64 protein-coding genes and 2 pseudogenes are annotated in these 85,117 nt (G+C 60.1%); 37 read left to right on the forward strand and 29 right to left on the reverse strand.

The window, feature by feature from the left end:
* Positions 1-324: 324 nt before the first annotated feature.
* Positions 325-795, reverse strand: a complete 471-nt coding sequence (locus AACY31_RS21740) for a hemerythrin domain-containing protein (RefSeq protein WP_339483101.1) — start codon at positions 793-795, stop codon at positions 325-327.
* A gap of 329 nt (positions 796-1,124) precedes the next feature.
* On the opposite strand from AACY31_RS21740, the pseudogene AACY31_RS21745 reads away from it, so the two are divergent.
* The 3 genes and pseudogenes from AACY31_RS21745 to AACY31_RS21755 all read left to right on the forward strand — a co-directional run.
* A pseudogene (locus tag AACY31_RS21745) lies at positions 1,125-1,280 on the forward strand (methyl-accepting chemotaxis protein); the annotation flags it as partial.
* A gap of 5 nt (positions 1,281-1,285) precedes the next feature.
* On the forward strand, positions 1,286-1,822 hold the full coding sequence (locus AACY31_RS21750; protein WP_339492995.1) for a dihydrofolate reductase family protein: 537 nt from the start codon (positions 1,286-1,288) through the stop codon (positions 1,820-1,822).
* A 223-nt stretch (positions 1,823-2,045) separates the two neighbouring features.
* On the forward strand, positions 2,046-2,759 hold the full coding sequence (locus AACY31_RS21755; protein WP_339483099.1) for a class I SAM-dependent methyltransferase: 714 nt from the start codon (positions 2,046-2,048) through the stop codon (positions 2,757-2,759).
* Positions 2,760-2,786: 27 nt separating this feature from the next.
* On the opposite strand, the gene AACY31_RS21760 is transcribed toward AACY31_RS21755, so the two are convergent.
* On the reverse strand, positions 2,787-4,553 hold the full coding sequence (locus tag AACY31_RS21760; RefSeq protein WP_339492996.1) for a S8/S53 family peptidase: 1,767 nt from the start codon (positions 4,551-4,553) through the stop codon (positions 2,787-2,789).
* Positions 4,554-4,827: 274 nt separating this feature from the next.
* Here AACY31_RS21760 and AACY31_RS21765 point away from each other — a divergent pair, with 274 nt between their 5' ends.
* Positions 4,828-5,133 (forward strand): NIPSNAP family protein, encoded by a 306-nt coding sequence (locus AACY31_RS21765; RefSeq protein WP_339483096.1) that lies wholly within the window; start codon positions 4,828-4,830, stop codon positions 5,131-5,133.
* A gap of 79 nt (positions 5,134-5,212) precedes the next feature.
* Entirely contained in the window at positions 5,213-5,860 is a 648-nt protein-coding gene (locus AACY31_RS21770; RefSeq protein WP_339483094.1) for a DUF998 domain-containing protein, read from the forward strand.
* A 41-nt stretch (positions 5,861-5,901) separates the two neighbouring features.
* Here the strand turns inward: AACY31_RS21770 and arsH are convergent, their stop codons facing one another.
* A complete protein-coding gene (arsH, locus tag AACY31_RS21775; protein WP_339483093.1) occupies positions 5,902-6,636 on the reverse strand; it encodes an arsenical resistance protein ArsH in 735 nt (244 codons plus the stop codon).
* A 206-nt stretch (positions 6,637-6,842) separates the two neighbouring features.
* On the opposite strand from arsH, the gene AACY31_RS21780 reads away from it, so the two are divergent.
* Entirely contained in the window at positions 6,843-7,559 is a 717-nt protein-coding gene (locus AACY31_RS21780; RefSeq protein ID WP_339483091.1) for a class I SAM-dependent methyltransferase, read from the forward strand.
* A 23-nt stretch (positions 7,560-7,582) separates the two neighbouring features.
* Here AACY31_RS21780 and AACY31_RS21785 read toward each other — a convergent pair whose 3' ends face one another.
* Together AACY31_RS21785 and AACY31_RS21790 are read right to left on the reverse strand one after the other, a co-directional pair.
* Complete coding sequence (locus AACY31_RS21785; protein ID WP_339483090.1) at positions 7,583-7,744, reverse strand: DUF2986 domain-containing protein; 162 nt, start codon at positions 7,742-7,744, stop codon at positions 7,583-7,585.
* A 35-nt stretch (positions 7,745-7,779) separates the two neighbouring features.
* The gene (locus tag AACY31_RS21790; RefSeq protein ID WP_339483088.1) at positions 7,780-8,718 is read right to left on the reverse strand and encodes a hypothetical protein; all 939 of its coding nucleotides are present in this window, start codon (positions 8,716-8,718) and stop codon (positions 7,780-7,782) included.
* A gap of 180 nt (positions 8,719-8,898) precedes the next feature.
* Here AACY31_RS21790 and AACY31_RS21795 point away from each other — a divergent pair.
* Positions 8,899-9,094 (forward strand): annotated as a pseudogene (locus tag AACY31_RS21795) (cytochrome B); the annotation flags it as partial.
* 161 nt (positions 9,095-9,255) lie between these two features.
* On the opposite strand, the gene AACY31_RS21800 reads toward AACY31_RS21795, so the two are convergent.
* The gene (locus AACY31_RS21800) at positions 9,256-10,284 is read right to left on the reverse strand and encodes an alpha/beta hydrolase (protein WP_339483087.1); all 1,029 of its coding nucleotides are present in this window, start codon (positions 10,282-10,284) and stop codon (positions 9,256-9,258) included.
* 25 nt (positions 10,285-10,309) lie between these two features.
* A complete protein-coding gene (locus AACY31_RS21805) occupies positions 10,310-10,756 on the reverse strand; it encodes a cyclophilin-like fold protein (RefSeq protein WP_339483085.1) in 447 nt (148 codons plus the stop codon).
* 125 nt (positions 10,757-10,881) lie between these two features.
* Between AACY31_RS21805 and AACY31_RS21810 the strand changes: the two genes are divergently transcribed.
* From AACY31_RS21810 to AACY31_RS21830, 5 genes are all read left to right on the forward strand, one after another.
* Positions 10,882-11,775 carry a LysR family transcriptional regulator gene (locus AACY31_RS21810; protein ID WP_339483083.1) on the forward strand — a complete coding sequence of 298 codons (894 nt, stop codon included), beginning with the start codon at positions 10,882-10,884 and terminating at the stop codon, positions 11,773-11,775.
* Between the two features lie 294 nt (positions 11,776-12,069).
* Complete coding sequence (locus AACY31_RS21815; protein ID WP_339483081.1) at positions 12,070-12,552, forward strand: formate dehydrogenase subunit gamma; 483 nt, start codon at positions 12,070-12,072, stop codon at positions 12,550-12,552.
* Positions 12,546-14,105, forward strand: coding sequence for a formate dehydrogenase beta subunit (locus tag AACY31_RS21820; RefSeq protein ID WP_339483080.1), 1,560 nt, complete (start codon positions 12,546-12,548; stop codon positions 14,103-14,105). Before AACY31_RS21815 ends, AACY31_RS21820 begins: the two co-directional genes overlap by 7 nt.
* Entirely contained in the window at positions 14,102-16,978 is a 2,877-nt protein-coding gene (gene fdhF, locus AACY31_RS21825) for a formate dehydrogenase subunit alpha (RefSeq protein ID WP_339483078.1), read from the forward strand. The genes AACY31_RS21820 and fdhF overlap by 4 nt, the downstream gene beginning before the upstream one ends.
* Positions 16,975-17,196 carry a formate dehydrogenase subunit delta gene (locus AACY31_RS21830; protein WP_339483077.1) on the forward strand — a complete coding sequence of 74 codons (222 nt, stop codon included), beginning with the start codon at positions 16,975-16,977 and terminating at the stop codon, positions 17,194-17,196. The genes fdhF and AACY31_RS21830 overlap by 4 nt, the downstream gene beginning before the upstream one ends.
* An 86-nt stretch (positions 17,197-17,282) precedes the next feature.
* On the opposite strand, the gene AACY31_RS21835 is transcribed toward AACY31_RS21830, so the two are convergent.
* Positions 17,283-17,804, reverse strand: coding sequence for an AidA/PixA family protein (locus tag AACY31_RS21835; RefSeq protein WP_339483075.1), 522 nt, complete (start codon positions 17,802-17,804; stop codon positions 17,283-17,285).
* A 632-nt stretch (positions 17,805-18,436) separates the two neighbouring features.
* Between AACY31_RS21835 and AACY31_RS21840 the strand changes: the two genes are divergently transcribed.
* The 5 genes from AACY31_RS21840 (at position 18,437) to AACY31_RS21860 (ending at position 29,266) form a co-directional block, all read left to right on the forward strand.
* Complete coding sequence (locus AACY31_RS21840) at positions 18,437-18,751, forward strand: ArsR/SmtB family transcription factor (protein ID WP_339483073.1); 315 nt, start codon at positions 18,437-18,439, stop codon at positions 18,749-18,751.
* 21 nt (positions 18,752-18,772) lie between these two features.
* The gene (locus AACY31_RS21845) at positions 18,773-19,633 is read left to right on the forward strand and encodes a DMT family transporter (RefSeq protein ID WP_339483072.1); all 861 of its coding nucleotides are present in this window, start codon (positions 18,773-18,775) and stop codon (positions 19,631-19,633) included.
* Positions 19,634-19,773: 140 nt separating this feature from the next.
* The gene (locus AACY31_RS21850; protein WP_339505065.1) at positions 19,774-22,806 is read left to right on the forward strand and encodes an AMP-binding protein; all 3,033 of its coding nucleotides are present in this window, start codon (positions 19,774-19,776) and stop codon (positions 22,804-22,806) included.
* Positions 22,807-22,848: 42 nt separating this feature from the next.
* Positions 22,849-28,224, forward strand: coding sequence for an SDR family NAD(P)-dependent oxidoreductase (locus AACY31_RS21855; RefSeq protein ID WP_339483069.1), 5,376 nt, complete (start codon positions 22,849-22,851; stop codon positions 28,222-28,224).
* A gap of 10 nt (positions 28,225-28,234) precedes the next feature.
* Positions 28,235-29,266: a glycine betaine ABC transporter substrate-binding protein gene (locus AACY31_RS21860; RefSeq protein ID WP_339483066.1), complete on the forward strand. Its 1,032-nt coding sequence runs from the start codon at positions 28,235-28,237 to the stop codon at positions 29,264-29,266.
* A 123-nt stretch (positions 29,267-29,389) separates the two neighbouring features.
* On the opposite strand, the gene AACY31_RS21865 is transcribed toward AACY31_RS21860, so the two are convergent.
* The 4 genes from AACY31_RS21865 to AACY31_RS21880 all read right to left on the reverse strand — a co-directional run bounded on the left by AACY31_RS21865 (position 29,390) and on the right by AACY31_RS21880 (position 32,465).
* Complete coding sequence (locus tag AACY31_RS21865; RefSeq protein WP_339505067.1) at positions 29,390-29,701, reverse strand: isochorismate lyase; 312 nt, start codon at positions 29,699-29,701, stop codon at positions 29,390-29,392.
* A 60-nt stretch (positions 29,702-29,761) separates the two neighbouring features.
* Entirely contained in the window at positions 29,762-30,280 is a 519-nt protein-coding gene (locus tag AACY31_RS21870; RefSeq protein WP_339505069.1) for an isochorismatase family protein, read from the reverse strand.
* A gap of 422 nt (positions 30,281-30,702) precedes the next feature.
* Entirely contained in the window at positions 30,703-30,984 is a 282-nt protein-coding gene (locus AACY31_RS21875) for a hypothetical protein (RefSeq protein WP_014338612.1), read from the reverse strand.
* Between the two features lie 554 nt (positions 30,985-31,538).
* Positions 31,539-32,465, reverse strand: coding sequence for a LysR substrate-binding domain-containing protein (locus AACY31_RS21880; RefSeq protein ID WP_339483060.1), 927 nt, complete (start codon positions 32,463-32,465; stop codon positions 31,539-31,541).
* A 106-nt stretch (positions 32,466-32,571) separates the two neighbouring features.
* On the opposite strand from AACY31_RS21880, the gene AACY31_RS21885 reads away from it, so the two are divergent.
* Positions 32,572-33,180 (forward strand): LysE family translocator, encoded by a 609-nt coding sequence (locus tag AACY31_RS21885; RefSeq protein WP_339505070.1) that lies wholly within the window; start codon positions 32,572-32,574, stop codon positions 33,178-33,180.
* A 10-nt stretch (positions 33,181-33,190) separates the two neighbouring features.
* Here the strand turns inward: AACY31_RS21885 and AACY31_RS21890 are convergent, their stop codons facing one another.
* The 4 genes from AACY31_RS21890 to xylA all read right to left on the reverse strand — a co-directional run bounded on the left by AACY31_RS21890 (position 33,191) and on the right by xylA (position 38,549).
* Positions 33,191-34,327 carry a sugar ABC transporter permease gene (locus AACY31_RS21890; RefSeq protein WP_339483058.1) on the reverse strand — a complete coding sequence of 379 codons (1,137 nt, stop codon included), beginning with the start codon at positions 34,325-34,327 and terminating at the stop codon, positions 33,191-33,193.
* Positions 34,328-35,884 (reverse strand): D-xylose ABC transporter ATP-binding protein, encoded by a 1,557-nt coding sequence (xylG, locus tag AACY31_RS21895; RefSeq protein WP_339483057.1) that lies wholly within the window; start codon positions 35,882-35,884, stop codon positions 34,328-34,330.
* 201 nt (positions 35,885-36,085) lie between these two features.
* Positions 36,086-37,087 (reverse strand): D-xylose ABC transporter substrate-binding protein, encoded by a 1,002-nt coding sequence (xylF, locus tag AACY31_RS21900; RefSeq protein WP_339505072.1) that lies wholly within the window; start codon positions 37,085-37,087, stop codon positions 36,086-36,088.
* 145 nt (positions 37,088-37,232) lie between these two features.
* Positions 37,233-38,549 carry a xylose isomerase gene (gene xylA / locus AACY31_RS21905; RefSeq protein ID WP_339483055.1) on the reverse strand — a complete coding sequence of 439 codons (1,317 nt, stop codon included), beginning with the start codon at positions 38,547-38,549 and terminating at the stop codon, positions 37,233-37,235.
* Positions 38,550-38,703: 154 nt separating this feature from the next.
* Here xylA and AACY31_RS21910 point away from each other — a divergent pair, with 154 nt between their 5' ends.
* The 3 genes from AACY31_RS21910 (at position 38,704) to AACY31_RS21920 (ending at position 41,784) form a co-directional block, all read left to right on the forward strand.
* Positions 38,704-39,891 carry a XylR family transcriptional regulator gene (locus tag AACY31_RS21910; RefSeq protein ID WP_339483054.1) on the forward strand — a complete coding sequence of 396 codons (1,188 nt, stop codon included), beginning with the start codon at positions 38,704-38,706 and terminating at the stop codon, positions 39,889-39,891.
* Between the two features lie 267 nt (positions 39,892-40,158).
* Positions 40,159-41,286 carry a saccharopine dehydrogenase gene (locus tag AACY31_RS21915; RefSeq protein WP_339493208.1) on the forward strand — a complete coding sequence of 376 codons (1,128 nt, stop codon included), beginning with the start codon at positions 40,159-40,161 and terminating at the stop codon, positions 41,284-41,286.
* A 3-nt stretch (positions 41,287-41,289) separates the two neighbouring features.
* Entirely contained in the window at positions 41,290-41,784 is a 495-nt protein-coding gene (locus tag AACY31_RS21920; protein ID WP_018601637.1) for a DUF2269 family protein, read from the forward strand.
* On the opposite strand, the gene AACY31_RS21925 is transcribed toward AACY31_RS21920, so the two are convergent.
* Positions 41,781-42,266 (reverse strand): thiol-disulfide oxidoreductase DCC family protein, encoded by a 486-nt coding sequence (locus AACY31_RS21925; protein ID WP_339483051.1) that lies wholly within the window; start codon positions 42,264-42,266, stop codon positions 41,781-41,783. The genes AACY31_RS21920 and AACY31_RS21925 overlap by 4 nt on opposite strands.
* Before the next feature lie 112 nt (positions 42,267-42,378).
* On the opposite strand from AACY31_RS21925, the gene AACY31_RS21930 reads away from it, so the two are divergent.
* Both AACY31_RS21930 and AACY31_RS21935 read left to right on the forward strand, forming a co-directional pair.
* Complete coding sequence (locus AACY31_RS21930; RefSeq protein ID WP_339483050.1) at positions 42,379-42,534, forward strand: hypothetical protein; 156 nt, start codon at positions 42,379-42,381, stop codon at positions 42,532-42,534.
* Positions 42,535-42,659: 125 nt separating this feature from the next.
* The gene (locus AACY31_RS21935) at positions 42,660-43,133 is read left to right on the forward strand and encodes a hypothetical protein (RefSeq protein WP_339505073.1); all 474 of its coding nucleotides are present in this window, start codon (positions 42,660-42,662) and stop codon (positions 43,131-43,133) included.
* 131 nt (positions 43,134-43,264) lie between these two features.
* Here AACY31_RS21935 and AACY31_RS21940 read toward each other — a convergent pair whose 3' ends face one another.
* Positions 43,265-43,501, reverse strand: coding sequence for a hypothetical protein (locus AACY31_RS21940; protein ID WP_339483204.1), 237 nt, complete (start codon positions 43,499-43,501; stop codon positions 43,265-43,267).
* 151 nt (positions 43,502-43,652) lie between these two features.
* Here AACY31_RS21940 and AACY31_RS21945 point away from each other — a divergent pair, with 151 nt between their 5' ends.
* A complete protein-coding gene (locus tag AACY31_RS21945; RefSeq protein WP_339483202.1) occupies positions 43,653-43,994 on the forward strand; it encodes a hypothetical protein in 342 nt (113 codons plus the stop codon).
* Between the two features lie 105 nt (positions 43,995-44,099).
* Here the strand turns inward: AACY31_RS21945 and AACY31_RS21950 are convergent, their stop codons facing one another.
* Positions 44,100-45,002, reverse strand: a complete 903-nt coding sequence (locus tag AACY31_RS21950; RefSeq protein WP_339505074.1) for a LysR family transcriptional regulator — start codon at positions 45,000-45,002, stop codon at positions 44,100-44,102.
* Between the two features lie 93 nt (positions 45,003-45,095).
* Here AACY31_RS21950 and AACY31_RS21955 point away from each other — a divergent pair, with 93 nt between their 5' ends.
* The 4 genes from AACY31_RS21955 to AACY31_RS21970 all read left to right on the forward strand — a co-directional run bounded on the left by AACY31_RS21955 (position 45,096) and on the right by AACY31_RS21970 (position 48,779).
* Positions 45,096-46,103, forward strand: a complete 1,008-nt coding sequence (locus AACY31_RS21955) for an aldo/keto reductase (RefSeq protein WP_339483198.1) — start codon at positions 45,096-45,098, stop codon at positions 46,101-46,103.
* Positions 46,104-46,215: 112 nt separating this feature from the next.
* Positions 46,216-47,010 (forward strand): DeoR/GlpR family DNA-binding transcription regulator, encoded by a 795-nt coding sequence (locus AACY31_RS21960; RefSeq protein ID WP_339492992.1) that lies wholly within the window; start codon positions 46,216-46,218, stop codon positions 47,008-47,010.
* 131 nt (positions 47,011-47,141) lie between these two features.
* The gene (locus AACY31_RS21965; RefSeq protein ID WP_339492991.1) at positions 47,142-48,068 is read left to right on the forward strand and encodes a Gfo/Idh/MocA family protein; all 927 of its coding nucleotides are present in this window, start codon (positions 47,142-47,144) and stop codon (positions 48,066-48,068) included.
* A 15-nt stretch (positions 48,069-48,083) separates the two neighbouring features.
* A complete protein-coding gene (locus AACY31_RS21970) occupies positions 48,084-48,779 on the forward strand; it encodes a tRNA (adenine(22)-N(1))-methyltransferase (RefSeq protein ID WP_339505075.1) in 696 nt (231 codons plus the stop codon).
* Positions 48,780-48,912: 133 nt separating this feature from the next.
* Here the strand turns inward: AACY31_RS21970 and AACY31_RS21975 are convergent, their stop codons facing one another.
* Entirely contained in the window at positions 48,913-49,290 is a 378-nt protein-coding gene (locus tag AACY31_RS21975) for a hypothetical protein (protein WP_339483190.1), read from the reverse strand.
* 347 nt (positions 49,291-49,637) lie between these two features.
* Here AACY31_RS21975 and AACY31_RS21980 point away from each other — a divergent pair, with 347 nt between their 5' ends.
* The 3 genes from AACY31_RS21980 to AACY31_RS21990 all read left to right on the forward strand — a co-directional run bounded on the left by AACY31_RS21980 (position 49,638) and on the right by AACY31_RS21990 (position 53,496).
* The gene (locus tag AACY31_RS21980) at positions 49,638-50,900 is read left to right on the forward strand and encodes a serine hydrolase domain-containing protein (RefSeq protein WP_339483188.1); all 1,263 of its coding nucleotides are present in this window, start codon (positions 49,638-49,640) and stop codon (positions 50,898-50,900) included.
* Between the two features lie 115 nt (positions 50,901-51,015).
* Complete coding sequence (locus tag AACY31_RS21985) at positions 51,016-52,353, forward strand: alginate export family protein (protein WP_339483187.1); 1,338 nt, start codon at positions 51,016-51,018, stop codon at positions 52,351-52,353.
* 39 nt (positions 52,354-52,392) lie between these two features.
* Positions 52,393-53,496, forward strand: coding sequence for a polyamine ABC transporter substrate-binding protein (locus AACY31_RS21990; protein ID WP_339483186.1), 1,104 nt, complete (start codon positions 52,393-52,395; stop codon positions 53,494-53,496).
* 41 nt (positions 53,497-53,537) lie between these two features.
* On the opposite strand, the gene AACY31_RS21995 is transcribed toward AACY31_RS21990, so the two are convergent.
* Positions 53,538-54,149: a TetR/AcrR family transcriptional regulator gene (locus AACY31_RS21995; protein ID WP_339483184.1), complete on the reverse strand. Its 612-nt coding sequence runs from the start codon at positions 54,147-54,149 to the stop codon at positions 53,538-53,540.
* Between the two features lie 359 nt (positions 54,150-54,508).
* On the opposite strand from AACY31_RS21995, the gene AACY31_RS22000 reads away from it, so the two are divergent.
* Genes AACY31_RS22000 through AACY31_RS22010 form a run of 3 tightly spaced genes read left to right on the forward strand, consistent with a single transcriptional unit; the run spans position 54,509 to position 58,945 of the window.
* Complete coding sequence (locus AACY31_RS22000) at positions 54,509-56,230, forward strand: type I secretion system permease/ATPase (protein ID WP_339492988.1); 1,722 nt, start codon at positions 54,509-54,511, stop codon at positions 56,228-56,230.
* Complete coding sequence (locus tag AACY31_RS22005) at positions 56,223-57,593, forward strand: HlyD family type I secretion periplasmic adaptor subunit (protein ID WP_339483180.1); 1,371 nt, start codon at positions 56,223-56,225, stop codon at positions 57,591-57,593. The genes AACY31_RS22000 and AACY31_RS22005 overlap by 8 nt, the downstream gene beginning before the upstream one ends.
* Positions 57,594-57,595: 2 nt before the next feature.
* Positions 57,596-58,945 (forward strand): TolC family outer membrane protein, encoded by a 1,350-nt coding sequence (locus AACY31_RS22010; protein ID WP_339505076.1) that lies wholly within the window; start codon positions 57,596-57,598, stop codon positions 58,943-58,945.
* Positions 58,946-59,279: 334 nt separating this feature from the next.
* On the opposite strand, the gene AACY31_RS22015 is transcribed toward AACY31_RS22010, so the two are convergent.
* Positions 59,280-64,892 (reverse strand): putative Ig domain-containing protein, encoded by a 5,613-nt coding sequence (locus AACY31_RS22015; RefSeq protein WP_339505077.1) that lies wholly within the window; start codon positions 64,890-64,892, stop codon positions 59,280-59,282.
* Positions 64,893-65,299: 407 nt separating this feature from the next.
* Here AACY31_RS22015 and AACY31_RS22020 point away from each other — a divergent pair, with 407 nt between their 5' ends.
* From AACY31_RS22020 to hemN, 3 genes are all read left to right on the forward strand, one after another.
* On the forward strand, positions 65,300-65,743 hold the full coding sequence (locus tag AACY31_RS22020; RefSeq protein ID WP_339483175.1) for a CopD family copper resistance protein: 444 nt from the start codon (positions 65,300-65,302) through the stop codon (positions 65,741-65,743).
* 95 nt (positions 65,744-65,838) lie between these two features.
* Entirely contained in the window at positions 65,839-67,212 is a 1,374-nt protein-coding gene (locus AACY31_RS22025; RefSeq protein ID WP_339483173.1) for a coproporphyrinogen III oxidase, read from the forward strand.
* Positions 67,209-68,597, forward strand: coding sequence for an oxygen-independent coproporphyrinogen III oxidase (hemN, locus tag AACY31_RS22030; protein ID WP_339483171.1), 1,389 nt, complete (start codon positions 67,209-67,211; stop codon positions 68,595-68,597). The genes AACY31_RS22025 and hemN overlap by 4 nt, the downstream gene beginning before the upstream one ends.
* Before the next feature lie 56 nt (positions 68,598-68,653).
* On the opposite strand, the gene AACY31_RS22035 is transcribed toward hemN, so the two are convergent.
* From AACY31_RS22035 to AACY31_RS22065, 7 genes are all read right to left on the reverse strand, one after another.
* Entirely contained in the window at positions 68,654-68,860 is a 207-nt protein-coding gene (locus AACY31_RS22035) for a hypothetical protein (RefSeq protein ID WP_339492986.1), read from the reverse strand.
* 6 nt (positions 68,861-68,866) lie between these two features.
* On the reverse strand, positions 68,867-70,291 hold the full coding sequence (gene adeC / locus AACY31_RS22040; protein WP_339483167.1) for an AdeC/AdeK/OprM family multidrug efflux complex outer membrane factor: 1,425 nt from the start codon (positions 70,289-70,291) through the stop codon (positions 68,867-68,869).
* Positions 70,292-70,360: 69 nt separating this feature from the next.
* Complete coding sequence (locus AACY31_RS22045; protein WP_339483165.1) at positions 70,361-71,185, reverse strand: helix-turn-helix transcriptional regulator; 825 nt, start codon at positions 71,183-71,185, stop codon at positions 70,361-70,363.
* Positions 71,186-71,788: 603 nt separating this feature from the next.
* A complete protein-coding gene (locus AACY31_RS22050) occupies positions 71,789-72,949 on the reverse strand; it encodes an FAD-dependent monooxygenase (RefSeq protein ID WP_339505078.1) in 1,161 nt (386 codons plus the stop codon).
* Positions 72,950-73,035: 86 nt separating this feature from the next.
* Positions 73,036-80,334 (reverse strand): amino acid adenylation domain-containing protein, encoded by a 7,299-nt coding sequence (locus AACY31_RS22055; protein ID WP_339505079.1) that lies wholly within the window; start codon positions 80,332-80,334, stop codon positions 73,036-73,038.
* Between the two features lie 104 nt (positions 80,335-80,438).
* On the reverse strand, positions 80,439-81,701 hold the full coding sequence (locus AACY31_RS22060; RefSeq protein WP_339483159.1) for a glycosyltransferase: 1,263 nt from the start codon (positions 81,699-81,701) through the stop codon (positions 80,439-80,441).
* Between the two features lie 273 nt (positions 81,702-81,974).
* Positions 81,975-85,117: condensation domain-containing protein (locus AACY31_RS22065; protein WP_339505080.1), on the reverse strand; the 3,143-nt coding region annotated here is incomplete at its 5' end.

Here is an 85,117-nt window from a genome sequence, read left to right on the forward strand (position 1 = left end):
CGCCTTGCTGCGCCCGGAAGGGCTGAAAAATGAAGAAAATGGATCAAATTTCGACGCGGGTCGTTTTTTGAAAAGTACTGACGGCTCGATAGCCGGAAAACATCCGGCTATTTCAGACCATCCCTAGAGATTTGTAATCGAAATAATATGATTAGCCACAACGCTTATTCCACGTCTGGCGAATGTGTGGGTGTATTGCTCATGACTTATCTCATTTGTAGCTATATATAAGTAATCCTACAGGCTAAATGTATTATCGGGTGTCAGCGCAATAAAATTGTGAGGTCAAGTGTTAAGTGGTAGCCTGCTTTTTAAGCAAGATACTTAAAGTTTCGATTGGTGCCACTGACGCTTTATTTCCTGCCACTGGATGTCTGACAACCACTTGTCCGCCACGGGAAAGAAAATATTTTCCTCAGTATCCATATGGTCGTAGTATTTCTTGATGAAGTCATCGATAGTGTCGGCGATTACTCTTGCCTCCTGAGTTGACGCCTCCAACGTCTTGAGCTGTCCAGCAATTCGCTCAAATGCTTGATGATCTCGTTCGATATCCTCGACCCGTTGGTGGATCGGTGCATCAGTTGCTAGCAAGGCCCGCCGAATAAGCTCTTCATTTTCATGGTGGTGCCGCTCTGCATCACCATGCAAGGCTTCCAACTGCTTGAACAACGGCTTGCAGTCATCGGCACCCGCAGATCCATGCCTTATCCTCCCCAGTAATTCTTTGATCTGAGTAATTTGGATAGCCACCTCATGATGATAGGAGTGCAGTTCTTTCAATAAGACGTTCATATTAAATCCTCATTGCTACACCAAATCATCACAGATTTAATTTTATTAACCACCAATTTCCAAGGATGGCCGCGCGTACCAGTGCGCGTTTAATCTGTTCATTATAGTCTGGTGCAAAACTATCACCCCCAAAAAAAATTGCCAGCCTTGGAAGATTTTGAAATATCAACTTGATGTTTATATGCGCTGCAAGAAAAAGCAGACTCACCAAGATCGCTTGCTGACTGACCTTGAACAGCTGCTGCCCTGAGCACAATTGGAGGTGCAAGTGGCTTCGTTCTATAGCGACATTATAGGCGCGCGTTGCGCCCTGCAATTGGGTTGCCTAGCAGACCAACTTGCTGGAGCTCAACGCCGCCAAGGAAGCGGCCTGGGCGGGGGAGCAGGGGCGAAGGTTTGCCGTGGGCACCGACGGAGCTCGCTCCCAGACGCAACGTACACGGTCTTGGACCGAGCAGATCCACGGGATCATTTCTTCGTTGCATGCTCAGTGCCCACCGCCCACGTCTTCATCGCCACCAGCCTGGATGGCTTCATCACTCGGCCCGACGGTGACATCGACTGGCTTCTACAACGCGACGACCCGTCCGAAGACCACGGCTATTCAGCCTTCATCGCCGACAAGGACGTGATCGTGATGGGGCGCGGGAGCTATGAAAAGGTGCGGACCTTCGACACCTGGTTCTACGACCGTCCCGTGGTGGTGCTGTCCGAACAGTTGGCCGATTCGCCGGTGCCCGAGGCGTTGAAGGGCAAGCTACGTTTCTCCAATCTGGCCCCCAAGGATTTGATGGTGGAGTTGGAGAGCCACGGCATGCAGCGCGTTTATGTGGATGGCGGGCGGGTGGTGCAGTCGTTCCTGCGCGAGGGGTTGGTGACCGATATGGTGATCACCACCGTTCCTGTGTTGATCGGCTCGGGGCGGCCGTTGTTTGGCGGGCTTGAGCGGGATGTGGATTTGAAACTGGTCTCCAGCCACTGCTTTCCTTCGGGGCTGGTGCAGTCCACCTACCGATTGGTTCCATGATTGGCCGACTCAGGGCAGGGCAGTGGTTTGGACGCCTCATGGCAACAACGTCGCACCTGTGACAGGAACAATGCCTGTACCCAGTGGCGCTAAGCTCGATTGTCTACCTGAGGCCGGGTAGCCCTGGGGCACAACCGGTGGGGCTTGACAGCCCTGGGATACTGAAAGCGTAGCCGCATCCATTGCGGCACATCCCGTCACGACGCAAAGGAAGGTGCTCTCCATGCGCAATGAAGAACTCAAGGCCTTATTCGACCAGCAGGCCGCCAGCTACGATAAGCAATGGGCGGGAATGGCGCCCATCCGTGACGCCCTGTACACCCTGCTCGACGCCGTGTTCGCTGACTTACCGGAAAATGCCCGGGTACTCTGTGTCGGCGTAGGCACCGGGGCGGAACTGGCTCACTTGGCCAAGCATTACCCCGGCTGGCATTTCACTGCCGTTGACCCCTCGGGCGCCATGCTCGATATCTGTCGGCAGAAAGCGATGAAAGAAGGCTTCCTCTCGCGTTGCAGCTTTCATCAGGGTTACCTTCACGCGCTTCCAACCGAGCCTGACCACGACGGTGCTACCTGCTTTCTGGTGTCTCAGTTTTTGCTCGAGCCACCAGCCCGTATAGCATTCTTCCACGAGATCGCCCGCCGGCTTAAGCCGGGCGCAATACTGGCAAACGCCGACTTAGCCGCTGACATCGAATCACCTGCCTATGAGGCGCTACTGCGCAACTGGATGACGCTGATGTCTTCTGCAGGCGTAGAGCCGGATATGCTGGTCAGAGCTCGTGCCGCCTACGCCCGAGACGTGGCTATCCTGCCGGCACAGCAGGTCGCCGGTTTCATCGAGACCGCAGGGTTCGAGGCTCCGGTACAGTTCTTCCAGGCCGGGCTGATGCATGGGTGGTTTTGCCCGCGTAAGCCAGACATCGTCTTGAGTTAGACATGACTTTGACTTTGACTTTGACTTTCAACGCACACGGTCGCGGCTTTGCGCGGCCAGGTCCAGGGCTTTTTGCATGTCCAGCCGCGCCGAGCGACCGACGTCTTTGTCGTTGAGTTGGTAGCGACGCTCCGACGGCAGGATGGGGGCGGTGAGGTCTTCGGCGTCCATCCGTTCGAAGTCGTGGTTGTCGCCGATGGTCATGGCGCTGCGGCGTAGCAGCATGCGCAGTTGCTCGGGTTGCAGTTGCGGGTTGATGGACAGCATCGCCGCCAGCAGTCCCGCGACCATGGGGGTGGCGTAGGACGTGCCGCAATGCACTGCGCCTTGCTGGCCGGCGTTGGTCGTCGAGGCATGGGCGCAAGCGGCGGCGGTGATGTCGACGCGCATGTCGATGTTCGAGGAGCTGCGCTTGACCGCATAGGCCGGGTCGTCAACGGCGACACCGGTATGCTTGCTGCGCTGGTGCCCGCCGACCACCAGCAACTGCTCGGTGATGAAGGAGGAGGGCAGGCGGTATTCATCGCTACCCGAGAACGAAGCGCCATTGCCGGCGGAGTTCACCACGATCACGTCGGGATGTTCCTTGCGCAGCCAGAGGAAGAACTCCTCCAGCAACTCCTCGTACCCGCCCATGGCGATGCCCGAGCGCAGCAGCGAATCGACGTCATCGCCTTTGACGTCTTTTGCACCGACGCGGTGGATGCCCCAGCTCCAGTTGAGCACGCGCACACCGTCCTCCACCAGGTTGACGGAGGCGGCGATGTTGGCGGTGATCCCGGCATCGGAATTACGTTCGACGATGACTTCGAAACCGCCGCTGGTCTTGTCCAGTCCGCGGAGAAAGCCGGTGTTGCCGCTGTCGTCCCAACGCGCGGCGAGAATGCCGGCGACGGTTGAGCCGTGGTTGTCCGGCTTGTCTGCATCGCGGGCGTAGACACAGGTGCGCGGCGGTGAGCAGGCGCCGAGGTAGTCTGCGAAATCCGTCGTGTCGAAATCCACATCACGCTCGATCAGGCCGATGCGCACTGGTTTCGGCTGGATGGGCGGCTGTCGTCCGGGGATGCGTCGTTGGTAATAATTCACCGCGTCGAGAAAGCGATTCGCGGCCCACTCATCGGAGTCCAGGGCTGGCTTCTTCGGTTCTTCAGGATGGGTTGCGGCTTGCTCGGTTTCTTCGGCCGAGGACTCTTCGATGACCACGGCGTCCACGCTGGTCTCGCTGCCCAGACGCAGCACCAGGGCATCACGCTGAACCAAGTCTTTGGCCGGCAGGCGAAGTTGGTACAGGTTCAGCGGCGCGATGCTGCCGACCACCGTTGCCCCGTACTTGCGGGCCAGGCGCTCGGCTTCCTGGCGGCCATCACGGTCTTCCTCGATCAGCACGCTGACCAGGTCGACGTAGGTGGTCAGGCCATCCATGTTCTTCGCCACTTCGTCCGCTCCGGCGGCCAGTACGTGACTGTTGCGCAAGGTCAGCCAGGCGGCATTACTGGCACGCTGACCGTCCTGCAGCCAGAGCGGGCCGCTCTGGTAGTCGGCGCTGTCCAGGCGTAAGCGAAGGTTTTCCTCTTCGCGCTGGATCGCGTCCGCGGGTATCACCTTTGCCCCCAGCTTCAGTTGTGGCGTTCCATCGCCCAACCCCCGCGCCGTCAGACACCAGTGCTGGTGCTGGCTATCCAGCAGGTCGCCACAGCGTTTCAGGCTTTCCAGGCGCAGTGGTTCCGGTGCAGCGGTTGCCGGGCCGGCAGCCAAGGTGAACAAGGTCGCGAGGGCAGTGGATCGTAGGAGCATGGGGCAGGTTTCTTTGCCGAAGTCTTGTTGCTCCGACCGTTATGTCGCTCGCTTCGTTCAGCGGGATAACGCTACCTAGCGATGACGCCTCGTCGTTCAGAAGCTATCGAGGCGCACTTCAACACCTGCTTGCACCGTATTGCCTGTGATGATTGACCGCTGGCGTCAGCCACTGCGATGAGCAACGAAGTTGTTCGGCGAATGGCAATCATCGACGACATGCCTCGTATCCTGTGTAGAATCCGTTTTTTCCAGTTTTCAAAGGATTGAACCCATGATTACTTGCCATGTCAGGTATGTCATTGATCCCTATCAGGTTCCAGCTTTCGAGCGCTACTCCCGTCAATGGATTGAAGGGGTGACCCGAATGGGTGGCGTCCATCATGGCTACTTTCTCCCCGCCGAAGGCGCCAACAACATCGCATACTGTCTGTTCAGCTTTTCCAGCCTGGCCGACTACGAAAACTATCGAAGGAAAGCCGAACAGGATCCGGAGTGCATTGAATGGGTGACCCAGGCGACGGAACAACGATTCATTCTGAGTTATGAGCGTAGTTTCCTGCGCCCTGTCCTTGATTGAGCGGGTGGATGCATTGAATCAATGCCAGATTTCAAATCAGCGCGCAAACCGACATCACAACGACACGGAGTGTCACACCATGAAAACCATTGATCGTGTTTTGCTGGGCTCTGGAATACTGATTCCTTTCTGGCTGCTTTTGGGTGTTGCACTGACTGCGCGGGCCTACCCGGGCTACAGTCATCTGGATCAGGCCATGAGCCAACTAGGCGCCGTGGGAGCGCCGACCCACAGCTTCTCTGCTTGGGTGAACAATTTTGCGCTGGGTGTGCTGTTCGTGCTTTTCGCAGTAGGCGTGGCGAGACGGTTCAAGGCATCGCGGATGGCCTTGTTTAGCGCGGCACTGATTCTCATCCATGGCCTGGCAAGTTTTACGGCCGGCTATTTTTCCTGCGATCAAGGCTGTGCGCCGGTTCAACCGTCGGTCTCGCAACAGAGCCACAATCTTGCGGGGCTGGTGATGTTCATCTCGCTCACTCTGGCGGGAGTGTTGTGGACGTTCCTTGGCAAGCCGCTGCTTTCATCTTCCAGGTTCGCAATGTTCTCGGCGATCTGCGTCGTCCTGGCCATCGTGACGGTTGTGCTGATGGCGACGGCATTGGCCGACGGTCATTTGTTCGGGCTGTACCAGCGAATCAATTACGGGGTTTCGGTGGTCTGGATTGGGTCATTGGCCGTAGCTGCCCTTCAGAATGAGGCCGATGTGAAGGCAGCTTACGTCCGTTAAAGTCCTACATCACACCGAAGAACCTATCACGCTCGCAGCGCCTAGATGGACCTCTGGTTAACGCGTTTGGAGAGCGCTTCGGCGCTTTCCTTGCGCTCGGAGTAGCGATCTACTAAATAGGCTTCTCTACCGCGCATCAGCAAGGTGAACTTCATCAGTTCCTCCATGACGTCGACGACCCGGTCGTAATAGGACGATGGCTTCATACGCCCGGCTTCGTCGAACTCAAGAAAGGCTTTGGGGATGGAGGATTGATTGGGGATCGTGACCATGCGCATCCAGCGACCCAGTACGCGAAGTTGGTTCACGGTGTTGAAGGATTGCGATCCGCCGCATACCTGCATCACTGCCAATGTCTTGCCTTGGGAAGGACGGACCGCGCCCAGTGCGAGGGGGATCCAGTCGATCTGTGCCTTGAACACCGCCGACATCGAGCCGTGGCGTTCAGGCGAGCACCAGACCTGGCCTTCCGACCACATCACCAAGTCGCGCAGTTCTTGCACCTTGGGGTGGTCGACGGGCGCATCGTCCGGCAGTGGCAGCCCGGACGGATCGAAGATAGCGGTTTCGGCGCCCATGAGCGCCAACAGGCGCGCCGCTTCGCGGGTCAGCAACTGACTGAAAGAGCGCTCGCGGGTTGATCCGTACAGTAAAAGTATGCGCGGCTTGTGCTGTGGCTCTGCGCTCTTTTCGAGCTTTTCCGGTGTCGGTACGTCGAAGAGTGACAGGTCAAGATTGGGGAATTCATGCGGGGTTTCGCTGGAGAACTCAGTCATTACGCAGCTCCGATCCGGTCCGGAATATATGGAAAAAAGTATATTCGTATTTCCATATATTTATCGCAAGCCGCAATTGGCTAACCGCGCAAAATTCTGCCGATGGAAACTGATATTCCTTTTGGGAATGCCGTGCATAAAATTAATGAATTTTTATTATCCCTAAGGGAGGCGTAGCTTGATTCCAGGACACGGAGAACTGCGCATTGAAATCATCCTCGTTTAATTCAGCGGAAAAATTTGATACTTCACGGGCCAACGAGTACGGCCGACAGAGCCGCATCGCGCTCGCTGGGTACGACGCCTGCCAGGACCTGGCGGCGTGCATGCTGGCGGCGACCCTTGGGACCGTGGGGGCGGCGAAAATACTGGTGGTGGGCGCCGGCGGTACGGCGCAAGAGATCATTGCAATGGCCAAGCTGGAGCCGGGTTGGCGCTTCACTGCCGTCGATCCGTCCGGGCCAATGCTGGAGGCCGCGAAGCAGCAATTAGCCGCAAACAACTTGCTCGAAAGAACCGCCATGCATCTTGGGCATGTTGAAGACCTGGTCGCCAACGGGTCGTACGATGCTGCCACCTTGATCGGTGTACTCCATCATCTCGATGGGGATGAAGCCAAGTTGAAAATATTACGGTCCATCCAGGCACATCTAAAGCCGGGAGCGCCGCTGATTGTCGCCGGGAACCAATATGCGTATGCCAGCCAGCCGCTACTCCTCGCGGCCTGGGGGCAACGGTGGCGACAGCATGGTGCCAGCCCGGAAGAAGTGACGGTCAAGCTTGGAAAAATTCTTCAAGGCGCCGACCCTCCACATTCCGAGGCGGCGGTTCAAAAGCTGCTGAATGATGCAGGATTCGGCAGTGCTACCCGGTTCTTCAGCAGTCTTTTCTGGAGCGCCTGGTTAACGTGCAAAACGACCTGAGGATGGAACTTCAGCGACGTGGATCAGCTTTCCGGCGGCGTGATGGGGGCGTCACCGGCTTCAGCCGCCAGCTTCAGTCGGTCGGCTTTGCTGATGTATTGAGTCTTGTTTTTGGGGGCCAGCTTGGCACTGGCTTTTTTGGCGTTAGCCTTCAATAACTGGTTTATTTTCTTGCGGCGATTCATATTGTTCTGCTCAGCGTGTCAATGTTCGGATGGTATCAGCTTTCCGTTTTTTCAGGATCTTTCCTGACTTTGGCAATGGGCCTCACACGGCGCTCGATAATGATTGAGTCATTTGGGATCTCCAATCGGATCGCCGTTTCCTCGGTGCGCATTTCAATGAGCGTCGAATTGCCAACACCTCGGAAAATCACCGTCGCATTGTCAAAGCTTTTGTAGTTTTCCAGCGCTGAATCCTTGGGGGCTGGCAACAGGTTGGCGTAAGGCGGTTTCACGAGAATCGTTGCCCGTTCTATGCGTATTTGCGCGAAGCTCATGGCCACTTGCAGCAAGTCCGAGGTCACGCCCCCCATGAGAAGGGGCGTCAGCAGGATGACGCCAGCGATCACCGCCCTGGTTCTCTTCAAGCGTTTCATTTCGGCGTGAGGATTCTGCTCAGGATGCTCGAAATCGACGACTTCAGGTGCCGATGGCTGCGCTGCTTTTATCTTCTTGTTCTGCTCCAGATAGGCGGAGTAAATGATGTACTGAGCAATGGGCAGCAGGATGAGCAGAATGTGTTCCAAGGGGCTTTTGCGGGTTAGGACGTAAATGGTTACTGCCCCGCATAATCCAAAAAATACCAAGAAGAACGTTATTTTTGGTCGCTTGAATTCCAGTACGGGTTTGTCACCGGTGACTTTTCCATGTAACCAGGCGAAGCCTCTAAGCACCGGAATGAAGAGTGGGGAAAGCAATACCCCGGCTGCGGTGACGGAGACTGAAAAATAAACACAAACCAAGCCAAAGCAAAATGCCGCGACCAGAAATAACAGACTGTCTCCGATGGATACGCCCTGTGGGTAGTGACCGTTGCTCAACAGGTAGCTGACGATGCACGTACCACCAATCAGTAATCCGATTTTTGCCGACAGGGAGAGTAGTTTTGTCGCGATATCAATCTGCTTTTCGAGTCCCGCAGTTGCTTCTGCCATCATTGGCTCCTCCTTGATATTACGCAGCAGATGGTCGTTTCCCGGACGCATCTATCCGTAGTTAGCATAGCGATGCTTTCGTTTTTCGTGGCGTGTGAGTGCCCGGAGGGTAGGGACGAGGCTGGCGAATGAGTCGGCACTGCGTCAAACTTTCACGAGGCGCGTTATGACCCACGACATTGCCGTAAACCGTTATGGGAAACTGTCAATGAGCCTGCGGCCCTGTATGACCTGATGATCGCGACACCGGTGCTGGCCTGGTTGATGCTGGAGCGGCTACAGGCTGATCGGCCTGCGGGTGGCGGCGGGTCTGTTCCATCATTACTGGGTGGGTGGTAATACCTTGGCGCGGATGCAGCCGGGGCGAAGCCGCTCTTGACTACTCGGCTGACGGCGATGAGTGCCGCGCTCGAAACGCCTGTCTGACGCAGCCCAATTGCGCCGGTTTGTCAGGTATGTTTGCTCGCACGAACATAACTGACAAATTGGCGTTCCTGTTTCTGTGTTCCCCGCAACTCTTTGAGGAACCTAGTCTCTTTGTCACTTCAGATTGCTCTGGAAGAAGCTCGTCAGCTTATCGAACGGAATGAGGTTGACCCGATCATAAAGATCGACATGGCCAGCCCCCGGTATGATGACAAGTTCCTTGGGTTGACCGGCGAGCTTGTAAGCTTCCTCGCTGAACTCCCTGGAGTGCGCATCGGCGCCAGCAATGAATAACATCGGATGAGGCGAAATGGTCTCGATGTCATTGAGCGGGTAGAAATTCATGAACTTGATGTTGCTTGTCAGCGTCGGGTGCGTGGTCAGGTCTTTGGACGAGCTGGATGGCGTGAACTCACCGCGCGGGGTGCGGTAGAAGTCATAGAACTCACGTTGGATAGGATGAGTGTTTTCATCCAACCGATGCACCGTACCGCTGGTGTAAAGCGTTTCACCGCCCGCGAACTCCACATTACGCTGTTGTGTGGCCTGCGCGATGATAGCCCGGCGCTGTTCAAGCGTTTGGGAGTGCTTCAATCCGTTGCGATTGACGGCTCCCATGTCATACATGCTCACCGTTGCGACGGCTTTGATGCGTGGGTCAATCTTGGCTGCACTGATCACGAAGCTGCCACTGCCGCAGATGCCGATTGCACCAATGCGCTCTTTATCGACCAAAGGCTGGGCGCTGAGAAAGTCTACTGCGGCGCTGAAGTCCTCGGCATAGATATCCGGCGAAACCGCATTGCGCGGCTGCCCCTCGCTTTTGCCCCAGAATGACAAGTCCAGGGAAAGGGTCACGAAGCCTCTTTCTGCCATTTTCGTGGCATAGAGGTTGGCGCTCTGTTCCTTGACCGCGCCCATCGGGTGGCCTACGACAATCGCCGGATTTCTGGCCTTGCCATTGAGTTTCTTCGGAATGAACAGGCTGCCGGCTACGTTCATTTGATACTGGTTCTTGAAGTTGACCTTCTGTACGGTCACGTCGCCGCTGGTATAGAAGTTATCTGCGCCGTTGGACATATCGGCTCCTATTGCTGAGAGCGAACTGATAAGAAGGGTTAATAAAACGATGATCTTTTTCATTGGGGATCCTGTCGATGCGGAGTCATCAGTTTTTGGAAAACGTCACTTGCACACCCCGCCGACCCAGCGCTTGAGCCAGTTTCGCGGTGTCATCCACTTGCCCCAGACGGGTGTAGGCGTAGGCAGAGTTGAAGTTCGTGTAAAAGACGACCAAGGTGTCCGGGCCGTACAGCATCAGGTCGCCATTGCGGATCGTTCCCGGCGGGTTTGCTTCAGTAGGTAGCGCTTGGGGAAGGGGGGCGTATTTCTCGTTATGGTTGAGATCGTTCATCTCCAACGTCAGCGGCAAGAGCGTGACAAACGCGCGGGTAGCCGCGTTGTCGGCCAGGGTGATGGCGAAGCGTTGTTCGCCGACGGTCATCCACATCGCGGTTTTCTCCGTTTTCGAAGATGCCGATGCGGCACCATTCATCGTTGCGTAGCTGCCAAGCACGAGCATCACCGCCAGCAAACCAAGCCGGGCCGATTTCATCGCCGTTGCGCATTTATTCCTGTTCATGGCGTTGATGGTGACTTGGGAACGGTTATGTGACTAGCTAATGAATGCTTAACAAGGCTATAAGCAAGGCTAATTAATTGGCTTAGATGTGTTTCACCATGATCAAAAGAAATCTCAATGACCTGTTGTCTTTCGTCACGGTTGCGCGCGAAGGCAGCTTCACGCGCGCCGCCGGGGCATTGGGTGTCACACAACCTGCACTGAGCCAGGCAATCAACGGCCTGGAAGCACGCTTGCAGATCCGGTTATTGACGCGGACCACTCGCAGCGTTTCGCCGACCATCGCTGGCGAGCGGCTGCTGCAAGCGATAGGCAATCGCTTCGATGAAATACAAGCAGAGCTGGATAGGCTGACGGAAATGCGCGACAAGCCCGCAGGCACCGTACGCATCACCTGCGGTGATCATGTCTTGCGCACGACCTTGCTACCCAAACTTACCGGGCTGCTGCACGACTACCCGGATATAAACGTTGAATTTGACGTGTGTTACGGATTTCGAGACATCGTGGCGGATCGGTTTGATGCTGGTGTGCGCTTGGGGGACACCATCGACAAAGACATGGTTGCCGTTCCGATAGGCCCTCCATTGCGGATGGCTGTCGTCGCTACGCCAGCGTACTTCGCTGCTCACGCCATTCCCAAGGCCCCCCGCGATCTGATGAGCCATCGCTGTATCAACCAGCGCATGCAAACATCAGGCGGGCTCTATGTCTGGGACTTTGAGCGGCGAGGCAAACAGGTAAACGTGCGAGTTGACGGCCCGCTCATTTTCAACACCTCGACTCATATCGTGCAGGCGGCAGTGGCCGGGCTGGGCGTTGCCTACCTACCAGAAGAAGAGTTTGAACCGTACCTGCAAGAAGGCCGGCTGGTGCGAGTGCTGGAAGATTGGTGTCCGCCGTTTTCAGGCTACTATCTGTACTACCCCAGCCGACGACAGTCTTCACCTGCATTTACATTGGTTGCCAATGCATTGCGCAAAGCCATCTAAGAAAGGCGATTGACAGTTCAGTGGGTGAACCAGGACTTTGCGCATCGTCCACCGGGCCAAGTGATCAAGTAGTCGCTTTCAGAACACGTTTCGTCGTCCATGTGCAATCGCCAACCCCCGGGAGTGGCAAGCTGTGAGGATGCCCCGGACCAAGTGCGCCAAAAGACACTGGCCGGAGAGCGAGAATGGCGATCGGATGTGCCACGCTACCGTGACGTGGGCCGCACGCCCCAGCCAAGACTCCGGACGGCTGCCGCTATGCGGCGGTGTCGTTCGAGATGCCGAGGTACGTTTATGCCCGATGAGACGCTTCACCTGCCGTTGATCCACAGCGTGCTTGCGCGCGAAAAGGACACCCCCGGTGCCCTGTTGCCTATTCTGCATGCCATCCAGGCAGGCTGCGGGTATGTCCCCGACAGCGCCGTCCCGGAGATCGCCCACGCCCTCAACCTCAGCCAGGCTGAAGTGCGCGGGGTCATCAGTTTCTACCACGATTTCCGTACCACGCCGCCAGCGCGCCATACCCTGCGTCTGTGCCGGGCGGAGTCCTGCAAGAGCATGGGCGCCGATACCCTGGCTGCGCAGTTGCGCGAGCAATTGGCGCTGGACGATCACGGCACCAGTGCCGATGGCAGCATCAGCCTGCGGCCGGTCTATTGCCTGGGGGCCTGTGTTTGCTCGCCGGCCCTGGAACTGGACGGGGAGCTGCATGCGCGGATCACGCCCGAGCGTCTGCGTCAGTTGGTCAATGACTGTATGGAGGAGGGCGCATGCTGACGCTCTGTATCCCCCAGGATTCGGTAGCCCGTGCCGTGGGCGCGGACAAGGTGGCCGATGCGTTGGCCCGTGAGGCTGAGCGTCGACAACTGCCGTTGACGGTGTTGCGCACCAGTTCCCGTGGCCTCTATTGGTTGGAGCCGCTGGTGGAGCTTGAAAGCGCCGGCGTCCGGCTGGGCTTTGGCCCTGTCACACCGGCCGATGTGCCGAGCCTGCTGGATGCGCTGGCAGGCGATCCCGGCAGCCATCCACTGGCCCTGGGGCCGGTGGAGGAGATTCCCTATCTCAAGAGCCAGCAGCGCCTGCTGTTCGCGCGTGCCGGCATCACGCAACCGCTGTCCCTGGATGACTACCGTGCCCAGGGTGGCTTCCTGGGCCTGGCCCGGTCCATCCAAATGGAGGGCACGGACGTGGTCGCCAGCGTGCTGGATTCCGGCTTGCGTGGTCGGGGCGGTGCGGCGTTCCCCGCGGGCATCAAGTGGCGCACCGTGCGTGATGCCGCGGGGGCGCAGAAGTATGTGGTGTGTAACGCCGATGAAGGCGACTCCGGCACCTTCGCCGACCGCATGCTGATGGAAGGTGACCCCTTCCTGCTAATCGAAGGCATGATCATTGCCGGCATCGCCGTAGGCGCGACGATGGGCTACATCTACGTGCGTTCGGAGTACCCGGCCGCCGTCAGTACGCTGAACGAAGCGCTGCGCATTGCTCGTGACGCCGGTTATCTGGGCGCGAACGTGAGCGGTAGCGATTGCGCCTTCGACATCGAGGTTCGTGTCGGGGGCGGCGCTTATATCTGTGGCGAAGAAACCGCATTGCTGGAATCCCTCGAGGGCAAGCGCGGCACGGTTCGCGCCAAACCGCCACTGCCAGCGATTCAAGGCCTGTTCGGGCTGCCTACCCTGGTGCACAACGTGGTGACCCTGGCCTCGGTGCCGATCATCCTGGAGAAGGGCGCGCAGTTCTATCGCGACTTCGGCATGGGCCGCTCCCTGGGCACGATGCCGTTCCAACTGGCCGGCAATGTCCGTCAGGGTGGCTTGGTGGAGCGGGCCTTCGGCCTGAGCCTGCGCGAACTGGTGGAAGGCTATGGCGGCGGTACAGCCAGCGGTCGGCCGCTGAAGGCCGCGCAAGTGGGCGGGCCGCTGGGTGCCTGGGTGCCGCCTTCGCAATTCGATGCGCCGCTGGACTACGAAGCGTTCGCCGCCATGGGCGCGATGCTCGGCCACGGTGGCGTGGTGGTTGCCGACGACAGCCTGGACATGGCCCAAATGGCCCGGTTCGCCTTGCAGTTCTGTGCCGAGGAATCCTGCGGCAAGTGCACGCCGTGCCGGATCGGCTCCACCCGCGGGGTTGAAGTGGTGGATCGCTTGATCGCCAGCACCGAAGCCGGTGCTCGCCAGGAACAGGTCCTGCTGCTGCAGGATCTGTGCGACACCCTGCAATACGGTTCGCTCTGTGCCCTCGGTGGGATGACGTCCTACCCTGTCGCCAGCGCCCTCAAGCATTTCCCCGCCGACTTCGGTCTGGCGACCACGGAGGCCGACCAATGATCAACATCTTCGACCCCAGCAGCGATATCGACCTGGGCACCCCGGCGCGCGAAAGCGACGTGCAGATCAGTCTGACTATCGACGGGCGCGAAATCAGCGTCCCCTCTGGCACCTCGGTCATGCGTGCCGCGGCCTTGCTCGGCACCACCATTCCCAAGCTCTGCGCCACCGACAGCCTGGAAGCCTTCGGCTCCTGCCGCATGTGCCTGGTGGAGATCGATGGCATGCGCGGTTATCCGGCGTCCTGCACCACGCCGGTAACCGAAGGCATGGTGGTTCGCACGCAAACCTCCAAGCTTGGCACGCTGCGCCGCAACGTAATGGAGCTGTACATTTCCGACCACCCGCTGGACTGCCTGACCTGCTCGGCCAATGGCAACTGCGAATTGCAGACTGTGGCGGGGCAGGTGGGCCTGCGCGAAGTGCGCTACGGCTACGAAGGCGCCAACCACCTGGCCGAGGCCAAGGACGTTTCCAACCCGTATTTCGATTACGACCCGAGCAAGTGCATCGTCTGCAATCGCTGCGTGCGTGCTTGCGAGGAAATCCAGGGCACCTTCGCCCTGACCATCACCGGCCGCGGCTTCGATTCCCGGGTGGAAGCGGCCGGCGGTGACAACTTCCTCGATTCCGAGTGCGTGTCCTGCGGCGCCTGCGTGCAGGCGTGCCCGACAGCGACCCTGATCGACAAAAGCGTCGTGGAGATCGGCCAGCCGGAGCGAAGCGTCATTACCACGTGCGCCTACTGCGGTGTGGGTTGCTCGTTCCGCGCCGAGATGAAAGGCGAACAACTGGTGCGCATGGTCCCGGACAAGAACGGCCAGGCCAACCACGGCCACTCCTGCGTCAAGGGCCGCTTCGCCTGGGGCTACGCCACGCACCCGGACCGCATCACCAAGCCGATGATCCGCAAGCACATCAACGACCCGTGGCAGGAAGTCAGTTGGGATGAGGCGGTCACTTACGCCGCCAGCGAATTGCGCCGCATCCAGCTCAAGTACGGGCGTGACTCCATTGGCGGCATCACCTCCAGTCGCTGCACCAACGAAGAAACCTACCTGGTGCAGAAACTGGTGCGCACCGCGTTCGGCAACAACAACGTCGACACCTGTGCCCGTGTTTGCCATTCACCTACCGGTTACGGCCTCAAGCAGACCTTGGGCGAGTCCGCCGGCACTCAGAATTTCGACTCGGTGATGAAGGCCGACGTCATCCTGGTGATGGGCGCCAACCCCACTGACGCGCACCCGGTGTTCGGTTCCCAGCTCAAGCGCCGCTTGCGCCAGGGTGCACGGCTGATTGTCATCGACCCGCGGCGCATCGACCTGGTGGATTCGCCTCACGCCCGTGCCGAGCTGCACTTGCAGCTGCGTCCGGGCACCAACGTGGCAATGCTCAACGCGTTGGGCCATGTGATTGCCACCGAAGGCTTGATTGACCAGCCTTTTGTCGAGGCACGCTGCGAGGCGGCGGACTTCGCTCGCTGGCGCGATTTCGTCAGCCTGCCGGAAAATTCCCCCGAGGCCCTGGGCCCAGTGTGTGGCGTGCCTGCCGAGCAGATCCGCGCCGCCGCACGGCTCTACGCCACCGGAGGCAACGCGGCCATCTACTACGGCCTCGGTGTCACCGAGCACAGCCAAGGCAGTACCTCGGTCATGGGCATCGCCAACCTGGCCATGGCGACCGGCAACATCGGTCGCGAAGGTGTCGGGGTGAACCCGCTGCGAGGACAGAACAACGTTCAGGGTTCCTGCGACATGGGCTCATTCCCCCACGAGTTGCCGGGCTATCGGCACATTTCCAACGAGGTGGTACGTGCCGAGTTCGAGCAGGCTTGGAACGTCACCCTGCAACCCGACCCGGGCCTGCGTATTCCCAACATGTTCGAGGCGGCCCTGGACGGCACCTTCAAGGCGCTTTATTGCCAAGGCGAGGACATCGCCCAAAGCGACCCCAACACCCAGCATGTGACGGCCGCGCTGTCTGCTTTGGAATGCGTGATCGTCCAGGACATCTTCCTCAACGAGACGGCCAAGTTCGCCCATGTGTTCCTGCCGGGCAGCTCGTTCCTTGAGAAGGACGGCACCTTCACCAACGCCGAACGCCGCATCTCCCGCGTTCGCAAGGTGATGGACCCGTTGGCCGGCAAGGCCGATTGGGAAGCCACCATCGCCCTGGCTGACGCCCTGGGCTACAAGATGCATTACAACCATCCTTCGCAAATCATGGATGAAATCGCGCGTCTGACGCCGACTTTCACCCGCGTCAGCTACGCCGAACTGGATCGTCACGGCAGCCTGCAATGGCCTTGCAACGATGAAGCACCGGACGGTACCCCGACCATGCACATCGACCAATTCGTGCGCGGCAAGGGACGCTTCATGCTCACCGGCTACGTGCCCACCGAGGAAAAGGTCAACAGCCGCTATCCACTGCTGCTGACCACCGGGCGCATCCTCAGCCAGTACAACGTCGGCGCTCAGACTCGGCGTACCGACAACGTGGCCTGGCACGAGGAGGACCGCCTGGAAATCCATCCGACCGATGCCGAGAACCGTGGGATTGTCGACGAAGATTGGGTGGGTATCGGCAGTCGTGCCGGGCAGACGGTGCTGCGCGCGAAGGTGACCGAGCGGGTGGCACCGGGCGTGGTCTACACCACGTTCCACTTCCCTGAATCGGGTGCCAACGTGATCACCACCGACAACTCCGACTGGGCCACCAACTGCCCGGAATACAAGGTGACGGCGGTCGAGATCGTGCGGGTCAGCCAGCCTTCGGAATGGCAGAAGCGGTATCAGGCCTTCAGTGATGAACAGGGACGCTTGCTGAGGGAACGTCGTCATGCCGAGAAAGCCGAGGTGCGTCGATGAGCTCTGACAGCTTGATCAAGATGGCCAACCAGATCGCTCAGTATTTCGCCAGCGAGCCGGATCACACATTGGCGGTGAATGGTGTTCGCCAGCACATCAAGAGCTTTTGGACGCCGGCCATGTGCCGCGATTTGGCAGCCTGGCAAACGAAACACCCTGATGCTGTCCTGCACCCGTTGGTGTTGGCGGCGTTAACGGAGTTCAAAGAAACGGCTTAGCGGATGTCCTGCTGAACCTGCACACAGCCCCGGCCGGCGCCCTCGTCAACGACGAAGGGAGCCGACCGGGGTTGTGTGCATTTCAGTTATTGGTTATTGACGGTGATGTAGGGGTCCCACGTGTGGGTCTGGCCAATCTGGTTCAGGTCACGGTCCAGCAAAACGAAGGTGATGGTGTACCAGAGTTTCCCCGGATTCTCAGCCGTCGATTGCCACATGGTATAGATCACATCCGTTTTGGAAATGCCGCCGGGGGCAGCCTTGTTCAGATAGGGCACCACACCAGGGATGTTGAAAGAGTTCGGCTTCGACATGGTGCCCTTGTAGTCACCGCCCTGGTGAGGGTCGCCGCTCTCGACATCCTTGATCAAGGCGATGCGATCGAAGTTGCGCGACAGTGTGGTGGCGCGCCAGCGGATGTTGTCGCCGGGCTGTACGTCGAACCACAACTCGTTGCCGCCTTCGCCGGTGTTGCCGCTGGCATGGCTGTCGACGGCATCGCGGGTCACCAGCATGGAAATCGCACCGCCTACGTCGTTGGGGTGGGCGAGCAGGTAATCGGCGTCAACGTTGACGAGCACATCAATGGTTTGGGTCGATCCAGACATGTTGTTGCTCCTTGAGGGTAATGACGTTGGCGACCGCCCTGGTAAAGGGTGTCCGGCCACCCGGTCCCTGGGTGCGGTCTAGGGAGGAACGATAGGTGATGGCTTTGTAGTGTCAAATTTCGAATTCTTGACGCTGGCGAAACGAAGTGCAGCGCAGCACAACCAAGGCTTTGATTTACCTTTGTCGTGGCCGATCTCTTAATGGGCTTTTGGATGTTTTCTGAGGATATCAGTGGGTAAAGGCGCACAATCATTATCGGTGATTACTTCTGATCCTACGGAACACGGGAGGAGTTACCGACCGCGGTTCCGTTGCGGGGCTGTTCCGCCGTCCAGTGCGGCAATGAAGTGATGCATCAGGGGGCGCTGTACATCTTCTCGATGGATCGGCGCTCAAGGGGCCATAGCAGCAAACCATTCAACGTGTCCAGCAGCGCTTTGCCAGTTGGTACGCTCGAAGACGCTACAAGCTGTCCCGGTGTGCAGAGTGTTAACGCAAGTCATCACTGGCTGGGCGATATAACAACGGTCGTAGGTACTAGCGGAAATTTTCAAATTAAAGTTATAAGATGACCTTGAACGATTCGCATCGATCAAAAAAACGCATTGACATTTAGCTATATGAGGCTAGGATGAATCCACACGATAAATACATAGAGCAATCCAAAGCGTTTGCGGGTGAACCTCGAATCCTAATCCTTCAATGGCTTAAGGAGCCCCGTGCGCACTTCTCTCATCAAGTTACGGGTGATCCCGCGGCGATCGGTGTGTGCGTAACATTGATCACTGAAAAACTCGGTATGAGCCAGCCAACGGTGAGTCGGCACTTGGATCTATTGAGGCAAGCAGGGTTTTTGCGTGTGAACAAAATTGGCAAATGGGCATTTTATTCAAGAGACGAAACTGCAATCGATGAATACAAGGCGTGGCTGACACAGCAAGTCTGATGGAAATGGAGTTTGTTTAGTATGGATAGCGGCGTTTTTGGCGGACTTATGGTCATGTTGTGCTGGGGGGTTTCAGACTTTATTCAAAGTCTGATGATTCGTCAGTTAGGTACCGCAAAAACAATGCTGGTTCGCAATATATTTACCTTTGTGGTGGCCTCCCTCTTGGGGGCATATTTGATCATTTCACACCAGCTCAGGTTCGACGCCAACGCCGTGTTGATCATCACCTGCAGCTCTGCCGCCTATGTATCCGGCTATTATTTCTACATGCGAGGGTGTGAAGTCGGAAACTTGTCCTTGGTTTCTCCGATTGCTTCTACCTATAGCTTGGTTACTATCTTTTTCTCCATCATTTTCCTACAAGAAAGGTTAGCCCCGGCTGCCTGGATTGCCGTGTCCATTATTTTTATTGGCATTGTCATGACATCCGGCAATATCTTCCGGTCACTGCGTGGCGGCTCGCAAGGATTCCTCCAGGCCATCTTGGCCATGGCCGGCTTTGGCGTGGCCTTTTTTATCCTTGGTTTTTCCGCAAAGACACTTGATGTCACGAATGCTTTCTTTTATTCGGCATTAACTCAGGCTGTTCTTTTTGCTTCATTGGCACTGATCAGGAACGGCAAGCTGGAAAAAGGAGACGTGACTCGGCGTCGCGGGTGGATTTTCTTTGCGCACTCTTTATTGGTCAATGCAGGCTGGGTGTTTTATATATTCGCCTCCAAGATGGGGGATCTGTCGTTAGTGACGCCTATCAGCTCGGTGTACTCCGGTGTTACTGTGTTGTTAGCTATCGCGATCTACAGAGAGATAACGACGGTGGTGCAGAAGGTTGGAATAGGTACCGTTCTGGTTGGTGTCTTTTTACTAAGTTACAAATAATCGAAACTTATCCTGTTGCCACTACTCGCTTTAAAGAATGACTAATATTGCTGTGCTGAATGCATCGGCTGGTCATTTGGTACTGCATGCATAACCCATTTAAGTTCTATGTACCGATTGCGGTAGAAGGAGTTCTTGGAATGATGCAGCTGTCAATACACCCCATCAATTACTCATCCGTTCCACTGGACCTTGTTGCTAGAATCGATACATGGGCGAATCAGTACCCCGAGAGAATAGCAATAATGTCTCGAGGACAGCCGATTGCCTACGCTGAACTTTCAAGCCGAAGAAAGGCGCTCGCCAAGCACCTTGTCTGCGAAGGCTTTGGATTGGGGAGCAAGATTGGGATCTACTTGCCCAGGGAACCTGATCTGATCGTCGCGCTGACAGCGGTCCTGTCGATAGGGGCAATCTTTGTTCCGCTCCCCCCGGATTCGCCGTTACAGCGTAATGAGCTTATCGCCACGCTCGCCAACCTCGATGTCGTGATTAAATCTCAATCGGTTGATCTTTCACGATGGCCGGTGGGCGCTTTTTTAGATATTGAGGACGTCGATTGGAGCGATTCGACGCTGCCCTTTGACCCCGTGGTCGATGATGCTTCGCTTGCCTATATGTTGTTCACGTCAGGCTCAACGGGTCTCCCAAAGGGCGTGATGGTCCGTCGGCAAAATCTTGCCTATTTTTTATCTGCGATGAATGAGGTGATCAATTTTTCGGCATGGGGCGCGCTGGTTTCCACGACGACCTACGGCTTTGATATTTCCATCCTGGAGTTTTTTCTGCCCTTGGCTCAAGGTGGAACGCTGTACTTGGCCAGTGAGCAACAGGCCAGGGATGGACAGGCGATCGCGACATTACTTGATCAATGCGACCGTGCGCTGCTTCAAGCCACCCCAGCCACCTGGAGACTGCTGATAGCAGCAGGGTGGCCCCGCACCTGCGCCGTCGGAGCGCTGTGTGGCGGTGAAACATTGCCCGTCGAGCTGGGTAAGAAAATCTTTCAGTCGGCGCGGGCGGCATGGAACCTTTATGGGCCGACAGAAACAACGATTTGGTCTTTCTGTCACAGATTACAGGCCGACGATTTTACCGGCTCTGCCACAAGTATTCCCATAGGCCAGCCATTGCCTGGCACTCACTTTCGATTGTGTCCGTCAGATGACCCCTTAGAGTCCGAATTGGTGATTGAGGGGCCTGGGGTCAGTGCCGGTTATTTCAATCGGGACGATCTGACGGCGGAAAAATTTCAGACAACTGAAGCAAAGAGCGGCACTTCAGTGGCTTACTACACCGGCGATCGGGTTCGCCGGCAGCCCGATAACTCCCTGGTTTTCATCGGACGTAAAGACCGACAACTGAAGTTGAACGGTTACCGTATCGAGCCGGGCGAGGTCGAGGCCGCCCTTGATAAGTCCGGCCTCGTCAGTCAATCGGTCGTCACCCTGGTGGAGCACGCTCATGATGACCACAGGCTGGCCGCCTATGTCGTGCTGGATGGCAGTGTGTTGGGGCAGCAACGCGATGCGGATGCCGGGGTCTGGCTTGACGTGTGGGAGGCGGCTTATCTGTCGGCGCAGAAAAATGAGATCGCCAGTGCCGAAAGTGGTTACACCTCAAGTTTTTCCGGCGAGTTGATCCCGGACAGCGATCTGCGTGAATGGGTGCAGGCGACAGCTTCTCGTGTTCTGGCTTTCTCAGACCAATCAGTACTGGATGTAGGCTGCGGTATCGGGATGACTGGAGCCGCACTGCTGGAAAGAGGCGTCCGGCGTTATGTGGGCTGCGATGCTTCTGAAGCGGCGATTGAGTCCGCGCGACGACGGCTGGAGGCGGGCGGTAGCAATGCAGCCGCATTCGTGCTGGTTAAAATGGCGGCCCATGAGCTTGATGCGCTGGGTGAGGCACCTTTCGACGTGGTACTTCTGAACTCCGTCATTCAGTACTTCCCAGGCATTGATTACCTTGTCGATGTACTTCAGAAAGCATCCGCGTTGTGCAAAGACGGCGGCGTGATTGTGATCGGTGATGTGCCCTACGAATCCCTGAAACACGTCTTGTCCGCTGCCGCGAGTCGTACCCGCAAAAAGTTACAGCGTGCACTCCCGATGATCGGAGAAGGGGAGTTGTGGCTCGATCCTTTGCAAATCAAGCAAGTGGCCTACACGCTTGAGCGAATCGTCAACGTAGAGACCGAGTTGCGAGCAGGACAAGGTAGCGATGAAATGACTCGTTATCGTTACGACGTCATCATAAGGCTCGACACGGATGAGCGAACGATCTTAAAACCGGTGACACGCTACTCGTATCAACATGAGCGTCTGCACGAGCAAGACCTGAGTCAATGGTTGGCATCCGCCCCTTCGGCGTTTGTGCTGACAGGTGTTCCAAACGCTAGAATCAGCCTGGACCTCCAGCTTTCCAGAAGCGCTCCCTCAAACATCCCAGACGAAGCTTGCGACCCTGAATACATTCGCTGCTGGGCCGCCGACCGCCATCGTCAAGCCAGGGTGCGCTGGAACGAGAGTCTCCCCGCGGGAACGATGGACGTATTCGTGGGGCCGCATAACAGCCTGGATCCCACGTTTGAGCCTCGCCCTAGCGTGGGTGGCGAGCGGGCTGAGCAAGCCTTTGTCAGGGAAGTCGATGACCTTGCTAGCCGGCAAGATGTCATCGAGAAACTCAAAGATTCCCTCCGAACCCATCTTCCCTCGTACATGATTCCCGCCCATTTTGTTTTCCTGGAGCACTTTCCGCTCACGTTCAACGGAAAGCTGGATGTCGCAGCACTCGAGCGGTTAGCACCTCAGGTCCAACCCAGGCCATCGCACGCAGACGATCCATCGTTGTCGGTAAAACAACGCCTGACGCGAGTATGGTCCGACATCCTGATGACCCCTTCGGTACATCCCATGCGGAGTTTTTTTGCCCAGGGAGGCTCCTCTCTGCTCATCGTAAACCTGACCAGGACGTTGAACGATGCCTTTGGCTTGAAGCTTCAGGTCACTGAGCTTTTTGAAGACAACTGCATCGATGCCCAAACGCGTTTGATTAGCCGAAAACTGGGATTGGATGACGCCTCGTCCTCGAAGTTGACCCCTTCTTCCAGTACGAGCCGCAGGAACGCAGCCATTAAATCAGCGGCTCGTAAACGCCAGAAGCAGCTATAGGCGCCGCGTGGCTAAGTCACCATCAATTTGGGAGAGAACAGGATGAGCGAGATCAGATATCACGGAAATGAGATTGCCGTTATTTCCATGGCTTGCCGATTCCCGGGCGCCGACTCCATCGAGCAATTCTGGGAAAACTTAACATCGGGTCACGAGTCCATTGAGGCTGTTTCTCTGGGCTCTTTGCTGGAAGCTGGTGTTCCGGCTGAACGGGCTAATCGGGAAGACTACGTTGCCATGACGGCCCGTCTGAATAATGTCGATCGGTTCGACGCTGGTTTTTTCGAAATGACAGCACGCGAGGCAGCGATTACCGACCCCCAGCATCGACTGTTACTTGAGTGTGCCTGGGAGGCGTTGGACGCCGCGGGATTGAGTAAGGACCGTGAGGCATTGAACATTGGCGTGTTCGCTGGCGCAGGTCACAACGGTTACCTTCACACCAATGTTATGGGGGAGAAGGACGCCTGCGAAACCGGCTTTTTGGACAGCAGTGCCGGTTTCATGAGTTTGTTGGGTAACGATAAGGATTATCTGTCGACGCGGATTGCTTATAAGTTGGGGTTGCGTGGTCCCGGTCTAAACATCCAGACGGCGTGCTCGACTTCGTTGGTCTCGATTCATATGGCGTGCCAAAGCCTGCTCCTGGGCGAGTGTGATGTTGCATTGGCCGGGGGCGTGACCGTTCTGGTGCCCCATGCCTTGGGTTATGTCTACCAAGAGGGGATGATCCAATCGCCAGATGGGCACTGTCGGGCGTTCGATTCCGCCGCCCGGGGCACGGTTTTTGGAAGTGGCGCCGCACTGGTCACTCTCAAGAGGCTTAGCGATGCACTGGAAGCGGGCGATCCCATTCAGGCTGTCATTAAGGGATCGGCCATCAATAACGACGGTTCCAACAAAGTCAGCTTCGCCGCCCCCAGCTCCCGAGGACAAGCCCAAGTCATTGAACGGGCACTTGAGAATGCGCAGGTGAGCGCCGCGACTCTCGACTTTGTAGAGGCCCATGGTACAGGCACCCCATTAGGCGATCCGATTGAGTTCAAAGCGCTGATGGATGTGTTTACACAGCACGGCGCCAAGGCAAACACCTGTGCATTGGGTTCGGTGAAAACCAACATCGGCCATCTCATCGCAGCCGCTGGCGTGGCGGGTTTTATCAAGACGGTGTTGGCTCTCAAGCACCGGACAATTCCCGCCACGCTGCACTTCAAGAGCGCCAATAAAGACATCCATCTGGACGGCAGTCCGTTCTTTATCAGCACCAAAACCCTTCCATGGCCGACCACCGATTCACCCCGCCGCGCAGGCGTCAGCTCCTTTGGGGTGGGCGGTACGAATGCCCATGTTGTTCTTGAGCAGGCCCCCCTGACGTCGGCGCCTTCGCTGAACGAGTCCGGCGGCCCCTACCTGCTGGCTCTTTGCGCCAAGGATCGTGGCGCCCTGGCAGACCTCATCGACCAGTACCGCGAATTGCTCGAACGCCCGACTGTGTCGTCGCTGCGTGATATCTGTTACAGCGCCCGTGCCGGACGGGCAGAATTCCCTTTTCGATACACCGTGTCGGCTCGAGGGTCAGAAACCCTTCTGACAAAACTCCAACAAGAAGACAACGATATTCACTGGGTCGACCCTGCCAAGGAGACCGGGCTGGTGTTCGTGTTCACGGGGCAAGGTGCCCAGTTTCCAGGCATGGGCAAAGATCTCTACCCGCATAACGAGGTGTTTCGAGCTGCGATTGATCGTTGCGATGCGATTGCGCAAACCTGCATGGGAATATCCCTGCGCACGATCCTTTTTCCTGCACCAGGCGATGAAGCTGGGCTTATAGATCAGACACGCTATGCGCAACCTGCCTTGTTTGCGTTGGAGTATTCCCTTGCTCAGGTTTGGCTGAGCTTTGGCGTTGTCCCCGATATTGTGCTTGGGCACAGTCTCGGTGAGTTTTCGGCAGCTTGTGTGGCGGGTGTGTTCAGTCTTGAAGACGGTATGGCCCTGGTCGCCGAACGTGGGCGCCTCATGCAGTCGCTCCCCCTGGATGGCGGAATGTCAGCCGTCTCGTTGAACCACGACGAGGTGAGCAAGTTGCTGGCTCAGCATGCCATTGATCTGAGCATCGCCGCCGTCAACGCCCCGGGCAACGTGGTGGTTTCCGGCGCCCTGAGCGAGTTGAGCAGGCTCTACCCGGTGCTCGATATGCTGGGGACCAAGTACACGCGCCTGAATGTCTCCCATGCGTTTCATTCCGAACTGATGGAACCGATACTCAAGCCCTTTGCTGGCGTTCTGGGGCGCATCAGAATGTCGGCACCCCGCTATCCACTGATCAGCAACGTCAGCGGGGAGATAACCCAAGAGCGCCTGATGACGTCGGAGCATTGGCTTGACCATATTCGCCAGCCGGTACGTTTCATGGACTGCATCCGGGGCGCATTCAAAAAAGGTGGCCGCACTTTTCTGGAGATCGGGCCAAAGGCGGTGTTGTCGACGATTGGCGCGGCATGCCTGCAACCTGATGACGCCGACCAGACCAGGTGGATAACGAGCCTGAACAGCAAGGTCGCTGATCGCGAACAAATGCTCGAAAGCGCGGGGCACTTGTTCGAGGCCGGGATTGAACTTGACTGGGAGGTCCTTTTAGAGGGCTCGACGGCGACACGCATAGACACGCCAAGCTATCCATTTCAGCGGGTTCCCCATTGGAAAGGCCCCGGCGTTTCGGCAAAGCCTCAGTGGATGACGGCTGTGGACTGGGTGCAGCAACCCATCAAAGCGCAAGTAACCCATGACGATCAGAACGTCACCGGGGTCTGGCTGTTCATTGGAGGGACGAGCGAACTCGTCCAGGGTATCCAGAACGGCCTGTCAATTGGTGATGAACAGTTGGTTCGCGTTATATTCGCGGCCGATTGCCGTCGGATCAGCGCCAATATCTGGCACATCAGGTCCGACTCCCCCTCCGATATCCACGAGGTGTTCCGAACGCTGCTCATATCAGCGCGGAACCCGCTCAGAGGCGTTATCCACCTCGGAGGGACCGAGCAACGTTCTGCAGACAACCCTCCTTTAGGTAGCGAAGACTTTGGTGCCCTGAATGCCGGTCTCTACAGCGTGTTGGCTACGTTGCAAGCGCTGGCGGCCAGCTCCAGATCAGAGGCCGCCAGGCTCTGGATCGTGACGCGCGCAGCGGTAAACGTGCGTTCCGCTGCTTCGTCGATCAACGTTTCGCAAGCCACACTTTGGGGACTGTCCAAAGTGATCGCCCAGGAAGAACCGGCTGTTTGGGGCGGTTTCATAGACTTGCCACCGAGCATCGAGGAGGTCGGTGCCGATCTGTTTCTAGCCTCGCAATTGATTCTTGCAAATGGGCAGGAAGATCAATTCGCTATCCGTCATTCCAGCGTGCATGTGCCTCGACTCATAGACGTGTCGCCAGCTAAATCGAGGCCTGTGGCGCTAAGTCCGGATGCGACCTATTTGGTCGTTGGTGGGTTGGGTGGGCTAGGGCGCGAGGTCCTTGCATGGTTAGTGGAAAAGGGGGCCCGTCATTTGGCGGTGGTCGGACGCAAATCGCTGGAAGCGACTGGCTCGACCGTGTTGGAAACGTTTAGACGTCAGGGGGTGGATATCGACTACCTCATTATGGATATCGCATCCCGTGAGGCTGTTGAGCCGCTGATGTCGTACATAGGTGCTCTGCAATGGCCGTTACGGGGTGTGCTGCAGTTGGCGGGGACTGTTGAAGATGCGGTCCTCTCGAAATTGAGCACAACCTCTCTCAGGCATGTCTTGTCGCCGAAGCTGCAGGGCACCCAGGTGCTGGACCATGTCACCCGCGCCCAGTCGCTGGACTTTTTCGTAGGTTTCTCGTCAATTAGTGCGTCGTTGGGGTTCAAGGGGCAGGCGAACTATGTTGCGGCCAACAGTGCGATGGACGCCATCATGGAAAACCGCGTCAGTTCGGGGTTACCTGGTTTAAGCATCGCGTGGGGACCTTGGTCATCCGAAGGCATGGCCAGCCGGGTCGATAAGGTGTTCAAGAAGCGTTTGTCGACGTTAGGCATCAATTACATGACTGCGAAAGTCGGCCTGCAGAAGTTGTGGGACAACCTGGGGGCACAAGGTGTCGTCGGTATCGCACCGATCGACTGGGCGCCCTATAAGGCGCATTTACAATCCAGCGACTGGCCGTACCTATCGCTTATTGAAGCGCAACACTCAGCGGGCAAAACAATCGTGGAACGCGACACCGTCCCCTTTCTCGAGGCTGTGTTGTTGCTCGATGGCGAACAACGGCAGGCCTTCATCCGGAGCAAGTTGATGTCCGTTGCGGCCCGGGTTGCAGGCAATCTCGATGCCGACGCAAGTCCAGTGGACAAGTCGCTCACAATGATGGGTTTTGATTCGTTGATGACCGTTGAATTTCGCAACAGTCTAAAAAAACTCGGTATTAACTTTCCCCTGGACAGGCTTATCGTCGGTGCCACCCTCAGCGACATCAACGACTTCGTACTTGAGCAGCTTGAGGCGGTCCGTCAAGGCGACCCAACCGAGCGAGCAGGCAGTAGCCCTCCTGAGCGGCAGGAAGTGCAGACGCCAGACTGCGTGGTTATTCCGATGCCTAGACCAGAAGCAACGCTTCGCTTGTTTTGCTTTCCCTATGCAGGCGGCGGGCCCGCGGTATTCAAGGATTGGGCGGGTCGGTTGCCCAATCATATCGAGCTTTGCTTACTGCAACTGCCCGGTCGTAATGCACGGCTGAGGGAAAAATCGTACACCCGCATGGAAGAGCTGGTGACAAAACTGACACCTGATCTGATCCCCTACCTAGACCGGCCGTTCGCATTCTTTGGTTTGTGCTTGGGCGGCGTACAGGCATTCGAGGTGGCTCAACGCCTGGTCCATGTACATAACCTGCATCCGACACATTTGATTTTCGCAGGGAGTCGGGCACCGCACTTTTACAACGAGCATCAATTCGCTTCCGATGTACTGCAGTTCAATTACGAGTCGGATCGTGAGCCCGCGGTGAGCGATGACGGCGAGCTCATTGCAATGCTCAAGGAAATGAATTTTGCCAACAATCAAGCACTGTTCGATGACGCTGAAATGCGTGACTTGATGCTTCCCATCATCAAGGCTGACTATGAAATAAATAACACCTATCTGTATGAGGCCAGCCCCCGTCTTGAGGTCCCCATTACCTCGATTGGAGGGCGTATCGACCCTTACGCCACGGGGGTGCACATCACCGGCTGGCGTGAGCATACGACTCATGCGTTCAAGTCGGTGTTCTGTGCGGGGGACCATTACTTCGTGGAAGGGCAGCGCGACCTGATAGCCAGTATCGTGGTGGAAACCCTCGCCAGTTCCCCCCATTCAACAATCAGCCGCTCAGCAGAAACCGTCCATCAATAGGAGAGTTCAAATGCCTTCATTTTTCGTACGTACTGCACTGTGCTTCGTGCTGAGCCTGACCGCTCACTTGGCTTTCGCGTCATCTGACGCTCGCTCGATCCGGTTCTACGACGGCGGCTGGGAGAACATCCAGATCGACAATCATATCGCCATGTACATCCTCAAGCATGGATACGGTATGAACGTAGAGTCGGTAAGCCTTGATATTGCGCAAATGCAAAAAGCGATGGAAACGGGCGACATCGATATCAATATGGAGATGTTTACGTCACTGATGCCTCAGTGGGTCGAGGATCAGAGGGCAAAAAAAGCCATCCTCGATTTCGGTCCCACTTATGAGCGTCTCACGCAAGCATTCTACGTGCCCACCTACATGATCAAGGGCGATGCCAAGCGCGGAATCAAACCCATGACCCCTGATCTGAAACGTGTCGAAGACCTTCCCAAGTATGCTGAGGTATTCAAGCGCGCATCGGGGTCAGGCAAGGCCACTTGGTTAAACTGCATCAGTAGCTGGGCGTGTCGGGAAATCAACCTGATTAAAATGGCCACTTACGGGGTGGATCGCTCTTTTACGCCAGTGGAACTCAAGTCTGAGTCAGCGCTCAACGCCGCGATTATTTCAGCTTACGATAAGGGCCAGCCCTTCATGACCTATTACTGGGACCCTAGCCCTCTGATGGGTGAACTGGCCCTTACACGCCTTGAGGAACCCGCCTACAGCGAAGCCTGCTGGGAGGCCGTCAAGGATAGCCTTGCCCGGTTCAAGGAGGGCGTCGGGAGTCGACAAGCGTGCGCATACGCAGATATCGCCCTCAACAAATATACGTCCGCTAAATTCGCCAAAGAGCATCAGGCTGTCATCCCTTTCTTGAAGTCGATGTTCGTTGGAACCGACACCATTCGGACGCTGGCAACACGAATGGTCTCCAACAAAGAAACCCCTGAGCAAACGGCGCGTTATTACTTGCGTAACCATACTGCCGATTGGAAGGGGTGGGTGCCTGAGGAGGTGTTCAAGAAAGTTTCCGAGACGCTGTAAGCACCGAGGTACGGCCGAGCGCTGTGTCCACGCGGTAAGGCTATAAAGCAGTGCATGCGGTGTGTTTGGCGAAGCGGGGTAGCTGGTTTGAAGCTGCTTCGCAACGCCACGGGGAAGTGACGATCAGGTGTCGGATTGCTGGGCCGTCCAGTGTTTCATTTCTTCGGCAATGAAGTAATGCACCAGGTCGCTGTACATCTTTTCGATGGCATCGGCGCTCAAGCCTTCGGCCTCGGCCCATGCGCGTCGTGTCGCCAGCATGGCCTTGAAACGCGCCGGCGCCTGCACCGAAGCTGCGGATGTCTTGAACTTCGAGGCCGCGAGCACGTATTGAAAACGCTTGCCCAGCAGCGTGATGACCGCCTGGTCGAGGGCATCGATTTCGCGTCGAATGTCCTCCATGTTTTCGCATTGCGAGGGTTGCAACGGGTCCATGCTGTGAGCTCCGCTTGTTGAGCAAGACCGGCTCACCGTGAGCCGATCTTCTGATGGAGTTTAGAAGCACCAATCCTCAGCGCGAACGACACGACAGAAGGCGCCTGCCAGGGTTGCGTTGTGATGGGCGACGATCATTTCTGCCTTCAATTCAGGCGTGTCGGAACAGGTATGACCGTCGGCGATCAGGACCGCGTCGAACCCCAGGTCCCGGGCGGCTCGGCAGGTGCTGTCGACACAATACTGGGTTTTCATACCGGTGATGACCAGGCCTTCAGCATCGCAAGCCTTTAACCGCTCCGCCAGGCCCGTCTGGATGAAGGCGTTGGGGCGGCTTTTTTCGAAGATGACTTCATCACCCTCCAACTGCAGTTCCCGCACCAGTTGCGTCAGCGGGCTTGCAGGTTCGATGGGCGAGCCAGGCGGGCCGACGTGGCGAACCAGGAAAATCGGTGCCCCAGCCGCCCGGGCCTTGAGCAGCAAGCCATTCAACGTCTCCAGCAGCGCTTCGCCGGCCCAGGGTCTATCCGGGCCGTGAAACAACCCAACTTGCATATCGAGAATCAACAGCGCGTGCATGGTGCTTTCCTTGCGTGTGGGCCAGCGACGCAAGGGCAAAAGAAAAGGCCCTTACCATCGCTGGCGGGCCTTTGAGATACGTGTGTTATTGGCTCACGACACCTCACGACCCGCCTTGGCGGTCGTGGTTGTGGTGGTCGAGGCGATCTGTGGCAGGTTCATGGTGCTGACAGTAGCTTCCGGTCATCAGGTTTGGCAAGTGGGTATGTCAGCTTGCTTGCGAAAGCGGTCGATCGTTCCCGCGCTGCTGCGTGGGTACGATCGGGTCGTGGGGGCTGTGAAGATCGTTCCTCACGCTCCGCGTGGGAATGCCGCCAGGGACGCTCCGCGTTCCGCTTCTGGAGGGTGACGCAGAGCGTCACGGGATGCATTCCCACGCAGAGCGTGGGAACGATCAATTGTGCCGTCGCCGTCTCAACGGTTTAGCCTTCGAGCCCGCGCTGTTCGATCACGCCGAACACATCCGCCACATCCTGCACCAGGATCCGGGCGACGTTGGTGATGGTGTTGATGTCGCTCGATGCCGAATCACGCAGGCTGCTGCACGCCACCAAAGTCAGGTAATCGAGCGTGGCGTGCAGGCGTTCGCTGGCGCAAGCATGGAGTTCGGGGAGTGGGGCTTGGGTGTCGATCAGCAGGACGGGATGGGTGGTGGCGGTTTGGGTCAGGGGGGTGAAGCGTTGATCCAAAGGATTCTGGCGCATAGTTACTAATTTCCTCATATCAAGAAAGATAGCTACTGCAATTCGCTGCGAAACGAACGGGTGGTAGCTGCATGTGGGTTCGCAGACCGAGGATACGAGGAACTCGGCAGACCCGAAGATCTCCCACACACAGCCACCATAAGTGACGTTGAACGCCAAACGCGCCCATTGTTACTTTTATGATGCCTGGTTGCCAGCGTATCTATCGGGCTGCGAAACCCAGTCACCGGCCAAAGCCAGCGACGACCCAACTATAGAAGTCGATCCCAGCCCCCACAACCGACCTGTAGGACGCACGCTCCCCCTGTGGCGAGGGAGCTTGCTCCCGCTCGGCTGCGCAGCAGTCGCAAAACCGGTACCTGCGCAGTACCTGGCGAAATAAGGTGTCTGGTTTGGGGCCGCTTCGCAGCCCAGCGGGGATAAATCCCCTCGCCACAGAGGTAAATTCCTACGAGATTTTCGGACCGCCGTTGGCCGCGCTCCAAAGCGCATAAGGCATCTCCCGGCTAACGCAATTCCCCTGTGGGAGCGAGCTTGCTCGCGATGGCATTCGATCAGTCAACATTGATGTCGGCTGACAGGGCGCTATCGTGAGTAAGCTCGCTCCCACAATGGGTTAGCAACCAATCAACAAAAACCTGCGTATCAGCCACCGCATCCCTGGACACCCCGTAGTAATAGCGGGCTAACGGCAGGCGCAATGACGGCAGTGGACAGGTCAGCCGCTCGTTGGACAAATCCCTACCCAGCAGCGAAGCCGGACACAGCGCCACGCCCAGCCCATCGACGGCGGCCTGCAGTACGAGGTGCATGTGATCGAATTGCAGGGTCGGCAGGTTGTTCAATGGCTCGATCCCTGCGTGTTCCGCCCAGTCTTGCCAATCGCTGCTGCGCGTCCTGCCCGATAACAAGGTGTGCCGGGCCAGGTCGGGCATGCTTTCCAATGGCACGCTGTGCAACAACGACGGTGCGGCGACCAGCAGCAGGTCGTCTTCCAGCAGCACCGTGGGCTGTACATGGGGCGACCAGCCGGCGTGCCCGCGGCGGATGACCACGTCGAACGTTTCCCGTGATGGATCGGGAGGCCGGGTGCTGGTGACGACGTCGGGCTTGATGTCCGGGTGGCGCGCCATGAAGTCCGGCAGTCGCGGGATCAGCCAACGCACCGCGAAGGAGGGGCGCACGTTGATGGTCACTTTGCGCTGGGCAGCACTGCGTGTCAGTGCGGTGGCGGCGTTGGCGATCTGGGTCAGGGCCTCGCTGACCTGCTCGTAGAAAACCCGACCGGCCGGGGTGAGCAAGGACTGGCGGGTTCGACGTTCGAACAGCAGTACGCCCAAGCGCTCTTCGAGCAACTTTACGTGGCGGCTGACGGCGCTGTGGCTGACGTGCAGTTCTTCGGCGGCGCGGCTGAAACTCTGGTGGCGAGCGGCAGCGGCGAAGGCGCGTACGGCGTTCAACGGGGGGAGGTTGGCGATCATGTGTCTAATTTAGTCACATGTGTGGCGCAATTAAAGCGTTTGTCAGCGTCCCGGTGCCACGCCACCCTGAAGGCCACAGCAATTCGCCTTCAATGTGGAGTGATGCATGGCCGGTTACGGACTTTTTCTGATCCTGGCGACCCTGACGGTGCTCAGCCCGGGCCCCGGTGTGGTGCTGACGCTTTCCAATGCCTTGCGCCATGGCTGGCGCGGTGCGCTGCCGGGCATCTTCGGGATCGCCTCAGGCGCGTTTATCGTGGCGGGTATCTGCGCTAGCAGCTTGGGGTTGATCCTGGCCGCCTCGGCGACGGCCTTCACGCTGTTGAAATACATCGGGGCGCTGTACTTGTTGTACCTGGGCATCAAGATGTGGCGCACCCAACGCTTCGTGCCTGAACTCACGGTCACGTCCACGCGCCCGTGGCGGCGATTCGGCGAGGCGCTGTCGATCCAGTTGCTCAACCCCAAGGCCGGGTTTTTCTTCCTGGCCGTGTTCCCTCAATTCATCAAGCCGGAGGGCGATTACTACAGCCAATTCTTCTTACTGGTGTCGTCCTATAGCGTGCTTGTCGTACTGGTGCATTCTGGTTATGCGCTGATGGCCAATGGCGCCAGGGGCTGGCTCTCTTCAAGCCAGGGCGCCAGGGTTGTCGGCAAACTGTCGGGCATCACCTTCCTGGGTTTCGGCGTGCTGATGGCGTCTGCCAGCAAGTGACGAGTACAGCTCAACGCCGCCCCGTGCGCGTACTCACATCCACCCACACCGCCAGCACCAGAATGCTGCCTTTGACGATCATCTGCCAATAACTGTCGACGTCGAGCATGGACATGCCGTTGTCCAGGCTGCTGATGACCAATGCGCCGAGCAGGGCACCATAGACCGTGCCGGAGCCGCCGCGCATGGAGGTGCCGCCGATGAAGCAGGCGGCGATGGCGTCGAGTTCGCCCATGTTGCCAGCCGAGGGTGAACCGGCGGCCAGGCGTGCGGTGTTGACCACACCGGCGAGGGCGCACATCACGCCCATGATGCCGAAGATCCACAATTTCACGGCCTGCACGTTGATGCCGGACAGACGCGTGGCTTCCATGTTGCTGCCCACCGAATAGACACGTCGACCGAACACGGTCTGGCTGGTGACGTAGCTGAATACGCCCAGCAGGATCAGCAGGAGCAACACCGGCACCGGGATGCCGTCGTAACTGTTGAGGGTATAGACGAACCCGGCCAGCACCGCGCCGATCACCACCACGCGCAACACGTCACGCACCAGGGAGTGGGCCGCCAGGCCATGGAGGGCACGGTTGCGCCGTTGCTTCCAGGTCAGGAACAGGGTCAGGGCGAACAGCAGGATGCCCAGCCCGGTCCCAACCGTGTGCGGCAAGTAACCCTGGCCCACGTAGACCAGTTCTGGTGAGACCGGGGCAATGGTGGTACCGCCAGTCACCCCCAGCAGGACGCCGCGAAAAGCAAGCATGCCACCCAGGCCAACAATGAACGACGGGATGCGCAGGTAGGCGGTCATGTAGCCGTTGCCCAAGCCGATCACTAAACCGCACAAGGCCACCAAGCTCAGGTTCGCCAGCAGCGGGATGTGATAGACCACATCGAGAATCGCCGCCAGGCCACCCAATAGCCCAAGCAACGAACCCACCGACAAATCGATTTCGCCGCTGATGATCACCAGCACCATGCCGCAGGCTAGGATCCCGGTGATGGACATCTGCCGTAGCAGGTTGGAGAGGTTGCGCGGGGTCAAGAACCCGCCGTCGGTCTGCCAACTGAAAAACAGCCAGATCAGCGCCACGGCGATCGCCAGCGCGAGCATTTTGTAGCGGGAAAACAGCTGTTTGACCTGATTCATCTACGCGGACTTCCGATCATTATTGTTATGGCCATCAGGATGGCTGAGCGCGGCGGCGAGCACCTGTTCCTGGGTCAGTTCGTGGTTGATGAAGTCGCCGCGCAACTGGCCTTCGCCGATCACCAGGACGCGGTCGCAAACCCCCAATACTTCGGCCAGTTCCGAGGACACCATGATGATCGACACACCTTCGGCCGCCAGCGCACCCATCAACGTGTAGATCTCATACTTGGCGCCGACGTCCACACCGCGGGTGGGTTCATCGAGAATCAGCACGCGGGGTTTTGTCAGGAGCATTTTCGCCAGCACGGCTTTTTGCTGGTTGCCACCGGAGAGGCTGGTGATCGGCAGGAACGGGCTCGCGGTCTTGAGGTGCATGCGTGCGATTTCCTTGTCGATGCTGCCCAGCTCGGCTTCGGCGTCGATTCGCGTCAGTTTTGCGTAGTTGTCGAGCACCGCCAGGGTGATGTTCTGGCCCACGCCCAGGTCTGGAATGATGCCTTGGCGCTTGCGGTCTTCGGGGACCATGCACAGGCCGGCGCGGATCGACTTGAGCGGCGTGCGCGTGTCGATGTGTTGGCCGCCCAGCCAGACTTCAGCTTCGTAGCGGCCGGGGTAGGCGCCGAACAGCGCCGAGACCAGTTCCGTGCGACCGGCGCCGACCAGTCCGGCGATGCCAAGAATTTCCCCGCGCTTGAGAGCGAATGAAATGTCGTCGACCCGTTTGCGCTTGGGGTTGTCGACGTCGTAGCAGGTGACATGACGCGCCTCGAAAATCACCTCGCCGATGTCATGGGGTTCGGTGGGGTAGAGGCTGCTCATTTCCCGTCCGACCATTTGGGTAATGATCTTCGGGATGTCCATGTCCGCCATGGCGGTCGTGGCGATGTGTTTGCCATCGCGGATCACCGAGATGGTGTCGCACACGGCGGCCACTTCATCGAGCTTGTGGGAGATGTAGACGCAGGCGACGCCCTTGGCCTTGAGGTCGCGGATGATGTCCAGCAGCACCTCGATTTCCGAGCGGGTCAGGGCCGAGGAGGGCTCATCGAGGATCAACAGCCGCGCCTGCTTGTTCAGCGCCTTGGCGATTTCCACCAGTTGCTGGTAGCCACCGCCGTACTGCGAAACCGGCAGCGAGACGTTCATGCCCGGCACTTTGAGTTCACGCATCAGGGCTTCGGCACGGTGGATCATCGCCGGGTAGTTCATGCGCCCGCCGGGCAGCGTGAGTTCGTGGCCCATGAAGATGTTTTCAGCCACCGACAGGTCGGGGACCAGGGTCAGTTCCTGGTGAATGATGACGATCCCGGCGGCTTCGGTTTCGCTGATGGACTGTGCCTTGAGCGGCTGGCCGTCCCAAAGAATTTCACCCCCCCAGGTGCCGTAGGGGTAGACCGCCGACAGCACCTTCATCAGCGTGGATTTGCCGGCGCCGTTTTCACCGCACAGGCCGACACACTCACCCGGCCTGACCTTGATGTCGATGCCGTTCAGGGCTTTGACACCGCCAAAGGTTTTGACGATGCCGTTCATTTTCAACAGGTAATCGGACATGGCAAGGACTCATGAAAAAGGGCTCATACATCAGCGGGTGGGGTTACTGTCGCCGCCGATGCCGGTCGGTCAAGCAGAGCCCCTGTGGGAGCGAGCCTGCTCGCGATGGCGGCAGCACATCCAACATTGATGCAAGCTGAACCACCGATATCGCGAGCAGGCTCGCTCCCACAGGTCCCACCACTTGATTGCCTGGTCAGATCACTGCCCGGCGATCTGCGCCTTGGTATAGAACCCGTCCTTTTCCAGCAGGTCGATGTTGTCCTTGGTCAACGGCGTAGGGGTGAGCAGGATGGTGTCGACTTTCTTGCTGCCATTGTCGTATTGCGAGCTGAAGGTCGGTTTCTCGTTACGCGCCAGTTGCACCGAGAGCTTGGCGGCTTCGGAGGCGATCAGCTTCAGCGGTTTGTAGACGGTCATGGTCTGGGTGCCATCGAGCACGCGCTTGACCGCCGCGAGGTCGGCGTCCTGGCCCGAGATCGGCACCTTGCCGGCCATTTTCTGGGCGGCCAGGGCCTGGATAGCACCGCCGGCGGTGGCGTCGTTGGAGGCGACGATGCCATCGATTTTGTTGTCGTTGCGGGTCAGGGCGTTTTCCACGATGCTCAAGGCTTCGGTGGGGTTCCACTCCTTCACCCACTGCTGGCCGACGATCTTGATGTCACCCTTGTCGATGGCCGGTTGCAGCACTTTCATCTGGCCTTCGCGCAGGACCTTGGCATTGTTGTCCGTAGGGGCGCCACCGAGCAGGAAGTAGTTGCCCTTGGGGGCGGCCTTCAGCACGCCGCTGGCCTGCATCTCGCCGACCTTTTCGTTGTCGAAGGAAATGTAGGCGTCGATATCGGCGTTGAGGATCAGTCGGTCGTAGGACACGACCTTGATCCCGGCCTTCTTGGCTTCGGCGACGGCGTTGGTCAGGACGGTGGCGTTGAATGGCACGATGACGATCACATCGACGCCACGGGAGATCAGATTTTCGATCTGCGAGATCTGCTTTTGCTCATTGGCATCAGCGGACTGGACGAAGACCTTGGCGTCGAGTTTTTCCGCCGCCGCGACGAAGTAATCACGGTCCCGCGACCAGCGTTCCAGACGCAGGTCATCAATGGAAAAGCCGATTTTCGGATGGGCCGCATCGGCCATGACCGGAAGCGAGAGCAGGGCGAGGGCGCCGGCGAGCAGGGTACGTTTGACTGTTTTCATGTGGTGCGTCCTTTTATTGTTGTTTGAAAGACACGGCCTGACGATGAGCGTGATACCGGTAGAACTGTAGAGCGTCGCAGGGCGCCGTGGGCACAGATTTGTCGCGCGAATGTAACCGCCCCTGTGCCCTGTCCATTGCCCGCGCTCAGGGGTAGATGAACCGATTGACCACGTTCTCGAGCATCTCCTGTCGACCGCTGACGGCTTGGGGATTCAGGTCATTGGTGAAGGCATGCTCGGCCAGTGATTCAAGGCTGAATTCACCGGCCAGCACCGCTTTGCCGAATGGTTGTTGCCAGCCGGCGTAGCGCTGGTTCTTGAACTGTTGCAACTGATCGTTCTGCACCATGGCTGCCGCGCGCTCCAGGGCGAGGGCGAGGACGTCCATGGCGGCGACGTGGCCGTGGAACAGGTCGACATCATCGACGCTCTGGCGCCGGACCTTGGAATCGAAGTTGAACCCGCCATTGCTGAAGCCCCCGGCCTTGAGGATTTCATAGGTGGCCAGGGTCATTTCCTCGACGCTGTTGGGGAACTGGTCGGTGTCCCAGCCGTTCTGCGGGTCGCCACGGTTGGCGTCGATGCTGCCGAAGATGCCCAGGGAGACGGCCGTGGCGATCTCGTGATGGAAGCTGTGACCGGCCAGGGTCGCGTGGTTGGCTTCGATGTTGACCTTGATCTCGTTTTCCAGGCCGAACTGTTGCAGGAAGCCGAACACGGTGGCGCTGTCGTAATCGTACTGGTGCTTGGTCGGCTCCTGGGGCTTGGGCTCGATCAGCAGGTCGCCCTTGAAGCCGATCTTGTGCTTGTGCTCGACCACCATGCGCATGAAGCGGCCCAGCTGTTCGCGCTCGCGTTTCAGGTCGGTGTTGAGCAGGGTTTCGTAACCTTCACGGCCGCCCCACAGCACGTAGTTGGAGCCTTTGAGGCGCTGGGTGGCGTTCATGGCGCTGGACACTTGGGCGGCGGCGCAGGCGAACACTTGAGGGTCCGGGTTGCTGGCGGCGCCGGCGGCAAAACGCGGGTTGCTGAAGCAGTTGGCGGTGCCCCACAACAGCTTGATCCCGGTCTCTTCCTGATGACGCTCCAGGTGGTCGACCATCTGGGTGAAGTGGTCGCGGTACGCTTTGAGCGAATTGCCCTCGGGGGCGACATCGGTGTCGTGGAAGCAGTAGTAGTCGATGCCCAGCTTGGAGAAAAACTCGAAGGCCGCTTCGGCCTTGCCGATGGCCACTTCCATGGGATCTGCGGCGTGCTGCCAAGGGCGCTTGAACGTACCGGCACCGAACACATCCGACCCCGGCCAGACGAAGGTATGCCAGTAGCAGACCGCCATGCGCAGGTGCTCGCGCATGGGCTTGCCGAGCACCAGTTTGTTGGCGTCGTAGTGACGGAAGGCAAGCGGCGAGTCGCTGGCGGGGCCCTCGTAGCGAATCTTGTCGACACCGGGGAAGTACGGCATGGGCGATTTCCTTTTTATTCTTGGCGGTGCCCCGATACTAACGCCGGCCCAGTGGCTGCTGATTATGAAAATCACCAATGAGCAGTTCGATTTTGCGTATTGAGGTTCGCCGCTTGCGCGCCTAGTCTGTGCGCATCGGCCCAGGGTAAAACCAATGAAAACCGTCCCGCCTGTTCACCGCATTGCGTTGTTGTTCAATGGCAGCAAAATCTACGACCGCGGCATCATCAGCGGCATCGGCAACTACCTGAGCAGCACGCGCGCCTCCTGGGACTTGTTCCTTGAGGAGGATTTTCTTTGCCGCTTGAAAGGCATCGAGCGCTGGCAGGGCGACGGGATCATCGCCGACTTCGACGACCCACTGATCGGCGAGGCGCTGGCCGGGATCAAGCTGCCGGTGGTGGCGGTGGGCGGCTCTTATCAGGATGAACGTGCTTACCCGAAGGGCATTCCCTATGTTGCCACCGACAATGACGCGTTGATGACATTGGCCTACGAGCACTTGATCGAGGCCGGGTTGACGCGTTTTGCCTGTTTCAGCCTGCCTGAGGCACAAGCCAATCGCTGGGCCCAGGAACGGGAAAAAGCCTTTCGCCGGCTGGTCCAGCGCGATGGCCTGCATGCCGAGGTCTATCGCGGCATGGGCACCAGTGCACCGCTGTGGGACAGCGCCGTCGAACAGCAGATCGCCTGGCTGCAAAGCCTGCCCAAACCCATCGGCATCATCGCCGTCAGCGACGCCCGCGCCCGGCAGCTGCTGCAAGCCTGCCTGACCGCCGGGATTGCTGTGCCTGAGCAGGTGGCGTTGATCGGCATCGACAACGACCCTCTGACCCGCAGCTTGACACGAGTGCCGCTGAGCTCGGTGATTCAGGGCACCGAAACCATGGGCCGCACCGCCGCGCGCCTGCTCCATCAAATGCTGCACGGCATGCCGTCCACCGGCACACAGATTCTGATACCGCCGGACGCGATCAATGTGCAGGTGTCGAGCCTGCATCAACCGTTGGGCAACCCCTATGTCATGCAGGCACTGCTCTTCATCCGCCAATACGCCTGCCAGGGCATCAAGACCGCCCAGGTGGCGGCCTATGTGGGAGTGTCGCGTTCATCGCTCGAAGCGCATTTTCGCAAGGAGCGCGGTTGCAGCGTCCACGACGAAATCCTGCGCTTCAAACTGGCCGCCGCCGCCAACGGATTGGAAAACACCCACTCGCCGATTGCCGACATCGCCCAGAATTGCGGCTTCAAATCGGCGCAATACCTGCACACCGTGTTTCGCCGCGAGTTCGGCTGCACCCCTCGGGAGTATCAGCAGGGAGCAAATGCGGCCACTCACTGACCTCTGCCGAACCGCTCTTGATGAGCTGACACACCACCCAGTAGCTCTTGTGGCGAGGGAGCTTGCTCCCGCTGGGGCGCGAAGCGGCCCTGAAACCTGGCATACCGGTGCGTCAGGTTGATTGAGTGGATGCCATAGGGGCTGCTGCGCGGCCCAACGGGGATAAATCCCCTCGCCACACAGGAGTGACCCACCACAAGGGGTACACCTGCGCGTCTTCGTTGTGGCAAGGTTGCGGGCTTCATCGAATATTTAGGGACGGATGGAATGACGCTCAGGGTGATGGTGGTCGGTGGGTATGGAAATTTCGGCAGTATCGTTTCCAGACACCTGGTGGTGATGCCAGGTGTAGAACTGGTGATTTCGGGGCGCGATGCCCAAAAACTGCAGCGCAAAGTCGATGAGTTGAACGCTCAATCGGGCTCGGTGTGTGGAAGTTGGTGCGGCGACGCCATGGACGCGGGCTTCAAATCTGTCCTGGGCTTGATGAACATCCAATGGGTCATCCATACCGGTGGCCCATTCCAAGGGCAAACCTATGCCGTTGCCGAGAGCTGCATCGACGCGGGCGTGAACTACTGCGACCTGTCCGATTCCAGGGCCTTCGTCACCGGTATTAGCGCACTCGACGCCCGGGCAAAACAGGTAGGCGTGGCGGTCCTCAGTGGTTGCAGCTCAGTGCCGACGCTTTCGGCAGCCCTCATCGATCAGCAGCGGGATCGCTTTAAACGCATCGGCACGATCGAACATGGTATTTCCTCTTCGGCCAAGATGCCGGGGTTGTCCACCGTCGAAGGCGTTCTGGCCTATGCAGGCAAGCCGATCAAGCAACTCCGGAATGGCCGGGTACATGAGGTCCTGGGATGGCAGGACCTGACGCTTCGTAGAATGCGTTATATGGGGACCCGGGTACTGGCCAATGTCGACGTGCCGGACATGGATATCTTCGCCAGCCGCTATGGTGCCCAGACCCTGAGCTTCAAGGCCGGCTCAGGCCTGAAGCTCGGCGGCATTGCCAACTACCTGCTGGCCCAGGCAATGAGGATGGGGATGGTACGTGACCATGCCCCTTGGGCCGCCAGGCTTCATCGGTGGGGGCTCTGGTTCGAACGATTTGGCGATGGCAAAAGCGCAATGTACATCGACGTCCATGGTATGGGGGCCAATGGCGATCCGTTGTCGATGAACGTGCAGCTCACCGCCATGAACGACAAGGGGCCGGAGATTCCCAGCTGCGCAGCCGTTGCCTTGGCGGCAAAAGTCGCCCAAGGGTATCGGCCCGAACCCGGTGCTCGGGCCTGCGTGGGTGAAATCACCGTCGACGAATACATGGCCGCCATCAACGACCCCGAAAACTTGAACCTGTCCGTTCACTTCTCTGAGGAGCAGGGCTGACAGATGCTCTATCTTTGCCTGAAGTACCTCCACATCATTGCTGCCATTTTCCTTTTCGGCTTCGGCATGGGGTCCTATCTTTACCTGATTGCGGCCAGCCGCACCGCCAACCCTCAGGTCATTGCCCACGTGGCCAGGACGGTCGTCCAGTTCGACACTTGGATTACCACGCCGGCGGGCTTTATTCAGATAGCGACGGGCTATCTGTTAATGAGACTGGCCGGACTTCCCCTGACCACGGAATGGATAATGACGTCGTTGATCATTTTCTTTTGCGTGGGGGCGCTGTGGCTTCCTGTGCTGGTGCTTCAGAAGCGTTTATACGTGATGGCTTCGAGCGCGGTTGGGGACGGGCGGGCGCTCGATGATCGATACTCATCCGTGTATCAGAAGTGGTTCTGGATGGGCGTTTTTGGATTTTTGGGGATGTTTGTCATTGTGCTGATCATGGTGACGAAGATGACGCCACCTCAGTGGATCGAGCTACTGACGGGCTAAGTACCGATCCGTTCCACCGGATTGCTCCCAGGCGTTGGAGCCTTCAAAAAACGCCGCTCATGATCCGGGCTCGGCAAAAGGCACACGTCGTATTTGCCAAACAGCCGATAACGATTCAGGGCAATGTGATCATAGGCCCAGTCCCGAAGCCTGTGGGGGACGTAGCGCAGCAGCTTCACCGGGCGCCAGGCCCAGGGCAGTAGGGCTACGACTTCAAAAATCGCCTCCGAACGCACCCAGTAATGCTGATCGCGAACCACGGCCATGGTGTCGAACTGCTGCAAGGGCAGGCCCGCCCAGGCAAGTAGGGCTTGCCCTTCGGGCGACTGTACGGAGGCCAACCGCACGCGTCGGGCGTGGTCATGGCGGATCAGGAATTTCGCCCAGCCATTGCACAGTTTACAAACGCCGTCGAACAGGACCACTGTCTCGCCTGGCTTGAGCAAGGGCGCGGGTGAAGGGCGGGTCTGGGAAATGGGCATGATTGAGTGTCTATAGGGCGCTTGGTTACCCGGATAATACACCTGCTCCAGCGTCCAAGGGCGTCCCGAAAGGGCGCTCGACCATGATGACTTCAAGGGCATGATCCGATCCATGAGCGATGACATCTACAACCTGTTCACACGCTTCCAGACCCTCGGTCCTGGCATCGGCCCACGGGAGCGGGCGCCGATGCTAGCTCAGGAACTGGCTTGTGTTCGCCACCTTGCTGTTCATGGCGACGTGGATCGTGCACAACGTCTTGCGTGATACGCGCGACCCGACCAAGCGTTATCGGGCGTCGATGCCCGATCAAGGGTTGGTCGAACTCGAACACCATACCTGGTTTCCGGCATCTGCCTGTGGTCCAACTATGACCCGGTTGCAACACCCTCATGCAATGGTCCGACGGCAAAGTGAAGTACGTGCAGGGCAGCGGTGTGTCGCAATGGATCCTGGCCCGGACTGCGGCGGGGCATTGGCTGGTGCTCAAGGAGCAATTTTCGGGCGACTTCAGCTACGGGCGAGTAGGGCAAATGCCCGCACCGGACAAGCTGCTGCAACCCCGCCAGCAACTGGCGATCGCTTTCGCCCCCGGCACGAACCTGCAACTGGGCCGACGTTTCGACGGTGCGCCGATGCCATTGGTGGAAGCGCCGTACTGGCTGTCTGCCGATGAACTCAAGCGCCTGGACGAGGCCGCTCATCACTGGGATTTTCTACCGCCGAATCGCTATGGGGTGGTCAATGACGAGGATGCCGCGTGGGTGCAACGGTTGCTGAACAGGGCGCAAGCGAGCGTTGGGCCTGTAGGAGCTGTCGAGCGAAGCGAGGCCGCGATCTTTCCCAGAGTCTTGAGCCACAAGTGAAAGATCAAGAGATCGTCCGAACGCGGCCCGAGCCTTTGGCAGCTCCTACAGAGCAGCCCAGCGGGAGCAAGCTCCCTCGCCACAATGAATCGAACAACTTCCCGCACGTCGGGCCTGTCATTGGCTGGGCGCTAAAGCCACGTCTCCACCACCCGCCGGTCCAGCTCCTCCCAATCGGCCATGCCCAACACCCGAGTGGTGTTCAGCCCGCGCAAATAGCCGCGCAGTTGATTGGCCGTGGCGCGCCTGAGTTCCGGGTCGGGTTCGGTGCTGCTCAACAGTACGCTTTCGTACTGGATCAGGTAATCAGCCACCCGCTCACGGAAGTCGGGCAATACCGCGTCGCGAATCAGATCAAACGTTCTCATGGCTATACCTCATCAATCTTTCTCGGCTTGCAACTATTGCTAGGAGTAATAGTGACCATTACCAAATGCAAGTTTTGCTTTGCCAGCAATCATTGGAAAATCAGCGCCATCGAACACGCAGCCCACTCTTTTTATTTTCAGGACCTCGCCCATGCGCCCTTTATTTTTGCTTCCCCTGGCGTTTTCCCCGTTGTTGCTGGCCGGGTGTGTCTCGGCGCCGAACGATCCGACGCTGACCTTGCAAACCAGCAAGACGCCGGCCCAATACGCTGAATGCGTCGTGCCGAAATTGCAGGGCAATGCCTTGAACCCGATGGTCTCGCAGACCCAGCGCAGCTACCGCATCGTGGTGCCGAGCAAAGTCTCGGCGGATAACGTGCTGGAAGCCTACAAGGCCGGCAACGGCGGCAAGGTGTTCATCTACGAGCGGCATTTGCTGGCCTCCAACCTCCTGCCATCGAGTTTTGAACGCGCCGCAGAGGAATGCATCTGACCGGCCCGTAAACGTTTTTCACTGTGCTCCTTTGGTTGGCCGCAACCAACCAATTCCCTTGCCCCGCACCGTCCTCGGTCGTGGGGCTTTTTTTGCCTGCCGGTTTCAGATTGATCCATCATCCGTCCGGATGAACTCGATGAGTGCTTTCAGGGCCGGTGGCACATGGCGTCGGCTGGGGTAGTAGAGAAAAAACCGGCTTGGCGGTGCTTTCCATTGCGCAAGCAGTTCCGTGAGCTGCCCATTGCGGATGTCATCGCGCACCAGCTCCTCGTAGACGTAGGCAATCCCGGCGCCATCTTTTGCGGCCTGGATCATCAGCGCATCGTCTTCAAGAATGAGCGGGCCGGTGACGGACAAGCGCATCGGTTGCCCTTGTGCCTGATACTCCCAGGCATAGAGTTTGCCGCTGGGAAAACGTCGGGCGATACAGGCATGGTCGAGCAAGTCGCGTGGGGCCTGGACGACCCCCTTTGCGGCCAGGTAAGCCTGTGAAGCGACAGTCACGAACGATTGAGGAGGGCCGACAGGGACAGCGATCATGTCGCCGGCCAGGCTTTCGCCAAAACGCACGCCAGCGTCAAACCCGCCGTTCACGATGTCGGTCAAGCCATCATCGGTGACCAGGTCCAGTTGAATACGTGGATACCTGGCCACGAATGGCGCGAGCACTTTCGCAAACACCGCCCGCGCCGCCGGACGCGCCACGTTGAGGCGAAGCTTGCCGGCGGGTACTTCCTGCATTGAGGTCAGTTGCGCCAGTGCATCGGCAACCTGCTGCAGGGTCGGGGCCAGCGTTTCCAATAGCTGGTGGCCGGCCTCGGTCGGGGTAACGCTGCGTGTGGTTCGATTGAGCAGCCTGACACCCAGGCGTGCTTCCAGTGCACGCATCGCGTGACTCAATGCAGAAGCCGAAACGCCACGCTCCTCGGCGGCCTTGCGAAAGCTGCGGTGGCGAGCGACGGCCGCGAAGGCATCCAGTTCGGAAAGATCGGGGTGCTGACTCATGAGTACAGTTCAGTAGTTCAAATACGATTACCCATATTATCGTCATGAGATCACTCGCGGATACTGGCCCACATCATCTGTGGAGAACTCGCTATGCAAAAGAATCGTCTTGGATCATCGGATCTTCTGATTTCGCCCATTGGCCTGGGAACCTGGGCCATTGCCGGCACCGGCTGGGAATACAGTTGGGGCGCGCAGGATGACGAGGACAGCCTCGGTGCGCTTGAATATGCCGTCGAACGCGGTGTGAACTGGATCGATACCGCGGCGGTTTATGGCTTGGGCCACGCCGAGCAGCTGGTTGGGCAATTGTTGCGTCGGGTGCCAGCTTCACGGCGTCCGTTGGTGTTCACCAAGGGCAGTCTGGTCTGGGACCCGGTCACCAAAGCGATCTCGCACTCGCTGGCGCCTCAATCGCTGCTCGCCGAGGTCGAGGCAAGCTTGCGCCGGTTGCAAGTCGAAACGATCGATCTTTATCAGATCCACTGGCCGGCCTTTCCTGCCGACGGCAGTAGCGAAGGAATCGAGAGTGCGCTATCGGCGTTGGCCACCGCGCGCGAACAGGGGAAAATTCGCGCTATCGGCGTATCCAATTTCGATGTCGCGCAACTCCAGCGGGCCCAGGCGGTGACCGAGATCGTCTCTCTCCAACCGCCTTATTCAGCCCTGATGCGAGACATCGAAAAGGACGTCCTGCCATTTTGCGAGGAGGTGGGAATGGGGGTCCTGGCTTATTCCACCCTTCAATCGGGACTGCTTAGCGGGAGCATGACGCGCGAGCGCATCGCCCAATTACCCGATGACGATTGGCGCAAGGCCCGAAGCGCGGATTTCCAGGAGCCTCGTTTGAGCGCGAACCTGGCGCTGGTCGAGGTTTTGGCGGGTATCGGTGAACGACACGGGGTGAGCGCGGCGGCAGTCGCCATCGCCTGGGTGCTGCGCAAGCCGGTGGTGACCGGCGCCATCGTCGGAGCCCGCCATCCCGGGCAGGTCGATGGACTGATTGCCGGCGCACAACTGCGCCTCAGCGCCGAGGAAATCGACAAAATTCAACCTTTCCTGCCCTTGGGAATGGGCACGAATGTCCCTGGGGCCGCATGACCTTTATCGTTTGGCCGCCCGCTTGAACGAGCGGGTTTGACGCCTCGCTGCATAAGCGGCACTATTTGCTCGTTTGTGATCATTAGTGCTCGTTTATGAAGGTTACAGCGTCATGACTTCTCCTCACGAAGCGTTCCCCGGCGAACGCCAGCAATTGATCAGCCAGCGTCTCGCCCGATATGGCCGGGTGATCGCGGCAGACCTGGCCTGTGAATTCAATGTGTCCGAGCACTCGATACGGCGTGATCTGGGGGCATTGGCAGCGGCGGGAGTGTGCAAGCGCGTTTATGGCGGTGCGATACTCGTGCCCGCTGCCGAAGGACCGATGGAGGTACGCGTGCGCAAAGACCCGGCGCGCAAGGGCAGTCTCGGTCAAGCGGCCGCCGCACTGTTGCGTGCGGGCCAACATGTGTTCATCGACGCCGGGTCGACCAACCTGGCCGTGGCCTGCGCCATCGATCCGCAACTTCAGTTGACCCTCACCACCAATTCGCCGCTGATTGCGGTTCAGTTGATGAAGCTGCCCCGCGCCGAGGTCATCCTGCTGGGTGGCCGCTTGAATCCAATCGCCGGTGGCGTGATCGGGTTGACGGCTGTCCAGCAATTGCGTCAGTTCAGTTTTGACGTGTGCTTGCTCGGTGCCTGCGCCATCGATCCGGACAATGGCGTCACGGCATTTGGCCTGGATGACGCGGAGTTCAAACGCGCGGTGGTCGCGGCAAGCGGGCAGGTGATCGCGGCGGTGACCAACGAGAAACTCTCCAGCGTCGCCCACTATCAGGTGGTCTCCTGCGAAGAAGTCGCCGCCCTGGTGGTGGAGCACGATGCGCCGCGTGAGCGGCTGGAGCCCTTCTTCGGCCGGGTGACCAACGTCGTGACGGCGGCCAGTGAGTCGCGACAGAGCTGAGGTCTTTGCTGCACGGCTGTTGCCCAATTGCGCAGGACAATCGTCTAGATACTGCACGGCCCCATTGTCCGCCGGGCGATTTGCGTCTAGTTTGCTGCCCGATCACAAGTACAAAAAATCAGGAGTCATCGATGCAACCGATTCGTCTCGGGCTGGTGGGCTACGGCAAGATTGCCCAGGATCAGCACGTTCCAGCCATCCATGCCAACCCCGCGTTCCAATTGGTGGCGGTCGCCACGCAAGGGCAGCCTTGCGCCGGGGTGGAGAACTTCCGGTCCCTGGGCGAGTTGCTCGAAAACGGCCCGCACGTCGATGCGATTGCGTTTTGCACACCGCCCCAAGGTCGATTCGCCCTGGTACAACAGGCACTGGCGGCCGGCAAACACGTCCTGGTGGAAAAGCCGCCGTGCGCCACGCTGGGTGAAGCCATGGCGTTGGTGGAGCAGGTTCGCGAGCAAGGCGTCAGCGGCCTGTTCGCCTGGCATTCGCGTTACGCGCCGGGCATCGAAGCGGCCCGTGACTGGCTGGCGAGTCGCACCTTGCAGAGCGTGCAGATCGACTGGAAGGAAGACGTGCGCAAGTGGCACCCTGGCCAGGCATGGATCTGGCAACCCGGTGGCCTGGGCGTCTTCGATCCGGGTATCAATGCCTTGTCGATTGTGACCCATCTGCTGGCACTGCCGCTGTTCGTGGAATCCGCCGAGTTGCGCGTGCCGGACAATTGCCAGTCGCCGATTGCCGCCAGCATCAAGATGGCCGACGCGTGCCACCTCGATATTCGTGCGGAGTTCGATTTCGACCATGGCCATGACGAGCTCTGGAGTATCGAGATTCGCTGCGCCGAAGGCGTCCTGCGCCTGGACAACGGCGGTGCGCTGTTGAGCATCGACGGCGTGCGCCAGGCCGTCTCCGAGGAGGGCGAGTACGCGGCGGTGTATCGACATTTCCAGCAACTGATCAACGACAAAGCCAGCGACATGGACCTGCAGCCACTGCGGTTGGTCGCAGACAGCTTCTTTGTCGGCAGTCGGACGGCAGTCGAGCCGTTTTACGATTAATCCAGGGAACTGCAGTTGAACGAACAGACCTTGTCCATGCGCCTGGAGCGCGTGGCGGCGCATATGCCGGCGGGTGCGCACCTGGCCGATATCGGCTCGGATCACGCTTACCTGCCGGTGGTCTTGCTGCGCCGCGGCGCCATCGCCATGGCGGTGGCTGGCGAAGTGGCGCTGACGCCGTTTCGCGCCGCCGAACGCACCGTGGGCGAGAATGGCCTGGAACAGCAGATCAGCGTACGCCTGGCCAATGGCCTGGCGGCGATCGAGCCGGAAGACGGGATCACGGCGATCAGCCTCTGTGGCATGGGCGGCGAGACGATCCGCGACATCCTGGACAGCGGCAAAGCGCGGTTGAGCGGCCAGGAACGCCTGATCCTGCAGCCCAATGGCGGTGAGCAACCGCTGCGCCAATGGCTGATGGAACACGACTACCGCATCCTCTGCGAGGAGGTGCTGCGGGAAAACCGTTTCTACTACGAGATCATCGTCGCCGAGCGCACCGGGCCGGTGACGTACACCGCCGAGGAGCTGTACTTCGGCCCGCTGCAACTGCAAGCCCGCACCCCGGCCTTCCTGGCCAAGTGGCAGCGCCTGCTACGCCAGAAGCAAAAGACCCTCACCAGCTTCGCCAAGGCGCGGCAAGCCGTACCGGAAGAGAAGCTGCAAGACACTGCCCGGCAGGCCCGCTGGATCACTGAGTTGTTGGCTTAAGTCGCTGAGGTGGGCTTTACCGACGTCATCGCGAGCAGGCTCGCACACAAGGGGTTGCGCCAGTCCTTTTTGTGGGGGCGAGTTTGCTCGCGATGAGGCCATCAGCTTAATGCCACGGTCTCCAGCCGCCTGATTATCGACCCACCACCGGGTAGTGCTTGATGCGACACGCATACGAGTTGCCGTCGCCTTTACAGACGCCATCCAGGTAGCGATAGTCGACCTGTAGTGACTGTCCTTTGCGGGGCCATTGCCGGCGGGGCAGCGTGGCTTGGTAGTCCGGGGTTTCCGGGGTGAAGGTCAGCATTGAGCCTTGCGCCGGACACTCCACCAAGGAGGACTTCGGCCTGGCCTTCACGATCTGCGCCTGCAACTGCGGATAGGGTTGTTTCAGGACCTGGACGATACGCAGCTCCAGGTGGCAGATCTGCCACGTCGAGGCCTGGACCGGCTCGCATAGGAAGGCGAGCGTCAAGGCAGACAGTCCGAGGCATGCTGTGTGAGTGTTCATGGTTGCCCTTGTTCGAGGTGCTGACGTTTGCGCGATCATAGCGTGGCATTGCGCCTTTGCCTGGCTCAACCGTCCTCGCGGCGTGGGGCGATCGCCAGGATGATGAGACGCTGGCCTTTGATCTATTGCTTGCGACTCAAGTGTCTGGGACAAGATCGCAGCCTCGCTTCGCTCGACAGCTCCTACGGACGTAGCCCAGCGGTATCAGGTTCCCTGGCAATGGTTGTTCCGCGGGTCGGTGCTGAAGGAACAATGTCGATAAAAAGTTTTATTGACTAAAGAATTACATCGAGTAATTATTCTCCTGCATCTGCTTTCACGCAGAGTCATTTTGCAGGGGCAACCCGATGAATCAGAACACCGTGCCTTCACTGGCCAGTCTTTACGTCGAGACTCACGAATCGCCATCTGACGCACGCCTGGCACCTTCCCTCATGCAAGGCTTTCCCGCCGACCCCCAGCGCCGCGTCACCTGGCACAACTGGATGAGCCCGCCGTTCAACCAGTGGGGCTTCCGCAACCTGGCGCGCTTGCGTCCTTCCATCGACGTGCAGGCCGGCAGCGGGCCGGTCAGCGCGTTCAAGCAGGCGCTCCAGCCGCTGGATGCACTGCACTTTGACAGCGAGTGTGGCTTGAGCATCAGCGTGATCGATCACCTGGTCGCCAGCCAGACCGATGCTTTTCTGGTCTTGCAGGGCGACACCGTATTGTTTGAGCGCTACTTCAACGGCCAGCATCCCCAGGACCGGCACATCATGTTTTCGGTGACCAAGTCGCTGATCGGTGCCCTGGGCGAGCAACTGGTCTGCGAAGGCCTGCTGGACCCGATTTTGACGGCGGCCCATTACGTACCGGAACTGACCGGTAGCGCGTTCGGCGATGCGACCGTGCGCCAATTGTTCGACATGGCCGTGGCCGTCGATTACAACGAGGTCTATGAGGATCCGGATTCGGAGAGTTCCCAATACGGCTACGCCTGCGGTTTCCAGCCGGCCCCGGCGCAGTACACGACGTTCGAATCCCTGTACCAGTACTTGCCGTCACTGAGGAAACGCGGCAATCACGGCGGCTTTTTCCATTACGTGACGGCCACCACCGAGGCGTTGGCCTGGGTCATGGAGCGGGCGTCTGGCAAGGCCTGTCACCAATTGCTGCAGGAGGTCTGGAGCCAGTTGGGCTGTGAACGTGACGGCTATTTCCTGGCGGATCCCTGGGGCCGCAGCGTGGCCGGTGCCGGGTTCAGCGCGACCTTGCGTGACATGGCGCGCTTCGGCCGCCTGCTGGCCAACGAGGGCCGTCAGGACGGGCGACAACTGCTCTCGGCCGAGGCCATCGCCGGCATCGCCGCCGGTGCCGACCCCGCGATCTATGGCGCATGCGCCGACTTTTCGAGCTGGACCCCCGGCGCGTCCTACCGCAGTCAGTGGTATGTCTTCAATGACCACAGTCAGGCGCTCATGGCCGGTGGCATCCATGGCCAATACCTGTTCGTCGACAAACCGTCCGGCGTGGTGATCGTCAAGCAGTCGTCCCTGGGTGAGGCCGTCAGCCCGTTCGACGGCGACAGCGTGCGCATGCTGCGGGCCATCGCGGCGCAACTGACGCCCTGACTTCATCCGATAAACACAAGAATTTCGTTCCGCTCACCTGGCCCAGCCAGGTGTTGGCGCGGGTTTGCGCCGCCATTCACTGCCCTGTAACAACAATAATCAACAGGAGCTCCATATGGTTTCCATGATGCGTTTGTCCCGAGCGTTTCTCGTGCTCGGGTTACCCTTGACCGCCCAGGTTGCCTGGGCGGGCTACACCTTCGAGGAGGGCAACCTCAAGGGCGAAGTCAACTTAACGGCCGGTGGCGCAGTCTTGTCCACCCGCAACGTCAACTTTGGCGGCGGCGTGGTGGACATGCGCAGCGGCAAGAATGGCGGCACGAAAATCGACTGGCAGGAGTTCTACGTCAAGCCGGGCATCAAGTTGGAATACGCCGTGCAGCCGGATTTCAGCCTGTTGGCTGGCGGCTCCCTGGTGGGCGCGACCACCTTCGGTGATGGCGATGCCGGTGGCTTCACCCGTAGCTCCGACGGCAAGGTGTCGACCGAAGAGTTCTATGGTGGTTTGCGCGCTGGCGAATGGACGGTCACCGGCGGTCGCCAGAACTACATGATCGGCAACGGTTTCATCGTGATGGATGGCAACCTCGACCAATTGAACGACGGTGCCTATTGGCTCGCCCCACGCACTGCCTTCAAGGATTCGGCGGTGGTCGCCTGGGACCATGGCGCGTTGAAGGTCCAGGGCTTCAGCCTGGGCACCGACAGCGACCTGGGTGACTTTCGCATGAGCGGCGTGAACCTGGACTACAACCTCGACGACCAGGTGACGCTGGGCGCCACCGCGTTGAAGGTCAAGGCCATGGGGCCCAAGGGCAGCACGTTGCCGCGCCGCCGCGATGGCATGCTGGTTTACAACGTCAGGGCGCTGAATGCCAAGCTCCCGGGTATCCCGGACCTGACCCTCAATGCCGAATATGCCCTGGAACGGGGCAGCGGCGAAGGCGTGGACTACGATGCCAAGGCCTGGTATGGCCAGGCGGATTACACCTTCAGCACGCTGCCGTTGACCCCGGTGATCGGCTACCGCTACGCGAGTTTTTCCGGCGACGACAACCTTACAGACAACCGGCAGAAAGCCTGGGACCCTTTGAGCAAGGGCTTCGTCGACTGGAGCACCTGGCTGATCGGCGATGTCGTCGGCAACTACCTGATGTTCAACAGCAACGAAAACGTCCAGCAGTTCTCGCTCAAGACTCACCTCAACGAAACCCTCACCCTCGGTGCGATCCACTACCAGTTCTGGCTCGACGAAAAAAACTACATGGGCACCGCCGTCAGCGACAAACGCTTTGCCGACGAGAGTGTAGTCTTCCTGGATTGGGCGCCTTCGAAGTCGTTGTCCACCTCGCTGTCCTACAACTGGGTCAAGCCCATGGCAGCGGCCAAACAGGTCTTCGGCGACGATCGGAAATTCAGCGCGCTGGAACTCTACTTCACCTACCGCTATTAAGTGCCGCGAGCCTTCGCGGCCGCGCTGGAGTGTTAGATCATGAACATGTTTTTGCGCAACACCTTGCTGGGCGCTGTCGTTTCGATGCTGGTCAGTGGCGCAAGCCTGGCCGAAGAGCGGACGGTGCGAATCTACAACTGGATCGAGTACCTGCCGCCAGAAATCCTCAAGAGTTTCCAGGAGGAAACCGGCATCCGTCCCATCTACGACGTCTTCGACAGCGTTGAGACATTGGAGTCCAAACTGCTGACCGGCAACTCCGGGTATGACGTGGTGTACCCGAGCAGTTCCAACGTCAGTCACCTGATTGCCGCCGGCGCCGTGCAACCCTTGGACCGCAGCCAGTTGCCGAACTGGGAGCATCTGGAACCCGAGTTCATGAAGTCCCTGGAGGCGGTGGGCGATCCCGGCAACCGCTATGCAGCGCCGTATCTGTGGGGCACGACCCTGATCGGCTACAACGTCGACAAGGTGCGCCAGGTATTGGGGCCTGATGTGCAAATGAACACCTGGGACATCCTGTTCAAGGAAGAGAACATGGCCAAGCTGGCCAGTTGTGGCGTCGGTCTGCTGGACGCCGCCAACGAGATCGTGCCCATTGCCTTGCACTACGAAGGGCTGGACCCCAACAGCCAGAAACGTGGGGACTACGCAAAGGCGCAGGCGGCCATGCTCAAGGTGCGGCCGTACATCACCTACTTCAATTCATCGCGCTATGGCATGGACCTGGCCAACGGTGATATCTGTGTCGGGGTGGGTTGGTCCGGTGGTGTGGCACTGGCCAAGCGACTGGCCGAAGACGCAGGGAAGGGGGTGAAGGTTGAGCTGGCGCTGCCCAAGGAAGGTGCGCCGATGTGGTCGGACGTCATGATGGTCCCCACCAATGCGCCTCATGCCAAGGAGGCCTACGCGTTCATCAACTACATCTTGCGTCCAGACGTCATCGCGAGGATCAGCAACAAGATCGGCTACCCCAACCCGAACAAGGAAGCCACGGCGTTGGTCAATGCCGACATTCGCAATAACCCCGCCATGTATGTGCCGGACGAGGCGCGCAAGACCCTGTTCGCCTTGGAGCCGGTGCCGGCCGCCGTGGAGCGGATCCGCACCCGCACCTGGACCGGCATCAAGACCCATCGCTGATCGGCGTGACCCGGCGTTGCGGCGCCGGGTCCCTCGTTGGATCAGGCGCGCATGCCCAGAAAGAGCAATTCAGTGATGCGTCTGACCTGAGCGGAATGTGCCTCGATGTCCGGTTGCTCCTGGTTGACCAACCTGAACAACTGCAAGTGCGAATAGTCGTTCAACAGGAACGCGGCGAGGTCGACGTCCAGGTCGGCGCGTAGTTTGCCGGCCTGTTGCAATTCCCTGATCAGCCCACTGATTTCGGCCCTGAGCGCATCGTTCATGGCGCGATACCCCTCGGGCAGCCCGTTGTCGCCGCCAAACAGGATCAGCGGCAGCAACTCGCGCCACAGGCTCGGGTGCATGACCTCCAGTGCGTAGCCGGTCAACAGCCGCTCCAGATAACACAGCGCTTCGACCGGGTCTTCGATTTCAGGCATCTGGCTGCGGGTGTCCGTGAGCGCGCGCTGGTCGGCGTCGTGCAGGATCTCCAGGATGATTTCCTGCTTGTTGCCGAAGTACTTGAACACGGTGGGCGCCGATACGCCGGCCTGGCTGGCGATTTGTTCGATGGTGGTGTTCTGGAAACCCTGGCGCTCGAACAGCTCGACCGCCGCCTTGCTGATGGCTTGGCGGCGTTCGGCTTTTTGACGTTCACGCAGTCCGCTCACGGGTGGTCCTTGTCGTTGGGAAGATGAGGATAGAGGGCCGGCGCTCCCACAGGGTTTGTCGTTGCCATCGGCGCTCAGGTATCACGCAAAATACTTAACTGAGTAAAACTTTTAAAGCAGTCATTTCGATCGTGTCGTTCTCAAGAGCAGCCTTCCACTGGTCATGGAGGTGAAAACACTCACCTCGGGCGGGCACTTACCTAAGCTTACGTTGTCAGTACTTGGCGTCCGTAGCGACGACGATCGGCTCAGATGGCTGCACGTCAGCAACATGACGCTCTTTTTTTTGACGCCTTCGGGCACGTAACTCGCGATGGATTGCGCCGGGACCGACTATTCCTATTGCGGGTTAATTCTCTATGCGCTTTCTACTCGATCCGCGTCATGACATTGATGCTGCCTTATTGAGCTACCGTCGGGTGTTCTGGGCCCTGGCATTGTTCAGTGGCGTGATCAATCTGTTGGTGCTGGTGCCTTCGCTTTACATGATGCAGGTCTACGACCGGGTCCTGACCAGTCGCAACGAAATCACCTTGTTCATGCTCACCTTGATGGCTTTGGGGCTGTTCATGTTCAGCGCCCTGATCGAGTGGGTGCGCGGCGAGGTGATGATTCGCATGAGCGCGGGGCTGGACGATGCCTTGGGCGAGCGGATTTTCGACGCGGCCTTCGCCCGCAGCCTGCGCGAGCACAACGCCAACCCGGCGCAGGTGCTCACCGACCTGGCCACGCTGCGCCAGCTGATTACCGGGCAAGGCCTGATTGCCTTGCTCGATGCACCCTGGCTGCCGATCTTCCTGCTGGTGGCGTTCATCTTTCATCCCTGGTTTGGCGTGCTGACGCTGGTGCTTGCCCTGGTGCTGATCGGCCTGGCGCTGTGGGGCGAACTGGCGACGCGCACGCGCCTGGGCGAAGCCAATCGCCTGGGGGTGCAGTCGTCTATCTATGTGAACAGCACGCTGCACAATGCCGAAGTCATCCAGGCCCTGGGCATGCTCGGGCCGCTGCGCCAGCGCTGGAGCCTGTTGCAACAACGGATCATTGCCGCCCAGGCCCATGCCAGCGACCGCAGCGCGCGTATCACCTCGACGACCCGTTTCGTGCGTATCTCCGGGCAGTCCCTGGCGCTGGGGCTGGGCGCCTTGCTGGTGCTTGAAGGCCAACTGTCGGCAGGCATGATGATTGCGATGTCGTTGTTGCTGGGGCGAGCCCTGGCGCCCGTGGAAATCGCCATCGGCTCGTGGAAGCAATTCAACGCCGGACGTCAGAGCTACCAGCGCCTGAGCCAATTGCTGGCCGAGCATCCGCGCAAGCGCCTGCGCATGCCGTTGCCGCCACCTACCGGCGCGGTGCGCCTGGAACAGTTGTATGTCGGCCCGCCGGGTGCTTCGCAGCCGATCCTGCGGGGGATCAATTTCAGCCTCGTCAAGGGCGACGTGCTGGCCGTGGTTGGGCCCAGTGCCAGTGGTAAATCGACACTGGCCCGTGCCCTGGTCGGGGTCTGGCCGGCCATGGGTGGGTCGGTGCGCCTGGACGATGCCGAGATCAGCCAGTGGTCCCACGACGCCCTGGGCCCGCACCTCGGCTACCTGCCCCAAGACATCGAGTTGTTCGACGGCACGGTCGCCGACAACATCGCCCGTTTCCATGAGCAGGATGCTGACCAGATCATCGCCGCCGGACGGCATGCCGGCATCCACGAAATGATCCTGCGCTTTCCCAAGGGCTACGACACGCCGTTGGGCCCCGGTGGGCTTGGCTTGTCCGGTGGGCAGAAACAACGCCTGGGCCTGGCTCGCGCGCTCTACGGACGGCCAACGCTGATCGTGCTCGACGAGCCCAACTCCAATCTCGATGATGCCGGTGAGCTGGCGCTGGTGCAGGCCATCAATGCGCTCAAGGCGACTGGCAGCACCGTGGTGTTGATTACTCACCGACCCAATGTGCTGGCGGTGGTCGATCACATCCTGGTGCTCAAGGACGGTACTCAACAAGCATTCGGCCCACGGGACCGGGTGCTCAAGGCATTGATGCCGGGGCCGAGACCGGCCGCGGTCAGGGAGGCGGGCGGCGATGCGTGATCTGACTCCGGAGACACAAGCGCGCAGCGACCAGGGGCTGAGCGTGTGCAGCACCACGACGCTGCCCAGCGCCAGCACCGACGCCGGGAGCGCGGCGCGTTATGGCGTGGGATTCCTGGTCCTGACGCTGGGTGGTTTCCTGCTCTGGGCCTGCCTGGCGCCACTCGACCAGGGGGTGGTGGGCAGCGGCACCGTGGTGGTGGCGGGGGAGCGCAAGGCCGTGCAGTCGTTGGTCGGCGGAGTGGTGGAAAAGCTGCTGGTCAGCGATGGCGACCGCGTCACCCAGGGGCAATTGCTTGTGCAACTCAACACGGTGCAGGCGCAGTCGCAACTGGACGTGACCCTGGGCAAGCTGCTCAACGATCGCAGCATCGAGGCGCGCTTGATTGCCGAGCGCCTGGGCAGCGCCGAGATCCAATGGCCCGCGGAACTGCTGGCCCACGCCGACGAGCCACGGGTCAAGGCGGCGATGGCCTTGCAGAGCCAGTTGTTCCTTACCCGCCGCGCGGAGCTGGGCAGCCGCTTGCAGATCATCGAGCACGAAGCCGCGGCGTTGCAGCAACAACTGCTTGGCTACGAAGGCGTCAAGCGCAACTACGACGCGCAGATGCGCTTTCAGCAGCAGGAGCTTGAAGGCCTGCGTGACCTGGCTCGGGAAGGCTACGTTCCGCGCAACAAACTGTTCGAGGCCGAGCGCAACGCGGCCCAGTTGGCGGGGCAAATCGCCTCCGGCGTGGGCGATGTCGGCAGGACTCGCCAGGCGATCAACGAAAGCCGGCTCAAGGCCTTGCAGGCGCAGCAGCAATTCCGCCGCGATGCCGAAACCCAGCTCAGCGAAGTCTCGGCCGAGGCGGCCGGTTATGCCGATCAGATTCGGGCCTTGCAATTTGAAGTCGACAACGGTGCGATCCGCGCGCCAGTGGCCGGGCAGGTCATGGATGTGAGCATTCATACGGTCGGCGGCGTTGCCCAGGCCGGCCAGACCCTGATGCAGGTGGTGCCGCTGGATGCGCCGATGGCGATCACCGCGCGCTTCGAGCCGCTGATGGCCAACAAGCTGCGCCCGGGCCTGCCGGTGCATGTGCATTTCACCGCGCTGCAACGGGTGGATACGCCGACGGTCACCGGCACGGTGACGACGGTGTCGGCGGACCAGTTGATCAATGAACAGACGCACCAACCGTACTTCTCCGCCAAGGTCGAGATTCCCGCCGACACCGTGGCCGCGTTGCAGAGCGCCGGCCTGCTGGTGCGCCCCGGCATGCTCGCCGATGTCACGGTGGTGACGGGCGAACGCACCTTGATGAATTACCTGATGAAACCTTTGCGTGAACGCTTGCTGGCAGCCTTCAAGGAGGAATGAGCATGGTCGACCGTTGCCCCTACCGTTTGCGTGTGCTGATGGGCTTGTGTGCGGCTTGGGCGATGCTCAATCCGGTGTGGGCCGCTGAGACTGGCCTGAGCCTGACCGCCGCCTACGATGCTTCGCGCCTCAACGATCCGACCGTGCAGTCGGCGGCCCACGCTTTTGAAGCTTCGCGGCATGAAGAGGACATCGGTCGTGGCGGCCTTTACCCGCAAGTGTCGCTGACTTCGCGCTACGGCTACGGCGGGCGGACCGACGGCGGCGACGACAGCACCTACGTCAACAGCAACGATTACCAGGCGAACAACGTGACCCTGGTGGCGCAACAACCGCTCTATGACAAGGCCCGCTGGGCGGCGTATCAGGAGGGCAAGGCACGCGGTCAACTGGGCACCCAGGTGTTCGATGTGGCCGGCCAGACCCTGTATGACCGGGTGGCGAAGGGCTATTTCAACGTCGCCCGGGCGGAGAACGAGATCAAGTTGATCACCCAGCAAAAGTCCGCCATCCAAGGCCTGGTCATTCAGAGTAAAAAGCTTTATGAGGGCGGTCAGGGCGCGATCACCGATATCGACGAAGCCCAGGCGCGGCTCGATCTGGTGCAAGCTCAGGAGGCTGAAGCCCAGTCGCGCCGCGTGGCGGCTTTGCGGGCCTTGTCCGGGCGAGCCAGTGTGCTCATCGATGACATCTTGCCGATGCGCGAAGAATTGGCCGCCGGTAGTCCGATCCCGCCGGAGCAGGACTTGCCGTACTGGACGGCGATTGCCCGTGAAGCCAGCCCCGAGCTGGCTGCTCGGCTGGCGGCGGTGAAAGTGGCCGAAGCTCAGGCTGACAGTCAGCGCGCCGGGCATTATCCAACCTTGTCGCTGACCACCCAGTTGACCCGCCGGGAAACCCGTCAATACCAGGAACTCGACCCGCGCCAGGACACCTACTACGTGGGTGTGCAATTGGATATCCCGTTGTATCGCGGCGGGGTGGTACGGGCGTCGGTGGCCAAGGCCGAAGCGCAACTGGCCGGCGCCCAGTCTGACTACGACGTGCAACGCCAGCAACTGGCCGAGGATATCGAGGCCGATTACCTGGGCGTCGTCGCCGGGTTTGCCAAGAGCAAGGCGATGCAGCGGGCGGTGGCGTCCAATCAGCGAGCACTGGCCTCGACGGAAAAAGGCTTCCAGGGCGGCGTGCGTTCCACGGTGGATATTCTTGACGCACAGCAGCGGGTATTCCAGGCCCGTCGAGACCTGCTCAACACCAAGCTCGACATGCTGCAAAGCTATGTGAGCCTGCACACCCACACCGGCCAGATGAACCGCGCGGTGCTGGAGCAGGTGCAAAGCTTGTTCTAGACAATCCAGGGCTCAAGTTTGCAACTTATCCCTGTGGCGAGGGAGCTTGCTCCCGCTGGGCTGCGGTAGGCGCTGGCGAAGGCTGCGATCTTTTGATCTTTCACTTAACACTCAACAAGGCCTGAAAAGATCGCAGCCTCGCTTCGCTCGACAGCTCCAGCGCAGCCGAGCGGGAGCAAGCTCCCTTGCCACAAAAACGGTCTAGGCCCAGTGCTTGCCTTCAAGCACAACACGCCCCCTGTGGGAGCGGACTTGCTCGCGATAGCGGTGGGTCAGTCAGCATCCATGCTGAATGTGCCGCAGCTACTGCGGGCAAGTCTGCTCAGGAGGGCAATCAGGCGGTGAAGTCGCTGGCGTGCAGCTCCTTGACGCCGACCAGTTCGAATTCGAACTCGGGGGTGGAGTCGGCGTTGGTGCTGCCGGAGAGGATGCCATCGACGAAGCGCAGCTGGCCGGTGGCGTTGGTGGCGTCGAAGGCGTTGCTGCCGATGAAGGTGAAGGCATCGACTGTGGCCGTCAACGGGTTGGCGTCCAGGCCGGTGAGGTCCAACGTGTCGAACTCCGCGCTCTTGAAGCCGCTGATCACATCGCGCAAGGCCCCGACGCCCATGTCCGACAACGCACCAAACACGTAGGTGTCGGCGCCGGTGCCACCGGTGAGGTTGTCGGTGCCTGCGCCGCCGATCAATCGGTCATCGCCGGAACCACCTACCAACGTATCGTTGCCGGCCCCCCCGTCGAGGACGTTCGCCGCACTGTTCCCCGACAGGGTGTCGGCGTAGGCACTTCCCTTCAGGTTCTCGATGAACTTCAAGGTGTCCAACCCGGACCCCACGGTGTTCTGTTGCGCCGACGTCGAGAGGTTGACGGTCACGCCGGACAGGGCGCGCTCAAAGCTGGCCGTGTCGATGCCATCGCGTCCATCCAGTACATTGTTGCCGGCGCCGGCGAACAGCGTATTGTCCAGCGCGTTGCCGGTGCCATTGGCGGCGCCGGTGCTATCGATATACAGGTTCTCGACGTTGCTGCCCAAGGTATAGGCCGCCAGGTTGCTGTGCACGCTGTCGATTCCGCCGGTCACGGTATTGCTGTTGGTTTCGATCACGCTGTCGTCGGCATTGTCGACAAAGTAGCTGTCGTTGCCATCGCCACCGCTCAGGCTGTCGGCCCCTGCGGCGCCGTCCAGCACGTTATTGGCGGCATTGCCGGTGATGAAATTGCGTCGTTCATTGCCGGTGCCGTCGATGTCCGACACACCGGTGAGCACCAGGTTTTCCAGATTGGTGCCCAGGGTCCAACTGACCGAGGCTTGCACCGTGTCGATCTGCGAGGTTGAGGTGTTGGTTTCCACCACGCTATCGAAGGCATTGTCGACCACGTAGATGTCGTTGCCATCACCACCGCTCATGCTGTCGGCACCCAGGTCACCATCCAGCATGTCGTTGCCTGAACTGCCCAGCAGGGTGTCGTCCTGGTCGGTACCGGAGATCATCCCGCCCTGGTTCTGGGCGTTGTCGAAGATGTCCTGCACGCTGTTATTGTCGTTGGGGTTGCCCTGGAAACCGAGGTCATCGGCAATGTAGTCCGCCAGGCGTTGGCCAACGATTTCCGCCGATTCCTCGTGCAGGTGCCAGACGTCATCGGGGTACACCAGGGGATCGACTTCGTAGCGCAAGGGCAGGTCGGTGTAATCCACCGCCAGCTTGACGTCGGCGCGCTCGGCGGCGATGGCTTCCTGAGTGGCGCGCACATAACCGACACCCTCGACGATGGACGCGATTTTCTCTTGCGAATAACCACGGGCCCGGGCCGCATCCTCCTCGTAGTGACCGGTTTCCATCAGGTACACGCTGAAATTGCCGAACTGGGCGTGCAAGTAGTCGAACACTTTCAGGGTCGCAGCCTTATAGGCCGCTGCTGCCGCCGCTTTGTCGGTGGCGCGGGCGATTTCCTGGGCGGCTTCCTCGCCCTGGCCCCAGATGATGCCCATGGTGACGTTATCGATCGACTGCAGTTCGGTGAGCTGGTCGCGCAACAACGTCACCGCCCGCAACAGTGCCGGCCCGGGCTGGTTGGTGTCTGTCAGCCACCAGCACAGCTGGAGCGCCTCGGCGCTGAGTGTGGAGAGGCCGTTGACCGTGCTGCCGCCCACCGCGATGTCGATGCCGTTGCCATCGGCATCGGTGAACTGGCTGCGCACGTCGTAGGTGGTGTAACGGTCCAGGTCATTGACCAGCATCGACGTGCCGGACTGGTCGTCGTCCTCGGTCATGCGCAGCAGGCGTGCATTGGATTGGCCGAGGGTCGGCAAGTAGAGGATGTCCTGCTGGGCACGCTCGCCGAAGACGAAGTCGCTGGCGGTGAGCGTGTTGAGGTAGTTGCCACTGAGGGCGATCTCGAAGCGATTGCCGTCGGCATCGGCTTCGGCGGACTTGATGTAGGTCTTGTCGCCGGCCGCGTTCAGGGTCATGTACAGCGTGCCGTTGCTGCCATTGCCGAGGCCGAGAAAACCCAGCCCCGAGACATCGATTTTGTCGACGCCGACGGTGAAGTCATAAATCGTGTCGGTGGCCGTGACGCCTCCGGTGTCGTAGTCGCGGTAGCTGTCCAGCACGTTGGTATAGCGGAACGTGTCGGTACCGTCGCCGCCGTACAGCGAGTCGCGTCCCACACCGCCGTCGATGATGTCCGCGCCGGTGCCGGCCTTGATCGTGTCGTTGCCGCCCAGGCCAAGGATCAGGTCCGCGCCTGTCGTGCCATTGAGGGTTTCGGCGTTGTTGGTGCCGGTGATGGTGTTGGCGGGCGTGTCGGCCACCACCAGGGCGAAGCTGTCACTGACCGAGGCGCCCGAGGGATCGGTGGCCTTGACCAACACGTCGTAGTTGCCTGCCGCGGTGCTGGTTGGGGTGCCACTGAAGGTCAGGCTGGTGGCATTGAAACTCAACCACGCGGGCAGGGCGTTGCCGTTGGCGAGGGTGGCGGTGTAGGTCAGTACATCCTGGTTGGCGTCTGTGAAGCTGTTGCTGGCCAGGGTGTAGCTCAAGGGGGTGTTTTCACTGGCGTTCTGGTCCAGCAGCGCGATAGCCACGACCGGCGCCACGTTGGTGGTGGGGTTCTGATCGGCGAAGATAAAGTGACTGGCCGTCAGGCTGCCGGTCAGGTTACCTGCTAGCGACACTTCGAAGCGATTGCCGTTGGCGTCGATCGTGAAGTCCTTGAGATAGGTGCGGTTGGTCGAGGCGCTGTAGGTCACCTGCAGCGTGCCGTCACGGCCATTGCCCAGGCCGGTGTAGCCGAGCGTCGAGACGTCGATCTTGTCCGCCGCTACGTCGAAGTCGAGGATCTGGTCACTGGCGCTGGTGGAGCTGGTGCGGTAGCTGTCGAGTTTCGAGGTGTAGCGGAACACATCGGCCCCGGTGCCACCGGTGAGTTTGTCCACCCCGGTGCCGCCGACCAGGATGTCGTTGCCGGCGTCGCCATCGAGGGTGTCGTTGCCCGCGCCCCCGAACAATTGCTCATTGTCCGCGGTGCCGGTCAGCGTGTCGTTGTTCGGCGTGCCATTGATCACAATGGCGATGGGGACGTCCTGCACGGCGAGGGTAAAGCTATCGCTGACGGTGGCGTTACTGCCGTCGGTTGCGGTGACCTGGATGGCGTAGGTGCCCGACGCGGTGTCGGGCGGCGTGCCGCTGAAGGTGCGGGTGGCGGCGTCGAAGATCAGCCAGCTGGGCAGGGCACTGCCATTGGCGAGTTTGGCGGTGTAGCTCAGGCTGTCGTTATCCGGATCGGTGAAGCTGGTAGCCGGCACCACGTAGCTGAACGGGGTGTTTTCGGTGGCGTTCTGGTCCAGCAACGGCGTCGCCACCACGGGCGCCTGGTTGGTCGGCGACGACGTGGCGAAGACGAAGTTGGCGCTGGTCAGGGTGTTGAGGTAATTGCCGTCCAGCGCCACTTCGAAGCGGTTGCCGTTGGCGTCGGCCTCCAGGGACTTGATGTAGGTCTTGGTGCCGGCACTGTTGAGCACCAGGTACACGGTGTTGTTCTTGCCGTCCCCCAGGCCGGTGAAACCCATGGCGGAGAGCTCGATCTTGTCGGCGCTGATGTCGAAGTCGGTGATCAGGTCGCCCAGGTTGGCGCCGCCGGTGTTGTAGTTGCGGTAGCTGTCCAGGCGGTTGGAGAACACCAAGGTGTCCGCCCCGGCGCCACCGGTGAGGGTGTCCTTGCCAGCACCGCCGTCGAGCTTGTCGTCGCCGGCGCCGCCGCTGAGGCTGTCATTGCCCGCCAGACCAAGCAGGGTGTCGGCCGCATCGCTGCCCAGCAGCGAGTCGTTACCGCTGGTGCCGGTGATCACGCGATTGAAGATGAAGTTGCTGGCGGTCAGGGTGCTGGCCAGGTTGCCTGAGAGAATCAGCTCGAAGCGATTGCCGTTGGCGTCGGCGTCGTAGTCCTTGATGTAGGTGCGGTCACTGCTGGCGCTGTAGCGGACCTGCAGGGTGCCACCACGGCCATTGCCCAGGCCGGTGTAACCGAGGCCAGCGAGGTCGATCTTGTCCTGGGTGACGTCGAAATCGGTGATGGTGTCATCGAAGCTGGTGGTGGCGTTGCGGTAACTGTCCGATTGCGCGACGAACCGGAACGTATCGGCACCGGTGCCACCGGTGAGTTTGTCGATGCCGGCGCCGCCGACGAGGGTGTCGCTACCGGCCGCGCCATTGATGGTGTCGTTGCCTGCGCCGCCGTAGAAGATCTCGTTGGCGGCGCTGCCCAGCAGCGTGTCGTTGCCCGCCGTGCCTTGCACGGTGGTCATGGGCACCGTGGCGCTGACGTAGCTACCGTCGCCATAGACCAGCGTGGCGCCCTTGCTCGTGTGGCTGATGGTGTTGGCGATGATGGCGTTGCTGTCGGTGCCGTCTTCGTTGCGCTCTGCCACGCCATAGGTCGACAGGTCGCTGCCGCTGATGGTGTTGCCCTGGATGAGGTTGTCGCTGCCGTTGAAGTACTTGCCGGACACGCCCTGGGTGTCGTCGTAGGACTGGATGATGATCTCTGGTACGGCACCGCCCAGGGAATTGTTGTTGAGGGTGTTGTCGATGATTTCGACGTGGTTGCTGCCGTAGATGCGGATCCCGGCGCTGTTGTTGTCGTGAATGTCGATGCCGCTGACGGTCACCACGCTGGAGAGCTTGATCAGCACCCCTTCGGCGCCGTTGCCATACACCTCGCCCCCGGTGATGGTGATGTTGTTGGGCGAGGGGATGTCCTCGCTACCGCGCTGGACCACGATGCCATTGCCGCCGTTGTCGTAGGCGACGTTATTGGTCATGGTGAAATCGTGGGTGCTGGTGACGACGTTGAAACCGTGGCGGTCGTTGTCGTAGGCGATGTTGTTTTCGAAGGTGCTGTCACTGAGGAAGTCGGCGACGAAGCCGTCCAGGCCGTTGCCGTGGGACACGCTGTTCTTGATGATCATGTTGACGGTTTGCTCGTGGGGGTCGAAACCGTACCCGGAGCAATCCTTGATCTCGACGCTGTCGAGGGTGACGTTGGAGTCGTAGCCTTCTTCGCCGGGAATATAGCCGTTGAACCAGCCGTCGACCTTGCCGGTGGTGTTGCCCCGGTTGCCGTCGATGGTGAGGTTGCTGACGCCGAAATCGTGGGTTTCCTCACCGTAGGCCGAGCGGATAATGCCGGTGATCTTGGTGTCGGAGCCATCGGCCACTTTGACCGTGGTTTCGCCTATGCCGTCGCCGTACAGGTAGACGTTGCTCTTGAGCATCAGGCAGCCATCGGAAGGTTCCTCTCCTGCCGAAACGATGTAGGTGCCGGTGGGCATGTACACCTGCCCACCGCCGGCCGCGGCCGCCGCATCAATCGCACTCTGGATGGCTGCCGTGTCGTCTGTGATGCCATCTCCTTTGGCGCCAAAATTTTGTACGTTGAAAATCATAAGCTTATCTCCGTATCAGGCTTCAACCTAGGTAGACGTCAACATTCCATCGACGACCTCCGAGTTATGACCCAGCGGCGCGCAAAAGTTGTGACCACATATCGGGGAAAGTGTCAAAAAGTCGGACTAACTGATCAGTGGTATTGTCGGGATGAGCAAAAAACAACGTTCCGTTGACGCTTTCAAGGCCGAATGACGTTCTTTTGTAGGAGCGGGCTTGCTCGCGAAGGCGGCGAATCAGTCGACATTGCCGTGACTGACACACCGCTTTCGCGAGCAAGCCCGCTCCCACAGGTTCTGTGGCGACTGATAGGGGGTTCCTTGATTGACATCAACCTCACTTTCGGGACAGCGCGATAACCTCGAATAAACCATCGCCCCGCTGCAGAGGGCGACCGAGGACGCTCATGAGTTATCCGTTGTTTCTGACCTTGCATCTGTTTGCCGCGCTGGTTTTCATCGGCACGGTTTTCTTCGAAGTCCTGTTCCTGGAGAGCATTCGCAAGCAACTGCCCGCCAAGGTCATGGTGTTGCTGGAGCAAGGCATCAGCCAACGCGCTCGGCAGTTGATGCCGTGGGTGCTGCTGGTGCTGTTCGGCGCGGGCATTGGCATGGTCTGGCTGCGCTATTGGCCGGTGCTGTCGTCGCCGCTGCAGTCATCCTTCGGGTTGCTGCTGGGGTTCAAGGTCCTGTTGGCGGGCAGTGTGCTGGGGCATTTCCTCTGGGCCATGTGGCTGTTCAGGAGCGGGCGCATGAACGCTCGCTACGTGCGCATCATTCATACCAGCGTGTTCCTGCATATGGTCGCGATCGTGCTGCTGGCCAAGGCCATGTTCTACGTCACCTGGTAAGCGCTGGCGGGTGGTTCCAAGGCGCTTGATACAGGTCAAGGTGCCCCGGCGGGTTACCCCGCAAACTGCTCCCGCACAGCCACTCGGAGATTGTCATGTTCGACCCGTTCCATACCCTCAGTGAGCGACCCTCGGGACGTGCCCCTGTGGTGGCTGATTTCGATTGTCCGGTCGGTACGCGTAGATTCCACACAGGCATCGGTTCGCTCGACCTGCTTCGAGGGTTACGCAGCAGCCGGCAGACACGACGGCCCTTGTCCCTGGCGGTGCACCTGCCTTCGCGTTTGCGGCTGGCGTCGTGTTCGCCCCTGGCCAGCGACTGCCGGTGCGGTGAGATCGAGGGCTATCTGCAACGGTTGACGCATGAGCTGGGGTTGGTTGGGTGCCACCTGGGGGCAGGGCGACGCGTCGAGCAGTTTTGCCTGACCGGTGGCACACCGGTGATCGCTCACCTGCAGAAGCTGATGGGTGATCTGCGCAAGCGCTTCGACTTCAATGAGTACGACGGCGGCGATCACAGCATCGAGGTGGACCTGCACCACACGGATTGGTCGACCATGGGGCTGATCCGTGACCAGGGTTTCACCCATGTCAGCATCGGTGTCCCCGACATTGGCGTCGACAGCGATCTGTCGGTCGATTGCTACCAGAACCCGGCACCGATCCATTCGTTGATCGATGCGGCGCGCACGTTTGGTTTTCGCTCCATCAACATTGACCTGGGCTATGGCCACGCTTGGCAGACGCCCAGCAGTTTCGCCCTGAAACTGGCGACGCTGATCGAACTGGAACCGGACCGGTTGCACGTTTTCGACTATGCCCGCGCACCATATCGTTATCGCTCGAAAAACGCCGGGGTCGCTGGCGCCTTTTGCAGCACGGTCGACAAAGACGCCATGCGGCGGATCTGCTGTGAGCAACTGACTGACGCCGGTTATCACTACATCGGCCTGGGCCAGTTCGTCAGGGCCGACGATGACCTGGCGGTGGCCCAGGAGCACGGACGCCTGCATCGCAATTGCCAGGGTTTTAGCCGTCACGGTTGCTGTGATCATGTGGGCTTCGGTTTGTCGGCCATCACGCAGATCGAGCACCTGTATGTACAGAACACCGATGACCTGCATCAATATTGCCAACAGCTGGACGCCGGGCAGTTGCCGGTGTGTCGCGGCTGGCGCTGCGAAGCGCAGGATCAGGTCAAGGCGAGCGTGACCGAGCAGCTTTCCTGTGACCTGGAGCTGGATATCCTGGCCATCGAGGCACGTTTCGGCCTGGTGTTTCGCGAGCATTTCGCGTCTGCCTGGCCGTCGCTGGAAGCGTTGCATGACCAGGGATTGATCGAACTGTCGAGCCGGTTTATCGGCATCCTGCCCGCCGGGCGCTTGAACGTCGATGCGATCTGCAATCTGTTCGACTCAGGACTGGATGACGCAGGCCCACACCCTTTTGAAAAGTTGAACCCATCATGAGTGCTGCATCCGGTTTCAATCGTACCCTGGTGGAGAAATACGACCGCCCAGGGCCGCGCTACACCTCCTATCCGACGGCGCCGCAGTTCCACCAGGCCTTTGCCATGGACGAATACCAGCAGGCTGCCCAACGCAGTAACCAGGCGCCATCGCCCAAGTCGATATCGGTGTACATCCATATCCCGTTCTGCCAGAGCCTCTGCTATTACTGCGCGTGCAACAAAATCATCACGCGCAAGACCCATCGCGCCGTCGAATACCTGAGCTATCTCAAGCGCGAAATTGCCCTGCAGGCGGCCTTGTTCGACCGCTCGCGCAAACTGACTCAACTGCACCTGGGCGGGGGCACGCCGACGTACCTGACCCATGAGCAACTGGCCGACCTGATGGACTGCCTACACCAGTCGTTCGACATGGACGACAGCGATGCCCATGAGTTTTCCATCGAGGTCGACCCGCGGACCATCGATGCGCAACAGATCCAAGGCCTGCGCCAGCTGGGGTTCAACCGTCTGAGCTTTGGCGTCCAGGATTTCGATGCCCAGGTGCAGATCGCTGTCAATCGAGTGCAAAGCGAAGCCCAGGTTGTCGAGCTGGTGGAAGCCGCACGCCTGGCGCGCTTCAGGTCGGTCAGCGTCGATCTGATCTACGGCCTGCCCTTGCAGACCATTGCCAGTTTCGATGTCACCTTGAGCAAGATCATCGCCCTGCGTCCGGACCGGATCGCGGCCTACAGCTACGCCCACCTGCCGCAACGGGTGCGGGCGCAACGGATGATCCGACCAGAAGACATGCCGCCGCCAGAGCGCAAGCTGGAGTTGCTGGAACTGACCATCAATCGCCTGACTGAAGCCGGCTACGTCTACATCGGCATGGATCACTTTGCCTTGCCGGATGACGAACTGGTACGCGCCCGCGCCCAGGGCAGCCTGCAGCGTAACTTCCAGGGTTATTCCACCCACGCCGACTGTGACTTGATAGGCCTGGGGGTGTCCTCGATCGGCAAGGTGGGCGACAGCTACAACCAGAACGTCAAGGAGCTTTCCCAGTATTACGCCCGGTTGGATCAAGGCTTGCTGGCGGTGCAACGTGGTTATCGGCTGAGCGACGACGATCGCCTGCGGCGCGAGGTCATCAGCGAATTGATGTGTCACGGCCGCATCGATTTCGCGCGGATCGAGAGCGCCCATCGCATTCGGTTTACCGAGTACTTCGCCGATGCCCTGGACCGGCTCCAGGAGCTGGTGCGCGATGGGTTGCTGGACCTTCGCGACGATGAGCTGGTGTTGTTGCCCCAGGGACAATTGATGATGCGCAACGTGGCCATGGCCTTCGACGCGTACCTGGGCGCGAACCAGACGGTTCAGTACTCGCGCACGGTCTGATGTGGCATTTGTGGCAAGGGGATTTACTCCCTCGTCACAGCGGTCTATTTCGTCCGCTACGACCGCTCCGTATCCGAACCGGCGACGGCTGGGATCAGGTCGCGTGTCGCATAGAAGCCTTGCACCAGGCGATTCTTGGCCCGGTACTCGCACAGGAGCAGCAAGGTATCCGGCATCTGGGAGATGGACGAGGAATGTTTGACCACCATCGTCTTACCTCCCGAGCGCAAGCGCACCAGGGTCCCGGGTTCGAATGTGCCCATCTGCAGTCACCTCACAGTCACGTTGCTTGTGCGTTCTACCCACCCCCCGCCCAGGGCCTTGTACAGGTTGACTTCAGCGAGCAGTTGCGAGAGCCGGTCGACGATCAGGGTTTGCTGGGCGTTGAACAGCGAGCGTTGGGCATCAAGGAACGTCAGGCTGCTATCCACGCCAATGCGATAGCGCCGCTCCGCCAGGCGGTAGTAGTCCTGGTTGGCTTGCACCAGGTCGCGCTGGGCGATCAATTGGTCTTTATAGGTCTTGCGCGCCGCGAGGCCATCGGACACTTCCTGGAAGGCGGTCTGGATGGCTTTCTCGTATTGCGCCACGCGGATGTCTTTCTGGACTTTCGAGTAGTTCAGGCTCGCCCGAAGGCTGCCGGCGTTGAAAATCGGCAGGTTGATCTGCGGTTGAAACATCCAGCTGCCCGACCCGCCCTTGAATAGCCCGGACAGTTCTTTGCTGGAACTGCCTGCGTTGGCTGTCAGGCTGATGCTCGGGAAAAACGCGGCACGGGCCGCGCCGATATTGGCATTGGCCGATTGCAACAGGTACTCGGCCCCAAGGATGTCCGGCCGGCGTTGCAGCAAGTCCGACGGCAGGCCCGCCGGTACTTCGCTGAGCAGGTCCGATGACAATGGGCGGCCGGGCAGGTCATCGGCAACCGACGTGCCCACCAGCAACGTGAGGTTGTTGCGGTCCTGGGCGACCTGGCGCTGGAACCTGGCCAGGCTGGCCCTGGCGCTTTCCACCGAGGTTCGCGATTGGCTCAGGTTCAAGGCCGAGGCGGTACCGACCTGGTTGCTGCGTTCGGTCAGGCGCAGGCTTTGCTCGTAGGATTGCAGCGTGTCCTGGGTCAACGCCAGCAGCTCCTGATCGGCACGCCAGGTCAGGTAGGCACTGGCGACGCTGGCCACCAGGCTCAATTGGCTGCTGCGCCGGGCTTCTTCACTGGACAGATAGGTCAGCGACGCCTGGTCGCTGAGGCTGCGTATGCGCCCGAACAGGTCCAGCTCATAGGCGCTGATCCCCAGTGTGGCGGAATACGAACGGCTGATGGCGGCGTCGCCGGTTCCGCTGAGGCTGGCCGGCAGGCGCTGGTGCGAACCGGTGCCGTTGGCACTGATTGCCGGGAAGAGGTCCGCCCGTTGAATCCGATACTGCGCCTGGTAGGCCTCGACGTTCAGGGCCGCTACCCGCAAGTCGCGGTTGTTGGCCAGCGCGCTTTCGATCAGTTGTGCCAGCACCGGATCCTGGAACAGGTCACGCCAACCCTGTTCGGCCGCCAGGGGCCCCGACAAGGCCGGGGCATAGGCCGAGGTTTGCGGATACTGCCCGGCGATCGGTGCGGCGGGGCGTTGGTAGTCCGGGATAAGCGAACAACCGCCCAGCATGAACGCCGCGGCGGCCAGGGGACTCAAGAGTTTATGCATCGACCTGTTGTCTCATTGTGGTGCCTGGCCATGCACCACAGGCGCAGGCAGGCGGGTTGCGGCGGGCCGTCATGATCCGATCATCCACTTCGCCAGCCCATGCCGCCCGCTCACGCCCAGCTTGGCGGCGGCACGCTTGAGGTAGGTTTCGATGGAGCTGTTCTTGACCTGTAGCTTTTCCGCGATCTCCGGCACGGTACCCCCGGCCAGCAGGCCCAGGCAGACCTCTTTTTCCCGCACGGAAAGGGTCACATCGCAGGGGCTCAGTCGATCGTTGAAATCACGCTGCAGTTGGCTCTGATCGGCGGCATCGAGCGGATGGCTCGAGGCGCTGCCAGGGGCTTTGAAACATTGACGATTGAGGTGCGCGTGACGCTCGGCCAGGGGTAACAGCGTTTCGGAAAGGTACTTCAAAAAGGACAGTTCCTGGAGGGAAAAGTCGCGCTGTACCTGGGGGCGTTGCAACGAAATCACACAACGGCGGTTGGCCTTGCGTGAAATCAGAATGCATTGGTGGGAGGTGCCGAGGCAGTCGTTGCCTCTTTCGTCCTTCATCCGTGCGTTCAGATGGATCAGCAGGGCGTCATCCACCTCCAACACTCTTTTCACCAACGGATGATCGTTGCGCTCTATCGCCGTGGTGGGGCAGGGGGATTGCATGTGCACGTTTTTTTCCGAACCTGCATACCCCAGCAGCTGTACATCGAGGACATTCGACTGGGGGGCGTCGGCTGTCCATTCACTCAATTCGAGTCGACTGACAGGCACTGATGTTTCGATCATCTGGTGCATGTTAGTCAAGAAACTCTCGTGTCCGACACTTGAAATCAGCTTTCCTAGCTCTACGTAGAGGTGCGATTTTTCCGCCCCCTCAATACACGCATGTCGATTCATTGTCCTTATCCTGCTGACTCGAAAAAACTCCGCATCTCTGACCGTTGACGGAAGAAATCCGACCGCATTCTAAAATGCTGAAGCCTCTTCTGAAGTTGATACTTGGCGTCAATATCGGTCTTGTGAACCTATTGACATAAACGGTTTAGCCGGTAGGGCTATTAGGCGTTTCCATGTAGGAAAAGTCTGTAAGGGAAAACAGGGACATTCCGGTTCAGTCGTTGGGTGCTGGTTTTTTGATACCTGCGGGCAAAAAAAACACGTTGGGTCAAAGATTTTTTCCTCGGTGGTGATCGCTGCGGGGACAGGTTTCAGCGCGATCTTAGAAAAAATATCCAGTTAAATTAAAGGGTTGTGTTCGTATGCTGGTGCTTGAACGGCTGTGTTTTTCATGGCCGTCATTGTAGGAGTTGTCTGGCAGTAGTCTCCCGACCCTGGGTTCCCAGTATGGTGAAGACTTCTCATTTCGCGATTTTTATCCCGATGTGTGTCGTTTTTTGTCTGTATGGGAGTCGCTTTCTGTCATTGACGCTCTCTGGGCGTGGGTGGTCGGACGGGGTTCCGCGCCGTCCAGCCTGGTCGCCCAGTGGCCGTTCTGGCGGTTTACGCGCAGGGCTTGAACGAGAGGATATCGATGTTCTTTTTACGCAGGCTGCGCTGTGGCGTCAGGCGCAAATACCATTCTCGAAGCCAGCAGGCGAGGGTCGACTCGGCTTGCTCGATGCCGCTCATGAAGCGAGCGGCATTGACGATCCCGTTGGCCCGGGGGTGTCTATGGGCCTGGTAATGCAGCAGTGCGGTGCGCAGGTCCGGCGTTCGCGCGAGCAGGTCGGCCAGGACTACGGCATCCTCGATCGCCTGCGCCGCGCCTTGACCCAGACTGGGCAGCATGGGGTGAGCCGCATCGCCCAAGAGCACCACGTGTCCATCGCAGAATTGCTCGACGGGATGGCGATCCCGAGCATGCATTTTCAGTAGGGCACTCTCAGGGGTGGCCTCGATGGCGGCCACGACTTCCGGCGCCCAGCCAGCGTAGGCCGCGAGCACTTCCTGCTTGCTGATGCTCAAGGCGGCATCCGCCGCGTTCTCGTGATTGCAGGTGCCCCACCAATACGCCTGGCCGTCCCCGACATCGCAGAGCCCGAAGCGCTTGCCGCGTCCCCAGTAATGCGCCACGTAGCCTTCGGTCATGACCGGATGGCTGAAGGGCGCCACCGCCAGCCAGGCGACATAGCCCGAGGGGCGTGTGGGGGTTTCGCCGAGCATCTGCTGGCGGATCACCGAGTTCAGGCCATCGGCGCCAATCAACAGATCCGCTTCCTGCAGGCTGCCGTCTTCGAACCGCACCATGACGCCATCGGGAAGAGGGTCATACCCGGCGCAGCGCAACCCGGTTCGCAAGGTGTCGGGTGCGAGCTGTTGTGCCAATGCACGTAGCAACAGCGGGCGCTGGATATTCACACTGGGATGACCCAGCTGTTCGCCGATCTCGTGGATCGGCATGCGGGTGATGGCATCGCCCTGGTGTTTCTTGAAGAAGAAGTCGCGGATCACCTGGCCTGCCTGTTCCACCGGAACATGGGCGTCAATCGAATGCAACGCGGCCATGGCATTGGCCATGACGGACAAGCCGGTACCACCGGTGCGCAGCGTCTGGGCCGCTTCGAAGACCTTGACCTGCCAACCCGCACGCTGCAGCGCGATGGCGGCTGTCAGCCCGCCGATCCCGGCGCCGGCGACAATGGCTTTTTTGGGTGCTGTCATGCTGTTTCACCTGTATCGAGCCCGGAATGACCAGGCGATGGAGTCAAGCGGGGCCGTCAATCCGGCCCCGTGATCGTTGGTCACGGTTAAGCCAATGCGCCCACGGACTCGACGCTCCTGACCCGGGCCAGGTCGATCCGCGACCGGATGAATTGACCCACACGCTCGATGTGCGGCTCACGCATCATGGTCAGATGGTCACCCTCCACGGCGACTCGTTGTACCTGGGGCGCAATCGAGCGCCAGCCGCGGTATGGGTCGCGGAAGGCGGTGCCCACCAGTTCATGAGGGGCTTGCAGCACATCGGGCAGCTCGACATCCGCCGCGAACAACGTGATGGGCAGGTCCAGTGGCGCAAAGCGATAGTCCAGCAGCCCTTGCCAGTTGGCATGGAACACGCGGAACAACTGATCGAGCGTCGCCAGGGTGATGGTCTCGTCGAAAATGCCCTGGTCGATGCCGTGCTGCCGGATCGCCGCGAAGGCCTGTGGGTCGTCCAGGGAGGAGAAGTCCAGGGCGTGGTAGGCGTAGTCCTTCTGTCCGTCGCCGCTGAGCAATTCCCACATGAACCAGTTCATGAACTCGCTGCGTTCTATCTGCACCTCGCCCTGCCTGACGCGCACGATAGTGTCCAGCAGGAATACGTTATGCAGGCACCGTCCGCGTCGCTGCAACTCGCTCGCCAGCTCATACGCCACGACGCCCCCATAAGACCAGCCGCCGATGTTCAAGGGGCCATCAGGTGCGACCTGTTCAATGGCGTCCGCGTAGTACACCGCCTGGGCCTGCACCGATTGCAACGGCTCGCGGGCATCCCATGTGCCCGGCGCTTGCAGGGCATACAGGTGGACCTGGTCCTTGAGCACCCGTGCCAATGCCGCATAGCACAGCACGTGTCCGCCGATGGGGTGGACCAGGAACAACGTCGGACGGCGCGTGGCATTCCTGAAGTCCACCAGCGCGCTGGTGCCGGGGTGTCCGGTTTCGGTCTGTTGCAGCACTTGGGCGAACTCGGCGATGGTCGGCGCCTGGATGAAGTCGGACAGCGAAGGTTCCAGGCGTTGATGCCTGGCGAGCATGGCCACCAGTTGTACTGCCTTGAGCGAATTGCCCCCCAACTCGAAGAAGTTGTCGTGGATGCTGATGCTGTCCAGGTCCAGGGTTTCCTGCCAGTAGGCTTGCAGCAGATCCTCCATGGCATTGCGAGGGCCGATGAAGGGACGCTGCAAGGTGGTCTGGACTTCGATCTTCTGCAAGCGCTGCCGGTCGATCTTGCCCGTGGGCCCGAGCGGTAGCTTCGCGATCCTGACCAGTGTGTTCGGCACCATATAGTCGGGCAGTGCCAGGCGCATTTCCGCCTTGAATTGGTCCAGGTCCGGCTCGCACCCCGGCAGTGCCTGGACGAACCCCACCAGATAACGGCTGCCATCGGTTGCTGTCTTGTCGATGACCGCCACCTGCTCGATGTCGGCCCTGAACCGGGCAGAGCCGAGCATGGCCACTTCGATCTCGCCGAGCTCGACGCGGTAACCGCGGATCTTGACTTGGGCGTCGCTGCGGCCTTGGTACACGAGATCGCCCCCTGGCAAGTAGAAGCCGATGTCTGCGGTTTCATACAAGCGCCTGGTCTGGCCTTCGAGCTGGCGATAGATAAAGCGTTCGTCGGTCAGGTCGGGACGGTTCCAGTAGCCATTGGCAAGGCAGACCCCTTCGATGAACAGATCGCCCGTCACGCCGACCGGGCAGGAGTTGCCCGCCGCGTCGAGGACATGCATGCGCACCCCGTCGATGGGCGTGCCGATGGGCGGCATGCTCGGCCAGGTCGCCGTCACGCCTTCAAGTCGCAGGCTCGTGACCACATGGGCCTCGGTCGGGCCATAGTGGTTCTCGATCCGACAAATGCCGAGGCGGTCAATCAGGGCACGGATTTCGGCGGTGATTTTCAGCTGCTCACCAGCGACGTTGATCTGGCGCAACGAGGTGGGGTGGATACCGAGCTGTGTGGCGACTTCAGCCAAACCCTGGAAGGCGACATAGGGCAGGAACAGGCGATTGACCTCTTGCGCGCCAATAAACTTCAGCAAGCGGATGAAGTCATAGCGCAACCCTTCGTCAATCATCACCAGCTCATGCCCGCTGGACAAGGTCGAGAAAATTTCCTGGAACGAAACGTCGAACGAAATGGGCGCGTATTGCAGCGTCTTCAGCGGTTGCGCCGCGTTGACGTCCTGCGCCTGCTGACGGTTCTGCCAGAGGATCATATTGGTCAATGCCTGGTGCGGCATGGCCACGCCTTTGGGGCGGCCGGTCGAGCCCGAGGTATAGAGCAAGTAGGCGTTGTCTTCGGCCATGACGCCGGCGGCAATGGCGGCCACCCGTTGGTGGCTGCCCGCCAGATCGTTGTCGAAGCCGGCGACCACGCTGTCCCAATGGCGCGTATCGGCCTGGCCCGCCAGGGTCATCGCCAGGTCCGCAGACGCATCGGCGAATAGCACCAGGCGTGGTTGCGAGTCTTCGAGAATCAGCTGGATACGCTCGTTCGGATAGCTCAGGTCGATGGGGACGTACGCGGCGCCAGCCTGTACGACACCCAACAACGCGACGATCAGGTCGGGCGAGCGGGGCATCATGATCGCGACCCGGTCACCCTGGCCGATACCGTGCCGCTGCAGCCAGCTCACCAGTTGCGCGCAAGTGTCGTGCAATTGACCATAGGACAGACGCACCTGGCCCAGACTCACGGCAGTCTGCTCGCCATGGCGCGCGAAACTGTCCAATAACAAGCTCGAGAGGTTGTCGTGGGGCGAGGCGGCAGTGGCGCTTGACGTGGTTCGTTCGACGGGGGGCTGCCAGGCCGGTATGGCCGGTTTGGCGTCAGGCGCGGCGATCATCAGTTCCAGCGTGCGCAGCAGGTAATCGGCATAGGCTTCGACCTGACAGGTGGGGACACGCGCGGTGCAGTAGTCCATCTTCACCATCAGCGAACCGTTGGCTGGGTGGCGGCCCAGGGTGGTCAGCAAGTCGTAGTTGCTCGCTTCCGTGGTTTCCCACTCGGTGAGGATTTCTTCGCCTTGGGTCAGCAGGTCCTTGAGCACGTAAAAGTCGACGTAGTTGAACACCACGTTCAAGGCCACGTCGGTCTCGCGATGAATCAATGCGAACGGATAGCGCCGATGGGCGAATACCTGTTGTTCCTGGGCAATCGTTGCCTGGATCATCGCCAGCCAGCTCTGGCCCTGGCTGCTGAACCGTACCGGCAAGGTATTGAGGAACAGCCCCAGGATCGAGGCGGCATCTTCGAACGCCGGCCGGCCATGGCTGATCACGCCACACAGCACTTCCTTTTGATTGGACATGATCGCCTGGGCGAAGCCGTGGGCCGTCAGCAGGACCGCGCGCAAGGGCAGGTCCCGCGCCTGGCAGAACGCTTCGAGGCGGGCCAGGTCCGCGGCGGGCAGTTCACGGTAGGCCGAGCGGTGTGGCGTCGGGTCTGGCGCCACTGCATGAACCCAGCTGGTCATGGCGGCGGCGGGGGCCTCGTGCAAGTAGTCGCGCCAGAACCGGCGGTGGGTATCCGTTGCCGTGGCCTCTTGCTCCAGGGCCACGAAGTCGGCCGGTGTGGTGGTCAGGGCCGGCAGTGCGTCGGTGCCAGGCGCCGAGGTGTAGAGCGTGACCAGGTCGCGCATCAAGGTGGCGACGCTCCAACCGTCGAGAATCGCATGGTGGAAGCTGAAGATCAGGTCGATTTCGCTCTGTGCGACGAACACGCAAAACTGATACAGCGGCGCCCGATGCCAGTCTTCGCGGTAACGCTTGCGTTTCTCCACGTAGCTGGCAATGGCTTGTGTCCGGGCGTCGGGGCTCAGCGAGCAGACATCAATGACGTGCACGGGGGGCTCGACCGTCGAGTGCACCCGGGCCATGGGCACCTCGGCGTGACCGATATCGAACGACATGCGCAAGGCCGGGTGACGCCAGATCAATGCCTTGCAGGCTCGCTCAAAGGCGGGGGCATTCCAACGCAGGCGCAAGCGGTAGCGGAAGATGTCGTGATAGATCGCCGAATCCGGGTGCATCATCGAGTGATAAATCATCCCGACCTGCAGCTGCGAGGCGGCAAACACGTCATCGAACACGCCTTCGCTGGCCAGACGGATCGCCGACGGAACCTGGGCGAAAGCCTCTACATGGGTCAAGGGCTCAAGGCTGGCGGCCGACGTTGGCCCGGACTCCAGGGCCTCGGCCAACTGGGCGATGGTCGGGGACTGGTAGACCTGCGCCAGGGTCAGCGCAATGCCTTGTTCACGGGCGTTGATCTGCAAGTGGATGACTTTCAGGGAGTCGCCGCCCAGCATGAAGTAGTTGTCATGAATGCCCAGTGACGAGCGCATGAGGTTTTCCTGCCACAGCTCGACGAGTGCCTGCTCCAAGGCCGTGCGAGGCGCTGTCGTATCGGTGCCCTGGGTGGCTGTTGGCTCGGGCAGGGCCTTGCGGTCCAGCTTGCCGTTGACACTTAACGGGAACTGCTCAAGCTCAATCAGGTGCCTGGGCACCATGTAGTCAGGCACCTGTTGGCGCAAGGTCCTCTGCAGCGCTTGCGCAGAAGGCGTGCATCCGGGCTCGCTCACCCAATAGGCGCTGAGGTATGCATCCCCGGCGTCCTGGCGGGCGATCACGACCACGTCCTTGACACCGTCGCACGCGAGCAGGTGGGCTTCTATCTCGCCCAATTCGATGCGCAGGCCGCGAATTTTTACCTGGAAATCGTTGCGTCCCAGGTATTCGAGGCTGCCATCGGGCAGCCAACGCCCAAGGTCGCCGGTCTTGTACAGCCGGGCCTGGGGCTCGCTGCGCAAAGGGTCATGGATAAACCGTTCGGCCGTCAGTTCGGGACGGTTCAGGTAACCTCGCGCGACCCCGAGGCCTGCGATATGCAGTTCGCCGGCCACCCCCGGGGGCAGTGGTTTCAGGTTCGCGTCGAGGACATGCATCTGGATGTTCGCGATTGGCCGTCCGATCGGTACGATGCCGTCGTGCACATCGGGCCGGCAATGCCATGCCGTCACGTCAATGGCCGCTTCGGTGGGGCCGTAGAGATTGTGCAACTGCACCGTTGGCAAGTATTCGAAAAAGCGCTTCTGCAAGGCATGGGGCAAGGCCTCGCCGCTGCACAGGACCTGCCGGAGCGCGGGCAACCGCTGCGGCTCCACCTGGTCGAGAAAGACCTGCAACATCGACGGGACAAAGTGCAGCAGCGTGATGCCGGCGCTCGCCATGATGTCCATCAAATAGCTTGGGTCCTTGTGCCCGTCGGGGGCGGCGACGATCAGTTGCGCGCCACTGAGCAACGGCAGGAAAAACTCCCAGACCGACACATCGAAACTGAACGGGGTTTTTTGCAGGATCCGGCTGTGTTCATCGACCCCATAGGCATCGCGCGCCCAGAGCAATCGATTCACGACCCCGTCATGCTGGTTCATCACGCCTTTGGGCAAGCCGGTGGAGCCCGAGGTGTAGATCACGTAGACCAGGTGCCGAGGCGTCAGCCCGAGCGCAGCGGCGTCCGGGTTGTGCGCCGGTTGTCGGGACAATGCTTGAGCCTCGGTATCCAGGCACAGCACGGGCATCGTCACGGCGGGCAGGTTCGCCAATAACCCTTGGGTGGTGATCAGGGCGCTGGGTGCGCTGTCGCTGAGCATATGGCTCAAGCGGTCGGCCGGATAGCCCGGGTCGAGCGGCACGTAGGCGGCACCCGCTTTGAGAATGCCCAGCAAGCCGACCACCATCTCCAGGCTGCGCTCCATGCAGATGGCGACGCGATCGTCCCGGCCAAGCCCGGTCTCCAGCAGGGCGTGGGCCAGGCGGTTGGCCTGGCGGTTCAGCGCCTCATAGGTTAGCGCCTGGTCGGCGAAACGTACCGCGATCGCGTCGGGGCGAGCGGCGACCTGGGCTTCGATCAACTGATGCAGCAGCACATCCTTGGGGTAGTCGACGTCGGTGCGATTCCATTCCTGCAGCAGTTGGCGCTCAGCGGGTGGCAGTGGGTCGAGAGCCATGACCGACACGTCGAAATTGGCGGCCACGCATTCCAGGATGTTCATGAAGCGTTGTTGCAAGGCCTCGATCTGCGGCGCGTCGAAATAGGCCTCGTTGTAGATGAAGTGCATCCACACATCGTCTTCTGGTGCGGACTCCCGAACGTGCATTGCCAATGGCATCTGTTCGTAGCCATTGCTGAGCTTGACCGGTTGTGCCGGCGCAGGTCCGTACCAGGTGTCCTGGTCCTGTTCGAAGGACACCACCACGTCGAACAACTGGCGCCGGCCCAGGTTCTGCAAGCCGAGCTCGCGGTTCAATTCGCTCAGCGGGAAGCGCTGGTAGCGATAATCCTGCTTGAGCGTCAGGGCAATCTTGCCCACCAGATCGCTGAAACTCAGGTCGGTGCCCAGGCTAAGGCGGACCGGGCTCATGCCGACGAACATGCCCATCGTGGCCTTGTGAGCGGCATTGGCCCGGTTGAGGATGGGCAGGCCGATCACGATTTCATCCCGTTGCTCGGTGCGCGCAAAGTAGCTATACAGCACCCCGAGCATGACGTGGAAGACCGTTGCCTGTCCCGCCGCCTTGGCTTTTTCGCCAAGACGGTTGTAAAGCGCCCGAGGCAAGCGCCAGGCATGGTTCTGGCTGGGTGCCAGGCGCTGGTCGAATCGACCCGGCTGACGGGGCGCGAGCAGGGGCTCGGGCAGCGTGCGGTATTTCTCCAACCAGTATTGGCGTTGGCGCTGGAACGAAACCGAGTCTTTGCTGGCAACTTGCTGCTCGACATACGCTTGATAGGTCGGTGCCGGTGCCGCGTTTTGCACCTGGTCGTGCAGGGCCGTATAGGCCTGGCTGAGTGTTCGGCCAATCATGGCAAAGGACCAGCCATCGATGATCAGGTGATGGCAATTGACGAAGCAGTAGTGGAGGTCTTCCCGGACCTTGACCAGGTCCGCGCGCACCAGCAGTCCATCATCAAAGGAAAACGGGGTTTGCAGCTTGGCCTGCAGCAAGGCCAGTGCGCTGGCCTCTGGATCGGCATGGCCCGATACGTCGTGCACCGCCAGCGGGACGTCGACCGGCCCCTGGAAACGTTGGCGCGGCAGAGGGTGCTCGCTGGAGCCGGGCACCAGTTGGATCCGCAGGGCATCGTGTCCGTTGACGACCTGGTTGAAGGCCGTCTGCAGCAGCGTGGCGTCGACCGCGCCATTGATGCGGGCATAGCCGCCGATGTTGTACAACGGACTGTCGGCATGCAGCACCTGGTCCAGCCAGATGTCCAGTTGCGGGGTGGTGAGGGGATAAAGCACGTGCTCTGCGTTTGATGCGGGCAGGGTCTGGGTCATGGTGTTCTCCGTGGGCCGATCCGCTGGCCCGATGAAACGAATGAAAAATAGGCCGTGGGGCCAGGCCATGGGCAGCGCAGAGTCAATCGCCAATCAATTCGTGATTACGCGACGCGATACATGGCGGTGCGGGCGACGGCCTCGACTTGCAGCGCTGCTGCTGTGCGGGCGCTGGCACCACTGGGCATCAGCTTGCTGTAGCGGTCACAACTGGCGCGCACGTCAGGACTGTTCAGCACTTTGTCCAGGGCTGTGGCCAGTGATTCGGCGGTGGCCGGGGTGGAAACCTGCAAGCCGCATCCCAAACGTTGCATTCGCGCTGCGTTGTCGAAATGGTCGTGCGCAAAGGGTGTGGTGATCTGTGGCACCCCGGCGGCGATTGCCAGGGCCGTGGTCCCGACGCCGCCGTGATGCACCAGGGCCGAGGTGTGGGGCAGGATTTGGCTCATGGGGACGTAAGGCCTTACCAGGATCCTGCCGTCGCTGGACAACGACGGGTCTACCGGTTGGCTGGTCAGGAACACGCCGCGGCGGTCGATCAACTTCAGCGTTTGAGCCGCAGCGGCAAAATATTGTTCGGCATTGACCGTCGTCGAACCCGGAGTAAACACCACGGGTGGGGCCACGCTCAAAAAGTCCTGCAGTTCGGCGTCTAGCGCCTCGAAGCCGGATTCATCGAATAATGGGAACCCAGTGAGTACCGTCTGGGCAGGCCAGTCCTGTTGGATCGGTGCGAACCAGTCGGGGAACAGTCCCAATACCCGCTCAGGCGAGGAGATCCACTGACTGATGATGCGTTTGACCGGGGGCAAACCCAACTCGCGGCGAAAACCGTTGAGTTCAGGCTTCATAAGCCGATCGAGGACGGTGTGCTCGACGACCCCTAGCAGCAGGCGTCTCAAGGGATACGGCAAGAAGGCCGGCAGGTTCGTTCCAGGTGGATGGACGGGGCGCGCGAGGGGCGACCAGATGGCAAACGGTGTGACCTGGCCTGTGACCAGTGGGATGCCGTGTCTTTCCTGCAGCAGGCGAGCGGAAAACGCCCACAACGAACCCAGCATGACGGTGTCGTCGTCACACGCTTGCTCCAGTAGCCGATACTGTTCGCGCAGTGTGCCGGCAACGGTTTTCCATAGGGTGGGCAGTGACGTGCGCGGGTGCCACAACGCCGGGTCAGCCATGACCGCTTGATACTCCTCACGGGTCCCCAAGGGCAGGAACTTGAAGCCGCAGCGCTCGATCACCGGCGCGAATGCCGCGCTGGCGCAGAACGTTATCCGATGCCCGCGTGCTGCAAGGGTGCGGCCGATCCCGACGAATGGGTGAACGTCACCGGCTGAGCCGATGGCGGTAATGATCACATGCATAAAGCTCCTTTTTTAGAGTGATCGTGCGGTGGGTATCAGTCCTGATCGGCGGGCGATCGGACATCGTCTGTGGACTCCATCCACAAAAAACGATTCAGCTTGGGGGGTATTTAAGCGGTGCAGGTAGGAAACGTCTGTAGCGGAAAACAGGGACAATTCGGCCCGCAGATTGGGAGTGAAATTTGTGCGAGCGAGCCTGCTCGCGATAGCGGTGGGTCAGTTTCCACACCATGGGCTGCCCAGCGAATTGCTCGCAGGACAGCCCAAGACGGTCTATGACGTGGTGACGGTTTTCAAGGCCAGGGAAATTGCCTCCCCCAGCCGGGCCACATGGGGGGGCTTGACCAGTGTGTTGTGGGTGCCGGGCAGTGGCGTCACGCTCACCTGATCGGGCAGCAACGCACGCCAGCCCAGGGTCGGATCGCTACGTTGCTGTTCGCTCGCGGTGAACAGCGACACCTTGAGCGCACTGGGTGGGCTGACGTAGGCGCCAATGGCCAGTCGCATCCGATAAGCCACTTCCAAATGAGTGCGCAGCAGGGCGGCGTCGATGTCGTTGGGTAACTCCTCCGGGAGCAGACGGTTGCTCGTGCACAGCGCCAGCATGGCGTCGATGTCCGAATGTTCCGCCAGCATGGTCAGTTGCCGCAACAGATCAGGGTCGACCTGCTGGGGCAGCCAGGCCATCAGGAACTGCGCTTCGCTGATCGATTGTTCCAGCACCGGATCCGGACGGGCCGACGCATCGATGATGCCGAGGAACTCCACGACTTCACCGCCGGCCTGCAGTTGACGCGCCATTTCATAGGCGATCAGACCACCGGCCGACCAACCGGCGATCCGGTACGGACCTTGCGGCTGGACCTGACGGATGGCTGTCAGGTACCGCGTTGCAATGGCCGGCACATCGCCCAGCGGTGCCTCGCCCGCCACCAAGCCACTGGCTGCCAAGCCATAGACCGGTATCTGGGGATCGAGCACCGGCGCCAAATCCCGCGCATATTGCACTTCGCCGCCCAGGGGGTGGACCAGATACAGCGGCCGCTGGGAACCGGTACGGCGGATCGGCACCAGATTGCGCTGGGCTCCCGGCCGGGATTGGCCATCAAGAGTCCTGGCGAAACCGGCAAGGGTCGGCTCGACGAACAGGTCGCGCACGGCGATCGGTTTACCAAGAATTTTGCGCAAGCGAGAGGCCATTTGCACCGCCATCAGCGAAATGCCGCCGAGGCTGAAGAAGTCGTCATGGCGGCTGATCCGCTGCTGTTTGAACAGGTCCTGCCAGAGGGTCGCGATGGCAATCTCGGTGTCACCTTGAGGCGCTTCGTAAGGCAGCGGCGTAGAGCCGTCTTCGACGATGGAGGGCTGGACGACGGCATTGGCCGAGCGCACCAGCGTTGGGGTGCGCTGCAACAACTGACCGATGGATTGCTGAGGGTCGGTCACCAGGTTTTCCAGGACCGTGGCAAACAATCCGGCGATGTTCTGCACGGTGGCGATATCGAACAGGTCGTTGGCGTATTGCAGACTGCCACCGATGCGCTCGCCATTGTCGATCAGGGACAGCGACAGGTCGAACTGCGTGGTGTTGTGCGGGCTCGCGAGGGTTTGCACCTCAAGCCCGGGCAATTGCAACGGTGCCGGCGGCGTGTTGTCCAGGCTCAACATCACCTGGAACAACGGGCTGTGGCTCATGCTACGAGTCGGCTGCAGGGCGCTCACCACCTGTTCGAAAGGCAGGTCCTGGTGATTGTAGGCGGCCAAGGTCAGATCCTTGATTCGCCCCAGCAGTTCGTCGATGCGGGTGTCGCGCCTGGTGGTGACTCTCAACGCCAGGGTATTGGCGAAGAAACCGATCAACGCCTCCAGCTCCGGACGCTGACGATTGGCCACCGGCGTGCCAACCACCACATCCGTCTGGTCGCTCAGGTGACTCATCAACACCGACCAGCCCGCCAGCAGCACCATGAACAAGGTGGTGCCCCGGGCCTGGCTGAACGCGCGCAGATCGGCGCTGAGGGCTGGCGAAAAGCTGCACTCGATGATGCCGCCGGTATACCGCTGTATCGTCGGTCGCGGACGATCCAGCGGCAGGTTCAGCAGCACGGGCGCCCCCTCAAGGTGTTGCCGCCAGAAGTCGATCTGCGCTTGCAGCGCCGGGCCTTCAAGGGATTGCCGTTGCCAGGCGGCATAGTCGACATACTGCAGCGCCAGGGGCGGCAACGGATCTTTCTGGCTTTGGGTGAAGGCGTTGTAGAGCACGCTGACCTCACGGGCCAGCACGCTGTTGGACCAACCGTCGGAAACGATGTGGTGCAAGGTGATGAACAGCACATGTTCCTCATCGGCCAGTTGCACCAGGTGGCCGCGCAGCAGTGGCCCTCTGTGCAAGTCGAACAGCTGCGTGGCGTTGATGTGGCCGAGGTGCTCAAGCGTGGCCTGGCGTTCAGCGGGGGCGATTGCGCGCAGGTCCTGTTGCTCCAGTCGGAAGCCATAGTCGGCGGGGGCGATTTTTTGCAGTGGCTCGTCGTCCACCAGTTCGAAGCGCGTGCGCAAGGTTTCGTGACGTGCTACCAGGCGGTCGAGGGTGGCTTGCAGTGCCCCTTTATCCAGCGCTCCCTTCAGGCTCAAGGCCAGTGGCAAGTGATAGGCCGCGCCTGCCGCGTGGTCCAGATGATCGAGGAACCACAACCGCTGTTGCGAGAAAGACAACGGTAGGCGTCCCGCGCGATTGGCCAAGGGAATCGCCACGGCCTCGGTGGGCGCGGCCGCTTGCACCAGCGCAGCGAGGCCGCGCACGGTCGGCGCGTCGAACAGTTCGCGCAGGGTCAGTCGCGCGCCCAGCTTGCGCCGCAGCCGCGATAGCAGTTGCACGGCAAGCAACGAGTGGCCGCCGAGTTCAAGGAAGCCGTCATGGCGGCCGACCTGGTCCAGGTGCAGCAAACCTTTCCAGATTTCGGCAATGGCGATTTCGGTGTCGCCCTGGGGCGACTCGTAGGTTTTGCTGGCCAGGGAATCCTGGCCAGGGGCCGGCAGGGCGCGACGATCAAGCTTGCCGTTGGCGGTCAGGGGCAGGGCATCGAGGTGGACGAAGGCGCTGGGCACCATGTACTCCGGCAGGCTACTCAACAACGCGCTACGCAGTTGCTCGGCCGGGACCGGTTCGCCGCAGACGTAGGCGACCAGACGCTTGCTCTCCACATCGCCTTGGCTATCCTCCCGCGCGATCACCACGGCCTCGCGGATACCCGGGTAGGCCACCAGGGCATTCTCAATCTCACCCAACTCAATGCGGAAGCCACGAATCTTCACCTGGAAGTCATTGCGGCCCAGGTATTCCAGCGTGCCATCGGCCAGCCAGCGACCGAGGTCGCCGGTCTTGTACAACCGTGCGTTCGGCTCAGTGCTGAACGGGT

The organism is Pseudomonas sp. RL_105y_Pfl2_101 (assembly GCF_963970585.1).
Lineage (GTDB): Bacteria > Pseudomonadota > Gammaproteobacteria > Pseudomonadales > Pseudomonadaceae > Aquipseudomonas.

What these genes read in the sequence shown, in the direction of transcription:
- AACY31_RS21740 (WP_339483101.1), bottom strand. Translation starts at nt 795, where the DNA reads ATGAACGTCTTATTGAAAGAACTGCACTCCTATCATCATGAGGTGGCT.
- AACY31_RS21755 (WP_339483099.1), top strand. Translation starts at nt 2,046, where the DNA reads ATGCGCAATGAAGAACTCAAGGCCTTATTCGACCAGCAGGCCGCCAGC.
- AACY31_RS21760 (WP_339492996.1), bottom strand. Translation starts at nt 4,553, where the DNA reads ATGCTCCTACGATCCACTGCCCTCGCGACCTTGTTCACCTTGGCTGCC.
- AACY31_RS21765 (WP_339483096.1), top strand. Translation starts at nt 4,828, where the DNA reads ATGATTACTTGCCATGTCAGGTATGTCATTGATCCCTATCAGGTTCCA.
- AACY31_RS21770 (WP_339483094.1), top strand. Translation starts at nt 5,213, where the DNA reads ATGAAAACCATTGATCGTGTTTTGCTGGGCTCTGGAATACTGATTCCT.
- arsH (WP_339483093.1), bottom strand. Translation starts at nt 6,636, where the DNA reads ATGACTGAGTTCTCCAGCGAAACCCCGCATGAATTCCCCAATCTTGAC.
- AACY31_RS21785 (WP_339483090.1), bottom strand. Translation starts at nt 7,744, where the DNA reads ATGAATCGCCGCAAGAAAATAAACCAGTTATTGAAGGCTAACGCCAAA.
- AACY31_RS21790 (WP_339483088.1), bottom strand. Translation starts at nt 8,718, where the DNA reads ATGATGGCAGAAGCAACTGCGGGACTCGAAAAGCAGATTGATATCGCG.
- AACY31_RS21800 (WP_339483087.1), bottom strand. Translation starts at nt 10,284, where the DNA reads ATGAAAAAGATCATCGTTTTATTAACCCTTCTTATCAGTTCGCTCTCA.
- AACY31_RS21805 (WP_339483085.1), bottom strand. Translation starts at nt 10,756, where the DNA reads ATGAAATCGGCCCGGCTTGGTTTGCTGGCGGTGATGCTCGTGCTTGGC.
- AACY31_RS21810 (WP_339483083.1), top strand. Translation starts at nt 10,882, where the DNA reads ATGATCAAAAGAAATCTCAATGACCTGTTGTCTTTCGTCACGGTTGCG.
- AACY31_RS21815 (WP_339483081.1), top strand. Translation starts at nt 12,070, where the DNA reads ATGCCCGATGAGACGCTTCACCTGCCGTTGATCCACAGCGTGCTTGCG.
- AACY31_RS21820 (WP_339483080.1), top strand. Translation starts at nt 12,546, where the DNA reads ATGCTGACGCTCTGTATCCCCCAGGATTCGGTAGCCCGTGCCGTGGGC.
- fdhF (WP_339483078.1), top strand. Translation starts at nt 14,102, where the DNA reads ATGATCAACATCTTCGACCCCAGCAGCGATATCGACCTGGGCACCCCG.
- AACY31_RS21830 (WP_339483077.1), top strand. Translation starts at nt 16,975, where the DNA reads ATGAGCTCTGACAGCTTGATCAAGATGGCCAACCAGATCGCTCAGTAT.
- AACY31_RS21835 (WP_339483075.1), bottom strand. Translation starts at nt 17,804, where the DNA reads ATGTCTGGATCGACCCAAACCATTGATGTGCTCGTCAACGTTGACGCC.
- AACY31_RS21840 (WP_339483073.1), top strand. Translation starts at nt 18,437, where the DNA reads ATGAATCCACACGATAAATACATAGAGCAATCCAAAGCGTTTGCGGGT.
- AACY31_RS21845 (WP_339483072.1), top strand. Translation starts at nt 18,773, where the DNA reads ATGGATAGCGGCGTTTTTGGCGGACTTATGGTCATGTTGTGCTGGGGG.
- AACY31_RS21850 (WP_339505065.1), top strand. Translation starts at nt 19,774, where the DNA reads ATGATGCAGCTGTCAATACACCCCATCAATTACTCATCCGTTCCACTG.
- AACY31_RS21855 (WP_339483069.1), top strand. Translation starts at nt 22,849, where the DNA reads ATGAGCGAGATCAGATATCACGGAAATGAGATTGCCGTTATTTCCATG.
- AACY31_RS21860 (WP_339483066.1), top strand. Translation starts at nt 28,235, where the DNA reads ATGCCTTCATTTTTCGTACGTACTGCACTGTGCTTCGTGCTGAGCCTG.
- AACY31_RS21865 (WP_339505067.1), bottom strand. Translation starts at nt 29,701, where the DNA reads ATGGACCCGTTGCAACCCTCGCAATGCGAAAACATGGAGGACATTCGA.
- AACY31_RS21870 (WP_339505069.1), bottom strand. Translation starts at nt 30,280, where the DNA reads ATGCACGCGCTGTTGATTCTCGATATGCAAGTTGGGTTGTTTCACGGC.
- AACY31_RS21875 (WP_014338612.1), bottom strand. Translation starts at nt 30,984, where the DNA reads ATGCGCCAGAATCCTTTGGATCAACGCTTCACCCCCCTGACCCAAACC.
- AACY31_RS21880 (WP_339483060.1), bottom strand. Translation starts at nt 32,465, where the DNA reads ATGATCGCCAACCTCCCCCCGTTGAACGCCGTACGCGCCTTCGCCGCT.
- AACY31_RS21885 (WP_339505070.1), top strand. Translation starts at nt 32,572, where the DNA reads ATGGCCGGTTACGGACTTTTTCTGATCCTGGCGACCCTGACGGTGCTC.
- AACY31_RS21890 (WP_339483058.1), bottom strand. Translation starts at nt 34,327, where the DNA reads ATGAATCAGGTCAAACAGCTGTTTTCCCGCTACAAAATGCTCGCGCTG.
- xylG (WP_339483057.1), bottom strand. Translation starts at nt 35,884, where the DNA reads ATGTCCGATTACCTGTTGAAAATGAACGGCATCGTCAAAACCTTTGGC.
- xylF (WP_339505072.1), bottom strand. Translation starts at nt 37,087, where the DNA reads ATGAAAACAGTCAAACGTACCCTGCTCGCCGGCGCCCTCGCCCTGCTC.
- xylA (WP_339483055.1), bottom strand. Translation starts at nt 38,549, where the DNA reads ATGCCGTACTTCCCCGGTGTCGACAAGATTCGCTACGAGGGCCCCGCC.
- AACY31_RS21910 (WP_339483054.1), top strand. Translation starts at nt 38,704, where the DNA reads ATGAAAACCGTCCCGCCTGTTCACCGCATTGCGTTGTTGTTCAATGGC.
- AACY31_RS21915 (WP_339493208.1), top strand. Translation starts at nt 40,159, where the DNA reads ATGACGCTCAGGGTGATGGTGGTCGGTGGGTATGGAAATTTCGGCAGT.
- AACY31_RS21920 (WP_018601637.1), top strand. Translation starts at nt 41,290, where the DNA reads ATGCTCTATCTTTGCCTGAAGTACCTCCACATCATTGCTGCCATTTTC.
- AACY31_RS21925 (WP_339483051.1), bottom strand. Translation starts at nt 42,266, where the DNA reads ATGCCCATTTCCCAGACCCGCCCTTCACCCGCGCCCTTGCTCAAGCCA.
- AACY31_RS21930 (WP_339483050.1), top strand. Translation starts at nt 42,379, where the DNA reads ATGAGCGATGACATCTACAACCTGTTCACACGCTTCCAGACCCTCGGT.
- AACY31_RS21935 (WP_339505073.1), top strand. Translation starts at nt 42,660, where the DNA reads ATGCAATGGTCCGACGGCAAAGTGAAGTACGTGCAGGGCAGCGGTGTG.
- AACY31_RS21940 (WP_339483204.1), bottom strand. Translation starts at nt 43,501, where the DNA reads ATGAGAACGTTTGATCTGATTCGCGACGCGGTATTGCCCGACTTCCGT.
- AACY31_RS21945 (WP_339483202.1), top strand. Translation starts at nt 43,653, where the DNA reads ATGCGCCCTTTATTTTTGCTTCCCCTGGCGTTTTCCCCGTTGTTGCTG.
- AACY31_RS21950 (WP_339505074.1), bottom strand. Translation starts at nt 45,002, where the DNA reads ATGAGTCAGCACCCCGATCTTTCCGAACTGGATGCCTTCGCGGCCGTC.
- AACY31_RS21955 (WP_339483198.1), top strand. Translation starts at nt 45,096, where the DNA reads ATGCAAAAGAATCGTCTTGGATCATCGGATCTTCTGATTTCGCCCATT.
- AACY31_RS21960 (WP_339492992.1), top strand. Translation starts at nt 46,216, where the DNA reads ATGACTTCTCCTCACGAAGCGTTCCCCGGCGAACGCCAGCAATTGATC.
- AACY31_RS21965 (WP_339492991.1), top strand. Translation starts at nt 47,142, where the DNA reads ATGCAACCGATTCGTCTCGGGCTGGTGGGCTACGGCAAGATTGCCCAG.
- AACY31_RS21975 (WP_339483190.1), bottom strand. Translation starts at nt 49,290, where the DNA reads ATGAACACTCACACAGCATGCCTCGGACTGTCTGCCTTGACGCTCGCC.
- AACY31_RS21980 (WP_339483188.1), top strand. Translation starts at nt 49,638, where the DNA reads ATGAATCAGAACACCGTGCCTTCACTGGCCAGTCTTTACGTCGAGACT.
- AACY31_RS21985 (WP_339483187.1), top strand. Translation starts at nt 51,016, where the DNA reads ATGGTTTCCATGATGCGTTTGTCCCGAGCGTTTCTCGTGCTCGGGTTA.
- AACY31_RS21990 (WP_339483186.1), top strand. Translation starts at nt 52,393, where the DNA reads ATGAACATGTTTTTGCGCAACACCTTGCTGGGCGCTGTCGTTTCGATG.
- AACY31_RS22000 (WP_339492988.1), top strand. Translation starts at nt 54,509, where the DNA reads ATGCGCTTTCTACTCGATCCGCGTCATGACATTGATGCTGCCTTATTG.
- AACY31_RS22005 (WP_339483180.1), top strand. Translation starts at nt 56,223, where the DNA reads ATGCGTGATCTGACTCCGGAGACACAAGCGCGCAGCGACCAGGGGCTG.
- AACY31_RS22010 (WP_339505076.1), top strand. Translation starts at nt 57,596, where the DNA reads ATGGTCGACCGTTGCCCCTACCGTTTGCGTGTGCTGATGGGCTTGTGT.
- AACY31_RS22015 (WP_339505077.1), bottom strand. Translation starts at nt 64,892, where the DNA reads ATGATTTTCAACGTACAAAATTTTGGCGCCAAAGGAGATGGCATCACA.
- AACY31_RS22020 (WP_339483175.1), top strand. Translation starts at nt 65,300, where the DNA reads ATGAGTTATCCGTTGTTTCTGACCTTGCATCTGTTTGCCGCGCTGGTT.
- AACY31_RS22025 (WP_339483173.1), top strand. Translation starts at nt 65,839, where the DNA reads ATGTTCGACCCGTTCCATACCCTCAGTGAGCGACCCTCGGGACGTGCC.
- hemN (WP_339483171.1), top strand. Translation starts at nt 67,209, where the DNA reads ATGAGTGCTGCATCCGGTTTCAATCGTACCCTGGTGGAGAAATACGAC.
- AACY31_RS22035 (WP_339492986.1), bottom strand. Translation starts at nt 68,860, where the DNA reads ATGGGCACATTCGAACCCGGGACCCTGGTGCGCTTGCGCTCGGGAGGT.
- adeC (WP_339483167.1), bottom strand. Translation starts at nt 70,291, where the DNA reads ATGCATAAACTCTTGAGTCCCCTGGCCGCCGCGGCGTTCATGCTGGGC.
- AACY31_RS22045 (WP_339483165.1), bottom strand. Translation starts at nt 71,185, where the DNA reads ATGAATCGACATGCGTGTATTGAGGGGGCGGAAAAATCGCACCTCTAC.
- AACY31_RS22050 (WP_339505078.1), bottom strand. Translation starts at nt 72,949, where the DNA reads ATGACAGCACCCAAAAAAGCCATTGTCGCCGGCGCCGGGATCGGCGGG.
- AACY31_RS22055 (WP_339505079.1), bottom strand. Translation starts at nt 80,334, where the DNA reads ATGACCCAGACCCTGCCCGCATCAAACGCAGAGCACGTGCTTTATCCC.
- AACY31_RS22060 (WP_339483159.1), bottom strand. Translation starts at nt 81,701, where the DNA reads ATGCATGTGATCATTACCGCCATCGGCTCAGCCGGTGACGTTCACCCA.